The sequence below is a fragment of the Rhizobium sp. FKL33 genome (assembly GCF_005222915.1).
Classification (GTDB): Bacteria; Pseudomonadota; Alphaproteobacteria; order Rhizobiales; family Rhizobiaceae; genus Rhizobium_E.
Genome location: NZ_STFX01000005.1, coordinates 110,731 through 214,487 on the forward strand (window position 1 = coordinate 110,731; position 103,757 = coordinate 214,487).

Consider the following 103,757-nt stretch of genomic DNA (forward strand, 5'->3'; position numbering starts at 1 on the left):
GAAGAAGGAAGCCAGCGGCCCCCGCGAGCCGAGGGAGGACCGAAACCGCAGCAATTCTGGCAACGCCAATTACCGTCAGGCGGCGCCGAAACAGCAGCAGCCGAGCCAGGGCGCATTCGGCGCAGCGCTGCTGGAAGCGATGAAAAAGAAGTAAGGGCATCGCCGATTGTCAGTGGTGAGGCTCCGCGTGAAGGCGCGGAGCCTTTTCAATATGGCGTGGTCAACGCTGCCAAACGCCCTTGCCCGTCAGCCTGCCCCGATCATGCGGGCGAGAGAAATCAAGACGCGGTCCCTTGGGAACGATCTGCGTCGGATTGATGTGAGCAATCGAGTAATAGCCGGCTTTGATGTCGTCGACCGACACGGTGTCGGTGATCCCCGGCCATTGATAGAGTTCACGGGTGTAGTTGGCGAGATTGGGACAGTCCTCGATCCGACGCAGATTGCATTTGAACGCTCCGACATAGGCGGCGTCAAAGCGGATCAGCGTCATGAACAGGCGGATGTCGGCTTCCGTCAGATAATCGCCGGCGATATAGCGATGGACAGAGAGATGCGCCTCGAGCGTATCCAGCGTGTCGAAGAGCGCCGTGACGGCGGCGTCATAGGCGCTCTGCGTCCGGGCGAAGCCGGCTTTATAGACCCCATTGTTGACGGTGTCGTAGATCAGCGCGTTCCACCGGTCGATCTCGGCTCTGAGCGGCTCGGGATAGAAATCCAGGCGATTGCCGGTCAGCCCATCGAAGGCGGTGTTGAGCATGCGGATGATGTCGGCGGATTCGTTGTTGACGATCCTGCCTTCCTTGCGGTCCCAGAGGGCCGGCACGGACACCTTGCCAGAGTAATGCGGGTCAGACAGCGTATAGAGCTGATGCTGATAGGAAATCGCCGGCGTCCCCTCGCCCGTATCCTGCGGCTCGGCATATTCCCAGCCATTGTCGGTCATCGCGCCTGCGGCGATGGAAACCGGGATGAGATCTTCGAGCCCCTTGAGATTGCGCATGACATAGGTGCGCGACGCCCAGGGGCAGAGACGCGAGATAAACAGCTGAAACCTACCCGGCTCCGCCTTAACACCGCGCTGGCCTTCCGGTCCGGGGCCGCCATCGACGGTCAACCAGTCGCGAAACTTGGTGGGTTCGCGATGAAAGGCGCCATTCTTCATTTCATTGGCTGCGACCTCGTCATTGACCCATTTTCCGTCGATCAGCTGCGGCATGTCCTGTCCTCGCGCGGGCGCAGAGCGCCAGTGATAAAATGCCCCTGCAATGGACGGAAAAGCGACGCCGAACAAGCCGGCGGACGGTTGACGCTTCGTTGCGAAAAGCGAGGACTATGGGATGTCGGGAGGATAGAACTGGGCTGCGTGGATGAGGCTCTCGATCCTGCAAACGCCATTCTCCACTCTGTAAACGGCGATGAAGGGTGAACCCGTTATGACCAATTCGCGGGTGCCGGTGATCCGGCCTGGCCGTCCGGCAAAGGGATACGACACTAATATTCCGAGCCGCGTGGTTATCCGCTTCAGAGCACGGCGAGCCGCAGCGGGATTGTCGATGGCAATATAGTCTACGAGGACGAGCGCACCGTTTTTAGCTCGCGTCGACCATTTAATCCGCATGCCTGCGCGCCTGAGCAATGCGCTCTTCGAGTCGAGCCTCCATCATCGCCTCGACTTCTTCCTGGGTATAGGAGACCGCGTCCGGCCGACGAGCCTCCTCCAGCGCTGCCTGCACCTTGCGCCGGAACCAGGCGTCATACTCCGCCTGCTCCTCTGCTGTCAGCGTCTTCTTTGGACCCCAAATGGCCTCGTCCCAAGTCTCCTCGTCCTCATTGAGGGCAAGAGGCGACTGCGGTTCTTCGTTGAAACCATCGGGATCTGGCATTGGCGCTTCCTTTCGGTCGGCATTTGCCGTCATGCACCTCAAGCACGCTTCACGCCGTGATTGTAGACCGGATCACTTGGTGAAGTCGAGACCCATTTCGCGGAAGCGCTCGGGGTCGTCGCCCCAGTTTTCGCGCACCTTGACGAACAGGAAGAGATGCACGGGCTGTTCGAGGATTTCCGAGATCTCCTTGCGCGCCGCCGTCGAGATGGCCTTGATGGCCTCGCCGCCCTTGCCGAGGGCGATCTTCTTCTGGCTGTCGCGCTCGACATAGATCACCTGCTCGATGCGCACCGAGCCATCCTTGCGCTCTTCCCACTTCTCCGTCTCGACATGCGAGGCGTAAGGCAGTTCCTGATGCAGGCGCAGGAAGAGTTTCTCGCGGGTGATCTCGGCTGCCAGCTGCCGCATCGGCAGGTCGGAAATCTGGTCTTCGGGATAATACCAGGGGCCTTCGGGCAGCGTCTGCGAGAGGTAGTTCATCATGTCCTCGCAGCCCGATCCGTTGAGCGCGGAAATCATGAAGGTAGCCTCGAAGCCGACCATCTCATTGGCTTCCTGGGCCAGCGCCAGCAGCGTCTCGCGCTTGACCTGGTCGACCTTGTTGAGCGCCAGAACCTTGGGCTGCTTGACGTCCTTCAACGCTTCGAGAATCTTCTCGGCGTCGCCCTTGATGCCGCGCTCGGCGTCGATCAGCAGCACGATCACGTCGGCGTCCTTGGCCCCGCCCCAGGCGGTAGTCACCATGGCGCGGTCGAGACGGCGGCGCGGCTTGAAGATGCCGGGCGTATCCATGAACACGATCTGGGCGTTGTCGTGGATGGCGATGCCGCGAATGATCGCCCGCGTCGTCTGGACCTTGTGCGACACGATCGACACTTTCGCGCCCACCAGCCGATTGACCAGCGTCGATTTGCCGGCATTGGTGGCGCCGATCAGGGCGACGAAGCCGGAGCGGGTCGGAGCAGTGGTTTCGCCCGTGATTTCGGTGTCTTCCATACTTATTTTTCCAATCCGTTGAGTGCGGGCTCCGGAGCCCAGACGCCTTCACGCTCCAGCATCTTGCGCGCAGCGACCTGCTCGGCGGCGCGCTTGGAGCGGTCCACGCCTCTTTCGGGGGCGAGATCGCCGATTTCGACGAGCACGGTGAATTCAGGCGCATGATCGGGGCCGCTGCGGTCCTCGATCCGATAGGTCGGCGCGAAACCGAATTTCTGATGCGCCCATTCCTGCAGTTCGGTCTTTGGATCGCGGCGCATGGGTTCGGCGCGCGTCGCCCGGTCGCGCCATTGGCGGAGAACGAAGCCGCGCGCGGACTCGAGCCCTCCGTCGAGATAGATGGCGGCGATCAGGCTTTCCACCACGTCGGCTCGGACATTCTTCATCCGCTCGCCGGTGATCTTCTTGAGATCGGCGCCGGTGCGAATATAGCGATGCAGTTCCATCTGGTCGGCCACTTCGGCGCAGGCTTCGGCCGAAACGAGCTTGTTCAACCGCACCGACAATTCGCCTTCGGCGGCGGTCTTGTATGTGGTGAACAGGAGTTCGGCGATGCAGAGGCCGAGCACGCGGTCGCCGAGAAATTCCAGCCGCTCGTAATTGCCGCCCTTGGCGACGCGGGCGCTGGAATGGGTCATCGCCCGCTCCAGCCGGTTCTTGTCATTGAAGCTATAGCCGATAAGGGCTTCCAGCCTGTCGCGTTCGTCAGGCGAGATGACCGACTTCCGGCTCATTTGATCGCCTTGAAGAAGCGCTCATAGCGCAGATTGGCGGGCCATTTCCAGACATGCAGGAACGGCGTGCGATTGGCGATCGAGAAGATGATGAAGCTCGCGCGGCCCACCAGATTCTCTTCCGGCACGTAGCCGACCTGGAAACGGCTGTCGGCGGAGTTGTCGCGGTTGTCGCCCATCATGAAATAGTGCTTGGCCGGCACGGTGAAGACCTGGGTGTTGTCGCCTTCGCCAGTCGGCGTCAGGTCGAGCGTATCGAAGCTCACGCCGTTGTCGAAGGTCTCGCGGAAAACCGGAACGCCCTGATAGTCGCGGCTATACTGCACGCCGACGCCTTCGGTGTCCTCCTCATCGGTGGTGAAGGTGCCGTCTTCCTTGCGCTCGACAGCCTTGTCATTGATGTAGAGGACGTCGTTCTTGACCTGGATGCGGTCGCCGGGCAGGCCCACGACGCGCTTGATGTAATCGATCGACGGATCGCTCGGCAGCCGGAAGACGACGACGTCGCCGCGCGCGGGTTCGCTGCCGAACAGACGGCCTTCGAACCAGTCGGGATTGTAGAGCGGCAGCGAATAGCGCGAATAGCCGTAGGAGAACTTGTTGACCAGCAGATAGTCGCCGATCAGCAGCGTCGGCATCATCGAACCCGACGGGATGGTGAAGGGCTGGAGCAGAACCGTGCGAATGACGCCGGCCAGCAGAAACGCCTGGAACAGGACGACAATGGTTTCCCAGAAGGCGTTTTTCTCTTCCGGCTTGCGATGTTCGGTCACGCTCATTCATTCCTCTTGACATCCGCCGGCCCTGCAACAGCGGCGGTTTTTCGCTCTGTCTAGCTCTTTCCCCCGCCGGCGGCAAGCTTTGCCCCTATCGCTGTCTTGTTCAGACTGTTTCCGGCACGGCTTCGATGATCACGAAGGCTTGAGCAAGCGGAAAATCATCGGTGATGGTGACGTGGATGACCGGTTTGTGTCCATTCGGCACAAGCGTCGCGAGCCGTTCCGCCGCCCCGCCGGTCAGCTTCATAGTCGGTTTGCCGCCGGGAAGATTGATGACGCCCATGTCTTTCCAGAGAACGCCCTGGGCGAGACCAGTGCCGAGCGCTTTGGAGCAGGCTTCCTTGGCGGCGAAACGCTTCGCGTAGGACGCGGCGCGGTTCTTGTAGCCTTCGGACTTCGCCCGTTCGACATCAGTGAAACAGCGCCTGGTGAACCGCTCCCCGAACCGTTCGAGTGACTTTTCCACTCGCCTGATGTCGATCAGATCGCTACCGATGCCGATGATCATTCTCTGTCCTTTTGCCGATCGCGCGGTATTTCCTCGCGACAGCACATAGGCGCGGAAATTGGAGGACGCAACGGATCAGCCACGCCCACCGGCATTTTTCCGCGGCGGACGGCGGAACGGCCAAAAAATAAGGCCGGCGCGGGCGCCAGCCTGATCTTGACAGGAGACTTGCTCCCAGCCTCGAACTTCGCTCAGAGGAAGTTGACGGCGCGATTGCGGAACATGCCGCGATCAACCTGACGCTGACGATATTCGAGATCGATGCGATCCGCAGCAGCATTCAGATAAGCCATTTCGCGATCTTCCACCGAGGGACCACGCAGGCGATTGGCGATCTTAGAAACATAGCCGAACATTGGAAACTCCTTTGCTTTCCGTTGTTCCTCCCTTGTGATTACTAAGATAGTTCATCTGCTGCGATGCACAAGTTTGCTTTGATCGACGCTGCCATGCAGCGAAAGCATGCCTGGTTAAATCTGACTAAATCAAACGCGGAATACGATTAACGAACGCGCAGATTGCCGGTTTTGCCGGCGATCCGAGCTCGCTTTTCAATCGAAGACGCGTTTGACCGTCGAGACGCATTGCAGATCCTTGAGCTGCGCCAGGAGATGGCTGAGCTGCCGGAGATCCCAGACCTCCACGTCGATCGCCATTTCGGTGAAATCGGAGGCCACCCGCACCATCGACATGGTGCGGATATTCACATCCGCCGTGCCGATCGACTGGGCGATCGTGGCGAGCGTGCCGGGCTCATTGATGGCGTTGATCAGGATGCGGGCGACGAAGCGCGCCTTGTTGGCCTCGTCGAGATCCCAGCGGATATCGATCCAGCGCTCCGGCAATTCATCGAACTTCTGCAGGGACGGCGACTGGATGGGATAGACTGTGATGGCGTGATCGCCGTCGTGAATGCCGACGATGCGATCGCCGGGCACGGCGCCGGAAGGCGCGAAATGCACCTCAATGTCGCGCGACAGGCCGCGGAAGAGTTCCGGACCCGGCTCGGCGCCATCCGGCGCGGCGTCCACGCGCTTCTTCTGACCCTCGGGGATCTTGAAGATCATGCCCTGGGCGCTGCGGACGTTGAACCAGCCTTCCTCGTTGCTTTTCACCGTGACGCGTTCGTCCTGGTAATCCGGGAAACAGGCCTTGAGCACGTCGAGCGACGACATCTCACCGCGACCGACGGCAGCGATGGCGTCCTCGACTTCCTTGTGGCCGAGGCGGTGCAGCGACGGCTTCATCACGTCGCGCGAGAAGACCTTGCCGGCGCGCTCGAAGGTGCGCTCCAGGATGCGCTGGCCGAGGCCCGCATATTGCTTGCGGATGGCAAGACGGGTGGCGCGGCGGATGGCTGAACGCGCCTTACCGGTGACGACGATCTCTTCCCAGGCGGCGGGAGGAACCTGCACGCCCGAGCGGATGATCTCGACCTCGTCGCCATTGGCGAGCCGCGTCACCAGCGGCATGATGCGACCGTTGATCTTGGCGCCGACGCAGGTGTCGCCTATATTGGTGTGAACGGCATAGGCGAAATCGATCGGAGTCGCGCCGCGCGGCAGCGCGATCAGTTTGCCCTTGGGCGTGAAGCAGAACACCTGGTCCTGGAAAAGCTCCAGCTTGGTGTGCTCGAGGAATTCCTCGGGATTGTCACCTTCCGCCAGCGATTCGATGGTCAGGCGCAGCCAGGAATAGGCGTTGGACTGGCGGTTGGCGCCCTCCCCGCCCTGGCTGTTGGTTCCATCCTTGTAAAGCGTATGCGCCGCGATGCCATATTCGGCGATCTCATGCATGCGACGCGTGCGGATCTGCAGTTCGATGCGCTGGCGCGCCGGGCCGACGATGGTGGTGTGGATCGACTGATAGTCGTTCTGCTTCGGCGTCGAAATATAATCTTTGAACCGGCCCGGCACGACGCGCCACCGCGTATGCACGATGCCGAGGGCCTTATAGCAGTCCGGCACCTGCTCGACGATGACCCGGAAGCCATAGACGTCGGACAGCTGTTCGAAAGACAGCGACTTCGACTGCATCTTGCGAAAGACCGAATAGGCCTTCTTCTGACGCCCCTTCACGAAAGCCTTGCCCAGGCCGTTGACGTTCAGAAGCTCGGTCAGTTCCTGCTCGATCCGCTGGACGAGATCGGCGTTCCGCTCGGACAATTCCTCCAGACGGCGGGAGATCGTCGCATGCGCCTCGGGATTGATGTGGCGGAAGGAAAGTTCTTCCAACTCCTCGCGCATGTCCTGCATACCCATGCGGCCGGCGAGCGGCGCATAGATGTCCATCGTCTCCTCGGAAATGCGGGCCCGCTTTTCCTGGGTCATATGGTCGAGCGTGCGCATATTGTGCAGGCGGTCGGCCAGTTTCACCAGAAGCACGCGCACGTCGTCGGAAATGGCGAGCAGCAGCTTGCGGAGGTTTTCCGCCTGCTTGGCCTTTCGCGAGACGAGGTCGAGCTTCTTGATCTTGGTGAGGCCCTCGACCAGGCGGCCGATATCCTCGCCGAACAGACGGTCGATCTCGTCGCGCGTCGCCGACGTGTCCTCGATCGTGTCATGCAGGAGCGCGACCGCGATGGTCGACTCATCGAGATGCATGTCGGTAAGAATGGCCGCCACTTCGAGCGGATGCGAGATATAGGGGTCGCCGCTGGCGCGCTTCTGAAGGCCATGCTTCTGCATGGCGTAGACATAGGCCTTGTTCAGAAGCGCTTCGTTCACGTCCGGCTTGTATTTCTGGACGCGCTCGACGAGCTCATATTGGCGCATCATGAAGGGGCGGCTCCCGCAAAAACAAAGAGAGCGCCGATCATAAGACCGGCGCCTGATTCTAGAAACACAACGCTTGTCGCTGACACCCTTATTGCAGGGCGATGACTAGCGAAGCATTAATAATCGTCGTTCTTCTCCGGCGGAACGAGACCTTCGATGCCGGCGAGCAGTTCTTCTTCCGACATCTGGTCGAAGTTCAGCGTATCGGGCTGTTCTTCATCCTCGTCGCCGACCTCGGCGGAGCTTTCAGACGCGATCAGCGAGGATGCATCGGGTTCCGGCTCGTCCACTTCCACATGCTTCTGCAGCGAGTGGATCAGATCTTCCTTGAGATCGCCGGGCGAGAGCATCTCGTCGGCGATTTCGCGCAGAGCCACCACAGGATTCTTGTCGTTGTCGCGATCGATGGTGATCGGCGCGCCCTGAGAAATGAGGCGGGCGCGGTGGCTCGCCAACAAAACCAACTCGAATCGATTGTCGACCTTGTCGATGCAATCTTCTACCGTGACGCGGGCCATTGCCTGTCCTTATTCGTTTTCATAGATGTCAAGCCCGTGGCGTTACAGTTTTTAGGCGGGGATTTCAAGATGGCGCGGCTGTCGACTCCGTGTTTTTGTCGAGACGCTGCTCCTGATCGCCTTCGCCGCGCTGCCGTCGCCACTCAAAGCGAAGGCAAAATGCGCCGGCCGATAGCCTCTTGCGCCTCCAACAAAGGATCATCGGGGCCGATCGGCGATTTCGAATATCACTTACTTCGCGAGATTCCCGAAAATACAACGGATCATTAGACATATTTCCTAATGCAACAGCGATCGCAACACGAACATCACCAGATCAATATATTTTGGTTCCTATCTGTTTATCGATCGCATATTATATAAGATAAATGACTACCGCACCCACTCTCAACCCGGGAAAATTGCTGCGGGAGCATTTACGGAGTTACCCCGATTGGGCGCCAGAAAGGATAGTTCGCCTCCGCCCCCACCAAAAGATAATCGTCCCCCGCACCCTACCTTCAAAAAATCCTTGGAAAGCGCGTCTTAATAAATTAAAAAGACTCTTATATGAATGATTCATAAAATACTTGAATTATTCGAGGGAAAATATAGGGCTGCGGTCTCTCAGGTAGATCGTTGCGATGTTGCAACCGAACAGGAATAAACATGTTTGATCCGCGCGAAAAAATTGCGTTGTTTATCGATGGAGCCAACCTTTACGCCGCTTCCAAAAGCCTAGGGTTTGATATCGATTATCGGAAACTTCTCAAGGCGTTCCAGAAGCGCGGTTATCTGCTGCGGGCCTATTATTACACTGCGTTGATCGAGGATCAGGAATATTCGTCCATCCGGCCCCTGATCGACTGGCTGGATTATAACGGCTACAAGGTCATTACCAAGCCCGCCAAGGAATTCACCGATTCGCTTGGTCGTCGCAAGATCAAGGGCAATATGGACATCGAATTGGCGATCGACGCCATGGAACAATCCGAAGTCGTAGATCATCTGGTGATCTTCTCCGGCGATGGCGACTTCACGACGCTCGTCGAGGCGCTGCAGCGCAAGGGCCGCAAGGTGTCCGTGGTCTCGACCATGTCGACCCAGCCGCCGATGATCGCCGACGATCTTCGGCGTCAGGCCGATCATTTCATTGACCTTATGACACTGAAGGCAGAAGTCGGACGCGATCCGTCCGAGCGCGCGCCGCGCCCGGCTCCCGAACCGGTCAACGAAGACGTTGACGTCTGATCGATCCTGTCACAGGAATTACAAAAGGGCGCACAGGCGCCCTTTCGTTTATGCGGAACATGTCAGCTGCGATGTCAAAGCGAGGTGACTGCGGTCAGCCGCGGTCGCGAAGCAATCGGCCCTTTTCGCGGTTCCAGTCGCGCTGCTTTTCGGTCTCACGCTTGTCATGCAGCTTCTTGCCCTTGGCCAGCGCCAGTTCCAGCTTGGCCCGGCCACGATCATTGAAATAGACCTTGAGCGGCACAAGCGTCATACCTTCGCGGCTGATGCCAATGCGCATGCGGCCAATTTCCTTCATCGACAGCAGCAATTTGCGCGGCCGGCGCGGCGCGTGGTTGAAGCGATTGGCTTGCAGATATTCGGGCAGATAGGAATTGATCAGCCAGATCTCGCCATTCTCGTCGCTGGCATAAGCTTCGGCAATATTGGCCTTTCCTTCGCGCAACGATTTGACCTCGGTGCCGGTCAGCACCAAGCCCGCTTCATATGTATCCAGAATTTCGTAGTTGAAGCGGGCCTTGCGGTTTTCCGCGACAACTTTCCGGACGTCTGTTGGTCTGCCTTTGTGTGTCATCTCAGCTGATTAGATCGGCATGCCTGAGCGCATTGTCAAGCGCAGCCTCCGTCGCGGGCTCGAGAACCGGCACCAAAGGCGAGCGAACGGCGCGACTCATGCGGCCGAGCTTGGACAGGGCATATTTTGCGCCGCATACGCCGGGCTCCATGAAAATCGCCTTGTGCAGCGGCATCAGTTTGTCCTGCAACTCGAGCGCACGGGCATAGTTGCCAGCCAGGGTCGCGGTCTGGAACTCGGCGCAGAGTTTCGGCGCGACATTGGCGGTGACCGAAATACAGCCAACGCCGCCATGGGCGTTGAAACCGAGCGCGGTGGCGTCTTCGCCCGACAGCTGGATGAAATCCTTGCCGCAGGTGATGCGTTGCTCGGACACGCGCTCGATCTTGCCGGTGGCGTCCTTGACGCCGACGATGTTCTTGTAGGTTTCCGCCAGCTTGCCCATCGTCTCCGGCGTCATATCGATCACCGAGCGACCGGGAATGTTGTAAATCACGATCGGCAGGCTCACGGCCTCGGCGATGGCGGAGTAATGCGCGATCAAGCCCTTTTGGGTCGGCCTGTTATAATAGGGCGTCACCACCAGCAGCGCATCCGCGCCGGCCTTTTCGGCATGTTGGGCGAGTTCGATGGCTTCGACGGTGTTGTTCGAGCCTGCGCCGGCGATGACCGGAACGCGACCCTTGGCGACTTCGACACAGAGTTCCACCACCCGCTTATGCTCGGCATGGCTCAATGTCGGCGACTCGCCCGTGGTGCCGACCGGCACGAGCCCCGTGCTGCCCTCGGCGATCTGCCATTCGACATGCGCGGCAAAGCTAGCTTCATCAACGCCGCCATCCTCAGCGAACGGCGTCAAAAGTGCGGGAATGGAACCCTTGAACATGTAGTGAACTCCTCATCGGCCGACCGGCCCATTCTTTAGCCGCAATCGCTTTTTACGGGTTGTCGGACCATATAGAAGCCGACAGATCGCAGCAAGACGAATAGGGGCGTCATAATCGGCTTTTCATGTCGCGGAAAGTTGATTTCATCGTCATTAACCAAGGATTTACCAGACTGACGGCTGATTGTTCTCAGCAGACCCGACACCAATGTCGGACGCGGCGGAGCCAATGACATGAAGCGCGCCTTCATCGCCATCCTCGTATGCACGGCCGGCGCCGGCGCCATGGCGGCGTTCATCGGCGGCCGCGCGCAACCGACGCCCGCTCCGCCCGACGAAAGCGCCAAGACGCTGTCGATCCCTCCCCGTCCGGCCAGACCGCAGACGGAAAAATCCGAGCGGCTTTCCCTGGTCGATCCTGCCGTGACCGCGGCGCCGCCGGTGATGCAAACGCCGGCCGCCGACCTACCCCTGCAGGCCAGCGAAAGCCTGCGTGCCGGCTTCATGGCGCTGCAGATCCGCGATACGCTCTCCGCCATCGCCTGGCGGGATCGCCTGCCCCCCGGCAGCGTCGAATGGAAGACGTTGACCTGGGCGATCGCGGTGTCGGGCCAGACGGCCACGCCGAGTTCGGAACTGCTGATGGCGAAAACCATGCTTCACGGATGGCCGGCGCTCGACGATATCGAGGAAAACCTCGAAAAAGCGTTGTTTCGCGAAAACATCGCCCCTCAAACGGCAGCCGCCGCGATCGGCGCGACGCAGGCCCAGAGCCTCGAAGGCGAGATCCTGCTGATCCGCGCGCGCATTGCGGCCGGCGACGAGGCGGGCGCGAACACCCGTCTTGAAAAACTCTGGTCCACACGCCTGTTCGATGTGGCTGCAGAGGATCGACTTCTGACGGAATTCGGCGCGCGAATGAGCGCTGAGAACCACAGGGCGAGACTCGTTCGCCTGCTCTATGCAGAGAAATTCGCGCAGGCGGCGCGCTTCGCCGCCCTCGGCAAGGCCGAACCACTGGCCCAAGCCTTTATCGGCGTCGTCAAACGGGACAAGAAGGCGAAGGACCTGCTCGACCAGGCGCGGGGCAATTTCGGCCAGGATCCAGCCTTTCTCTTCGCCTCCGTCAAGCAGGCTCGTTACGCGCGCCGCTTCCGGGAAGCGGCGCAATTGCTGGCGTCCGCGCCAAAGGACCAGGCCGCTTTGGTGGATCCCGGCGCATGGTGGGTGGAAACCCGGATCGTCAGCCGAATGCTGCTCGAACAAGGCCGGGCGGCTGACGCCTACAAGCTCGCGGCAGCGCATCTGTCCACGGCGCCTTCCGATATCGTCGAGGCGGAATTCCATGCAGGCTGGTACGCGCTTAGGGGATTGAAAGACCCCAAGCGCGCCGTCCAGCATTTCAACGCGATCCTGGCGGCCAGCCGCAGGGCGCATGATCAGGCCCGCGCCTACTACTGGCTCGGACGCGCCGCCGAAGCCGGCAGCGGCGGCGACGCCAAGGCCTTTTTTCTCAAGGCGTCCGACTATCCCGCGACCTTTTATGGACAGCTGGCCGCATCGCGCATCGGCGTCGCCATCCGGCCGCAACAACGCTATCGGCCTCTGGCGGATATCGTGTCGCTGATGAAGAACCGGCCGGAAATGCAGGCGATCGAACTGATGCTGCAATGCGGGCAGGACGGTCGCGCCCGAAGGCTCTATCTTGCCCTGGCGCGGACGCTGGAAAGTCCGACGGAACTGCAGGCGCTCGCCGATTCAGCCTTGAGCGCCCAGGGACCGGCTCTGGCCCTAGCGATCGGCAAGACGGCGCTCAATCAGGGACACGATCCCGGAATGGCCGCCTTCCCGCTCGGAGCGATACCGGACAGCGCCGATATTTCAGGGGCCGGCAAGGCGCTTGCTTATGCGATCGCCCGACAGGAAAGCGCGTTCAACCCGAAGGCGGTTTCACCCGCCGACGCCCGCGGTCTTCTGCAGATTCTTCCCTCCACAGCCAAGACGCTCGCGGCGAAACACCAGCTTGCCTGGGCGGAGGAAAAGCTGATCGAGGATCCCGGCTACAACGCCACGCTCGGCTCGCACTATCTCGGCGAGCAGATCGACAAGTTCAAGGGCTCCTATATCCTCACCTTCGCCGCCTACAACGCCGGCCCGGGGCGCATTCCGCAATGGATCAAACGTTATGGCGATCCGCGCAAAAAAAAGCTGGATGACGTCGTCGACTGGATCGAGACCATCCCCTTCCAGGAAACGCGCGACTATGTGCAGAAGGTCATGGAGAATTACCAGGTCTACAAGGCGCTGCTGAACCAGCCTGCCGATATCGCCAGCGATCTGACAGCCGGACGTCAGTGAGGTTCTTTCCTGCCGCGGTTTACGGGCGCCCCTTGCGCCTTCAGCATGAGCGACCGCAGAAGCAGTCATTGTGACTGACGTCATCTGCCCCCGTTTGCGGAGAACATAAAACGACGCCACGAGATGGGCTGTTTCAATCTTTGAAGCGCCAAACCTCAGAGCATCAAATCCGCCAGATCACCCGCGCTTCGCACAAAAAAGCGACCGAAGATGGAGCCGTGCCTCAACGCAAAAACCCCCGGCGGATGCCGAGGGTTTCGAGGCTGACCTTACAGTCAACCTGAAAGTCCAATCCGCTAGGGATTAGAACGTGCGCTGGAAGCGGATCATGCCGTTCCACTGGTCGCCGTCAGCCTTGTCGTTGTCGAACGACGAGTAGGTGACTTCCGGCTGGATCAGGAGACCGGCAACCGGGTTCCACTTGACGTTGGCGGCGATCGCCAGCGTGTCGTTGTCGGTGCCAGCGATCTGAGCGTTGAAGCCGAGGTTGTCAGCGGCCTTGTAGCCGACGCCAGCCCAAGCAGCCCAGTCACCCCAAGCTGCGCCGGAAGCATCGCCCGGAGCGTAGTTGTTGGTCTTGTTGCCCGAAGACGACCAAGCAGCCATCACGAAAGCCGAGAAGGCGCCGAAGTTGCCGTCGACACGACCCTTGATCGCACCTTCGTCGAGACGTTCGTCGTAACCGCCAACCACGGCGACGCCGAAGGAGCCAGCCGTGTAGCCAACGCCACCGGTGACGTTCGGGATGTAGTCTTCGCCGTTGACGACCTTCATGATGGCTTCGCCATCTTCGTCCACCTTACCGGTGTCGATTTCAATGTCGTCAGCTTCGAGGCCGAGACCGACCTTGAGGCCAGCGCCGTTGTCGTAGACGTAGTTGATCTGGTTCACTTCGAACTGGCCGTAGGAGACCACGTCGTCGTTGATGATGTCGCCAGCGTAGCCGGTCATCGTGGTGAACAGCGAGTCGGTCAGACCAACGGTGAAGCCGGCGAGCGAGATGTTGGCGGCGACGAGGCTGGTGCTGGTGCCAGCGCCATCATTGTAGGTGCCATTGAAGTCGAGACGGCCAACGAACTGGGTCTTCAGCGCGCCGTATTCGGTGTCCGAAGCGGAATCCATGTAGATTTCCGCGCGGGACTTGGTGCGCCAGCCGTTGTCGCTCTCCAGAGCGTAGGAGTTGGCGGCCTGAAGGTCGAAGCGGACGCGACCGCCGATCTTGAGGCAGGTTTCGGTGCCGGGGATGTAGAAGTAGCCGGTGCCGTAAGCATCGCAGACCTTCACATATTCCATGGGTTCCGGTTCGGCGGCGACGACAGCGTCGGCAGCCTGAGCGCCGGAAACAACTGCCAGAGCAGCTGCGGAGCCGAGAAGAAGGCTCTTAATGTTCATTTCTGACCTCCAGTCAAAATGTTTCATTCGGGTGTGGGTTCTTTCGCCTGAGGCGTTCCCTGCCCCACTCCCATTCAGAAGACATCGGGCATCCCCGCCGCTTCGAGGGTGATCATAGTGAGGAGAGCAGTCGACGCAATCGGGAAACTGCGCCGAGCGGGTTTAATCGGTCTCGTTCAAATTCCTTTGTTACAGAAAAGACACACATTTCCCCGCAGACCCTTCACAAATCCATAAAGTTTTAACGATCCTTACCTAATGATTAATATTTTCAACATCATAACTGGTTCGCCACAGAGAGAACCAAGGTCGAGCCGGGCTTCCTTATATGGGTTGATGAGCGAATTCCGGCCGATTTGATCCGGCGCAGAGGCGAAGATCGCCCCGCACATCAGGCAATGCCGAAGCTCTGACCACACCATCAAAGATCATTTCGACACAGAATCGATCTTGCCGGTTTCGCCTTCTGATTCCCGCGCCTTCCTCCGATTGTCCTTCACTCTGTCGCCAGGAGCCGAAAAAAATGTGAGGCAAATTCGAATACGGCTTGATCCGTCACATCATTATGGGTATCCACGCCGTCAACGGAGAGGTGGCCGAGTGGTCGAAGGCGCTCCCCTGCTAAGGGAGTATACCTCATAAGGGTATCGTGGGTTCGAATCCCATCTTCTCCGCCATTTTCAAAGCGTCGATTTCAATCCGCTGATATTTTACCTTACGACATCTCAACCGTAGCGGTCCGTCTTAACGACGGAGTGTCTGTGATGTCGCTTCCTCCGCCACTCTCGTCAGCGCACGCAAAGTGTCGAAGCGATGATCCGACACGAACACTTCCCTATATATAGTCATTTGCAAATGAGGGACGGCGCGCACCTGGAATCGATTCTCGCGCGCCTCGAGCCATGGATCGCGGTCCGGGATTTTCCCTTCGGACAGGCGCGTCGTTTGGACTGATGTTCCATGAAGGCGCGGCCGCTGCGGACTGAGGCGACCATCGTGCTTTTCCTGAACCGCAACCACGTGCCCGTAGCTGTGAACATTTATCCTAAAGCGCTGCCGCGCAAGTTCATCGGGCAAAGTTTCTGCAATGGCGACGATCGATCGCGGCAGATAGCGAAACACTTGCTTTCAGGCCATTTTTGATGAGGACTCCACGCCCCCCTCATTTTGCTGGTCGCCATGCGCCATCAAAGCGCCCACAGGCTTGGCGTGCGGTTCGAACGTCGACGCGATCGACGCCCTGTGGGGAGATATCCGCTTTTTCGTCGGTCCGACTGCCGACTAGCGCGTTTTCTGAGAAACAGCGCCTGATTATCTGTGTCTGCGTGCAAATCCTTAAGCCCCCTTTAGCGAGCACTGATGTATACGTTCAATGGTTCATAGGAAAAAGCGATGCTGCAAGCGCTTCAGAATACGATCCTGGAATTGATCGCCACCGGCGAACCTTTGAAGCCAACCATCGACAGGCTTTGTGCGATGGTTGAAGACATGGTGCCGGATGTCGTCTGTTCCGTTCTCGAAGTGGATTCAAGCGGACGCCTGCATCCTTTGTCCGCGCCCTCTCTGCCCGCGCACTATTCCGAGGCGCTTGAAGGTCTGGCGATCGGTCCCAAAGTCGGTTCTTGCGGCACGGCGGCCTTTTGGGGAAGAACGGTGATCGTCACCGATATCGCCAATGATCCGCTTTGGGAGGATTACAAGGCGCTGCCGCTGCCGCTGGGGCTCAAGGCGTGCTGGTCGACGCCGATTTTCAGTCAAGGCGTCGTGATCGGCACCTTCGGCTTCTATTTTCGGGAAACGCGCGGCCCCAATGACTTCGAAAACAAAATCGTCGCCGCCAGCACCCATCTCACGGCGATCGCTCTCGAGCGTGAAGCGCGCGTGCGGGAACGGCAGCGCCTGGCGTTCACGGATTCCATGACGGGCCTGCCGAACAGGGCCTGTTTCAACACCCGATTCAACGACATGCTGGCCCAACCCGATCAGGATTGGGGCTTGATTCTCGTCGATCTCGATAATCTGAAGCTGGTCAATGACACGTTCGGGCACGGCGCGGGCGATGCGCTTATTGGCGCTGTCGCGTCTCGCATCACGCCGATCGTCGGCGAGAACCGGCTGTTTCGCCTCGGCGGCGATGAATTCGCGGTGATTGCGCCGCTGGACGACTCCAGGGGTCTGGGCGCCGCCGCCCGAGCCATCGGCGAAGCGCTGGAAGCGCCCTGCGATTGCGCCGGCAACCTGGTTCATCCGTCCGCCACGATGGGCGGAGCCCTGATTCGGCCAGGTCAGTCTTCCGAGACGATTCGGCAGAACGCCGATCTCGCCCTCTATCACGCCAAGGAGCGGGCGAAAGGCAGTTTCGTGACCTATCAGGACGGGATGGGAACAGCGATCAGCGAACGGTACCGCGCCATTCGGGAAGTGGCGGCAGCCCTTTCCGAGCAGCGCATCGAGGCTTTCTATCAGCCGATCATCAATATGAAGACAGGGACCGTGTTCGGGCTCGAAGCCTTATGCCGCATGCGCAACGCCGACGGCTCCATCACGCCCGCCGCAGCCTTCCACGAGGCCACCAAGGACGCCCGGGTCGCTGCGAAACTCACGCGTGTGATGCTCGATAAGGTCGCTTGCGACCTGGCGCGCTGGAGCGCCATGGGACTCGAGGGCTTCCATGTCGGCGTGAACGTCTCAAGCGCAGACTTTCACAACGGAAATTTGCGGGGAGGCCTGGAAGAGGCCTGCGCTCGTCACGGCGCCGCGCGCGACAGGCTGGTGGTTGAAGTGACGGAATCCGTCTATCTCGATCAGCGTGACCGGGCAATTTCCGATGAAATCGGCCGGCTGCGCGGCGATGGCGTCAAGGTGGCCCTCGACGATTTTGGAACCGGCTTTGCTTCGCTGACGCATCTGATGACGATACCTGTTGACGCCATCAAGATCGACAAGACATTCACTCGCGGCGTCACCGCGCACGGGCCGAGCCGGATCATCACTGAGGGCCTCATCAAGATCGCCCGACGCCTGGGTTTGACCATCATTGCCGAGGGTGTCGAGACCGTCGAGCAGGCAGAACACTATATCCAGTTCGGGTGCGCATTGGGACAGGGATTTCTCTATTCCAAAGCGGTGCCATTCGCGACGGCGACCGAGATGGTCCGAGGACGGATCGTCGACGCGGCACAAGCCGCGCTCCGCGCCTGAAAGCCAGGAAAGAAAGCGTTTCGACCCAAACCGCTCGCCCAAAGCCGCCTCGGCGGGATAAAAAGCACGAAAATTATTCGTCAAGGGAAACGCATCCAAGCGTCCGACGTTAGAGCGATCCGTCCGCGAGGAAAACAATGAAAAATTTCGCCAGAGAAGAACTCATCCTCATTGTGCCGGCGCTCGCGGCGCTTGCAGCCTTTAGCGGAGAGCACTGGCTTCTCGGGCTCGGCCAGGTCGCCAGCCTCGCAACGGCGGCGCTGCTGGTGGCGGCGATCGTCATGGCCTCGGTGCGCGTCGCAAAACATGCCGAACATCTCGCCATCCGGGTCGGCGATCCCTATGGCACGATGATCCTGACGCTGTCGGCGGTCGCGGTCGAGGTGATCATTCTGGCGATCCTGATGCTCGATTCGGAGTCTCAGACGTTGGTTCGCGACACGATCTATTCGGCGGTCATGCTGGATATCAACGGCATTCTCGGGCTTGCGGCGCTGCTCGGGGGTCTACGCTTCGGCGAGCAGCCTTACAACAACGATTCCGGACGCACCTATGGGGTGATGATCCTGACGGCCATGGGCATCTCCATGGTGGTGCCGGAATTCATCCCGGCGGCGAAATGGCATTATTATTCCGCTTTCACCATCTTCGCGATGGTGACGCTCTACGCGCTGTTCCTGCGCATGCAGGTCGGCCAGCATTCCTATTTCTTCAGCTACGCCTACACGTCGTCGGACCGCAAACAGGCGCAGCCGCATGAAGAGGACGACGAGCATGGGGACCAGGGCGTGCCGATGGCCTTTTCCATCGGCGTGATCATTCTCGGCGTCGTGCTGATCGGCGGGCTCGCCGAGATCATGTCGGCCTTCCTGGATCATGGGCTTGAAGGCACGGGCGCGCCGCCGGCGCTGATGGCGGTGCTGGTGGCGGCGATCTCGGCCGCGCCGGAAATCCTGACTGCGCTTCGGGCCGCGCTTCGCAACCGCATGCAGGCGGTGGTCAACATCGCCATGGGCGCCTCGCTCTCCACCGTCATCCTCACCGTCCCCGTCATGGAGGCGATCGCGCTGTTCAACGGGCAACCGCTCACCATGGCGATGACGCCTGTGCAGACGGTGATGGTGACGATCACGCTGATCGCCGCCGCCATCAATCTCAATGACGGCGAGACCAACGCCATCGAGGGCATGACGCATTTCGTGCTGTTCGGCGCCTTCGTGATGCTGACCATGCTGGGGCTGTAAAGACAGGAAAGCGCTTGCGCCGGATACACTGCGCGCCCATTTGTGTTCTGTCAGTTCCCGAGACTTGAAAGCCGCGCCATGCTCGATTTCGTCAACACCTATGCCGCCCTGCCCGACCGGTTTTACGCCAGGGTTCATCCCTCCGGCGCGCCGAGCCCGCGGCTCATCGCCTATAACCGCGATCTCGCCCGCGAACTCGGACCCTCCTGGGAGACTGTCGACGACGAGACGGCGGCGGCGGTGTTTTCCGGCAATCAGGTGCCGGATGGATCGATCCCCATCGCCATGGCCTATGCCGGCCATCAGTTCGGCGGCTTCTCGCCGCAACTCGGCGATGGCCGCGCCATTCTGCTCGGCGAGACGGTGGACCGTGACGGCGTCAGGCGGGATATCCAGCTCAAGGGCGCGGGCCGCACGCCCTATTCGCGCGGCGGCGACGGCCGGGCCGCGCTCGGCCCCGTCATCCGCGAATATATCGTCAGCGAAGCCATGCATGCCTTGGGTCTGCCGACGACGCGGGCGCTGGCGGCCGTCGCCACCGGCGATCAGGTCTATCGCGAGACGTCGCTGCCCGGCGCTGTCCTGACGCGGGTGGCGAAGAGCCATGTGCGGGTCGGCACCTTCCAGTTTTTCGCCGCGCGCGGCGACACCGACGGCGTCAAGGCGCTGGCCGATTATGTCATCGACCGACTCTATCCCGACCTCAAAAACGACGCCAATCCCTATCTCGGACTGCTCCGCCGCGTCGCCGAGCGGCAGAGCGCGCTGGTGGCGCGTTGGATGCAGATCGGCTTCATCCATGGCGTGATGAACACCGACAATTCCTCGATCTCGGGCGAAACGATCGATTTCGGTCCTTGCGCCTTCATGGAGGCCTATGATCCGGCCACGGTATTCAGCTCGATCGACCGGAACGGACGCTACGCCTATCACAACCAGGCCGGCATCGCGCAGTGGAACCTCGCAAGGCTGGCCGAGACGCTGTTGCCGCTCCTCGCCGATGAACTCGACGCGGCCGTGGAAATAGCCAATGTGGAGGTGCAGCGCTTCGGGCCGCTCTTCACCGGCCATTGGGTGACGGGGCTGAGACGCAAGCTGGGTCTGACGACCGAACGCGAGGGCGACGAGGCGCTGATCCAGGGTTTCTTCGATCTCCTGCAGGCGGGGGAAGTGGATTTCACCCGCGCTTTCCGTCTGCTGGCCGATGCCGCCGAGGACAATGACGGCCCCTTGCTCTCGCTTTTCGTCGATCGGGCGCCGGTCACAGCCTGGCTGACCGAGTGGCGGGCGCGGCATGAAGGCGAAGAAATCGCTGCCGCCGAGCGCGCTGCCGCGATACGGGCGGTCAATCCCGTCTATATCCCGCGCAACCATCTGATCGAGGAAGCGATCGTGGCGGCGACGGAGCAGGAGGATTACGGCCCCTTCGAGCGGCTGCATGCGGTGCTGGCTGAGCCCTATCAGCAGCGCGCCGATGTCCCCGCGCGCTATGAACTGCCGGCCGAACCCGATGAGCGGGTGCTCCGCACCTTCTGCGGCACCTGAGCTGACGGAACCTCCCTGCCCTGCCCAACGTTGATGGGATGAACCGAACAGGAGATTTTCACATGGACAATGTCGAATCGCAGGTCATTCCAGAACAAGGCGGCAAACAGGGCTTTACGGTCGAGTTCGTCAGCCCGGCCGGTGACATCATTTCGGTTTTCATGCCGAACAGCGACGAGAGCGATCTGAACCGGCTGAACGCCGAAACCCGCGCCCGCCAGCTGATGGCGGACATCGCCGGCATGGACGCGAGCCAGCTGCGCGACGTGACCGACAAGCCCGCATCCGAACGGCTGTCGGCCCGTCAGGCCGGCGACACCGGCGAGCTGGAAGACCAGTTGCAGGAAGGGCTGGAAGGCTCCTTCCCGGCCAGCGATCCGGTTTCGGCCACGAGCAGCGCGGTCTCCGGCAGCGGACCGAAATACAACGCCGCGTGATCAGAGAAGCACCGTCCGGATCGCCAGACCGACGACGCTGACGGCGGCGACCCCGGCGATCCAGAGCAGGACGAACCAGAGGAGGCGCTTCCCCGCGGAAGCGCCTCCTTCCTTGTTTTCCACCTTGTCACTCATCAGTGATATCCTTCTTCCGGATCCACCTTGCCGCGGAACACCCAGTAGGAATAGGCGGTGTAGCAGAGGATCATCGGCACCAGCACCAGCGCGCCCACCAGCAGGAAGGCGAGGCTCGAATCCGGGGCCGCCGCATCCCAGATCGTCAGCGAAGGCGGCACGATATAGGGATAGAAGGAGATGCCGATGCCGGCATAGGCGAGGATGAACAGGCCGAGCGCCGCCAGAAACGGCAGCGTGTCGCGATGCGCCTTCAGCCCGTAGAGCATCAGCGCGAAGCAACCCGCCACCAGCACCGGCACGATGACGCTGAAGATGGCGGTGGGCCAGGCGAACCAGCGGCTGAGATAGACGTCGCTGAGGAACGGCGTCCACAGGCTGACGACGCCCATGGCGACGAGCGTGCCGATCGCCGAAAGATAAGCCAGCCGCCGCGCCTTGGCGCCGAGTTCGCCCTGCGTCTTCATCACCAGCCAGGTCGAGCCGAGCAGCGCGTAACCGATGACCACGGCGGCGCCGGTGGCGATGGAGAACGGCGTCAGCCAATCCCACCAGCCGCCGGCATAGGCGCGGTTCTCGATTCTGATGCCTTGCACCAGCGCGCCGAGCGCAATGCCCTGGCACAGCGCTGCGGTGAAGGAGCCGGCGAAGAAGGCCTTGCTCCAAAAACCCTGCCAGCGATGGGTGCGCCAGCGGAATTCGAAAGCGACGCCGCGGAAGATCAGCCCGAGCAGCATGAGGATGATCGGCATATAGAGCGCCGGCAGGATGGTGGCGTAGGCAAGCGGGAAGACGGCGAGAAGGCCGCCTCCCCCCAGCACCAGCCAGGTCTCGTTGCCATCCCAGACCGGGGCGACCGAGTTCATCATCACATCCTTGTCGTGCTTGTCCGGAAACAGCGGATAGAGGATGCCGACGCCGAGATCGAAGCCATCGAGGATGACATAGGCGAGCACGGCAAAGGCGATGATGGCGGCCCAGATGAACGGATAATCAATGGCCATGGGAAGGCTCCTTCATCTGCGCCGGGCCGGGATGGATGCCGGCGGAGCGGATCGGCCCGCCGCCGAGATCCGGCATGGGATCGCGCGGCAGACGGTGCATCAGCCGGAGGATGTAGAAGACGCCCGCGCCGAAGACGAAGAAATAGACCACGATGAAGGCGATCAGCGAGGTCGCCACCGCCGGCGCGGCGATCGGCGAATGCGATTCTGCGGTCAGCAGATGGCCATAGACCGTATAGGGCTGACGGCCGACTTCAGTGGTGACCCAGCCGGCGAGCACGGCGACGAAGCCCATGGGACCCATAGCCAGCGCATAGCGCAGGAACCAGCGGTGGGTGGCGAAATCGCCCTTCCAGCGCCGCCACAGGCTGACCAGCGCCAGCCCCAGCATGGCGAAGCCGAGCGCCACCATCACCCGGAACGACCAGAACACCACCGCCACCGGCGGCTGCTTGTCGCGCGGCACCGTATCGAGGCCGGCGAGCGGGGCGTTGAGATCATGTTTGAGGATCAGGCTCGAGAGTTTGGGGATCTGGACGGCGTAATCGACCCGCTGCTGATCCTGATTGGGAATGCCGAACAGGATCAGCGGCGCGCCCTCGGGATGGCTTTCAAAATGGCCCTCCATGGCCATGACCTTGGCGGGCTGATGCTCCAGCGTGTTCAGCCCATGGGCGTCGCCGGCGAGGATCTGCAAAGGCGCGACCACGGTGATCATGCCCATGGCCATCGACAGCATTTTGCGCGAACGGATCGGCGCATGCCGCCGGAGCAGATGCCAGGCGCCGACTGCGCCGACCACCAGGGCCGTGGTGAGATAGGCGGCGAGCACCATATGGGTGAGCCGGTAGGGGAAGGACGGATTGAAGACGATGGCCCACCAGTCGGTCGGGATGAACTGGCCCTTGTCGTTGATGGCGAAACCCTGCGGCGTCTGCATCCAGGAATTCACCGCCAGAATCCAGGTGGCCGAGATCAGCGTGCCCACCGCCACCATCAGCGTGGCGAAGAAATGCAGCCCCGGCCCGACCTTGTTGCGGCCGAACAGCATGACGCCGAGAAAGCCCGCCTCGAGGAAGAAGGCGGTCAGCACCTCATAGCCCATCAACGGGCCGATGACCGGGCCGGCCTTGTCTGAAAACACCGACCAATTGGTGCCGAACTGATAGGACATGACGATGCCCGAGACCACGCCCATGGCGAAAGCGATGGCGAAGATGGTCTTCCAGAAATCGAAAAGTTCCAGGTAGACCCGGTCCTTCTTCCACAGCCACAGGCCCTCGAGCACGGCGAGATAGCTCGCGAGCCCGATCGAAAAGGCCGGGAAGATGATGTGGAAGGATACGGTGAAGGCGAATTGCATGCGCGCGAGAAGAACCGCGTCGAATTGGTCAAACATGGCGCCAACTCCTTTTATTAGCCCCGAGATCCGGAGCCTGTCATGAACTTATGTCGGCACGACTGGAGATGTATCTCAAACTGGCTTTTCACAATTGGACAAAACGCCCATGTGCGGTCTGGTCGCAGGAAAACCGGAGGGAGTGGGGATTGTTCCAGGGGTGCGCAATATAGTCAACCGAAAGAACTGTGAGGCGCTTAATCCAACATTTTCAAATAGATAAACAATGCGATCTTGCCCCGAGGCGACGTGTGTTTATCGCTGCCTAAATCTTCTTTTGTGAACCGATCGAAGATTTATGTATTTTCCGGAGTGATCATTTTGAACGAAGGCTCAAAAATTTTCTCGACCGGGAGCAGATCAAGCACCTCATCGTACCGTCCCGCGTCAACCAAGACGCCGACACTTTTGGCGAGAGGCGTAACGTCGGTAATGTTCCTTATCCAGTCGTTTACATATAGGTTCACAGCGGTCGGACCCAGGCCGATCTGTAGCGATCGATGCGCGAGGGGTCGAAACAGCAAGTCACGCTCCGGATCCCATTGAATCACGACCGGAGACGCATCCTTCCACTTTCGCCATTCCTCATGTGTCATATGAGGGGGGCAATGGCTGAGGGCAGCATGGGTAAGCGCCCACTCGAAGCCCTCGTGACTGATGTCGATGGCCAGGATACGTTGCTGGCCTATGTCCTTACGCGCCCAGTTGGACCGATACATCATCCAAAGGAACGAGGGCTTTATCCAGGTCATGCGGGTCATGCTAAAGGGCGGAGAGACGAAGGTTCCCTGCTTGAGAGCAGCATCGGCTATATCATCACTGTAAGCCTGATATACTCGAATAATTTTGTCAGTAAAATGCGCGCGTATTTGATAAGGAGGGGCTTCTGGAAAATTAGAATAATTTGTCATGAATTTAATATTACTCGATGAAAAGGTGACGTCAACTGGCGGTTTAAACAGATTTCTGAAATCATGCGTTGAGAGAATATTACCCATCTAACTCGTTTCAATTTCATAGAAATTATACATTTTCTACAATATTATCCTGAGCCTATCTCAATAATAAAACCGATCTACATCGTCATTTTAATTTATATAATCACAAACCGATACTCTCAAGAAATTTATAGATCTTTGGCTCATCTGAGCCAGTATATATAGGCTCAGGCCCGGGGAAGGTTTTCTTTCGAAAATCGTGAAAATATGCATAATCGCAGTGGAGCCTATAATCACCGCGCAGGTGCTCAATTCTGAACATCATATTCATGGATTGCGACGGGCAATCATAATATCGAACTACAGATCCGGTATCTGTTTGAATTAAGCTGTCAGCTGTATCACCATACACAAAGCGAAGTTTTGAAAAGCACGCTTTCACCTTCTCCTGATTATTTTCCGGTAAATCGGAATTGACGTCGTTGCATGAAGGCAAAGAACCGTTTTTCGCCACGTCGTCGATCCAATCGACGGAGCTTCGGGGGAAGTTTTTATAAAAATAATACTCAGAGATAATTAAGTAAAATACAAAAAGCGAAATCCCCATGGCTATAGCCAGAAACCAATATGTGAATTTTCTCATAATATTTTAATCAGCTCCAACTTTCAAAAACTGAGCCCTCTTGCGTCCCAAAACCTTGGCTGCCGTGCAATATGTTAGCATAAAGTCAGCAACACGCTGATATTCAAATGAGCAATGTGGGGACTGCCACCTTTCCCTTAATGAAAATTCCGCCCCGACGGCATCACCTTCCGCGCCATTTCGGCCTGCCTCTTTAAATCCTCTTTCAGCTCCGGCATCTCCTTGAACAGCGCGGTCACGGCTCCGCCCGGTTTGGGGCGGGCGCGGCTTTCGGGGACGGGGCGGCGGACTTCGTCGGCGTTGGCGAGGCTTTCGATCAGGCGGCCGTCGTCGGAGAGTTTGGCGAGGTGGTCGGTGAGGTTTTCGACGCTCTCGGCCACGACATGGATGACGCCGTCGGCCTTTTGCAGGCGGCCGCGCACGGCGACCAGCCGCGCGCCCATGACGATGGGCCGGTAGGCCTCGAAGACTTTTGGCCAGACGATGGCGTTGGCGACGCCCGTCTCGTCCTCGATGGTCATGAAGATCACGCCCTTGGCCGAGCCCGGCCGCTGGCGCACCAGCACCAGGCCCGCCACGCCGACGCGCACGCCATTCCTGACATGATCGAGATCCATGGATCTGAGCAGGCCGAGGCGTTCGAAATCTTGTCTCAGGAAGGAGGCGGGATGCGCCTTCAGCGACAGCGACTGGGTGCGGTAATCATGGATGACATGCTCGCCCTCGGCCATTGTGGGCAGGCGCACCGGCTGCTCGTGTTCGAGAAGATCGGCGCCCTTGTTCTCGAACAGCGGCAGGCGTTCGGCAGCGCTCTTCTCATCGAGCGCGCGCACAGCCCAGAGGGCTGCGCGGCGGTCGAGCCCGATGGAGCGGAAGCAATCGGCGTCCGCCAGTCTTTCGATCACGGCGCGGCTCAGGCCCGAACGCAGCCAGAGATCGCGCACCGACGCATAGCCCTCGCCCCGCCGCTCGACCAGCCTGACCATATCGGCCTCCGCCAGCCCCTTGACCTGGTGAAAGCCGAGCCGGACGGCGAAGCGTGTGCGGATGACGCCGGCCATGGAGCGGTGGCGCGGATGGATGCGGGCGGGATCGAAGGCCTGCGGCTCGAGATCGCTCGCCCAACCAGAATGGTTCACATCGGGCTCGCGCACCTCCACCCCATGTTCGCGGGCATCGCGCACCAGCTGCGCCGGCGCATAAAAACCCATCGGCTGGGAATTGAGGATGGCGGCGCAGAACACATCCGGATGCCGCGCCTTCAGCCAGCAGGAGGCGTAGACCAGAAGCGCGAAGGAGGCGGCGTGGCTTTCGGGAAAGCCATATTCGCCGAACCCCTCGATCTGCTTGAAGCAGCGCTCGGCAAACGCGGCCTCGTAACCCCGCGCGACCATGCCCTCGACCATCTTTTTCTGGAAGGTGTGGATGGTGCCGACGCGGCGGAAGGTGGCCATGGCGCGGCGCAGCTTGTCGGCCTCCGACGGGGTGAAGCCTGCGGCGACGATGGCGATCTTCATCGCCTGTTCCTGAAACAAGGGGACGCCGAGCGTGCGGCCGAGCACCTGTTCGAGCTCCTTGCTGGGATAGGCGACCGGCTCCTTGCCCTGGCGGCGGCGGAGATAGGGATGGACCATATCGCCCTGGATCGGGCCGGGCCGGACGATGGCCACTTCGATGACGAGATCGTAGAAAGTTTGCGGGCGCAGCCTCGGCAGCATGCTCATCTGCGCCCGGCTCTCGATCTGGAAGACGCCGAGCGTATCGGCGCGGCAGATCATGTCATAGACCTCGTAGCGCTCCTTGGGGATCGAGGCGAGCGTCAACTCGCCCTTGTAATGGCGCTTGATCAGGCCGAACGCCTTGGCGATGCAGGTGAGCATGCCCAGAGCCAGAATGTCGATCTTGAGGATTCCCAACGCATCGAGATCGTCCTTGTCCCACTCCACCTGCGAACGGCCCTCCATGGCGGTGGGGGTGACGGGGACCACCTCGTCCAGCCGGTCGCGGGTGATGACGAAGCCGCCGACATGCTGGGAGAGATGGCGGGGAAAGCCCATCAGCACGGACGCGTAATCGAGCACGCGGCGGGTGGTGGGATCGGACGTGTCGAGGCCTGCGGCGCGGGCCTCGCGCTCGTCGAGCGCCGCCGACGACCAGCCCCAGACCGCGCCCGACAGCGCCGATTGCTGGTCTTCAGACAGGCCAAACGCCTTGGCCGTCTCGCGGCCGGCCGAGCGGGCGCGATAGCTGATGACGGTGGCGGCGATGCCGGCATGCTCGCGGCCATATTTGCCGTAAATATACTGGATCACCTCCTCGCGCCGCTCATGCTCGAAATCGACGTCGATATCGGGCGGCTCGCGGCGCTCAGGCGAAATGAAGCGCTCGAACAGCAGATCGGTGAGCGCCGGGTCGACTTCGGTGATGCCGATGCAGAAACAGACGGTGGAATTGGCGGCAGATCCCCGCCCCTGGCAGAGAATGCCCTGCGAGCGGGCGAAGCGGACGATGTCCCAGACGGTGAGGAAATAGGGCTCGTATTCGAGCTCGCGGATCAGCTTCAGCTCATATTCGATCTGGCCGCGCACCTTGTCGGAGACGCCTTGCGGATAGCGCTGGGCGGCGCCCTCATAAGCCAGCCTCCGCAGCGTCTCCTCCGGCGTCTCGCCCGGCACGGCCTCGTTGGGATACTGGTATTTCAGCTCGTCGAGCGAAAACGTGAGCGCGTCGAAGAAGGCGTTGGCGTTGTCGATCGCTTCGGGATGGCGGCGCAGCAGCCGGGCGATTTCAGCTGGCGATTTCAGATGACGCTCGGCATGGGCGGCGAGCCGGAAGCCGGCGGCCTGCACCGTGACATGCTCGCGAATGGCGGTGACAACATCGGCGAGCGGTCGCCGGTCCGCCTCATGCATCAGCGCGTCATTGGTGGCCAGGAGTTTGACGCCGGTCTGGCGGGCGATGTCGGCGAGCGCATGGTGATGGCGGCGGTCGAAGCCGTCATAGCGCGGCGTCAGCCCGAGATGGACATGATCGGCGAAGGCCTCGCGCAGGCGGGCGAGCAGGTCTGGCAGACGCTCGAAATCGGCGAGGCCCGGCATGACCGCGAGCATCATCCCCTCGCCCCACTCCAGGAGATCGGCCTCGTGCAGCAGGCAATTGGCCTTGCCGCCGCGCTGGTTGCCGAGGCTCAGCAGCCTGCAGAGCCGCCCCCAGGCGCGGCGGTCGCGCGGATAAGCGAGAATATCAGGCGTCTCATCAGCAAAGGACAGGCGCGCGCCGGGCCGATATGCCAGGCTCGCCTCCTTTGCGGCGAGATGCAGCCGCACCACGCCGGCCACCGTATTGCGGTCGGCCAGACCGATGCCCGACAGACCCAGCCGGGAGGCGGCCACGGCGAGTTCCTCCGGATGGGAGGCCCCCTCCAGAAAAGAGAAATTGCTGCGAAGGCCGAGTTCGCAGAAGCGGATCATCAGGCGAAGACTCCCTGGATGAACCAGCGCGGATCGTGATTGTCGCGCTCATAGAGGCCCTCGCGATAAAGCCAGTAGCGGCGGCCCGCTTCGTCCTCGATGCGGAAATAATCGCGGGACGGCGCGGTCTCGCCATCGATCCACCATTCCGGCGCGATGCGTTCGGGGCCCTCGGCGCGGGCCACACGGAAGAAGGTCTTGCGCCAGCGGAAGGTTTTCGGCGGGCCATCCGGCACTTCCGCCGTCGTTTCCACCGGTTCGGGATAGGTCAGCATGCGCAGGGGACGGACGGGCCGATCAGTGGGCCAGACGGGGGCCGGCCTCTCCTCCACAGCGAGCGCCGGCATGAAGCGGCCGGCGCGTTCGGGCATATGGCTTTCAAACAGCGCAGGCCGCGTGATGAGATCGGGGCCAAAGCGGGCGGCCATCTGGTCGATAAACTCCGTGAGACTGTCATCCGTGCGGCCGCGGCCGTCGAAATCCGGCTGCGCCTCGTCGAACGGCGCTGACGTCAGCACATTGAGCCGCAGCGTCTCGAAGCCATAGCCGGCGTCGAGATCATCCTGGGCGGCAGCCAGCCGGGCGCGAAACAGGGCTGCGATGCGGGCGGGGTCGCGAATGGGCAGGGCCGCGCCGGCGCGGATGGGGAAGACGCGGCCATCGACGCGAAACAGCAGCAATTCGAACAGCTTGCCGCCCTCGCCGCGCGCTTCGAACAGGCTTTTGAGACTGTCGCCGAGATGGCGGAGCATGGCGAGAATGACATCCTCATTGCCGATCGGCTCAGAGAGCCGCCGTTCGGCCGACAGCGCCGCGACCGGCCGGCGCGGCGAGATCGGCTCTTCCTCCAGCCCGAGCGCCTGATCGAGCCTGAGCAACAGTTTTGGACCAAACCGGCGGGCAAGCGGCGCGCGCGGCTGGCCGATGAGATCGGCCGCCTGTTTCAGCCCCGCCTTGATCAACAGCGCCACCGTTTCCTCCGGCAGGCGCAGCGCCCTGACCGGCAAGGGCGCCAGCGCCTCCTCCATGGCCTCAGGCATGACGATGTCGCGGCGGCTGTAACGGCAGAGCGCCGAAGACAGGCCGGGCGCAGACGAGATGGCCGCCCGCGCCTCGAAGCCCATATGGAAGAGCCGCGCCAGCAGATCGTCGAGCAGCGCTTTTTCGCCGCCGAACAGATGCGACGAGCCGGTGATGTCGAGAAACAGGCCGTCGGCGCCGTCCAGCGCCACCAGCGGCGTATAGCGGTCGCACCAGTCGGCGACCGCCTCGATCAGCGCGCGGTCTGCGGCGGGATCGGCCTCGACCACGTCGAGATCGGGGATCATGGCGCGCGCCTCGGCCGCGCCCTGGCCGGGCTTGAGACCCATGAGGCGCGCCTCTTCATCGACCGCCGTCAGCCTGATGGCGTTGCGCTGCAGGGCTGCGCAGACGACGGGCGGATGCTCAGGACGCCCGTGAGAACGCCACGACCTGCCCCATCGGATCCGGGCGAGCCGATCGGTCGCCAGAGAGGGGAACCAGAGCGCCAGGATCCGCTGGCCGGTCTGCGGGCCGAACAGAGATCCGGCCGGGCTCGATTGCGCGAAAGAGACAGTCATCGGCGTTCCACTCCAGGTAAAATTCGGGCGACAGAGGATTGCGGCTCTTTTCGAGCGTGACATGGAAGACGGGTCGGCCGAGCCCGGCCTCATAGGTCCGGCCACTGGGCATGCGCACGGGCGAGGACGGCGCGGGACGGACGAGCAGTCGGCTCTCGGCGCTGGAGGCCTCCTCCCCGCCCCGTTCGCGCAACAGGAAGACCGGCTTCTTGTGCGCCTTGGCGCGCAGGCTGATGCGGCGGCTTTCGGTCAGGCCGAAGCGGGCGGGATTGCCATAGACCTCGAAAACCACGGCGGCGAAGGAGGAGACAGTGAGCGCGGCTTCGGCCACCATCAGCGCGTCCTTGAGCTTGCGCGGAGCGGCGTGCAGCAGGCCAGCGGACGGCAAGCCATGCGACATAAGGCCGGGCGCATAGAGCCTTCCGCTTTCGCGCGCGCCCATGGGATCGGCGATCCAAAGGATGAGTCCCGGCCCGCGCCCCAGCGCCAGCCGCGACAAAGCCAGCGCAAAGCCGCTCGCCGCGCCATTGTCGGCGGTCGCCTCGGTGCGGATCTCATGCAGCGCCGCCCGCGCCAGCCCGCCGCCGAGCGCTGCGTCGAAGGTCTCGGCGCCGGTTTCCACTCTCTCGTGAACGGCGGCAGTCGCCGCCCGATCCCAGGCCTGGCCGCGCGCCATCCGTCCCAGATTAGAGACATCGGCGCTTTCCAGTCGTTCGATTTCGCTTCGCAGGGCGCACAGGTCCTCGCGCGCCAAAGCCGGCTCCGCCATGGCGTTGCATCCTCGTTTTTTGTTCTTTTTATGTTCCTATTGAATCCAGAAAATGGAACGAGAGTCAACGGTCCTAGGTTTCAAACAAGGGGAGATTATTTTCCTAGACCGACTTCAGGAAAATATTAACCAATTCGGCAGGATAACTTTCAACCCTGGGGAGTGTGATCGAATTGTTTCAACGATAGGACCAGAGTCATCGGTTGAGTGGCCGTCGCGACGAAGCCATAATGTTCATAAAAGACTTTGGCCTCAGGCGAAATGGCGTGAACGAGAACGCCGCGAATGCCGAGGATGTGCGCCGCCTGCCTCACGCGCAGAACGGCATCCTGCAAAAGCGCTGCGCCCAAGCCTTTACCTTGCCATGTTCGATCAATCGCGAGGCGTCCAAGGATGGCCATCGGAACGGGATCGGGCATATTGCGACGCAAGCCGCCCGGCGCTTCACGAAGAGCAAGCCCGCCTGAAGAAATACAATAATAGCCAATCACGCGGTCCTGCACGCAGGAAACATAGGTTCGAGAGGCGCCGCTTGCCTGATTGGCCCGAGCTCGCCGGCGCAGCCACTGGTTCAGAGAGTCCTGTCCGCAATCGAAAAGCTCGATCTGATGCTGATCATCCAGAAGGCTCGGAGACGAGATCATCTCAGCCCCAGGGCTTGGTTACATTCATCAGGCGCGTAAAACCCTCGCCCTCAGGAGCCTTGTCGAGAATCTCCACATAACGGCGAAAGCTCTCGCCATCGACTTGTACGAAGGTCTGGTCGAGCAAAGCATCTTCAGCAGCCCGTCGCGATGCTTCGATCATGAATTCGGAGCGGGTCTTACCATTGACGCCTGCGGCGCGATCGATCAGATCGCTGATATCCTTGCGGATACGCAATTGAACTGGCTTTGTCGCACCGCTTCGATCCGCCTTGATGGTCATGAACAATCTCCTAGGGATGAGATATACATCGTATATCTCATCCCATTCAATAGAACAATCGCAGCGCTTGAGCCAAAGCGCATCAAGAATGGTTCACTCTTTCTCCGCCTCGATCTGCCGATGGCCATACTCCAGACGTCCGATGACATAGAGCACGAAGAAGGCGGCGCAGGTGACGAAGAGGCCGATCATCCAATGGCCGAAGCCGAGCGCGAGCCCGATGGCGCCCGAGAGCCAGAGGCTGGCCCCGGTCGTCAGTCCCTTCACTTCGCCCTTGCTGAGCACGATGGTGCCGGCGGCGAGAAAGGCGACGCCGGCGGTCACCGCCTCGACGACGCGCAAGGGATCTATGCGCACCGCCTCCTGGTCTAGGCCCGGCATATGCACGCTTTCGATAGAGATGATGGCGAAGAGCGAGGCGGCGAGCGACACCATGATATGGGTCTTGAGCCCCGCCGGCCGCTCCTTGCGCTGGCGCTCCAGCCCGATGACGGCGCCGAAGATGATCGCGCCGATAAAACGGGCGAAGATCACCGGATAAGGGATCTGCGTGAGTGGAAACATGTCGGCGATGATCTGGTCCATGGCCCATAAAAAACCCGAAAACGGATTTCGTTCCGTCACGCCAAGGTCCAAATTCGCCTGCACACCATTCCCCGACGTCTGTCCGCACAGGTCAAAGGACAAGTTCGATGGAACAATCCCGACCGAAGCGGGCTTATAGGCGGCGGCAATGCATCGCCAAGATGAACCGCGGATTAACATGCTTTTCAGAGGCGGTTCAGTCCGGCGCCATTACAAAACGCTCATGAGGAGATGATGGAGAAATCCAGAACTCCGGGAGAGCCCCCGTCGACGCCTCTCCGGATTCGTCGAGACAGGATACCAAGGAAGGATAGAACATGGCCTACATCTATGACGGCGACAATGGTCGTGACGACGTCAAGCAGAACTCCGGCAATCTCTATGACGAGATCTACACCTATGGAGGCAATGACAGCATCCATCTGAAGGCCAACAATACCTATGTCGAAGCCGGAGCCGGCAACGACTATGTCCACAGCACCATCGAATGGGGCAACGACGTCTATCTGGGCGACGGCAACGACACTTATGTCGGCATCGGATTTTCTGGCGACAGCGATCAGTATGACCGCGTCTGGGGCGGCAACGGCGCCGACACCATCAGGATTTCCACCTGGGCTTCCGATTATTATGGCGACGCCGGTAACGACACGTTCTCTTCGATCGGCTTCTACAATCTGATCTCCGGCGGCTCGGGAACCGATACGGTCGACTATTCCCGTCAGAATGACGATCCGGATCTCGCCGGAGCTGGCATCAAGGTCGATCTGTCCCAGGAATACGCCACTTCCGGCGATGGCACGGAAGAGGTTCTGTATTCGATCGAGAACGTCAAGGGCACGAATTACAAGGACACGCTGATCGGCGATTCCGGGGCCAACAGCCTGTGGGGCCAGAACGGCTCGGACATTCTCAAGGGCCTTGACGGCAATGACAAACTCTATGGCGGCTCTGGCGATGACGACCTTTACGGCGGCATGGGCCTAGACCGGCTGACCGGCAATGACGGCGCCGACTTCTTCATCTTCCAGTCGACGTCTGAAAGCCCCAACAGCTCCAATCGCGACGTGATCGTCGATTTCAGCCGTTCGCAGGGCGACCAGATCGATCTCATGGATATCGATGCCATCAAGTCGAGCAGCGCTGATAACGCCTTTGACTATATCGGCAGCGCCGCCTTCTCAGGCACCGCCGGTGAACTGCGCTACTCCGGCGGCATCATCCGCGGCGATGTCAATGGCGACGGCCGCGCCGATTTCTCGATCGAAGTCGAAAACACCGCTTCGCTGCGCTCCAGCGACTTCATTCTCTGAGCCGAACGGCTCAACCGCATCTCAAAAAAGAGACGCCCGCCATTTCGGCGGGCGTTTTCGCGTCAGCGGCTCGCCGTCGAGCCTCACTGCTGCTCCTGGCCGCTGGCGACCAGTTTATCGATCGCCTTGGACGTCGTCGCGTTAAACACCCCGTTGACCGGGCCTGAATAGAAGCCGCGAGATTTCAGCTCCTTCTGCAGGCCGCGCCGGAAAGCGACGGAGAAGTCCTTGGCCCCGCCCTTGATGTCGCGGATGAAATCCTCCTCGCCCCCAGAGATGCTGGCCACGGCGAAGTCCACCGCCTTGCCGGCGTCCTTGTCGACGCCGAGGCCCTGGTCGTACAGGCGCGAGAGATTGCCCTGGGCATAGGAGCTGCCGGCCTCGCCCGCCTTTTCATACCACTCGGCCGCTGTTTTATAGTCCTGCTCGACGCCCTCGCCCGCTTCATAGAGCCAGCCGAGAGAGCCCATGCAATAGGCGTCGTTGCGCGCGGCCCCTGCTTCGTACCAGCGCTTGGCTTCCGAGAGGTCGACTTCCGTTCCGAGACCATTCTGCAGCGCATAGCCGAGCGAACCGATGGCGTTGATCTCGCCGAGTTCGGCGGCGCGGCGATAGGCCTCGAGAGACGCCTTTTCATCGCGGGCGACGCCCAGACCTTCGCGATAGAGCCAGCCCATGGCGGACAGCGCATCTGGATGGTCCTGGGCGGCGGCTTTCCGATACCATTCCACCGCGCTGCGATAGTTCTGCGCGACCGGTTCGTAGCCCTCGCGGTAGAGCCAGCCGAGCGAGGACTGGGCCGATGAATTGCCTTTGGCCGCGGCCTCCTTCAGCATCTCCACTCCCTTTTCCACGTCGGCGTCTTCGCCATTGCCGTAGATCAGCAGCCAGGCGCGGTTGACCGAGGCGAACGCGTTGCCCATGCTGGCTGCTTTCTCATAGGCTTCGCGGGCGGCGGCGTAATCTTCGCCGGCGTCATGAGCGCGACCGAGCATGTTGATGAGCATCGAATCCTCGGGCGACTTGGCGACAGCGCGGCCGCAGGCCTCGACCGCCGCTTCGGCATCGATCGCCGAGGCGTCGACGCCGCCGAAATTGGGCTTGGACCCGGGCTCCCCGGCGAGTTCATAGCATTTGGCGCTCAGAGCCTCGGCGCTCTCGTCGTCATTCGATTCCGTATCGGCGGCCGCTTGGCTCGCCTCCTCAAGAGAACCCTGCACGAGATTGCCGAGCTTTCCCGTCGCGTCCGAGGCGGTCTGATCCTGTTCTTCGCCGGCATTGGCGGCGGGGTCGGCAGCATTCGCATCGGACGCCGTCTCCTGCGCATTCGAGGCGGCTTGGCCTGCGGCAAGGTCGTCGATCGCCTTGAACGTGTCTTCGCCGAACTCGCCGTTCGCCTCGCCCGTGAAAACGCCCTGTTCCTTCAGGGCCTCCTGGAAGCCCTTGCGGAACAGCGGCGAGAAATTGTCGGGCGTGGTCTTGAGTTCGCCGATCTTGGCGCTGTCGCCGCGTGAGACGGCGGCGATCGCCCAGCGCACCGATTCATCGGGATCGACAGCCGTGCCGAGACCCTGATCGTAGAGACGAGCGAGATTGCCCATGGCGTAGGCGCTGCCCTCATTGGCCGCCTTTTCATACCAGTAGCGCGCCTCGACATAATCCTGCTTCACGCCGGCGCCGGTATCGTAAAGAAAGCCGAGGGACGCCATGGAATAGGAGTCGCCGGCATTCGCGCCCTTCTCATACCATTTGCGCGCTTCTTCATAATTGCGCGTCATGCCGAGACCGTTCTGCGCGGCATAGCCGAGCGCGGCGATCGAGGCCAAGTCGCCCGCTTCCGCGCCGCGCCGGTAATAGTCGACCGAACGGGCGTAATCCTGCGACACCGTCACGCCTTCGCGATAGAACCAGCCGAGATTGCCGAGCGCGCTGGCGTTGCCCTTGTCGGCGGCCTGACGATACCAGTCGAAAGATTTTGCGTAATCCTGCGGCTCGCCGGCGAGACCGTCGCGATAGACCTGGCCGAGCGAGGCCTGGGCGAAATGATTGCCGGCGCGAGCGGCGGTCTCGAAGGCTTCAAGCCCCTTGGCCGGATCAGCGCCGTCGACGGAGCCGTTGACCTGCAACCAGCCGAGATTGGCGAGACCGTACATGTCGCCGAGATCGGCCGCTTCGCGATAGCGTTTTTCGGCCTCGACGTAATTCTTGTCGGCTTCATAGGCGCGGCCGAGCAGGTTGACATAGAGGCCGGAGGACGGCTTTTCATTGACCGCCTGAGCGCAAGCGGTCAGCGCCCGCTTGGCGTCGATGCGGTCGAGATAGACGCCGGCAAAGCCGCTCGCGCCCTGCAATTCGCCGGCCAGCAATTGGCAATCGCGCTCAGACGCCGACAGCGCGTCCGCCGATGAGGCGACCGGGGGCGGCGCGAGCGAGGCCAGCGCGGCCTCCGCCTCGCGGCGGAACGCGCTTTTGGGATACCGTTCGATGAAGCGCTTGAGGGCTGCGGCGTCTGTCGATCCCTTCAGCGCCTCCCAGGCGATCTGGTCGGCGGCGGCCTCGGTCTTGGCCTGCGTCGCCTGCAACTGCTTGATCTTCTTCTCCGCCAGCATGCGATAGACGGGATCGCCGCCATGCTTGGTGATGAAGGCCTCCAGCAGGTCCTTGTCGGCGAGATCCTTGATATTCTGCCAGTCGGCTGCGGCGGAGGCGGTTTCAAGCGTTTGCTTGTCCTGCACGGGGCCGGTGTTGATGGTGATGTCGATCTGCTTGATCGACAGGAAAATCTGCGCGCCGCCCAGCGAGCCATAGACGAAGGGCTCCTGCTGGCGATTGGTGGCTTTCATCACCGCATCGCGCACCTGGCCGAGCGCGATGCGGATATCGACGCCGGGCTGGGCGATATAGCGCGCCAAGGCTTCGGCGAAGGGGCTGTTGCCGCCCTCGCCGTCCAGCGCCACGGTGCCGGCGCGCGAGGCGTAGGCGACCAGCGTATCGACGCTTTGCGGTTCGACGCGTGCCAGACCGCGCGACACGGCGCGCGAACCGACAGAGCGCGTCATGGTCTCGAGAAAGGGATTGTTGCGGCAGGCGTCGAGGATCATCAGTTTCAGCCGCGTCGCGCCATTCAGCGACCGCTCGGCGCGGGAGAGCGACAAGGCCTCGTCCTCTACATCCTTATCGGAAGCGAGCACGGCGTCGGTGGGGATGAGATAGTTCTCGCCATTCATCTCCATGCCATGGCCGGAATAATAGAGCACGGCGACTTCCGCGCCCTCGGCCTTGTTCTCGAAGGTCCTCAGCGCCTTGCGCATGCCGGCGAGATCGACGTCTTTCGCCACCATGACATCGTCGAAGCCGGCTTCCTTCAGCGTCTTGCGCATCAGTTCGACGTCGTTGGCGGGATTGCGCAGGGGCGTGGTCTGCTCGTAATTCTGGTTGCCGATCAGAAGAGCGACGCGCCGCCCCGCTTCGGCCGACGCCTGCGTCGCGACGAGCAAGACAGCGCAAAACAGCCCGAAAAACCACCAGCCTCTCGCCAGAACCCCCGCCATTTCCATCCCCTTGCTGAAGCCGCCGCGAATATTACGAATGAGCCGCCCTCTTTCAATGCACCCATTTTGGTTTTTTCTCTTCAAATTCCGGCGGCCGGCATCGACGCAGACATAGAAACAGAATATTCATTCCATTCTTCGCATTTCATGAAACGGCAGGATGATGCATGGACGAGGCAGTCAAGGCTCCGCCGCCAAAGGATTTCGACGCGCTGCGCGCCGCGATGATCGAGCGGAAGGCGGATATGCCCAAGCGTCTCGCCCAAATCGCCGCCTATTGCCTCGCCAATCCCGACGAGATCGCCTTCGGCACGGCGGCCAGCATCGCCGGCGCCGCGACGGTGCAACCCTCGACGCTGGTGCGGCTCGCCCATCATCTCGGCTATGAGGGCTTTTCCGATCTGCAGCGGATCTTCCGCGAGCGGCTCAAGGAAAAGACGCTTTCCTATGAAGAGCGGCTCAACATGCTCGAGCAGACCAATGCGCAGGCTGCGGAAACCGAACTCCTCGGCGGCTTCCTGACCGCCGCCAGTCAATCGATCAACCGTTTCGCGGCCAGTCTCGAAATCGAGAAACTGGCGCAAGCCACCGAGATTCTCGCCCGGGCGGAGACGATCTATCTCATCGCCAAGCGGCGATCCTATCCGCTGACCGCGCATATGGCCTATGCCTTCGGCAAGCTCGGCATCCGCTATGTGATGGCCGCGACGCCGAATGGGGTGGAAGCGGAGATGGCCCGCTTCGCGGGTCCCCGCGACGCCGCCTTCGCCGTCAGCTTCTCGCCCTATGCCGCCGACACGATCGCCCAGGCCCAGGCCTTCGCCGCGCGAGAGACGCCGATCGTCTCGGTCACCGATTCCGTGTTCTCGCCACTGGCCGCCTTCTCCGCCTGCTGGTTTGAAATCGTCGAATCCGACTTCGCCGGCTTCAGGTCGCTGTCGGCGTCCATGGCGCTGGCCATGACGCTGCCGGTGGCGGTGGCGGAAAAGCGGCGTCGGCTGGAGCGGGAACAGAATGGCTCGATCGCAATGGAATAAATATTCCGATTGACATTTTTTTGAAACTGGTGTTTCAAATTCGCCAAACACACCATGGCAGGGGGAGAGACACATGGCGACATCCAAGACGCTTGACGTGATCGCGATCGGACGGTCTTCCGTCGATCTCTATGGTCAGCAATCCGGTTCACGGCTCGAAGACATCGCCTCCTTCGCCAAGTCGGTCGGCGGTTGCCCGGCCAACATCTCCGTCGGCACCGCACGGCTCGGGTTGAAATCGGCGCTGATCAGCCGCGTCGGCGACGAGCAGATGGGCCGCTTCATCCGCGAACAACTGGCCCGCGAGGGCGTCGCCACCGAGGGCGTCATCCCGGACAAGGATCGGCTGACCGCGCTCGTGCTGCTGTCGGTCGAATCCGAAGGCGTTTCGCCGATGATCTTCGTGCGCACCGATTGCGCCGACATGGCGCTGAACGAGGACGACATCGACGATGCCTTCATCGCCTCCTCGCAAGCCGTGCTCGTCACCGGCACGCATTTCTCCAAGCCCAACACCGAGGCCGCCCAACGCAAGGCCATCGCGCTCGCCAAAAAGCATGGCGGCAAGGTGGTGTTCGACATCGACTATCGTCCGAACCTCTGGGGTCTTGCCGGTCACGCCGAGGGTTTTGAACGCTATGTGAAGTCCGACCGCGTCTCGGGACTGATGAAATCGGTGCTGCCGGATTGCGACCTGATCGTCGGCACCGAAGAGGAAATCATGATCGCCTCTGGCGCCGACAGCGTGCTGGCCTCGCTGAAAGCGATCCGCGCCGTCTCGCCCGCGACGATCGTGCTGAAGCGCGGCGCAATGGGTTGCGTGGTCTATGACGGCCCGATCAGCGACGATCTCGAAGACGGGATTGTCGGCCAGGGTTTTCCGATCGAAGTCTATAACGTGCTGGGCGCAGGCGACGCCTTCATGTCGGGCTTCCTGCGCGGCTGGCTGAAGGGCGAGAGCCACAAGACCTCGGCCACCTGGGCCAATGCCTGCGGCGCCTTCGCCGTCTCGCGTCTGCTCTGCGCGCCGGAATATCCCACCTGGGAAGAGCTCAGCTATTTTCTCAAGCACGGCTCGAAATTCAAGGCCCTGCGCAAGGACGAGGACCTCAGCCATATCCATTGGGCGACGACACGCCGCAAGGAAATCCCGCTTCTGATGGCGCTCGCCATTGATCATCGCTCGCAACTGACCGACATCGCTGACCAGCACAAAGCGCCGCACGCGAAGATCAACGCCTTCAAGCGTCTCGCCGTGGCCGCCGCCGCCCGCGTCAGCCAGGGCCGCGAAGGCTACGGCATGCTGATCGACGAGCGCTTTGGCCGCGAAGCCTTTTTTGACGCCGCCAAGAAGGACTTTTCCTGGATCGGCCGGCCGGTGGAGCTACCGGGCTCGCGCCCGCTGCGGTTTGAATTCTCGCAGGATATCGGCTCGCAGCTGGTGGAATGGCCTGTCGACCATTGCATCAAGTGCCTGTGCTTCTACCATCCCGACGATCCCGAGGCTTTGAAGAAGGAGCAGCAGCAGAAGCTGCGCGCCCTCTACGACGCCGCCCGCAAGGTGGGCCGTGAGCTGCTGGTAGAGATCATCGCCGGCAAGCATGGCCCTCTCGACGACGACACGATCTCGCGGGCCATGACCGAACTCTATGCGCTCGGCATCCGCCCGGATTGGTGGAAGCTCGAACCGCAGCATTCGGCCGCCGCCTGGAAAAACATCGAGGCCGTGATCGCCGAGAACGATCCCTATTGCCGCGGCATCGTGCTGCTCGGCCTCGAAGCGCCTGCCGCAGAACTTGAAAAGGCTTTTGCCGCAACCCGGGTCGCGCCGATGGTCAAGGGTTTCGCCGTCGGCCGCACCATCTTCGCGCATGCCGCCAATCAATGGCTCGGCGGCCGCATGACGGATGAAGAAGCGATTACCGATATGGCCGGCCGCTTCGAAGAGCTGACAAAGGCCTGGCTGCGCACGCGCGGCCTTTGAGATAAAGACCGGGGCTGCGCCGAAACGCCACGCGGAGGCCGCAGCTCTATTTGATCTCGCCTCTCCCCGAAATCGGGAAGAGGGATTAAGACAGCGAGGCGCGGGCGCAGACCTGCGAGAGGAATGCGGGAGGATAGGATGGCGAAGACGATCCGGCTGACGATGGCGCAGGCCATCGTGCACTTCATGAAGGCGCAGAAGACGGTGATCGATGGCGAGACGCTGCCGATCTTCGGCGGGGTCTGGGCGATTTTCGGCCATGGCAATGTCGCCGGCATGGGCGAAGCGCTCTATCAGGTGCGCGACGAGCTTCCGACCTATCGCGCCCACAATGAGCAGGGCATGGCGCATGCCGCCGTCGCCTACGCCAAAGCGAGCTTCCGCCAGCGCTTCATGGCCTGTACGACCTCCATCGGCCCCGGCGCGCTCAATATGGTCACCGCCGCGGGCGTGGCGCATGTCAACCGCCTGCCGGTGCTGTTCCTGCCCGGCGACGTCTTCGCCAATCGCGCGCCCGATCCGGTGCTGCAGCAGATCGAGAATTTCGGCGACGCCACGGTCTCGGCCAACGACGCCTTCCGTCCGCTTTCGCGCTATTTCGATCGCATCACGCGTCCCGAGCAGATCATGCCGGCGCTGAAGCGCGCCATGCAGGTGCTGACCGATCCCGTCGATTGCGGCCCCGTCACCCTGTCGCTCTGCCAGGATGTGCAGGCCGAAGCCTTCGATTATCCCGAAAGCTTCTTCGCCGAGAAGATCTGGAGCTTCCGTCGCCCCCGTCCCGACGAGGACGAACTGGCGGCCGCCATCGCCGCGATCAAGTCGGCGAAGTCTCCGGTGATCATCGCCGGCGGCGGCGTGCTCTATTCGCGCGCGACCGAAGAGCTTAAGGCGTTCGCCGAGAAGACCGGCATTCCGGTCGCCGTCACCCAGGCCGGCAAGTCGGCGATCGACGAGCGCCATCCGCTGTCGATGGGTTCGATCGGCGTGACCGGCACGTCGGCTTCCAACGCGCTCGCCGAAGCCGCCGATCTGGTGATCGCGGTGGGCACGCGCATGCAGGATTTCACCACCGGCTCCTGGGCTCTGTTCAAGGATGAAGGCGCCCGCTTCCTCGGCCTCAACACTGCCGCTTTCGACGCCGGCAAGCACAATGCGCTGCCGCTGGTCGCCGACGCCAAGGTCGCGCTGACGGATCTGACCGCCGCGCTGTCCGGTTGGTCTGCGCCCGCAGCGCTCAAGGACAAGGCCGCCGCGCTGAAGGTCGAATGGATGAAGGCGGCGGAGAAGGCCATGGCGCCCGCCAACGCCCTGCCCTCGGATGCGCAGGTCATCGGCGCCGTCGCGCGCAATCGCGCCCACGAGAATTCCGTGCTGCTCTGCGCCGCAGGCGGCCTGCCGGGCGAACTCCACAAGCTGTGGCCCGCCACCAGCCCCGGCAGCTACCATATGGAATACGGCTTTTCCTGCATGGGCTATGAGATCGCCGGCGGTCTCGGCGTCAAGATGGCGCGGCCGGACGCCGATGTCGTCGTCATGGTCGGCGACGGCTCCTATATGATGCTCAACCAGGAACTCGCGACCTCGGTGATGATCGGCAAGAAGATCACCGTCGTGCTGCTCGACAACCGCGGTTATGGCTGCATCAACCGGCTGCAGATGGGCACCGGCGGCGCCAACTTCAACAATCTCTTGAAAGACGCCTATCACGAGGTGATGCCGGACATCGATTTCGCCAAGCATGCGGAGGCGATGGGCGCAATCGCGCTCAAAGTCGCCTCGATTGCGGAGCTGGAGCAGGCGCTTGAAGACACAAAGGCCAATGATCGCACCACTGTGATCGTGATCGACACCGACCCGTTGATCACCACCAAGGAAGGCGGTCACTGGTGGGATGTGGCTGTGCCCGAAGTCAGCCCGCGTCCTCAGGTCAACGACGCCCGCGCCGCCTATCTCAAGGCGCTCGCCGCCCAGCGCATCGGGTGACCGAACATTTTCGAGGCGCGAGACGCGCCTCGCTTCGTTTCAATATCTTCCCGGACGCTGCAGGTCCGGACCAAGACACTGAGGAGACCTCTGATGAAAGCCAAACTCGGCATGTCGCCCATCGCCTGGTGGAATGACGACCTTCCGGATCTCAGCGACGACGTGTCGCTCGAGGAATGCCTGCGCCAGTCTCGCACCGCCGGCTTCACCGGCATGGAAAAGGGTCGCCGCTTTCCGGATGATCCCGACGTCATGCTGCCGATCCTGCGCGCCGCCGACGTGACGCTGTGCGGCGGCTGGTTTTCCGGCACGCTGACCATCGAGGATCTTTCGGCCAACAAGGACCGCATCGCGCCGATGATCGAGCTGTTCAAGGCTGTGAACGCGCCCTGCATCGTCTATGGCGAAGTCGGTCTGTCGATCCAGGGCGATCGTTCCAAGCCGCTCGCCACCAAGCCGCGCCTGTCTGACGAGGAAATGAAGGTCTATGCCCGCAAGGTGACCGAGTTCGGCGAATGGTGCGCAGATCAGGGCATGCCGCTGTCCTACCATCACCATATGGCGGCCGTGGTCGAGACCGAACCGGAGCTCGACGCCTTCATGAAGAACTCTGGCGAAGGCATTCCGCTGCTGCTCGACGCCGGCCATCTGGCATTCGCCGGCGGCGACGTGCTGCGCGCCATCGACAATCACCATGCCCGCATCAACCATGTGCATGTGAAAGACATCCGCCGCCCCGTTGTCGACGGTCTCGATCGCTCCAAGCAGTCCTTCCTCGACGCGGTGGCGCTCGGCGCTTTCACCGTGCCGGGCGACGGCTCGCTCGATTTCGGAGCCATCGTCAAGCGCTTCGCCGATTACGGCTATGAAGGCTGGTTCGTGGTCGAAGCCGAGCAGGATCCGAAGAAGGCTCCGCCGCAGAAAATGGCCGAGATCGGCCATGCCGAACTGATGCGCGTGATGACGGCGGCGGGCTATACGGTGGAAACCGAAGGCTTTCCGAAAGGCTGAGCCCCTCGCCCGATCTGACAGACAGGAGTTATGACCATGCCCAAACTGCTGGTGAAACCCAAGGCAAGCCACGGCCTCGTTCACGACGTCACGCCCGAAAGCGCGGGCTGGACCTATGTCGGCTTTTCGGTCTACCGGCTGAAGGCGGGAGAGACGGTCACCGAACAGACTGGCGACCGGGAAGCCTGCCTCGTCTGGCTGACCGGCAAGGGCAAGGCGTCCGCATCGGGACAAGAGTTCGGTGAAGTCGGCGAACGCATGAACGTGTTTGAAGGCGCGCCGCATGCGCTTTACGTGCAGAAGGATTCGTCCTGGTCGGTGACGGCGACAACCGATCTCGAACTCGCCGTCTGCACGGCCCCGGGCGGCGACGGCTTCAAGACCAGGCTGATCGGCCCGGGCACGCATCCGCAGTTCATCCGCGGCAAGGGCTCGAATGTCCGTCACGTGACCAACATCATGCCGGAAGACGACGGCGCGGCCGCCTCGCTTCTGGTGGTCGAGGTCATCACGCCTGCGGGCAACACCTCGTCCTATCCGTCGCACAAGCACGACCAGGACGACCTGCCCAATGAGAGCTTCCTGGAAGAAACCTATTACCACCGCCTCAACCCGCCGCAGGGCTTCGCCTTCCAGCGCGTCTATACCGACGATCGCTCGCTCGACGAAGCCATGGCGGTGGAAAACGGCGATGTGACGCTGGTGCCGAAGGGGTATCACCCCTGCGCCACCATCCACGGCTATGACCTCTATTATCTCAACGTCATGGCGGGACCGAAGCGCGTGTGGAAATTCCACAACGCAAAAGAGCATGAATGGCTGCTCGCCACCTGACTTGACATTCCGTCTCCTTGGCTCATCTTTATGGACAAGGAGACCGGAAATGAAGGTGACGATTGAGCAGGCGCAATCCGATCTCGCCCGCCTTATCGAAGAGGCCGCCGAGACGGGACAGGATGTGACCATCGCGGACGGCGACAGGCCGGTCGCGACGATTGTGCCTTGGCCGAAGAAGCGGAAGTTCCAGTTGGGCATTCTCAAAGATCAGCTCAAAGGCGACGCGCCGGACTTTCTTGAGCCAATGAGCGAAGAAGAGTTGAGGCTCTGGGAAGGCGGTTGATGGCGTCTTACCTGCTGGATACCCATGTGTGGGCATGGGCCATCAATCTGGATCGGCGGTTACCGGGCAACATCGCAGCTATTATTCTGGACGCTGATATTATTTATGTCAGCGCGATTTCCGTCTATGAAATCTGCCAGAAAGTTCGAATCGGAAAATGGCCTGAGATGGAGCCGTTCACCGACCGTCTCTCGGAGCTTGCCGTCAATCAGGGCGGACGGATTATTGACCTCAATCCCAGCATTGCTCGAAGCGCCGGCCTGCTCGATTGGGACCATCGCGACCCTTTCGATCGCATGCTCGCCGCGACGGCGCTGGAGATGGGACTGCCCATCCTGTCCGCCGACAGCGCGTTCGACGGACTTGCTGACAGACAAGCCTGGCCGGGGCGCGTATGGTAAAGCATCGTCAACCATTCTGAACTTGCAACCTGTCCCGCAATGGCCCAGTCGCCCTCAGAAACACGCGATTCGATAGAATTTTAGCGATCTGCTTGAACCTCCCGCAACCTGGCGATGCTATTGTCATCTTCAACCAGAAAGGAGGATGACGATGCAAATCCGGGAGTTCAAAAACTTCAACGACGTGCTGATGATCCAGAATCCGAAGCGCAGCTTCAAGATGCATAAGATCGACCGGCCCGGCACCATTATCCCCGTCGCGCCGCATCTCCAGATCAAAAAGAAATACAACACCTTGATCGAGAGCATCTCTTGCGGAGGCGCGCTTCTTAACTTCAGCCCCTATATCGATCTGCCACGGAACTTCTTCCTGGTCATCATGGGATCTACAGAGGAAATCGGCTCGACCATGGTGCGTCGCGAGAAGGACCGCATGATGATCAAGTTCAATATGTTCCTCGACGCAGGCTATCTACAGACGATCGTCGGCGGCGCCTCACTGGAAGAACTGGAAGCCATCTGATCGACGTCTCCATCTGAAATCGCAAGGGCCGCCTCGAGCGGCCCTTTGCATGACTGCGTCTCTAAATGCGTTGCATTTTTGTCCAAGCCTCCCGAAAGTAGACAGCCCGATACGCCAAAATCCGGATTCGTTAAAATTCTAATACCGGGATTGAGCCGGATTAAACATTTGAGGTGGAATGTGGGCACATGGAAACAAGGAGTGTGTCCATGGCTGTAGGCGCAGAAGCGACGATCAGCACTGTTCATGTAGAGCAGGGCCTGGAAGCAAAGAAATTCGAACGGTTCATCGTCAACCGACCCGGTGTGGTCTATTCGGTCCTTCCCGGACTGGCGGGGCTCTCTCCGCGATCCTGTCAGGTGGTGGATATTTCACGCGGCGGCGCCTGCGTGCAGATGTTCACGACGATCGGGCTGCCCGATCACTATTATCTCTCGTTTGCGGGGCTTGCGATCCGCATCGGCTGCGCGGAGGTTCACCGCCTCGATGGCCGCGTCGGCGTGCGTTTCATCAAGCCGCTGCCCGAGGGTCTGCTGTCGAAAATCGTGCGCGGCGACTTCATGGCGGGCGACAATCTTCCCGGACGCGTCCGTTTTCAATAGGGTATTCCCGATCATGAATCGGGGCGTCCAAACCTATGCCAACCTTCGACTATTTCACACCGCTCGTCCGCGACCTTCCGGCCACAATTCCTTTCGTCGGGCCGGAAGCCATCGAGCGAAACCGCAACCTCCCGGTCAAGGCGCGGATCGGCGCCAATGAAAACGGCTTCGGCCCATCGCCGCGCGTGAAGGCGGCGATGGCTGTGGCGATCGAGGAGAGCTGGAAATACTCGGATCCCGACAATTTCGCGCTGCGCGAGGCGCTGGCGAACCATCTCGGCGTCAATCGCCATGAGATCAATGTCGGCGAAGGCATCGACGGCCTGCTCGGCGAAATCGTCCGGATGACGATCGAAAAAGGCATGGCGGTCGTCACTTCGCTCGGCGGCTATCCCACCTTCAACTATCATGTGAACGGTTATGGCGGCCGCCTGGTCACCGTCCCCTACAAGGACGACAAGGAGGATCTCGACGGTCTTCTCGACGCGGTGAAGCGCGAGAAAGCCCGGCTCGTCTATTTCGCCAATCCCGACAATCCCATGGGAAGCTGGCACAGCGCCGAGGCGGTTCTGGCTTTCGCCCGCGCCATCCCCGAGGAAACGCTGCTGATCCTCGACGAGGCCTATGGCGAAACCGCGCCGGAAGGCGTGCAGCCCGCCAACAACGCGCTGCTCGACCGGCCGAACGTGATCCGCACCCGCACCTTCTCCAAGGCTTATGGGCTGGCGGGCGCGCGTATTGGCTATGTCATCGCCGCGCGCGGCACGGCGCAGTCCTTCGACAAGATCCGCAATCACTTCGGCATGAACCGGGTCGGCGTCGCAGGCGCGATCGCCGCGCTGGCGGATCAGGATTATCTCGCAGAGACTTTGGACAAGATCGCCGGCGCCCGGGCCAGGATCGGCGTCATCGCCCGCGCCAACGGTCTTTTGCCCCTGCCCTCGGCCACCAATTTCGTTGCGATCGATTGCCATCGCGACGGCGCCTGTGCGCGCGCGATTGTCGATGGCCTGATGGAGGAAGGCGTGTTCATCCGCATGCCCGGGGTCGCGCCGCTCAACCGCTGCATCCGCGTCAGCGTGGGGCCGGACAGCGATCTCGATCTGTTCGAACAGGCGCTGCCAAAGGTGTTGGCAAAAATCGGCTGAGACGAAACAAAGAAAAAGCCGCGGCGCTTGGGAGCGGTCGCGGCTTCAATATCTTGCTGCGTAAACCGCAGTCTTCGTCTTCACGTCTTTTGTAGTGAGCGGCATCAGGATGACGATCAGTGCATCGTCATCCATTCGCGGGCGGCGCGCAGGGCGCGGGCCAGTTCCATCTTGGTCATGCTCGGGGTCAGTTCGGCGCGCAGCATGGCGGCGCGTTCGGAGCCCTTGATCGCAGCGATATTGAGCCACTTATGCGCAGCGACCAGATCGATATCGCAGCCCTGGCCCGTGGCGTACATCAGGCCCATGTCGCAGAAAATGTCGGCCTGGCTTTCGCCGCCCATAGCCGAATTCGAGATGTTCATATCATAACGCGCCATTGTCTTTGTCCCTGTTACAGACGTTGTTTTCATTTCACCCTGTTTTGCCTTGCATGAAGGCCGGACTGCGCTTGCCTATTCTTTCCGATCGCTCGGCGCTTTCCGTTTTTCGGCGGCGTTTACTGCCGTCCTTGTTATGGCTCTACTATGCAGGAGGGCTTTGAAAATTCACCTAAAATGCATCCTTAATTTGCAGCAAACGAAATCCGAACAGCTGGTAAACTTATGTTTTCTTTAAGTATCCAACCGCCTGCCCTTCTCGGCAAACGCGGAAAACTTTACGAAAATTTCAGCCTGCGGTTTTAATCGCCCCGTAACCATGCAAATCGATCGCGACCATCCGGGCAATGCGATTGCTGCTCAGATTCCTGTTTCCTTGTCGAAAATTCGACGCTACGAATTTGAATGACAAAGCCTTTTGGACGGCTTTGCAGACTGGGAGGATGAGATGCACAGACTATTGACGGCCCTTGTGATCATAGCGTCGGCAGGCGCGGCTTTTGCCGCAGAACCGATCGAGGGCAACTGGAAAACCAAAAGCGGGGAAACGGCGGCAATCGCCAAATGCGGCGGCGCCTATTGCGTCACGTTGAAGACGGGAAAATATGCAGGCAAGCGCATCGGCAAGATGTCGGGAACCGGCGCTGATTACGAGGGTGAAATCACCGATCCAGCCGAAGACAAAACCTATTCCGGCTATGCGACGGTGTCAGGCGCTTCAATGAAGCTGAAAGGCTGCGTGATGGGCGTGTTCTGCAAGTCGCAGACCTGGACCAGGCTCTAAACAAGCAACAGAGACGACGAGGGCGGCCCCGCCTGGGAGCCGCCCTTTTGTTGATCAGCGCGCGCGCTGACCAAACAGGATTTTCTGGGCTTCCTTGTCTTCGGCGAGATTGGCCTGCCGCTCCCGCTCTTCCTTACCGACCGCAATGCCCTTGAGAACGGCCGGACGCTGATGCAGGCGCTCGAACCAGGCCTTGAGATGCGGGAAATCGTCGAGATCCTGCCCCTGGTTCTTGTGAGGGATCACCCAGCCGATACAGGCCATGTCGGCGGTCGAATAGTCGCCGGCGAGATAATCGCGATCGGCGAGCCGCTTATTCATGACGCCATAAAGACGATTGACCTCATTGGTGTAACGGTCGATGCCGTACTGGATCTTTTCCGGCGCATAATTGCGGAAATGATGCGCCTGCCCGGCCATCGGGCCGAGACCGCCCATCTGCCAGAACAGCCATTGATCCACCTCGACGCGGGCGCGTTCATCGGCGGGATAGAACTTGCCGAACTTTCGGCCAAGATATTGCAGGATGGCGCCGGATTCGAACACCGATATCGGCGCGCCGCCAGGGCCGTCGGGATCGACGATCGCCGGCATGCGATTGTTGGGCGCGATGGCCAGGAAAGACGGCTCGAACTGCTCGCCCTTGGAAATATTGATGTATTTGATCTGGTAGGGCGCTTCGAGCTCCTCCAGCATGATGGTGATTTTCCAACCGTTCGGCGTCGGCCAGTAATAGAGGTCTATGGGCGCGGACATGGGCGTCTCCTTGATGGGAATGACGGAAGGTAGTGTCTGGGTTAACGGCCGGCAACCACTCTGAACTGAAAATGAATGCTGAGGTCAGCGCGGGTTCAGTCCCGTCTGGTTAGGGTTTGCCTCATAGACAACGCCTGTGGGAGAAACGCCTGACATGAATGCGATCATGATGCGCCGCTTTGCGATCATCTGCCTCGGGGCCGCCCTGTTCGCGCTGGGACTGCAGATCGTCGTCGAACATCACTCGCGCGCGCCGCATCTCGCTCAGTTCGGGGGCCATGCCTGCTCAAACCCGCTGAATCCCAGCTGCGGGATCCGGTGATTGCTTCCGCCGATAGCGGCTCATACCGCGTCGCAGCGCGAAAATTTCGCGGGAATGCGCTCTTCGGGACTGTTCAACTGTCATAAAGCGCCTTCTATTATAGCGCATGGCCAAGCGAATCCTCTCTTCCCTCACCCTGAACGTCATTTCCCCGGAGCCGTTCGAGCCCGCGTCTTTCACAACGGCGGACGAGGCCGTCGACGCGATCGCGGCGCTTTACGAGCGCAACACATCCTTCCTGCGCTCCGCCTTCGAGAAGATTATCCAAGGCGGCGCCGCCGAGGGCCGCTACCGCGCCTTCTATCCTGAAATCCGACTGGGAACGGTGCGCTACGACCATGTCGATTCCCGCCTGCCCTATGGTTTCCTGAGCGAACCCGGCGAATATTCGACCACCATCACCCGCCCTCTCCTGTTCAAGCATTATCTGAAGACGCAGATCGGCCAGCTTCTGAAGAACCACGGCCTGCCGGTGATCGTCGCGGAATCGACCACGCCCATTCCGCTGCATTTCGCCTTCGGCGAAGGCGCGCATATCGAAGCGTCGGTCGGCAGCACCATCGAAGCGCCCCTGCGCGACCTGTTCGACACACCCGATCTTTCGACCACCGACGACGAGATCGCCAATGGCGAATATGAGCCGCCGCCGGGCACGCCCAAGCCGCTCGCGCCCTTCACCGCCCAGCGCATCGATTACTCGCTGGCGCGTCTCAGCCATTACACGGCGACGAAAGCCGAGCATTTCCAGAATTTCGTGCTGTTCACCAATTACCAGTTCTATATCGATGAGTTTTGCGCCTGGGCGCGCCGGCAGATGTCGGAAGGCGGCAACGGCTACACGGCTTTCGTGGAGCCCGGCAACCTGGTCACCTATCCCGGCGAGGACGCGCCGAGCGAGGGATCGCCCGCCCAGCGCCTGCCGCAGATGCCGACCTATCACATCAAGCGCAAGGGCCATGCCGGCATCACCATGGTCAATATCGGCGTCGGTCCTTCCAACGCCAAGACCATCACCGACCATATCGCCGTTCTCCGGCCACATGCCTGGCTGATGCTCGGCCATTGCGCGGGATTGCGGAACTCCCAGCGTCTCGGCGATTACGTTCTGGCGCATGCCTATATGCGCGAAGACCATGTGCTGGACGACGATCTGCCGGTCTGGGTGCCGATCCCCGCACTCGCAGAAGTGCAGCAGGCGCTGCAGGATGCGGTGGCGGAAGTCACCGGCTATGACGGCTATGAGCTCAAGCGCATCATGCGCACCGGCACTGTCGCCACCATCGACAACCGCAACTGGGAACTTCGCGACCAGTCCGGCCCCGTCAAGCGGCTGTCGCAGGCCCGCGCGATCGCGCTCGACATGGAATCGGCCACCATCGCCGCCAACGGCTTCCGCTTCCGCGTGCCCTATGGAACGCTGCTCTGCGTGTCCGACAAGCCGCTGCATGGCGAATTGAAGCTGCCGGGCATGGCGACCGCCTTCTACAAGAGCCAGGTCAGCCAGCATTTGAAGATCGGCCTGCTCGCTTTGGAAAAACTCTCGGCCATGTCGCCGGAAAAACTGCATTCACGTAAATTGCGCAGCTTCTTCGAAACGGCCTTCCAGTGACCGGGCAGGAAGACGACCGGCTCTACAGCGATCCGCGGCTGGTCGACTTCTATGATCTCGAAAACGGCTGGGGGCCGGATACGCGCTATTGCGCGGAACTCGCCCGCACCGCCGGCTCCGTGCTCGATTTCGGCTGCGGCACAGGCCTGTTTCTCGTCGGCATCGCCGATGGCAGGCCGATGGTCGGCGTCGATCCGGCTGACGCCATGCTCGATGTGGCGCGGCGCCGCGACAAGGGCGCCCATGTGCGCTGGGTTAAAGGCGACATACGCAATATCCGCCTCGGAGAGCGGTTCGATCTGGTCACCATGACCGGGCATGCCTTCCAATGTCTGCTGACCGATGCGGATGTCGCCGCAGCTCTCGACACCATCGCCGCGCATCTGACGCCGTCGGGCCAGTTCATTTTCGACACCCGAAATCCAGTCCGGAGAGAATGGGAAAGCTGGACGCCCCAGGCGTCGCGACGGATCGTTGCTCATCCCGTTTATGGCGATGTAGAAAGCTGGAACGACATCACCTTCGACGAAGCAACCGGGATCGTATGCTATGAGACCGTCTATCGCCTGCCATCTGGCGAAACGCTGTCGTCCCATTCGTCGATCCGGTTCATCGACCAGGCGCGGCTCGCGGGCCTGATCGCCCGCGCCGGCCTCGTCGTCGACATCTGGTTCGGCGACTGGACCGGCGCTCCCTTCGAGCCGCGGTCCAAGGAAATCATACCCTTCGGTCGATTGGCTTGAGATGAGCGTCGGCCGGGGCGATGACTTTCAACTCGCCGGGATGCAGCCGGATCTGCACATCGCGCGGCAAGCGCATCAACTCGCCGTCGAGCACGAAATTGGCGGCCCGGTAGAGTTTGGGAAAATGCAGGTCGACCGACTGCGCCTTCATCTCGGTGATCGAGGGGTTTGCTTTCAGCCTGCCGCGCAGCACATCGACGGCCAGCCCTACCGCAGCCGTCGAATCCAGCGGATCGGCGATATAGAAGCCCAGATGTCCGGCTTTGACATCCTCGGCCACCAGCAGGCCGTTTTCGCCGAAGGGGTTGTTGGACACCGAAATCGCCGAGACCATGCGATGCTCCCGATGCCCGTCCGCGTCGAATTCGATCTCGAAGCGCGGCGGGTTGAGCACCGCGCCGACTGCGGCGCGCACATTGGCGGCAATCTTGCCGGCCCTCGAGCCGTAGCTCATCTGGTTTCGGTAGCGCACCATGCGCGCATGCATGCCGGCGGAGAACTGATGCACGAAGGCGCGACCGTTGACGCTGCCGATATCGGCGTCGTCGATGACGCCGTCCGCAAGCGCGGGAAGCACCTGCCAGACGTCGAGCGGCAGCCGGAGCGTGCGGGCGAAGAGATTCATCGTGCCGGCCGGAATGACGCCGAGCGGCATGCCCGCCTTCCAGGCGATGCCGGCCGCCGAGGAAATCGTGCCGTCGCCGCCCCCGGCGATGATCGCATCGAGATCGTCGCGCCCCGCCGCCTTTTCGAGTGCTGCGCCAATGTCGGACCCTTCGACGACCACCGTCTCGAGCGCATGGCCGCGTTCGGCGAAAACTTCGGCCATCTTGGCCTGATACGCCGTCATGTCCGTCGTCCGGAATGTGCCGCCGTCGCGGTTGAGAATTGCCTTGATCTTCAAGCGTCGTCTCCCGTGTCCTCAGCAGGATATAGGCTCGTTTTCCGCGATTTTTAGGCGCAGCCGGGTCAGTAACGCGCAGAAACGACTTTTGATCATTGTCATCTGCTTTTGCGCCGCAAAATCGCCTTTACCGCAATGCAAAATCCCTATTATAGTATTATAACTGATCATTGGACGGCCTGAATCGCCTGCGCCGCTGCCATTCTCGACATCAGGGCTTTTAGAGCCCTTTCAGACGGATCTTCACCGTGAGCGACGCTGTTTGCACCGACACCATTCCTGTTTCCGACGAAGCGCCTGCGCTGACGCGCTTCCAGGTCGCCCTGGTGATCCTGGCGCTGGCCTGCGGCGGCTTCGGCATCGGCACCGGCGAATTCGCCATCATGGGCCTGTTGCCGGACGTCGCAAAGACCTTTGCCGTGACCACGCCGGAAGCAGGTTACGTGATCAGCGCCTATGCGCTGGGCGTGGTGATCGGCGCGCCGCTGATCGCCATTCTCGGAGCCAAATCCTCCCGTCGTTCCCTGCTGCTCGTGCTGATGAGCGTCTTCGCCGCCGGCAACCTAGCCAGCGCGATCGCGCCGGATTTCTGGAGCTTCACCGCGCTCCGCTTCCTCTCCGGCTTGCCGCATGGCGCCTATTTCGGCGTCTCCGCGCTCGTCGCCGCCTCGCTGGTTCCAGTATATATGCGCGCCCGCGCTGTCGGTTACGTGATGCTCGGGCTGACAGTGGCGACGCTTGTCGGAACCCCGGTGATGGCGCTGTTCGGTCAATATCTGTCCTGGCGCACGATGTTCTTTGCCGTGGGCGGCATCGGCGCGCTGACCGTCACCCTCATCTGGCTTTATCTTCCGCGCGACCAGCCGGCCAAGGGCGCGAGCGTGGCGCGTGAACTGATCGCCTTCACCCATCCGCAGGTGCTTCTGACCCTGACGCTGGCCGCCACCGGCTTCGGCGGCATGTTCTCGATCTTCAGCTATATCGCCGGCACCGCGACTGAGGTGGCGCTGATGCCGGTCTCCATGATCCCGGTGATCATGGTACTGTTCGGCGTCGGCATGAATGTCGGCAATGTCGTCGGCTCGAAACTCGCCGACATCTCGCTGATGGGCACGATCGGCGGCATGCTGGTGTTCAACATCGTCGTGATGACCGTTTTCGGCCTGACCGCCGCCAATCCCTATCTGCTCTGCCTATCGGTGTTTCTGATCGGCTGCACCTTCGCCGCCGGCCCCGCCGTGCAGACGCGCCTGATGGATGTCGCCGCCGACGGGCAGACTTTGGCCGCCGCCTCGATGCATTCGGCCTTCAACATCGCCAATGCGCTGGGCGCTTGGCTCGGCGGCCTGGTGATCGCCTATGGCTATGGCTATGCCGCCACCGGCTATGTCGGCGCAATCCTGTCCTTCTTCGGCCTGTTCGTGTTCGGCGCGTCCTGGCTCCTGGAGAAGCGGGCGGCGCGCTGACGCGCCGTCTCAACGCCCCGGCAATTTCAGCGGTCCATTCGCCTTCACGGTGCGGATTGCGAAATTGGATCGGATATCGGTGACCTCAGGAAGCGTCAGCAGTTTTTCCGTCAGCAGCCGCTCATAGGCTGCGAGGTCTTCGACTACGACCTCTGCCAGAAAATCCGCCTCGCCCGAGATCATGTGGCAGGCGACAACTTCAGGCAGCGCCAGAAGCGCATCCTGCAGATTGCCGGCATTCTCGCGGCTGTGGCGGATCACCTTGAAGAACACGAACACCGTCAGTTCGAGCCCGATATTGCGTCGGTCGACATCCGCCCTGTAACCGCGGATCACGCCGGCTTTTTCCAGAGCGCGGATGCGCCTGAGACAAGGCGACGGCGAAAGATTGACGCGCGCGGCTATATCGACATTGCTCATGCGCGCATCCTCCTGCAGCGCATCGATGATCGCGAGATCGAATTCGTCCAGCTTTGGCATTTTTCACCATTTGATCGATACTCGACGCAATATTCCGTCCTATTGCTCATCTTTCAAGCCACAAGACGCAAGGACATGCGCGCCGCAGCTGGATTAATGTTCCCGAATTGTGGATTCAGGGGGGCAGACAGATGGCCATGGCGACGGAGACAGCAACGTCACGCGAAACATCGCCCTTGCTGGGCCGCCTGGCGGCGCTTTCGGTGGTGGCGATCTGGGCGGCGTGGCTGGTCTCGACGCGGCATGGAACCGTCTCGTCGCTCAAGGCCGTCGATCTCAGCCTGTTGCGCTACGGCATTCCGGCCCTCGTCCTCGCGCCGGTCTGGCTCAGGACAGGTCTCTGGCCCAGGAAGACGCCCAAATGGCCTCTGGTGCTGATGATCCTCGGATCGGGGGCGCCCTTCTTCCAGATCGTGGCCATTGGCATGCGGGCGACGCCCGCCTCGGCGGCAGGCGTACTGTTGCCGGGCGTGATGCCGCTTGCAACGGCGCTGATCGGCGTGGCGGTCTATCGCGAACGCCCTGACCTGATGCGTTGGTTCGGAATGGGCGCCATTGCGCTCGGCGGGATGGTGATGCTCGCGGTCGGCGCAGGCGATGTGGAGCTTGGCTGGAAAAGCTATCTGATCCTGCCGTTCTGCGCCGCGCTCTGGGCTGTTTTCACCCATGCCTTCCGGCGCTCCGGCCTGACGGCGCTCGAAGGCGGCGCGCTGGTCTGCGTCTGGTCGACGCTGATCACGCTCACACTCATCCCGTTTCTGGGACTGAGCCTGTTCTCCGCGCCGCTCGGCGAAGTCGCCCTGCAAGTGCTGACGCAGGGCGTTCTCTCGGGTCTCTGCGCCACATTGCTCTATGGTTACGCCATCCGGGCGCTGGGCGGCACGTTGGCCGCCGCCTATACCGCGGCGACGCCGGCGGCAGCCGCGATCGGAGGAGGTCTGCTGCTCGGCGAGCAGATCGGCCCAGCGACCATCGCCGCAGCCGTGATCACCGGCCTCGGCGTGGTCTTGTCGACCGGCCTGTTATCGAAACGTCAGGCCTGAAGCACCACGACCTTGTCGCCGACCGAGACGCGGCTGTAGAGATCGATCACGTCGTGGTTCAACATACGGATACAGCCCGACGACATGGCGTAGCCGATCGATTGCGGCTGATTGGTGCCGTGAATGCGGAAATGAATGTCGTTGCCGCCGCGATAGAGATACATGGCGCGGGCGCCGAGCGGATTGTTGGGACCACCGGGCATACCGCCGGCGAGCGGGCCGTATTTCGCCGGCTCGCGGCGGATCATATTGGCGGTCGGCGTCCAGGTCGGCCATTCGGCCTTGCGCCCGACATGGGCGTTGCCGCGCAGTTCCAACCCTTCGCGGCCGACGCTGACCGCGTACCGGATCGCCCGGCCGCCGCCGAGCACATAATACAGGCGACGGGCCGGCGTATCGACGACCACCGTGCCGGCAGCCTGGCTGGTGGGGTAATCCACTTCGGTGCGGCGCAGTTCCGGCTTGATCTTTTCGAGCGACATGGCCGGCAGGGGATAAGGCTCGGTGGTCTGCGCCGCATAATTGGCCTTGTCCTTGGAGTGATTGGTCTGGCAACCCGCCAGAAGCGCCGATGCGCCGAGAAGGAACGCCCGCCGAGAAACCGCCATCGAATTGATTCCTTAATGCCCCGTTGATGGCCGGAACATTAGGAATATTATGGTTAATGACGGGTTAAACTCGCCTTGATTGCTGACGGGGAAGGCCTGTGCTAGCCTATGAGCAACTGGAGACAGACGACATGACAACTTCGGTCCCCGTGGATGACGCACTCATCGAAAGGGCGCGCGAGGTCACAGGCATTCATGAGGCCACGGCGTTGGTGGAAAAAGCGCTTCAACAGTTCGTGCATCGAGAGGCGGCGCGCCGTCTGGCTGAATTGGGCGGCTCAGAACCTGACCTCACAATTCCGCCGCGTGCACGTTGGAACGTTGTAGACCCACTTGGATCCGGCAAATGATCTTGCTCGATACGTCGGTGTGGGTGGAGCATTTCCGCACCCAGAACACCGGCGTCGAGACGCTTTTGCTTGACGGCCGCGTTTTCATGCACGATTTCGTGTTGGGCGAATTGGCTCTTGGCGGCCTGAAGACATCCACCAACACGTTCCGGGCGCTGGAAGATCTGCCTCGACTTCCTACCATCGAACCTACGACTGTCTTACACGCCATTTACGAACACCGATTGCGCGGAACCGGAATTGGATATGTGGACGCTCATCTTCTGATCGCGTCAGTGCTGCACAGAGCGAGAATATGGACCTTTGACCGAAAGCTCCAATCAGCTGCGAGTACCCTTCAAGTTTTGTTCAAGTGGCCCGAATGAGATCGGCTTGTAAGAGAGCGGAGTTGGCTCCGCCCTCCCATCACATATTCGGATAAACAGGCCCCTCGCCGCCCTGCGGCGGAACCCAGGTGATGTTCTGGTTGGGGTCCTTGATGTCGCAGGTCTTGCAGTGGACGCAGTTCTGCGCGTTGATCACGAAGACCTTGTCGCCGTCCTTCTCGACCCATTCATAGACGCCGGCCGGACAGTAGCGCGACGACGGGCCCGCGAAGACGTCGAGTTCGGACGACTTCTGCACCGCCGGATCCTTCAGACGTAGATGGATCGGCTGGTCTTCCTCGTGATTGGTGTTGGACAGGAACACCGAGGAGAGCCGGTCAAAGGTCAGCACCCCGTCGGGTTTGGGATAGTCGATCTTCTTGTGCTTGGCGGCAGGCTCCAGCGAGGCGGCGTCGGTCTTGCCGTGCTTGAGGGTGAAGGGCGAGGTTCCGAAGATCTGGTTGATCCACATGTCGAGCCCGCCGATCGCCACGCCGATCGCCGTGCCAAATTTCGACCAGAGCGGCTTGACGTTGCGGACGCGCTTCAAATCCTTGCCGATGTCGCCCAAGCGCCATTCGTTTTCGATCTCGATAACGTCGTCATTGGCGCGACCGCCCGCGATCGCCGCAGCGATCTTTTCGGCCGCGAGCATGCCCGAGAGCACGGCATTGTGGCTGCCCTTGATGCGCGGCACGTTGACGAAACCGGCCGAACAGCCGATCAGCGCGCCGCCTGGGAAGGTCAGCTTCGGCACGGACTGGTACCCGCCCTCGGTGATGGCGCGCGCGCCATAGGAGATGCGCTTGGCGCCTTCGAATGTGCCGCGAATGGCGGGATGCGTCTTGAAGCGCTGCATCTCCTCGAACGGGAAGAGATAGGGGTTTTTGTAGTTCAGATGCACGACGAAACCGACGGCCACCTGATTGTCTTCAAGGTGATAAAGGAAGGAGCCGCCGCCGGTCTTCATGTCGAGAGGCCAGCCGAAGGAGTGCTGCACCAGGCCAGGCTTGTGGTTGTCAGGTTTGACCTGCCAGAGCTCCTTGATGCCGATGCCGAACTTTTGCGGCTCGCGATCCTTCTGGAGATCGAACTTGGCGATCAGTTGCTTGGCGAGCGAGCCGCGCACGCCTTCGCCGATCAGCGTATATTTGCCGAGAAGCTCCATGCCGCGGGCGAAATTGCCTGTCGGTTCGCCATCGCGGCCGATGCCCATATCGCCGGAGGCCACGCCGCGCACTGCGCCCTTCTCGTCATAGAGAACTTCTGTGGCGGCAAAGCCCGGATAGATCTCGACGCCGAGTTCTTCCGCCTTGGTCGCCAGCCAGCGACAGACATTGCCGAGCGAGACGATGTAATTGCCGTGATTGTTCATCAAAGGCGGCATGAAGATGTTGGGCAGACGGATGGAGCCGGCCGGTCCTAAAAACAGGAAATGGTCGTCGGTCACAGGCGTCTTGAACGGATGATCCGCCTCGTCGCGCCATCCCGGCAGAAGCCGATCGACGCCGATGGGATCGACCACCGCGCCCGACAGGATATGCGCGCCGACTTCCGCGCCCTTTTCCAGCACCACCACCGACAGCTCGGGATTGACCTGCTTCAACCTGATAGCGGCGGCAAGGCCCGCGGGACCCGCGCCCACGATCACCACGTCGAATTCCATGCTCTCGCGTTCGGGCAATTCCATGTCGCTCATCTCAAAAACTCCGGCCGGGCGCGCAAAATTTGGTCGATGACTTGTGTCAAATCCGCAAAACCTTGTCGAGCCAGCAAACGACATAAGCCTATCTCATTTGCTCATACCTTACTTTGACGTAAACGTAAATTATAGGGCAAAAATTTGTCCGCGTGTCGAGAACGTGGGCGCCTGAGTGGGTCAAATTCCCATTGCCATCCCCCTGCCCCTGTGGCATGAGGCGCGCCTTCCGCTGCGGCGCAGCATTTCCCATTTTCGATGGAGTTTTCAGATGGCGACCGCGCTCGGCCTGGATTTCGGCACCACCAACACCGTGCTCGCGGTCAAGGAAGGCGACGGCTCGCGCTCGCTCTCCTTCGACAGCCTCGCCGGCCGCACTGACAGCATGCGCACCTGTCTGTCCTTCATGAAGGATGGTCGTCTCGGCGCCTCAAAGCTCGAGGTCGAAGCCGGCGCGGCGGCGATCCGCGTCTTTGTCGACAATCCCGGCGACGTGCGTTTCCTGCAGTCGATCAAGACATTTGCCGCCTCGCCGCTGTTTCAGGGCACGATGGTCTATGCCAAGCGCTTCAGCTTCGAAGACCTGATGGAGACCTTCCTCAACCGGCTGCGCGACTACGCCGGCGTGGCGCTCGACAGCGGCATCAACCGCATCGTGGTCGGACGTCCCGTGAAATATGCCGGCGCCAATCCCGATGAAGGGCTGGCCGTCACGCGCTACAACGAAGCGCTTGGCCGTCTCGGCTTTCCGGAAGTCCATTTCGTCTACGAGCCCGTCGCCGCCGCCTTCTTCTTCGCCGAAAAGCTGAAGCGCGACGCCACCGTGCTGGTGGCCGATTTCGGCGGCGGCACCACCGATTATTCCGTCATCCGCTTCGAAACCTCGTCGGGCCGGCTGACGGCCACGCCGCTCGGCCATTCCGGCGTCGGCGTGGCCGGTGACCAGTTCGATTACCGCATCATCGACAATCTCGTCTCGCCGGTGATCGGCAAAGGCTCGAAATTCAAGAGCTTCGACAAGATCCTCGATGTTCCGACCAATTATTACGCCAATTTCGGCCGCTGGAACCAGCTGTCGATCTTCAAGACGCTCAAGGATTTCCAAGATTTGAAGGGGCTGGTTCGCGCCTCGCTTGAGCCGGAAAAGCTCGAAGCCTTCATCGATCTCATCGACCAGGATGAGGGCTATCCGCTCTATCAGGCTGTGTCGCGGACCAAGATGCGCCTGTCGGAGGAGGAAGAGACCGAATTCTTCTTTGCGCCGCTCGGCGAGAAGAGCCGCCGCATGGTCAAGCGCGCGGATTTTGAAGGCTGGATCGCCGACGACCTCAAGGCGATGGAAACCGCGCTCGACGACGTGCTGACCAAGACCGGCATGGTGCCCGGGGCGATCGACAAGGTGTTCCTGACCGGCGGCACCTCCTTCGTGCCGGCGGTGCGCCGCCTGTTCGAAAACCGCTTCGGCGCCGAGCGCATCGAAAGCGGCGGCGAACTCCTCTCCATCGCCCATGGCCTCGCCCTGATCGGCGAGCGTGAGGACGCGGTGGACTGGGCGGCGCTTTGAGCGGGAGTTCATGTTCGTCGGCAGCGACAAAGCTAACCAAAAGATAAGGAGTTCCGTAGGTTGCCGAGCAAGGAGGCTATGATGAAACTATCAGAATACGCCACTTCGGAAAATGGAAACACATTTTACCACGGAGAACGACTTCTATTCCCGGGAGATGGGATTATCCATGAGGATTGGCTTGAAGTCATGCTGTGCAAATTTTCCGAGTACGGCGGAGGGTATGGTTTCATCATATTATCTGGTCGCAAAGCCGGACGCATACTAACAAATCTTCCCAAGGAAGCTGAAACACCCCGACATGAAGCCGTATCGACCGCTTGGCTGATAGAGAATTTCAACGAATGGGTGTATGAAGGCGTAGACATCCAGCACGTTTACGTATTGGAGCAGCCAGATGCTGCCCAGCGTCCAATATAAATATAGAATTCTAAAGCAGCCGCCCATGGCCTCGCCCTGATCGGCGAACGCGAGGACGCGGCGGACTGGGCGGCGTTGTGAGCGGGGCGCTTGCCGCTCGCAAATAAGTGCAGCGGGTTGCAGGCCTTGGCTTTTAGTAGGATTGAATGATGGATTGTGTCTCTACGCATTCAAAACACATAAAGACATAGATCATCCCGCAATCAGCAATTATAAATTCATCGCTCAATGAATCCAGCTGGGCATAGAATTTCATTTTTCTGCCACATTCCTTGCACGCAGGATATTCCTCACCCTGCAGGAAATCTGGCTTGCCGCCCAGCCTATTTCGGTCTCCGATACCGTCTCCGGCCCATCGAAATTTTTCTAGTTTTGCCGCCTCATCATTTAGGGGGCGCAGCGATAACTTAAATGGCGGAATCTCTCGCATTCCTATTCTTCTTCCTTGGGTATCGACATCGACAAGTCTGGGAGATGGTCGCACAAAAGCGCCTTTGGGTTCAGCCCTAAAAAGAACTCTTACGGCATCCACAATAGTGCGATTATGCCAGTGAAGCTCTGAACATTTTTGTCGAGGTGTGATGTAATCCGGTGCGCGATTTCGAGGAGGAATGACTTTTCAAACTCTGAATCTCAGGACAAAATCGCCACAAAAATGAGGTGTATTGTTAATATGAACCCGAGCGCGGCGATATTCAGGGATTCAACGTTTGTTGCCCCTTGTTGTGAGATGATTTCCGAGACCGAGCTTTTATTGGCGGTTCCCGGCGCCGTGGCGAATACAAAACCATATGATCCGCTTTATGGGGACTATTTCTATTCCCCTCCATCCGACATGAAAAATCACTTTCTTTGGGATTTTGTTTCCGGAGGAGAACAAAATGACGGTCAAGCGATCCTCATCCACGATTTGATCGAGAAAAAATTCGGGGAAGTGGAAGGGCCAATATATTTTTTCGAGCCTTATCGGCAGATTACATTTTCCGTCAAATGCGCTAGCTTTAAGCTAGGAATGATGATCAGGTTCCTGCAATTCTCTAATTATTCTCAGCATGTCATTGCAGTCCAACCTAGCGCAAAGCTGGTTTTATATTTCGATGCACGGCTTGAATTTTGTATATATTCACGGGATGCAATATTGCATCCGTCGCCCTTTCCGGGGGTGAGTGATCAGGAATTGATCGATTTTTTCAAGAATGATCTACCATTTCCTTCCGATGACATGTTTCAGGATGACGTGGATCTCATCCGTCGGCAAATCTTGCCGAACTGCCTGGAACACGGACTGGTATAGGGAACCGCAGGTCGCCTTTGGTTGAATATCAGAGCTGCACAGGCAAAATGGGTGGAACTCTCAAGGATTGGGCGGCGCTCTGGCGCGCCACTTGCTGCAGGTTGTAGAGCGAGCTATAGCCGCGCCGGAATATAAAAACTTGCGGGGCGAAAAATGTTGAAAGAAGCGTTTTCGGTTATTCGAAAATACAGTGTGGTTTACTGGACTTTCTTGGCCCTCGCGGCCGGTGTGAGCTATGCCCGCGATCTCGGACTGCTCGACCAGTCCATCAATTACGGGACCACATTTCTTTGGATCATCCTCGCTGAATTGGCCGTCTGGGCGATCGTGTTTTCAGAAAATGGCGTTCTGCCGCCTCTGAATCGCTCAGCCAAAACACCTTTCAAGGGCTTCTATTCTGGCTTTTTCTTGAAGACCCTTGTGCTTCTCGGAACTCCGATGATCATTACATTGGGCCTCGCGTTCACGATTTTCAATGTAACTCACGCGAACAGAGATTTGTTTGTGGTGTTTGTCGTCGTCGTCTCCGGCATCCTGACATTGTTATTGTTCAGCGCAGCCGCCACCTGGCTTCCCGCGTCGATCAAGGGCGAGCGCAGCGGTTTCGGCGATGCATTGGACCGGACTCGCTTTACGTTCTGGGCCATATTCACGCGTACTGCCCTCAGCAATCTTGTTTTCATTGGAGCGGCGCTCGGCGCGGCGGTGTTGGGTTCGCAGATTGACAAACACGTTCCGGCAACACGATTGATCGGTGGGCCTTGGTCCATTACCATGTGGATCCTTGTTGTAGTGGTGTTCTGGCTCAACGCCCTCCTCGTCACTTATCTTTCCGTGGTCATCTCCCGGGCCTATCTCCGTGCGGAACAGATCCTTGAGGCCAAACGCAACGCGTCGGCTTCGCCGATGGACGGCGCGGACGGAATAGCCTAAGCAGCCGCCGGCGCGCTACAGTCGGCGCGCGCGACGGAGCCTTGACGTGACCAACAGCCTCAAATCGATTTCCAGCCTGCTTCTAACGATCTTCATCGTCATGACCGGTTTCGGTCTGGGCGGCTATATCGTGCAGTTGCGCGCGCTCGGCGAAGGCTGGACGGCCTATGACATTTCGCTGATCGGCGCAGTTTATTCGCTCGGCTACACGCTGTCGTCCTTCGTCACGCCGCGCTTCATCCGCCGCACCGGCCATATCAGGGTGTTCTCCGCCTATATCGCGCTGATGTCGATTTCGATCCTGCTCTGCTCGCTCGAACAGACGCCTTTGTGGTGGATGCTGTTTCGCGGCCTGTTCGGCTTCGCCATCGCCGGCGGCTACATGATCATGGAAAGCTGGATCAACGAGAAGGCGACCAATGAAAATCGCGGCCTGATGTTTTCGGTCTATATGGTGGTGGCCATGGGCGGCTCGATCGCGGGCCCCTATATCGCGGCGCTTGCCGATCCCATGACCACGGTGCTGTTCATCGTCGCCGCCATCCTGTTTTCCGTGGCGATCTTCCCGATCGCGCTGTCGTCGGGCACCTCGCCGGCGATCCCGAGCGAGGCAGGCTTCGATCTCAAGGGGCTGTGGACGCGCTCGCCGGTCGCCTTTGTCGGCACCTTCATCGCCGGCGTCATTTCGGCGGCCTGGGTGAATTTCTCCGCCGTTTACGCCAAGATGACCGGTCTCAGCGAAACCGGCGGCGCCAATCTCATCGCCGCCGTCATTTTGGGCTCCGTGGTGGCGCAGTTTCCGCTCGGCCGCATTTCCGACCGCATGGACCGCCGGCTGGTGATGGTCGCCTGCGGCGCTTTCGGCATTGTCGCCGCGCTCGCCATGGCCGCGTCCACGGCCTCGCCCTATATGGTCTATCTCTCCGGCTTCCTGGCCGGCATGGTGATCTTCCCGATCTATTCGCTGAATGTGGCGCATGCCAATGATCTCGCCGAACCCGGCGAATATGTGCGGATTTCGAGCGGCATCACCGTGCTCTATGGATTGGGCGTCGTCGTCGGCCCGCTGGCCGCCGGCCAGGCCATCGCATTCGCCGGGGCGCCGGGCCTGCCGATGCTGCTCGCGCTCTGCTTTGCCCTCTACGGCGCCTATGCCGGGCTTCGCTTGCGCCAGCGCCCCGCCGTCATCCCGCCGACGGACGCTTGACGCCGCGGCGGCTTTCCCGCCAGATGATGAACACGCCGGAGCCGATGATCACGGCTGCGCCGAAAAACAGTGAGGCGCTGAGCGTCTCGCCGAACAGCAGATAACCAACCGCCGCCCCGCCTATGATCGAGGTGTATTCGAACGGCGCGATCGTCGAGACATCGGCATAGCGATAGCTTTCGGTCAGCAGGATCTGCGCGACGCCGCCGAAAAAGCCCGCCCCCATCAGCATCAGCGCCTGCTCCCATGTCATCGCCGGCCAGCCGAACGGGATGGTCAGCAGCGACAGCAGCGTCGCCGACAGGGAGAAATAGAGAACGATCGTCGGGGTGTTCTCCGTCCGCACCAATTGCCTGACCTGCACCATGGCGAGCGCCGCCATGCCTGCGCTCAACAGCGCCGCGATCGAGCCTGCGAATTCTCCCGCGCCCATTCGGCCCGACGTAAAGAGATCGAGTTTCGGCCAGAGAATGATCATCACGCCGACAAAGCCCACGGCCACCGCGCTCCATCGATAGGCGCGCACCTCTTCTCCCAGCAACAGCGCTCCCGCAATGACCGTGAACAGCGGCAGCGCGTAGCCGATGACGATCGCTTCCGGCAGCGGCAGATGCACCAGCGCGTAAAAACCGAACGACATGGATATGACGCCGATAAAGCCGCGCTTGAAATGGCCGAAGGGGTTGTCGGTGCGGAAGGCGGAGCGGAATTCGCCGCGCAGCGCCAGCCAGGCGAGAATCGCCGGCATGGCGAACAGGGATCGGAAGAAGGTGATCTCCCCCGTCGCGAGCCCCTTGCCGCCTTCCTTGATCAGGATCTGCATGCACAGAAACAGCAGGATCGACAGCAGCTTCATCGTGATGCCGCGCAGCGGATTGGTGACGGTCTTGTCCATGGGATTCGGCTCGGGAAGGCTTACCTTTCCCACTTGCGCCTATTCGGAGACCAACACAAGGCGGCGCCGGGCAAAAAAGCTCCGCGTCGCAACCATTCGACGATCTATGAAGCCATCGACAATCCGCCGCAAGACAAAGCTGTTTTCTTTTGATACATGTTAACGTTAGATCAGCATTTCACTGAAATACTGCCGCCGGATTTGCGCGCATCGCATGAATTGCAAGCGGGGATGAGCGCTTTCGCCAACGATCACCATGATTATTCGCGCTTGCAAACCGGGAAGACACGATGGACGCCTCCTCCGGCCAGATTATTCATCTGACAGACTACCGCCCCACAGATTTCGTGCTCGAGCGCGTCGATCTCACCTTCGAACTCGATCCCACGGCGACGCTGGTGATCCAGCGTTCGCTGATGCATCGGCGCGAAGGCGTGGCCGAAGACGCCCCGCTCATTCTCGACGGCGATGAATTGTCGCTGAAGATGGTCGCCATCGACGGCAACGAGATCCCGGCCTCGCAATACGACGTCTCCGATAAGCAGTTGGTCATTCGCGATCTGCCCACCGGCGTGACTTTCGAAGTCACCGTCGAGACGATCATCAACCCGGAAGCCAACACCAAGCTGATGGGGCTCTACCGCACCAACGGCACCTATTGCACCCAATGCGAGGCGGAAGGCTTCCGCCGAATCACCTATTTCATGGATCGCCCCGACGTTCTCGGCGTCTACACGATCACCATCATCGCCGATGGCGACGCCAATCCGGTGATGCTGTCCAACGGCAATTTCCTCGGCGCCGGCCCCTATGGCGATGGCCGCCGTTTCGCCGCATGGTTCGATCCGCATCCCAAGCCCAGCTATCTCTTCGCGCTGGTCGCCGGCAATCTCGGCGTGGTCGAAAACACATTCACCACCATGTCTGGCAATGAGGTGGCGCTGAAGATCTATGTCGAGCATGGCAAGGAGCCGCGCGCGGCCTACGCCATGGACGCGCTCAAGCGCTCGATGAAATGGGACGAGGAAGCCTTTGGCCGCGAATACGATCTCGACATCTTCATGATCGTCGCCGTGTCGGATTTCAACATGGGCGCCATGGAGAACAAGGGCCTCAACGTCTTCAACGACAAATACATTCTCGCCGACCCGGAAACCGCGACCGACCAGGACTACGCCAATATCGAGGCGATCGTCGCGCATGAATATTTCCACAACTGGACTGGCAACCGTATCACCTGCCGCGACTGGTTCCAGCTCTGCCTCAAGGAAGGCCTGACCGTCTATCGCGACCACGAATTCTCGGCAGACCAGCGTTCGCGCGCCGTCAAGCGCATCGCCGAGGTCCGTCATCTCAAGGCCGAGCAGTTCGCCGAGGACGCAGGCCCCCTCGCCCATCCGGTGCGTCCGGAAATCTATCGCGAGATCAACAACTTCTACACGACCACGGTCTATGAGAAGGGCTCAGAAGTCACCCGCATGATCGCGACGCTCTTGGGCGCTGCGGATTTTCGCAAGGGCATGGATCTCTATTTCGAGCGTCATGACGGCCAGGCGGTGACGATCGAGGATTTCGTCACGTGTTTCGAGGATGCGAGCGGCCGAAATCTCGGTCAGTTCTCGCTCTGGTACCGCCAGTCCGGCACGCCGCTGGTGTCGGCCTCCGCCGCCTATGACGCGGCGGCGAAGACGCTCAACCTGTCGCTCGAGCAGATGATCCCGCCGACGCCGGGCCAGCCCAGCAAGCAGCCGATGCATATTCCGTTGGCGCTCGGGCTGATCCTGGAAGACGGTTCGGAAGCAAAGCCCAGCGCCGTCTCCGGCGGCGAATATTCCGGCGGCGTGCTGCATCTCACCGATCGCGCCCAGACCTTCACCTTCGAAGGCGTCGCGTCGCGTCCGGTCCTGTCGGTCAATCGCAGCTTCTCGGCCCCGATCAACCTGCATCTCGACCAGTCCGCCGCCGACATCGTCCACATCGCCCGCCATGACGCCGATCTCTTCTCGCGCTGGCAGGCGATCAACACGCTGGCGCTGCAGGATCTCCTGAAGGCGGTGCGCGCCGTGCAGGCCGGCGAGACGCCGTCCGCAGGTCCCGAACTGATCGACATTCTCGGCGCAACCTTAGTCAATGAGACGCTGGAGCCTGCCTTCCGCGCTCAGGCCCTCGCTTTACCGTCGGAATCCGACATCGCCCGCGAAATCGGCGCCAATATCGACACCGACGCCATCCATACCGCGCGTGAGGCGGTGATCACCACCATCGCCAAGGCAGCAGCCGGGCCGCTCGCCGACATCTATGCCGCGCTGGCCCCTGAGGGCGCCTTCAGCCCCGACGCGGTGAGCGCCGGCAAGCGGGCGCTTCGCAATGCCGCCCTCGCTTGGCTCGCTTACGCCGAGGGAACACCGGCGCGCGCCGCAAAGGCCTTCGCCGAAGCGGACAACATGACCGAGCAGGCGTCTGCGCTGACGACGCTGGCGCATCGCTTCCCCGACAGCGCCGAGACGGCAGACGCGCTCGCCGCCTTCGAGACCCGGTTCGGCGACAATCCGCTGGTCATGGACAAATGGTTTTCGATCCAGGCGGCCATTCCCGGCGCGTCGACGCTCGACCGCGTCAAGGCGCTCACCGGCAGCCGCCATTTCGCACCGAACAATCCCAACCGCCTGCGGTCGCTCATCGGCTCTTTCGCCATGCAGAACCCCACCGGCTTCAACCGCAAGGACGGGGCGGGCTACGCCTTCCTCGCCGAGCAGATCGTGGCGATCGACAAGCGCAACCCGCAGGTCGCCGCCCGCATCCTCACATCCATGCGCTCCTGGCGTTCGCTGGAAACGGTGCGCGCCAGCCACGCAAAGGCGGCGTTGATGGAGATCGACCGCTCCGGTCCCCTTTCCACCGACGTGCGCGATCTCGTCGATCGCATGCTGAAGGGCTGACAACACGCGGCGGGGGTCTTCCCCGCCGCTTCTCTTTGCTCGGTCGCCGCGTTCCGCGCCCGATGGCGCCGACAGGCGAAATCGCGCTATCCGGCTGATTTTCCTCGCCTCCGCGCTTCCCTTCCGAAAAAAAGCCGAGTCGAATAAAGGGGTTAATAAAAGTTTAATCCCGCGCTCTGGACAAGCCGATTCGGGGATGATTCATTACGGCAGATTCGGGCGAGCGGCGGTCGAATCATCAACGGAATCAAGGCGAAAAATATGGCGGATACGCGACGGGGAAGCGTGACCGATGACTCCGTTCGTCCCGGCTTTGCGGCCCTTTCGGGCTTCGAGCGGCAGGTGCGGACACTCATGCGAGGCTGGCTTCGAGGACGGGACATGTCCCGGGCCGAGCCGCATCTCAAGCGATCCGTTCCGATCCTGATTACCGCTTTTCTGCTCGTCGTCGCGGCATCCCGCGCCTTTGGCATTTATGCGGAGGTGGAGCGTCTCGAAGACGCCCACAAACTTCAGGCCCAGCTTTCCGCCAATACGATTGCAGCGCGGCTGGCCGGCAATGCCGAAGTCATTACGAAAAACGAGACCATGCGGGCCGAAGCCTTGGCCCGCGCCGACCTGCCTGTGTCGCTTCTGAATTCCGGCCTGCAGGTCTATGCCGCCGATAGCAGCGGCTTCATCGTCGCAAGCGTCGGCTCGGAGACCCGCCAGGCGGGCCGCTATATCCAGACGCTGGCCCCGAGCGTCTACGCCAATCCGGTCACGGCGGCCGATCAGCGGCTCATCTTGCAGGGCAGGCCCTACTACGCCGCCGTCGCCCGCATCGGCGCCGATCTCGGCTCGGTCATGGTCTTTCTGCCCACCGACGGCGTCGACGCGCTCTGGCGCGAGGAGATCTCGCTCAACGCCACGCTGTTCACCGGCATCGCCGCGATCATCCTCGTCATCCTCTACGCCTATTACAATCAGGCCAAACGCGCCCGCGACGCCGACGAGATCTTCGTCGAATCCAACATGCGGGTGGAGACGGCGCTGTCCCGCGGCCGCTGCGGTCTCTGGGATCTCGACATGCAGGACGGGCGGCTGTTCTGGTCCCGGTCGATGTTCGAAATGCTCGGCGTTGCCTCGCGGGATACGGTGATGTCCTTTGGCGAAGTCGCCCGCCTCATGCATCCGGACGACAAGTCCATCTATTCGCTGGCGCGCGGCATCGCCCTCGGCGAACTGCGTCAGGTCGACCAGGTGTTTCGCGTCCGCCACGCGTCGGGCCATTATGTCTGGCTGCGCGCCCGCGCCCAGATCATCCGCTCCACCTCGCGCCGCGCCCATCTCATCGGCATCGCCATGGATGTCACCGAGCAGCACAAACTCGCCCAGCGCTATGCCGAGGCCGATCAGCGTCTGGCCGACGCCATCGAGTCCACCTCCGAAGCCTTCGTGCTCTGGGACAAGAATGACCGGTTGGTGATGTGCAATTCGCATTACCAGCAGGCCTATGGCCTTCCCGATCATGTGCTGGTGCCCGGCGCCGAGCGCCATGTGGTCCTCTCGGCCGCGTCGCGCCCCGTCATCGAGCGCCGTCTCGCCGATCCCGATCCCGGCCAGGTCATGTCGCAGACGATGGAAGTACAGCTCGCCGATGGCCGCTGGCTACAGATCAATGAGCGCCGCACCCATGACGGCGGCCTCGTTTCCGTCGGCACCGACATCACGCTCCTCAAGCGCCACCAGGAGCGGTTGCGCGACAGCGAACGCCGGCTGATGGCGACGATCGGCGATCTCTCCGCCTCCCGCCTGAAGCTCGAACGGCAAAAGGCCGAACTGTCGGTCGCCAACTCCAACTATCAGGCGGAGAAGGAGCGCGCCGAGGCCGCCAACCGCGCCAAGTCGGAATTCCTCGCCAATATGTCGCACGAACTGCGCACGCCGCTCAACGCCATCCTCGGCTTCTCGGAAATCCTGCAGAACCAGATGTTCGGCCCGCTCGGCTCGGAGAAGTATTACGAATATGCCGGAGACATCCACGAAAGCGGCAAGCATCTCCTGCAGGTCATCAGCGACATTCTCGACATGTCCAAGATCGAGGCCGGCCATCTCAAGATCAATCCCGAGCCCACCGATCTCGGCGTGCTGATCGAGGAGAGCCTGCGCTTCATCAACATCGCAGCAGCCCAGAAGCACATCACCGTCGAGCAGCATATCGACGGCGATCTGCGCCTGATGGCCGACAAACGCGCCATGAAGCAGATCCTGCTCAATCTGCTCTCCAATGCGGTGAAGTTCACCAATCCCGAGGGCAAGATCATCGTCCGCGCCCGCAAGCTCAGCGACTGTATCTGCATGACCATCGCCGACACCGGCATCGGCATCCCGAAATCCGCCATGCACAAGATCGGCCAACCCTTTGAGCAGGTGCAGAGCCAATACGCCAAGAGTCAGGGCGGCTCCGGCCTCGGCCTCGCCATCTCCCGCTCGCTCACCCAGCTTCACGGCGGCGAGATGAAGATCCATTCCGAAGAGGGCAAGGGCACGATCATCGTCGTGAGGATTTGAGACAAAAGGCGGAGGTTGCTACGACTTGGCCTCTGCTCTCCCATTGACAAAATACACAATTTACGTATTTTTTCTCCTATAGGAGAAGTTCAATGTTACGCCCTCTGCAGGTCTCAGCAACCCAGTTTTCTCGCAGCTTCGCGCGTTATCGGGAAGAGGTCCACGCCGTCGGCGTGATCGAAGTGACGTCGCACGATCGTGTTGTCGGCGGCTATCTCAGTCCCAAGGAACTCGAACATTACCGCCGTCTCAAGCTCAAAGAGCGCGAGGTCGTGGCCGTCGAAGATATCGATGACGAACTTCTCGACGCCATCAAGAACGCCAAATACGGCGAAGTATCCGAGTGAAGGCGCCGGCTCCAGTTCAGGGCCTCGTGATCCGATACAATTACCTCTGGCTGGAAGAAGCACGAAGCGGCCTGACGGAAGGCGTCAAGGATCGTCCCCGCGCGATCGTCATCTACGTCTCCCGGACAGGGCGCGCCTCCGTTGTCCCCATAACCCATTCGCCACCCGATTTAGGCCAGGAAGACCTATCCCTGGAGATCCCGGAGGCGCTCTGCGCATCGATTGGCCTTGATCAACAGACCAATTGGATACGCTTGGACGAGATCAATTCATTCGATTGGCCAAGCGAGGCTCTGCGTCCTCGCCCTGATATTCCGGAGCGATATGATTACGGCATGATCCCCAAAGAGTTTTACGAGCAGATCCGTGATCGCCTCGTCCGACTGGCCGAAGCGCGTCGCATCGCCCGCATCAACCGCAGGTGATCACCCTGCCTTCACCGTCGCCTTGAAGATCTTGCGCACTTGCGCCGACATGCGCCGGATCTCGGCTTCCAGCACGCGGATATCCGGCGCTTCGGCGATCTGGCAGATCAGGTCCTTGAGCCCTTCCGGCGCATCCGCAATGATGAAATCCCCCTCGACGCAGAGCCGAGCCATCTGCGCAAACGCCGAATAGAGCCGGAGCGCCTGGATCACCGCGTCGAGATCGGCGGGCTCGAGGAAGGACGGCCCGAGACGGGCGAGCGTCGCCTCCGTGCCCGGATCGCGTTCGACGCCGCCGAGCCCGCTCAAAGGCGCGATCAATGCGAAATATTGCGCGAGAAACTCGATGTCGACCAGACCGCCGGCGATCAGCTTGACGTCCCAGACATCCCGCGGCGGCTTTTCCTTGTCGATCATCGCCCGCATCTCGGCGACATCGGCGGCAATCTTGTGTCTGTCGCCGGGCCGCGCCAGCACGCGGTCGATGATCGCGGTCGCCTTGGCGGATAGATCCGCATCGCCGCTCACCACCCGCGCCCGTGTCAGCGCCATGTGCTCCCAGGTCCAGGCTTCTTCGAGTTGATATTTCTCGAAGGCGCGCAGCCGCGTCGCCACCGGCCCCTTGTTGCCGGAGGGTCTCAGACGCATGTCCACCTCGTAGAGCACGCCCTCCGCTGTCGGGGCCGAGAGCGCTGCGATCAGGCGCTGCGTCATGCGGGTGAAATAGCGGTTCGCATCGAGCGGCTTCGGCCCGTCGGACATCGCATCATCGTCATGGTCGTAAAGCAGGATGATATCGACATCGGAGCCGGCGGTCATTTCGCGGCTGCCGAGCTTGCCCATGCCGAGCACCACCACTTCACCGCCGGGCAACTTGCCATGCGCCGCCTCGAGTTCCCGCCTGACAGCCGCCATCGCCTCTCCGATCACCAGATCGGCGAGATCGGTGAAGGCCGAAGCCGCGGCATCCGCGCCGATCGCATCGGTCAGCAGCCGTACGCCGATCAGGAATTTTTGCTCGAAAGCGAAGATGCGGAGACGGTCGAGCACATCCTCGAAATGCACCGCGCCCGACAGGAACGCCGTCAAACGTCGTTCGAGATATTCCCGCGTCGGCAGTTCCGAAATCAGCGTCGGATCGAGCATGCCGTCGAACACATGCGGCTTGGCGGAAATGATCCGCGCCAGCCGCGGCGCCGCCGACATGATGGTGGCGATCAGCGACAGCAGCGAAGGATTGGAAGACAGCAGCGAAAAGACCTGGATGCCGGAGGGTAGACCGGCGATGAACCGGTCGAAATCGAACAGCGCTTCATCCGCCCGCCGCGTCTGGCCGAACACGGTCAGGATATCGGGCGTCAATTCGGTCAGCCGCTCGCGCGCCTCCACCGATTGCGTGGCCCTGTAGCGACCGTAATGCCAGCCGCGAATGGCGCGGGATATGTCTTCGGGCCGTTTGAAGCCGAGTTGGGCCAGCGTCTTCAGCGTATCGGGGTCGTCCTTCTGGCCCGTAAAGACGAGATTGCCGGTTTCGCCAGATAGTTTGCTTTCCTGTTCGAACAGCCGGGCGTAGCGTCTTTCCACCGTCTTCAGCCGCTTGGTCAGCGCGGCGGAGAAGGCGGCCGTATCGGCAAAGCCGAGCATGAAGGCGATCCGTTTCAACTCCGCCTCTGTCGTCGGCAGATTATGGGTCTGCTCGTCATGCACCATCTGCACGCGATGCTCGACGCCGCGCAGGAACCAATAGGCTTCGATCAGTTCCGCGCATGTCGTTTCGTCGATCCACCTGTTGGCTTCCAGCGCCTTCAAAGCCTGTTCGGTGCTCTTGACGCGCAATTCGGGAATGCGCCCCCCGGCGATCAATTGCTGGGTCTGGGCGAAGAATTCGATTTCGCGGATGCCGCCGCGGCCCAGCTTGACATTGTGCCCTTTCACCGCGATCTCGCCATGGCCCTTGTGGACATGGATCTGCCGCTTGATGGAGTGAATATCGGCAATCGCCGCATAATCCAGATATTTGCGGAACACGAAGGGCGTCAATTCCTTGAGGAACCGCTCGCCAGCCTGGAGATCGCCGGCAACAGGCCGCGCCTTGATATAGGCCGCCCGCTCCCAATTCTGTCCCCTGCCCTCGTAATAGAGGATCGCCGCCTCCACCGGTATGGCGAGCGGCGTCGAGCCGGGATCTGGCCGGAGCCGGAGATCTGTGCGGAAGACATAACCATCGCCGGTGCGGTCCTGCAGAATGCGGATCAGCCGTCTCAGCAGCCGGGCAAAGGTCTCCGTCCCCTCGTCGGGATCGACGAGAATGCCTGCCTCCGGCTCATAGAACACTACGATGTCGATGTCGGAGGAATAATTGAGCTCGAAGCCGCCCAGCTTGCCCATGCCGAGCACGATCAGTCCCGAACCGCGCGTAGGCTCCTCGGGATCGATAAGTCTGAGTTTGCCAGCCTCCATGCCCGAAAGCAGCAGATGATCGATCGCCGCCGCCGTCGCCGCACCGGCGAACAGGCTTAGGCTGCGCGTCGTCTCCGCCGCTGTCATCACGCCGGCGAGATCGGCGAGCGCGATCAGAAAGGCGGCCCGCCGTTTCGCCTGCCTAAGCGCCGTCATCAACTCGGCCTCCGTCCGCGCGCGCCAGAGCTCACGCGTCCCGGCGATCAACGTCTCGATCTCCCGGGGCGGATCGGCCGTCAAGGCTTCGGCCAGAAGGCTGGGCTTGATGCGGGCGGTGTCGCGCAGAAAGGGCGACAGCGTCATGGCGGCGATAACGAAATCCCGCGCCGCACTGTCGCCCGACAGAAGCGCCGCGATCTCAGGCTCTTCCTTCGCCCAATCCTTGAGATCAGCCAGCGCCGATTTCACCGCCTGTTGCGACAGCGGCAGGATGGGATTGGCCATGAGATCAATAATGCGCCGCCCGACCGCGCCGCCACTCTTCTCCGTCATCCGTCCTCCCAGGCATTCTCTAATCCGTCGCCGCCCGCAATGCCTCCAGACAGAGGTAGACGGCTGCGGGACGCATATCCTCGAAGGCAGGTTTTACGGCGAGATCGGCGATGACGCCATGGAGAAATTCGGGGCTGGCGGCAAGCACGGCGCGTTCGGCGCGGCGGACCTCGTCTGGAAATGATCGGAGCGCCAAAAGCACCTGGCGCCTGTCGGCTCGCCAAGCCGCTGCTATATCGAACATGTCGCGCGGCAGAAGCGAGGCTCCTCGAAAGTAAACCTTCTTCGCCAGGATCTCTCCAATCGTCTCCACCCGCGTGGATAGACCGAGGACTTCAAGCTTGCGATTGGGTGTCGAGGTGAGATCGGGACAAGCAATGAAATCAATCTCGCCAGCGGCGCCGAACGATAGTTTGAGAAATCGAACACCATCGCCGTGATATGCGGCCAGGCCCTGGACCAGGCCGATATTGCCCTTACCGGGATCCAAATAGGCTAAAAGCTGGGGATCGGGGAGAAAAACATCGATGTCATGACTTTCTCGATGGCCGATCTGCAACATCAAGGCCGTTCCGCCGCCGAACGACCACCGATCTTGGAAGCCGGCGCGACCGAGAATATCATTTGCCTTCAGAAACAGGTCTTGCCAACCGCCGCTCAAGCCGCCCGGCCCAGCCATGTCCTGCCCGTCCAATTGTCGAAGTCTGCCGCAACCCGAGCAAGGCGCTCATCGGAGATGCCGTGCTCCCCGGCAAATTGCCGCTGTAGGTCGGGATCGACCTCATAAAGAAAGGAGGCGGCGTGTCCCGGCATGGCCTTCATGCGCTCTAGATCGAGAATCAGAGAAGCAACCTGTTCCCCGCTGAGCTTGCGGCTATAGGAGGCGTTCACGGTGGCTAAAATCAGCGGTTCGACACTCGCCATAGACATATCCTCCGAGCTATCATCGAAGAGTCTCATGCGCCTTCGGTTGCGTCAACCCACCGGAAACACCATGGTCACCGACAAACCCGGAAGCTCCGCGCCGACTTTGGTCGGGGCCAGTTCCACCCGGCCGCCATGCAGCTCCATCACCGCCACCGTCAACGCCAGGCCGAGCCCCGTCCCGGGCTTCGAGCGGCTTTCGTCGAGACGGAAGAAGCGTTTGACCACATCGCCAAATTTGTCCTCAGGAACGCCCTGGCCGCGATCGGCTACCGTCACCCGCACGCCGTCGGCGCTGGACGCGACAGACAGCGTGATCTCGGGCGCGTCGGGATTGTCGCCATATTTCATGGCGTTGTCGATCAGATTGGAGATCGCCTGGCCGATCAGTTCGCGATTTCCGCGCACAACCACGCCCGGTGCGACGTCACGCCTGAGAATGAAGCCGGCATCTTCCGCCACCGGCTCATAGAGTTCGCCGAACTCTTCCGCGACCTCTGACAGATTGACCACCGACATCTCGGCGGCCGCAGATCCCGCCTCGACCCGGGAAATCATCAGCAGCGCGTTGAAGGTGCGGATCAACTGGTCGGTGTCGCCAATCACCTCTTCGAGCGCCAAACGGTAGTCATCAGCGTCCTCTGCCTTTGCAAGGGCGCTTTCGGCCTTGTTGCGCAGCCGCGTCAATGGCGTCTTGAGGTCGTGGGCGATGTTGTCAGACACCTGCCTGAGCCCCTCGTTCAACCGCTCCATGCGCGCCAGCATCACGTTCAGCGATCCGGCCAGCCGATCGAATTCGTCGCCCGAGCCGGTTTCCGGCAGGCGCTGGGAGAGATCGCCCGCCATGATCTTCTGGGCGGCGAGCGAAGTCCGGTCGATCCGCTTCAATGCATTGCGGCCGATCGCAAACCAGATCACCAGCGCGCCGACGCCCATCACACCCAGCGCCAGCATCAGCGCCTTGCGCACCAGAAGACGGGCGTTTTCCGGTTCGCCGACATCGCGGCCCACCAGCACGCGCAGACCGTTTTCGAAGCGGATCACGTGGGCGATAGCCTGATGCCGGTCCTTCTTGGCCGTCTCGCCGAAACGATTGTAGAGAAAGGGCTTGTCCGTCCACCCCTCTTCATTGAGCACGCCCGCCTGAAGACCCGCGACATTGCCGGCCAGGATTTCGCCGCTCGGCCCGGCGATCACATAGAGATTGGCCCCCGGCTGGTGCGAGCGGCGCTCCAGCACGCGCAATAGCGAGGCGACGCCGCCCTCGGTGTAGACATCTTCGAGCTGGTTGACCTCTTCGGAAATCGATTCCTTCATCCGCGATTGCAACTGGCCGTCGGAGATCGAGGTGACATAAAACACCAGCACCGCCGCGCAGGCGGAGAACAGCAACAGATAGATGGCGGAGAGGCGGACGGCGGTGTGGCGATAGAGCAGCCTCAAGCGCGCGAGCGCAGCCATCACGCCTCGTCCTTGATCATATAGCCCGCGCCGCGAATGGTCTTGAGAAGCGGCTTTTCGAAATCCTTCTCGATCTTGCCGCGCAGCCGCGACACATGCACGTCGATCACATTGGTCTGCGGATCGAAATGATAGTCCCAGACGTTTTCAAGCAGCATGGTGCGCGTCACCACCTGGCCGGCATTTTTCATCAGATATTCGAGCAGGCGGTATTCGCGCGGCTGCAGCACGATCTCCTTGCCAGCGCGGCGCACCTCATGCGAGAGCCGGTCGAGTTCGAGATCGCCGACCCGGTAGATCATGTCCTGCTCGGGCAGAGCCCTGCGGCGGCCCAGCACTTCCACGCGCGCCAGCAGTTCGGTGAAGGAATAGGGTTTGGGCAGGTAGTCGTCGCCGCCGGCGCGCAGGCCCGTCACCCGGTCATCGACCTGTCCCAACGCCGAAAGGATCAGCGCCGGCGTGTTGATGTTGCGGCGGCGCAATTCCGATATCACCGACAGCCCATCGCGGCGCGGCAGCATGCGGTCGACGATCAGCACGTCGTAGCCGTTCTCGGCGGCCATGAAGAGACCCGCCTCGCCGTCGCTGGCGTGGTCGATCGTGTGTCCCGCTTCACGGAACGCTTTGACGAGATAGCTCGCCGCGTCGAGATCGTCTTCGATGATGAGAATTTTCATGGCGGGAAAATAAGGCGAGAGCGCATAAAGCGAAAGCCCCATCAGGGGCTTTCGCGGTTCGGATCGGAGGTCAGCCGATCGGCAGGGCGACGAAGCGGTTGCCCGTCTGGTCCTGGATCTGGAACAGAACCTTCTTGCGGCCGTCCTTCTTGGCGTCTTCGACGATCTTCTTGATGTCGGCCGGCGACTTGATCTCCTGGTTGTTCACCGAGGTGATCTTCTGGCCTTCCTTCACACCCTTGTCGGCGGCGTCGGAGTCGGGGTTGACCGAGGTGATCGCCACACCCTTGCCGTCGTCGGTGGGAGCGACGATCAGGCCGAGCTGGTCGAGCGTCAATTCAGCCGGGGCCGCCTGCTCGTCGGAACCCTGCTCCTGCTGCGGTTCGGTCGAGGCCATCTTCGGATCGGTCGGCAGAGTGCCCAGCGTCACCTTGACGCTCACCAGCTTGCCATCGCGCCAGACGGAAACGTCCACCACCTTGCCGGGATCGAGCGAGCCGATCTTGCGCGCCAGTTCCTTCGGGCCCTTGACCGGTTCGCCATCGACGGCGGTGATCACGTCGCCCACCTTGATGCCGGCCTTGGCGCCGGGAGAATCGCCCGTCGGCTCGTTGACCAGCGCGCCGGCGGCTTCCGACAGGCCGAGCGAGTCGGCGACATCCTGGGTCACGGGCTCGATCTTGACGCCCAGCCAGCCGCGCTGGATTTCGCCGCCCTTCATCAGCTTGCCGACCACATCCTTGGCGACCGAGGCCGGAATGGCGAAGGCGATGCCGACATTGCCGCCCGAGGGCGAGAAGATCGCGGTGTTGATGCCGACCACTTCGCCCTGCAGGTTGAAGGTCGGGCCGCCGGAATTGCCGCGGTTCACCGCCGCGTCGACCTGCAGATAATCGTCATAGGGGCCGGAGCCGATGTCGCGGCCGCGGGCCGAGACAATGCCCGCGGTCACGGTGCCGCCAAGGCCGAAGGGATTGCCGACAGCCACCACCCAGTCGCCCACGCGGGTCTTGCTGTCATCGGCGAACTGCACATAGGTGAACTTGCGCTTGGCGTCGACCTTCAGCACAGCGAGATCGGTGCGCGGGTCGCGGCCCACCAGCTTGGCGCTGAGTTCGGAACCGTCATTCATCACCACGGTGAAGGCGCTGCCGCCGTCGACGACGTGATTGTTGGTGACTAGATAGCCGTCCTCGGTGATGAAGAAACCCGAACCCTGCGAGGTTGGACGCAGACGCGGCTTGTCGCCCCGCTTGCCATGATTCTTCCAGTAGTCGCGCTCCTGGTCGCCGCGCTGACTGAACTGGTCGCCGCCGCCGAACTCCTTGAAGAAGCGCTTCAGCGGATGGTCATCCGGAAGATCGTCGAAGTTCTGGCCGCCGAAATTCGGGCCGAAATTGAAGTTGAAGCCGTTGGAGGCGTCGTCGGAGGCCGGCTGGGCGCGGCTTTCGACACGCACCGACACCACGGCCGGGGTCACGGCGGAGACGACGTCGGCGAAGCTCGGCACCTGCGGCGGCGCCGTCAGTTTCACCGCCTCGGCGTGAGCCGTGTTGAACGCCATCGGCGCGCCGGTCACGAGCACGGCTGTCGCCATGCCGGCGATCGTGCCGGCCTTGAGGAGAGAAGTCAGCGAAAAGCGGGGGGCGGTCTTTCCGTTCATGGTGCTAGTCCTTCATCGTCAGGCGGAGCGTCTGCTCCAGTTCAGATCCTTAAGATGGGAATAGATCTAGCTTTGTCGACCTTGCTGCATTCTTTCCAGCGGGTGAAATTTTGGTAATGTGGAAAGAATTTACGTCTCGTCCTTGAGAAGCGCCTCCAGCTTGCGCTGTTCCTCTTCGCTAAGGTCCTGTGTCGCCGAAGAAATTCGCTTGCGGCGCAATTGCATCAGCACCACGCCCGCCCCGATCGCAGCCAGCGCGGCCGGCATGCCCCAGAGCAGAATCGTATGCTCGGACAGCCGCGGCTTCAACAGCACGAATTCGCCATAGCGCGACACCAGATACTCGATCACCTCATCGTCGCTGTCCCCCGCCGTCAGGCGTTCACGCACCAGCAATCTGAGATCCTTGGCGAGATCGGCATTGGAATCGTCGATCGACTGATTCTGGCAGACCATGCAGCGTAATTGCGCCGACAGGGCCCGCGCCCGCGCCTCGAGCGCCGGGTCCTTCAGCACCTCGTCGGGATTGACCGCGAAGGCCGGCGCCGCCGAGATCAACAGCAGCACAAGAGCAAATAGCCTTCTCATTCCGCCGCCTCCAGCGCGCTCGGCGCCGGGACTGTCCGCGCCCGTTTCGACGGCGCGCCGACGCGGAGGCGCCGATCCGACAGCGACACAAAGCCGCCGATCATCATGACCACCGCGCCTCCCCAGATGAACAGGATCCAGGGCTTCCACCAGATCCGCACCACATGCTCGCCTTCGGGGTTCTTGTCACCGATCGAGATGTAGAGCTGCGACGCGCCGAAGGTGATGATGCCGGCTTCCGTGGTCGGCATCTGGCGGGCGGTGTAGATGCGCTTGGCGCTGTTGGTTTCCGCTACGACGACGCCATCGCGCAACACCGAGAAATGTGCGGCGTCCTCGGTGTAGTTCGGTCCCCTGCCCGCGCGCTCGTCGTCGAAGCGGACCGTATAGACGCCGTTTTGCGTCGTGTCGCCCGGCTTCATTTCGAGAATATGTTCGGTCGACCAGGCGGTGGTCAGCACCACGCCGAGCACCGACACGCCGAGGCCGAGATGCGCCAGCATCGTGCCGAAAGCCGAGCGCGGCAGACCGGCAAGCCGCCGGAAGCCGTTTGCGATCCCCGCTTTGGCGAAACCTGCGCGCTGCCAAAGATCAACGAGCGCGCCGGTCACCAGCCAGAAACCGGCGATCAGCCCGAGCGCCGCCAGCATCGGTCCATCGCCGCGCGCCACCCAGACGGCAACCCCGAGACAGAGCGACAGGACGAAGGCGAGACCCAGCCTGCGGCTCGCCGCCCTGAGGTCGCCGCGCTTCCAGGCCAGCAGCGGCCCGAACGGCAGAACGACAAATAGCGGCGCCATCAGCCAGCTGAAGGCGATGTTGAAGAAGGGCGCTCCGACCGAAATCTTCTCGCCGGTCAGCGATTCGAGCAGCAGCGGATAGAGCGTGCCGGTCAGGATCGCCCCCGTCGCCACAACGAGGATGACATTGTTGAGCACCAGCGACCCCTCGCGCGACACCGGCTGGAACAGACCCCCGGGCGCAAGTTGCGCGGCCCGGAGCGCAAACAGCGCAAAGGCGCCGCCAATGAAGATCGAGAGAATGACGAGAATGAACACGCCGCGCGACGGGTCGCTGGCGAAGGCATGCACGGAGGTGAGCACGCCCGAGCGAACCAGGAAGGTGCCCAGTAGCGACAGCGAGAATGTCATGATCGCCAGCAGCACGGTCCAGATCTTCAGCGCATCGCGCTTTTCCATCACCAGCGCCGAATGCAAAAGCGCAGTGCCGGCGAGCCAGGGCATGAAGGAGGCGTTTTCGACCGGGTCCCAGAACCACCAGCCGCCCCAGCCGAGTTCGTAATAGGCCCAGTAGGAGCCCATGGCGATGCCGGCGGTCAGGAAGGTCCAGGCGAGCAGCGTCCAGGGCCTGACCCAGCGCGCCCAGGCGGCGTCGATCCGCCCTTCGATCAAGGCGGCCACGGCGAAAGAGAAACAGACTGAGAAGCCGACATAGCCGAGATAGAGCAGCGGCGGATGGATGGCGAGGCCGAAATCCTGCAGCACCGGATTGAGGTCCCTGCCCTCCGCCGGCGGCGGCGTCAGTTCGGCGATGCCGAACGTGCGCAGGAAGGGATTGGAGGTGAGCAGGATGAACAGCAGGAAGGCGACCGTGATCCAGCCCTGCACGGCCAGCGCATTGGCCTTCAGGCTCTTGGGCAGATTGCCGCCGAACCCCGCCACCAGCGCCGAGAAGAAGGCGAGGATCAACAGCCAGAGCATCATCGATCCCTCGTGATTGCCCCAGACGCCGGAGATCTTGTAGACCATCGGCATCAGCGAATGCGAATTCTCCCAGACATTGATGACCGAGAAATCCGACGTCACATAAGCCCAGGTCAGCGCGAGATAGGAGAGCCCGATCAGCGTAAAACTCGCCAGCGCCCCGGTCGTGCCCACATCCATCAGCCGCGCCTCGTTGCGAAAGGCGCCGATCACCGGCAGGGTCGATTGCAGAAGCGCCGCCGCAAGAGCGCATGCCAGCAGGAAATGGCCGAGTTCGACGATCATTGGATCTTTTCCTTGCCGCTCATGGTCACGCCCTTGGCTTTCAGCCGGTCGGCGACATCCTTGGGCATATAGGTCTCGTCATGCTTGGCGAGCACGGTGTCGGCCACGAAAGTCGGAGGCGTCATGCTGGTGATCCGGCCCTCGGCGACGACGCCCTGCCCCTCGCGGAACAGATCCGGCAGAATGCCGGTATAGGCGACCGACACTTTGCCGATCGTGTCGGTCACCACGAAATTCTCGTGCATGCCCTGCCCACGCTTCCAGGAGCCGACTTCGACCAGGCCTCCCAGCCGGATGCGCGTGTCGGGCTTCAGATCCGCCTTGGCGAGATCGGAGGGCACGTAGAAATAGGCCACCGACTGGCTGAAAGCGAACATCACCAAGAGAACAGCGGCGATCAGAAAGCTCACGCCGCCGCCGATCAGGGCCAGTCTTTTCTGTTTGCGGGTCATGGGGTCGCTCCCTCCGTCGGCGCGCCCATCTCGCGCGCCAGCGCTATCAGCGCCTTGCCATTGTCCGTGTCGGCGGGGAAAGCCGCAAGGCCGCGCTTCAGCGCCTCGCCCGCCTTTTCAGGGTCGCCCAGCACCATGTAGGAGCGGATCAGCCGCTGCCAGCCTTCGAAATTGGCGGGCTCGTCGGTCAGACGCGCATCGAGCGATTCCACCATGGTGCGGATCATCTGCATGCGGTCGGCGTCGTTCAGCCCTGCCGCAGCCTCGACATCCGCCGCGGAAGGATTGCCGGGCGCGGCCGGATTAGACGTCTCAGCCTGGAACCGTGCGATCTGAGCGGCGACGATCTCCTGCCAGGGCGCGTCCTTCGGCGCCGAGGCGGCGAGCGCTTCGAGATCGGCGATCGCCTTGGCCTTGTCACCCAATTGTCCCTCGGCCAGCGCCAGATAGAAGCGTGCGCGCGCGTCACTGGGGTCAAGCTTCAGGGCTTCAGTGAAGGCCGCACCGGCGTCCTTGGTCACCATGCCCTGATTCTGCGCCGCAATCGCCTCGCCCAGCGCGCCATAGAGCTCGGCGCTGCCGCCTTGATAGCGGATGGCGTTGCGATAGGCGTTGATCGCCTCGTCCGCGCGCATGCGCCGCATATAGATCGGCGCGATCAGCGCCCAGCCGCGGCCGTCGGTGGGATTGGCGGCGAGATGCGCCTCGGTCTTGGCGATCAGCACATTGATGTCGGGATCGGCCTCGTTGAGGCGCATGGCGAGCGGCAGGTCCGGAAATTCGGGATTGCCGGTGCGCAGATAGAGAAGCCCTGCCGCCGCCGGCAGGAACAGACAGAGAAACAGGATGACGCCGAGCGCCGCGCCGCGCGACAGCCCCGCGCCGCCATTGTCCGTCTTTTCGCTGGCGGCGATCAGCCGGCGGGCGATTTCCGTGCGCGCCTGCTTGGCCTGGTCGTTCTCGATCAGACCGGCGGCCTGGTCGCGGTCGATCTCGGCGAGTTGGTCGCGATAGACTTCGGCGTCATTGGCGGACGCCGGCAAAGCGGACGCCGGCCGCCGCATCAGCGGGGCGGCGACGATGAGTGCGGCGATGACCGCGATGGGAAGCGAAACGATCCAAAACATGATGGATATCAACTAGCGAAAGCCGCGCGGCGTGAAAATGCGCCAGATCAAGGAATTCGCGTTCCGGAGACGATTGGCCGCAATCCCCAGGTCAATTTCACGTGAGAGGCGTCCAGGCTCCATTGCCCATGCGGCAGGCCGCGCCGCGCGCGGTCACCGCGCCGCTTTTGGCGGCCAGCACATGGGAATATTGCCGGCAATTCTGCGAGCCGACCTGATAGGGCGCCGCCGCCGTCACTTCGCCCTTGAGGCCATTGCCGCTCCAGACCACCGCCTGGCCATTCGGCGCCGCTTCCAGCGCCTTGTATTCGGCCTCGAGCGCCCGCGCCTTGTCGGCGTCCGACAGTTTCACGCCCGGCATCCGCGCCACGAGCCCGCCGCGCAGTGCCTGCAGATAGAAGGCCGGCGGCTCGGGCTTGTCGGACAATTCATAACCGGTCGCCTCCGACACATCCTCGCCGGTCTTGTCGAGCCGGCTGGACCCCGACGTCGTGGCGCAGGATGCGGCGGACAGCGCGACGAGCGCGAAAACGGAAAGACGGGCGGTCATACAAAATGCGGTCACGAAATTCATTCTTGTCATCACGGATTGGCGGGCAGTCCTGCGGCGCGGAGATGGCCGCAATATGGCACGGATGAACGGAGAAATATATTCGTTTTGATGGAAATGATGGGTTAATCGCCGGTCTCGGCCACGGGTTCCGGCCGGCGCAGGGGCTCGCATGCAGGCAGGCCCGCGTTTCCCGCCAGCAATCCCCGCGCAATGTCCGCGATGATGTCGTCACGATCTTCTTCACGCCCCGCCGCTCCCGAGACAATTGGAAGATTGCCCCCGACACTCCGCATATGACTAAAATTTAAAGTTGTTCACGGCGTATTTTTGCAGCTTTTTTCTCAGGCCTTCACCTTAGCCTCATCTTCAAGCCGATGACTCGCTCGGCGCAGGGCGAGACGTGTTTATTCAGGGAGATCATATATGTCGAAGCAAACCAACACCGACAAAACCGCCAAGCTCGGCGCCGCAGACGCCAGCACAGGCGGCGACACACAGTTTCACAAGAACTACCTGGCGGCGCTCGATGTGAAGATGGACACGCTGGAGCTGAAGCTCGACCGGGTCGAAGAACTCTCCGAGCGAGCCGCCTATCTCGATAAGTTGATCCTCGACATCAAGCTCGATGTCGAGAACGACGGCATGACCACGCTGGACCGAATCGAGCTCAAGGATCTTCGAACGGAGCTGCGCCATGTCGAGAACCGCCTCGATCACCTGCCCAGCCAGGAGCAGCTTCTGAACCGGCTCGACCGGCTGGCCGAGGACTATGCCGAAAAGGCCGAAGACTGGGGTCTGTGACGCAACTGTCGGCGGGTCCAGATCGCCCCGCCGCCATCACCCCCCGATCGACGGCAAAATCAACTCCGCTCTCAGCCCGCCGGCCTCGGCGCGCGACAGCGTGAACACGCCTTGATATTCCGAGACGATTTCCGAGACGATCGACAGGCCAAGCCCGGTGCCCGGCTTGCTCTCGTCGAGCCTGCGGCCGCGCTTCATCGCTTCCTTGATCTGGTCGGGTTCGAGCCCCGGGCCATCGTCCTCCACCACCACCATCACCCAGTTCTTGCGGGCGGGGTCCTTGCCGATCACGCCCGCCGGCGCGGGGGATACGGTGACAGCCACCGTCGAGACGGCGAAGCGGCCAGCGTTTTCGAGCAGATTGCCGATGGTTTCCTCGAGATCCTGCGCCTCCATGGCGAGCTTCAGCCCGCGGCCTGATATCGAGAGCGTAAAATCCTTACCGTCATTGAGCTTGCGCATCACGCGCAGCAGGCGCTCCAGCACAGGCTCCACCTCGGTGCGGGCCAGGATGCTCTCGCGCTGGGCGGCGATGCGCGCGCGGTTGAGATAGGATTGCACCTGCGCGCGCATGATCTCGGCCTGGCTCTTGACCAGCGCATTGTGCGGCGAGGCCATCTGGTCGGCGTCGTTTAGCAGCACGGCGATCGGCGTCTTCAAGGAATGGGCGAGATTGCCCACCTGCATGCGCGCCCGCTCCATCACCCGCTTGTTGCTCTCGATCAGCGCATTGACCTCGACGGCCAGCGGCTGGATTTCGCGCGGCAGGTCGTCGTCAAGCCGTTCAGCCTCGCCATTGCGGATGCGGGCGAGCGAGCGCCGCACGCGATCAAGCGGCTTCAGCCCGATCAGGATCACCAGCGCGTTGAGCGCGAGCGAACCGATGCTGAACAGGCCGAGCGACAGATAGAGATTACGGTTGAAGGCGGCGACATCGTTCTCCACCGTGCGGTGATTGCCGATCATCCGGAAGCGCACCGTGCGATAGACGGCTTCGGGCAGTTCCGTGGCGTTGGTGTCGACATCCTCCGGCGCGCCCTCGTCGAGACTGATCTCGGCTTCGGCCACCCGCACAGGATTCCCGGCGCTGTCCGTGGCGGCGTAATAGCGCTCGAAGCGGTGGTTGAAGGGTGCGGCCTGGTTCGTCGCTGTCGGCACGGTCACGCCCTCGAAGCTCGGCGAGGTCAGGGGTTCGGTCTGGTAATCCCCGAGCGGCAGCACCGCCCAGTACCAACCCGATCCCAATTGCTGGAAACCGAGTTCGCTCATCTGCGGCGATCCGGTCAGCCTATGCGTGTCGGGATCGATCGACACCGAATTGATCGCCGAATAGAGCTGCGCGCGCAGAAGATCATGCAAATTCTTCTCGGCGCTGCGTTCGTAGAGCGTGGAGATGACAAAGCCCATGATCACAACCCCGATCGCCGACCATACGGTCGTGTAGATCAGGACGCGGCCGGTGAGCGAGCGCAGCCTATCCATTGGTATTGGGCTGGATGCGATAGCCGAGGCCGCGCACGGTCTCGATGATGTCGATGCCCATCTTCTTGCGAAGGCGGCCGACGAACACTTCGATCGTGTTGGAATCGCGGTCGAAATCCTGGTCGTACATGTGCTCGACCAGCTCGGTGCGCGACACGACCTGACCCATATGGTGCATCAGATAGGACAGAAGCCGGAATTCGTGCGAGGTCAGCTTCAGCGCGCTTCCATTCACCGTCACGCGGCTGCTCTTGGTGTCGAGCTTCACCGGCCCGCAGCTCAGTTCCGAGCTCGCATGCCCCGCCGCGCGGCGGATCAGCGCACGCAGACGCGCCTGCACTTCTTCCATGTGAAAGGGTTTGGCGACATAGTCGTCGGCGCCCGCGTCGATGCCCGCCACCTTGTCGCTCCAGCGGTCGCGCGCCGTGAGCAACAAAACCGGCATCTTGCGTCCGGCCGCGCGCCATTTCTCGAGCACGGTGATGCCGTCCATTTCGGGCAGGCCGATATCGAGGATCACCGCGTCATAGGGTTCGTTTTCGCCGAGATAATGGCCCTCTTCGCCGTCATAGGCCTGGTCCACCACATAGCCGGCTTCCTTCAGCGTGTCGGCAAGCTGGCGGTTGAGATTCTGGTCATCTTCGACGACGAGTATGCGCATCGGAACTCCTCGGATAGCCCGGCCTGCGTATCAATAATCCATGGGAATGCGCAAGCGGACTTTCTTCGGCCGTCCGTTCTGCTTGATCACCAGCATGGTCACCACGCAGACGCCCTGATTGCGGTTGGCCTTGACCGACAGCAATTCGCCGCCGGTCATGGCCATCGCCTGATTGACCGCGCCGGCGCAGGCGGCGCGATTGTTGGCGCGCATCCGGCGCGGCGGCGGCGCATATTCATCCGCAAACACCGGGCCGTCCTCAAGATAGAGCATCTGCGCGGGCGTATACTGCTCGACCGGCGCCGGCAGGTTGCCGGTGGGGCCGAGCATGAGGCTCGCGGCCAGAAGGGAGGGCAGGAAAGCGGCCATGGGATGTTGAGGTTCCGTATGAGGCGTTTGACTTGTCCTCTTTCTAGAGCAGCAACAATGAATGGCGAATGAATGTGGCCTTCAGCTTCGATCGGGCCTGTTCAGGACACCCGCCGTTCGGCGCTCAACCGGCCATAGATCGCCAGCAATCCGCCCGCCGCGCCGGCAAGCGTCGTCAGCGCCTCGACCAGATCGCGCTCCATGCCGGGTTCGAGCGGCGCGCCGGCCGCCTGCAGGACGCTGGCGAGGATCGCCACCAGCGCCCCCCAGATGGTCTTGGATTGATGCCAGGCTTTGGTGTCGTTCATCAGACTTTCCTTTCCGGTTTCGAAGTCAGAGGTGAAGAGTAGCGACAGCAGGAAGGCCGAGCGCTACGCGCGCGCCCTTCTGCCGGACGCGGGTGGTCAGCGCGTTCTGCGCCGCGCCGAAATCCTCGAGTTCATCGGCGGCCGCATAACTCGCTTCGGGCGCGGTCACATGCAGGCTGCGGACGACCTGCCCGTCCTTGAAAATGTCGACCCGATAGGCCTCGCGGTCCTCGTCGAGCGGAATGTCGTCGCCCTCCCAGCCATCGGCGTCGATGCGCCCGCGCCGGATCCAGGACAAGCGGATATCGCCCCCCGCCTCGCGCCATCCGCGCAGATGTACAGGGGCAAGCGGCGTCGCCGCCCGCTCGCCGCCGGAAAAGGCGATCGGGCCCACTCTGCCGCCCGCAGACCCCGCAGCCTCCGCGATCCAGTTCAGCGTCAACCCCGCCTCCGAGCGCTTAAGCCCCAATGCCTCCACTGCGCTGTCGAGAAGCACGACGCGGGCTCCCGACTCCGCGCCGGCCGCCATCGCGTCCTCGGTTCCGCAGAGACCGCGCAACAGGCCCGCGAGGCGCCAGACATCCGCCTCAATCTCTTCGGCGCTCTGGAAGGCGATCACCTCCCAGCCGCCATTCCCGGTCGCGATCGCCGCCCGATTTGCCCCGTTCAGCAGCGACAGGCTCGACACGCTTTCGGGCGCGCCGGAGGTCATCCGCACCGTCACCGTATTCGCCCTGTCGATCAGCGCCGTCGGTCCTGCCGCAAGCGGCGAGGTCAGTCTCCCCAAGCTCGCCCGCCGGGAGAGCGTCGATCGTCCGTCGTAACTGTCGAGACCGGAGGACACCGACAGCCGCGTCCGCCGCCAGGGCGACGCCGCCACTGCGGCCAGCGCGAAATCCTGTTCATCGCCATCGCCCAGCCGCGGCAGGTCCATCAAGACAACAAGCGGTTGATAAACGGCATTGGCCGCCCCGCCGCGCGCCCTGCGCCCGGCCTTGGCGGCCGTCGCTATGCCTACGCCGCCCGATCCCGCCTCGCGCGCCGTCACACGCCGGACATCGCCGTCCTCGATCCGGGTAATCAGAAACCGTCCTTCCGGACCATCGGCCAGTTCCACCACGTCGCCGGGCTGATGTTCAAGCGCGAGCGGCGGCAGGCAGAAGCTGATCTGCCGCCGTCCCAGCCGGTGATCCCTGAGCATTGCATCCGCCGCGCTTTGCGCCGCCTGTTCGTCCAGCGTCCCGGCCAGCGAAACGCTCAAAGCTCGCTGATGCGCCGGTTCAACCCGCCGCGACCGCACGCTCGCCGGCTCGTGTTCATTGTCCTCGCTTTGATAGGAGATCAGCGCCTCGGAGGCGTAATCGCCGTCCTGCCCGAGCGTTTCCGACCATAGCGTTTCCTCCTCGATCTCCGCCAGCACGTCGAGCGTTGCGGCCGGAGCCGAGACGAGATCGCGCGAGCGGAACACGATCTTGCCCGCCCGTTCCGTCGCGTCCAGCCTGTAGGCGGTCAGCAAAGGTTCGATCAGCGCCCGGGCCGAGCTCTGCTGGCCCATCACATAGCCCTGCAAATTGCCTGACACGGCGGACAGGTCGACCTCGCCGACGCCGCAATCCTCGGCGATCGCCGCGATCACCGTGGCGAGCGTGCCCGCCCCCAACCGTCCATTCAGCCAATGCCCGGTCTGCCAGTTGGCGCCGTCGGCGAAAATGTCGAGATCCTCGGGAAAAGCCGGCGCGGCGCGCGCGTCCCAGGTCCAGAGGAACACATGGCCCGGATCGACCATGCCCGCCGGCGCCGCACTGCCGTTCCAGTAAGCGAGATGCGCGTTCAGAAACCGCCGCTGCGTCTCGTCCGAACGCGCGCCGCTCGAAAAATACGGCGTCTCGGATTCCGACGATTTCGGATCGACGAAGACATTCGGCTGGTTGCCGCCGCGATCGATCGCCGGGCAGCCGAGTTCGGTGAACCAGATCGGCTTCATCCGCGCCGTCCAGCCGGTCGGCGTCGCGCGCTCCGCTCCGCCGAGGCGGTCGTAATGGCGGTTCGCCCACCAATTCTCGATGTCCTTGTAACGATAGACCCACGGCTTGCCCGCCAGCCCGTCGCTGATCGGACTGCGGATGCGCGCCGCCCTGTCAGCGCTTGAGGCATAGTACCAGTCAAAACCCTCGCCGCTGGCGATCGCCGCCCGCATCGCCGCCTCGTCGTCGGCGATGCGGGCGGCGATCGGATGGGCGCTGGTGAAATCTAGATCCTGAAAATCCGACAGCGGCATGTAATTGTCGATGCCGACGGCGTTGATGGCGGGCGAGGCCCAGAGCGGATCGAGATGAAAGAGCCGATCGCCCGATCCATCCTGCGGCTGATGACCGAAATACTCGCTCCAATCGGCCCCATAGGTCAGCTTCGTTTCGGGTCCGAGAATGGTCCTGACATCCTCCGCCAGTTCCACCAGCGCCGCCACGAAGGGATAGTCGCCCGCAGCATTGCGGATCTGCGTCAGCCCCCTGAGTTCCGAGCCGATGATGAAGCCGTCGACGCCGCCCGCCGCCTGAGCCAACAGCGCATAATGCAGCACCAGCCGCCTGTAACCTTCGTCAGTCCCTTCATAACTCACGCTTTCGTCGTCGACGTCGAAATCCGCCGCTTGCGCCCCGCCCATGAAGGCCAGCGCCTGCATGGCGCCTTCAGCCGTCCTGTCGGCGCTGCCGGGCTGGCCGGCTGCGGGATGGCAGGTGATGCGCCCGCGCCAGGGAAACGCCGCCTGCTCGCCCCAGCCATAGGGATCCGGCAGGCCGTTGCCCGAAGGAATGTCCATCATCAGGAAGGGATAGAGATAGACGCCGAGCCCGCGCGCTTTGAGATCGCGGATCGCCTGGATCACGCTCTGATCATTGGGCGTGCCGCCATAGGCCGGCCCGCCAGCTCCCGACGAGATCAGATGCGCCGAACTGCGGTCATGGCCGCACACCCGCCAAGTGGGGCTTTCCTCGTCCCTCGCCCGCGTCTCCACCCCTGGCAGCACCCGGCAATGTCCAGCCCTGAGATCGGTCCCGAACCACGACGCCACAAGCGCCACCCGCTCGAGATGGGGGCACAGCGCCGTCAGTTCATCCAGCGACGCCTCCCAGTCGGTCGCACGCCGCAACTGGTTGCGGTTGATCTTCCGCCCCCTGTCCTCGCCGGTCCTTTCGGTGGCGACCTCCGTCGCATAACCATGCTCGGTGGCGCCGGGAATGATCGTCACCGCCTTGATCCGGCTTTCGAGCGGATCGATCACCCGGAGGACCTCGAATTGCAGCACCGGAATGCGATTGCCGAAAGCGTCGAGCGGCATGCGCTCGAACACCACATAGGCGAGCCCCCGAAAGGCCGGCGCATTGCCCGCGCCCTGCTTGGCCTCGATCAGCGGATCGGGGCCCTGGCTCTCCGTCCCCTCATAGAAACGGATCTCGTAATCCGTCTGGTCGATCTCCATCCCGTCGGCCCAGATCCGGCGAATGCAGGCGACCGGACCTTCGGCGAGACCGACGGCAAAGTTGGCGAAATAGCGATAGGTCTCCACCCGCGGCCCCGTCGCCTTAGATCCCGACCGCTCCTTGCTGACCTCCTCCTCGAACCGCGTCGCCCAGATCAGCGTGCCGCCGATCCGTATCGTCCCATAGACGCGCGGGATCGCCGTCCCCTCTTCCGCGCCGGCGATCCGCGCATTGGCGAGCCGGCTGCCCTCGATCATCGTCAACCCCGAAATCAGGCTGCGATCGATGACATTGCCGGCAAGCGCCCCCGCCGCCCGCCCGATCATCGCGCCAACAGGCCCGAACACCCCGCCCAGCGCAGCGCCGGCGGCCTGCAACACCAATGTCGCCATGAGATTGTCCTGTAATGAGATTTCAGAAAGCAACCAAGTCGCGCAGCGCGCATGGGTTGCAACGAAAGGAAAAGCCATTCACCTTAGCCCCAAGGGAGATCGAGGCCGGACGCGGCCCCGAAACCCTTGACTTTTCGGCGTGTATAAGTATTTATACAGAGACCTGAATGCGTAAACCCATCGTCTGGATCGGGTCGTCATTCGACGACATCAGGAATTTCCCCGCCGCCGCCCGCCGGCAGGCGGGTCATGACCTGAATTGCCACCAGGCGGGCGCGACGCCGGATGACTGGAAAGCCTTTTCGACGGTCGGCCCCGGAACCTACGAGATCAGGATCAAGACCGAGAACAACCAGCGCCGCATCTTCTATGTCGCAAAATACGAAGAGGCGATTTACGTGCTTCACTGCTTCGTCAAGAAAAGCCAGAAAACCTCTCTTTTCGATGTCGAGATCGGCAAGCAGCGCTACAAGGCTATGAAAAAGCTCAGAGAAACGATGGACACATGATCATGGCCGCAGACAGACACGATATCGGCCACGTCAGCCCCGCCGACGCCAACATCTTCGCCGAACTCGGCTTTGCCGCCGAGGAAGCCGAACGGCTGCAGACAGAGTCAGACGCTCGCATCGCCGCCGCCATCGCCATCAAGAAAAGCCTGATGGCGGAAATCGCCGCCTGGATCCGCGACAGCCGGTTGAAGCAGGCCGAGGCCGCCGAGCGTCTCAACGTCTCCCGTCCCCGCGTCTCCGACGTCGTCAACTTGAAGGTCTCGAAATTCACCATCGACACGCTGATCGACATGGTCCAGCGCATCGGCAAAACGGTCGATGTGACGGTCAGAAACCGCGAGAGCACGGACTGCGCCGCGCAACCGCGGTGAGCGCCCTCACCCCCGCTGCAGCGCCAGATTGACGCCCAGCCCGCACAGCACCGTCCCGCCCGCGCGTCGCATCAGCCTCTGCGCCCCGCTCGATCGCTTCAACCGCTCGGTCAGAAGTCCGGCAAACAGCACGCAGACAATATCGGCGGAGGTGAAGATCAGGTTCACCGCCGTCCCGAGGATCGCCAGTTGCAACCAGACCGGGAAGCCCGCGCCGGCGTCGACGAATTGCGGCAGGAAGGCGAGAAAGAAAATCGCCGTCTTCGGGTTCAGCACTTCCACCAGCATGCTCTCAATGAGCGCCGCCCGGCCGCTTTTCACCGTGCCCGCCTCGGCCGCCTGCTGGTCTTTCGCCACGATCATCCGGAAACCGAGCCACACCAGATAGGCCGCGCCTACCAGCTTCACCGCGAGATAGAGCGCCGGCACCGCATGAAACAGGATAGACAGTCCGGCGGCGGCGGCGAACACATGCGCATAGCAACCGAGATGAATGCCGAGCGCGGCCATCAGCCCGGCTTTCCGCCCCCGCGCCAGCGTCTGCCCGGCCGCATAGAGCATCGCCGGCCCCGGCACATAGGCGAAGACGAAGGTGGTCGCAAAAAACGCGGAGAGCAGGGATAAAGACGGCATGGCGGCTCCGGCAAAGTTTCAGCCGGACTTTTCGAGACAGAACAGCCGGCCCCGCCCCGTCGAGGGCACATGATCATGCGGCGATGGCCGTGTCAAAGTGCGCGGGCTCGAAAAGACACATGTCACGCGCCCCGCCATGGATTGATCACCTCGATCCCGGTCAGCTCGAAATCTCTGACATTGCGGGTCACCAGCTTGGCGCCCCGCGACAGCGCAATCGCCGCGATCTGGCCATCGAATTGCGACATGGGTCGCCCCTGCGACCGCCTGTCAGCCATGATCGTCGCGAAACACTCACCCGCCGCAGCGTCGAACGGCAAAGTTCGGCCCAAAAATGCATCTCTCAACAAAAGGCCGATCTCGCTTTCCAGCATTGTGCGACGCCGGCCCTCGGGAAGAATTCTGATCCCATAGAGAATTTCGGCAACGGTGATGGCTGAAATGAACTGATCATCAGCAGGATGCGATCCCACCCACGCCAGAACGCCGGGATCGGGATTGATCGACACCAGGTCAGAAATGACATTGGTGTCGAGTAGGATCATCAGCGCAGGCTCACTCGCTCGGGCATCATGCTCCGTTCTGGCACTTCAAGGTCTTCGCCGCCGAACCGTAGAACCCTATCGCGAATGAAGTCCGCCAGATTGAACATCCCCTTTGGCGACACAGGTTCTGTGTTGAGCGCCGCTTCGAGCACAGCCCTCGCTTCCTCCGAAGCCGTGCGACCATTTTCCTGAGCCCGCGTTTCCAGCGCGGCCTCGGTCTCAGCATCCAATCCATTGATCGTTATCAGGCCCATATCCAGCCTCCGTGATAGAACCGCAATCTACAACCGATGGGCGGAGCCGGCAACCACTTCAAAACCGAAACACCGCCGCGATCCGCCGTCGCCAGGCCGGCGCGAGCGGGCTTTCCACCACGCCGGTCTGTTCATAGGCGTGAATGAAGCGACCGTCCGCCGAGACGATGCCGAGATGTTGTGCCGAGACGCCCCGCCTCAGCCGGAACACCAGCACATCGCCGATATCGAGTCCGCGACCGGATATTTCCGCGCCGAAATGCCGGCGCGCCGCCTCCAACAGCCGCTCCTCCCCCGATCGCTCCGCCCAGTCCCGGCCATAAGGGCCGGGTTCTTCGGGCTCCGCGCCGCGCAACTCGCGCCAGACGCCCCGGATCAGGCCGAGGCAATCGCAGCCGATCCGGCTCGATCCCTGATGCCGATAGGGCGTCCCGATCCAGCCGCGCGCGATCCTCGCCGCGCGCGCGCCGTCGCTCTCCATGCCGTCAGTCATAAAGCGGGCGTCCGTCATGTTCGGTCTCCCCGTCAGCGTAGGAATAGGCGAAGTCTGCCCCTGGCATATGGGGGAAGCCGCGAAAGTTCTGGGCATTGCCGAAGCGGTCGCGGCAGGTTTCGAACCGCTTGTCGCAACCTTCCAGCACCGTCACGGCGTCACCCTCCTGCGGCAAAGCCCGCAGCGGCTGCCATAGCGAGAGCCGCATCCGCCCGCCGGACCGCGTGGCGCTGTCGATATCCACCGAAATCCCCGCCAGCGCCCCCGACGTCAGCGTCATCACCCCGCCCGCAAGCCGCGCCGGCGCGACGTCGTCCAAACCCTCGATCGTCACGCTCATTCTGTCGGCGGCGGCCACCACGCCCGCATGCCGGAAGTCGCTGGCGCTCAGCCCGCAACGCGCATCGCAGAAGCCCGCATCGCAGCGATGGCCGTAGATACGCCCCTGCACCTGACCGAGACGATGCGACAGCCCGCGCAATTCCGCCTTGAAATCGCTCTCGCTTCGCGTGACCTCGCCGATCTCGTAGCGCCGCAGCCGCAGATGCTGATCCGTGGCCTGCCAGTTGACGAGATAGAGATCCACGATCGCCCCGTCATAGCGGCCCGCCGCGATATCCTCGGCGGTGATGGCGTCCGACGACAGCGCCCCCAGCGTTTCCGAGGACGAGGCCGCAAGCCCGGTCTCGCTCTCGTCGCCGCCGGCGGCAAAGCCGCTCGCCGCCGCAAAGGTCAGCCCGGCAAATGTCAGATCATGATCGTGATCGGTAAACCCCAGGATCATCCCATCCCGGCGCGTCACTTTCCAGCCATTGGCGAGCGTCGTCGCCTCGCCGGCGATATGGGCGGCAAGCCCCTCGGGAATGCTCCTCATGGCCGGATCTCCACCAGCGGGATCGACGGGATGCGGCCCGCCTGAAAGGCGTCGAGATCGATATCGAGCCTGTCTGTGTCGAAGCGAACAGGCGTGTCGAAGCGAAAACCGGCCTTGATCACCGCGCCATTGGCCGGCGTCGCCGAAGCCGCAAACGTCACCATCCCCGTCGCCGCCGCCACCGCAAAATCCGCGCCGTCGATCTCGACGCCATCGACGGACAGCCGCACGCTGCCCGCCACCGGCTTCTCGATCGTCCGCACACTCTCGCCGCCGGCGTCGCGATAGGTCTTGCTGAGCTGAAAGCTGCGCGTCTCGCCATCCCCCGTCCCGATGCGCTGATCGTCCGCGCTGACCGCCTCATGCGGCCCGCCGCTCTTGAAATCGAAGGGATCGGTGAAGCGGAATCCATAAAGCTGCCCCGCCCGCGCCTCGAAAAAGGCAAGCGTTTCATAGAGATCGGCAAGCGTCTTCATGCTCGATCCGACATCGTAACGCCGCCGCGCATCCCGCCAGCGCCTGTTGCGCGCCTCGCGCCCATTGGACAAAGACACGATCTCCGTCCGCCTTTCCGGCCCGCCCCGCGCGCCGAGCGCCAGCCGGAGCGGAAACTGCACCTCGTGAAATGCGGTCATGGATGGTCTCCTGGGGGAAGTGATATCGGGGGCGCGGAAAATTGACGCGCAATCAACCGCACACGGAATGACGAACTTTGCTTTGTTGCGTTTTTAGTCCTGCGAGAAAGATCGTGACGCGACAGCCTTTAGGCGCCGATAGGTTCTCAGAAGGGTTCGGGACCATGCCGCAAATAAAGAGGCGTTATTGGCCAAGATCAGTGACATCAGGCGGTCACGCCGTGAGCGCCTAAAATTGTGGTGAACAGCCGAGGTTATTAGGAAATTCGTCCTCGGGCGCGCCATGGGCTGCCGCTTGAGCATTGGGCCTTCGCACTGATATCAACCATACAGAATTTCGCCGAGGAAGGCGCTTCTGTCTGATCAAGAACGCTCTCGGAGAGGAGCAGATGGCCGAGGATTGCGTCCCGCGAGGTCAAGACGGATCGATGATGCCCACAACCCTGCAGACGATTTCATCGACAGTGTCAGCATCAAGCGTGTCGACATAACGCGCCGTCTTCTGCTGAACCCGGGACACAATGTCGAAGCTCCTGACATGATTGCAAAGCGCGACCCCGTTGGTTTCGTGTCCTGTAATGTTCACAGCCATACCCGCTTTCCGAGCGAATTGGCCGCCAGTAGTAACGACGACGGTCAAGCACATGCCGAGAGCGTTGACCTCACGCGGCGAAATCACCACGCAACGATGCGTGTCTCGCATCTCGTTTCCCACGACCGGATTGAGGTCAATGAGAAAAACATCACCGCGTTTGGGAACATGACTCCGCACCATCAGAGAATTTCATTCCCCACAGGACCGCCTGTGTCCCATCCCGCAGCTTGCCTGCTCAGTTCGATCATCTCGTCCGACCCTTCAAGCAGTTCTGCAAGGGTGTATCTTTTCTTTGGCTTAAGCGGCGTCGCGACCAGAGCGCCGTTGTCCACGACCAAGGTGAGTTCAGCCCCCACGTCCACGCCGAGCATTTTCAGAAGCGCAGGAGGAATGCTGAATACCGCGGCGCCGCCTTGGCGGCGAATCTTTGCTGTGTTGGACATATCGCCTTCCCATTGGTGTGCTACATATATAGCACCGTCCTATTTTTCGCAAGGCGATGATGGAGCCATCGGTGGAAGACAGTTACGCCGGAACCAATTTGAGGAACATTCCCGAAGACCTGGCTGCATTGGCATTCGACTTTTCTCACACCCCGCGCCGCCCCCTTGCCGCCGCCCGCGCCAGCATTGCGTTGATCTGCTGCTCCGAACGGCGGAAGCTCGCCGCATCCGTCGCCTGCACATGGAAGACGATCTGGGTTCCGCCGCCGGCGCCCGCCACGCCGAGCCGGCCGTCGGGGCCGCGGCTCAAAGGCAGGATGGCCTCGGCGCCGGCTTCGCCCATCAGGCCCAGTCCGTCGCCGGCGCCGAAATAGGTCGGACCGTTGACGACGCCGCCTTTGGCGTAGGCGGTGGCGCCCGTCAGCGTCTGGGTCAGGCTGGAAACGCCCGAAGACAAAGCGCTTTGCAGCGGCGCGAGCCCGGCGTCGAGCGCGATCGACGAAAAGCGCGTGGCGATCGAGGCCAGAACCGCGTTCAGCCCGTAACCTTCGAGGGCAGCGCCCTTGAGCGCGTTTGTCAGCGCCGCTCCGAAAGCGCGCGAGCGCGCCTCAAGGCCATCCAGCGTGTCGCTCAGCGCGCCGGCGAGATCGAGGCTCGCCTCCAGGTCATCGTCCGCCATACGGCCCTCCTTGTTCCACCCTCGCCGGCTCATCCGGCCAGGCCGCCATCAGCGCGGCGAGATCGCCGCGCTTAAGCGGGCTTCGTTGCGGCCCGCCCAGCAGCACGGTCAGTTCCCTCACTGTCATCGCCCAAAAATCCCGGGGCGTGAGCCGCAGCCGGCCGAGGCCCGCCTCCATCACCTGCCGCCAGGGAAAACCGGCGCCGGGCTCGGCCCGCCCCGCGCCGGCGCGAGAAAAGGGCGCGTCGCCCCGTTCGCCTCCTCCGTCAGAAAAGCCGAAGCCAGCAGTTCCGCCGTCAGCCGCACCGCGCCTTCGAGCCCGCCCTCGATGCTCAAATCGGCGAGATCCTCGTCGTCGAGCCGGTTGCCGCCGCCGCGCAAGCCGGCCGCGAGGATCGTCATGACGTCGCGCGTCGACAGCCTGCCGCCCGAAAAACGCCCAGCGAGATCGGCGATATTGTCGACGCCGAAGGCGGTTTCGAGTTCGGCGATGGCGCCGAGCGTCAGGCAGAGAATGCGGCGCTCGCCATTGATCACCGCCTCCACCTCGCCGCGCCGACGGTTGGCCCGGCCGCTCACGCCAGCGCTCCGAAGCTCAGTTGACCCGCCGATTCCAGCGCCAGATCAAACAGCACTTCGCCGTCGAACTGGCCGTAATAATCGAGCGCGGTGATCTGGAACGGCCCGGTCACCTGGCCGAAATCGGGAATGACGATCCGCCAGTCGAGCACGCTGCCGGCGAAGAAGGCGGTGCGCACGGTCGCGTCCGACGCCTGATCCTTGAAGATGCCTGATCCGGACACGGCCGCCTTCTTCACCCCGCCGCCGTCGAGCAATTCGCGCCAGCGTCCGGCGCTTTCGGCATCGGTGGCGTCGATTACTGCCGCATTGAAGGCGATGCGGCGCGAGCGCAGCCCCGCCACCGTCTCGTAACTTTCGCCATTGTGGATCTTGAGCAGCAGATCCTTGCCGCGCTGGGCTGTCATGCGCCTGTCCTTTCTTGCTGAGATAACCATTGAGGCCCTCGCCTTGCGGCGGCGGGCGGCGGCGCCTATGCTGGCGTCGCATTCAAAGAGATTTTCATGACGTCGCTATCCGCCGCACGCTTTCGCCTTCTCGCGCCCCTGGCGCTCTGCCAGATCATCGGCTGGGGCACGACTTTCGACATGCCCGGCGCGCTCGGCCGCATCATCGCCGCCGATCTCGGCTTTTCCAACGAAGCGGCCTTTGCCGGCCTGAGCGTGATGATGATCGTCTCGGGCCTTGCCGGCCCCTGGGCCGGGCGGCTTCTGAAGGCGCGCGGCGCGCGTTTCTGCCTGATCACAGGCGCATCCGCCATGGGCGCGGGCCTCACGGTTATCGCCATGGCGCAGGGGCTCATTCTCTATGGGCTCGGCTGGCTGGCAGTCGGACTGGGCGCGGCGCTCGGTCTCTCGGCCTCCGCCCACACTGCCGTGGTCGAGCGCGAAGGCCTCCGCGCCAAAGCGTCGATCTCACTGATGATGATCGTCACCGGCCTGTCGGCGGCGCTGTTCTGGCCGCTGCTCAGTCTCGTCAATGCAAGCTTCGGCTGGCGCGCAGCGGTTCTGATGGGCGCGGCCCTGCAGATCGGCCTCTGCGTTCCGCTCTATCTGCTCGCGCTTCCCGATGCGCCGCCGCAACCACCTCAGGAAGCGCAATCACCCACGTCGGCCCCCACGGAAACCGCCAAAGCCGGGCGCAACACCTTCCTGCTGCTCGCCGCCGTCTCCACGCTGTTCACTCTGGTCACCTTCGGCCTGTCGCCGATCCTGATCGCGCTGTTGACCGCCAGCGGCGCCGCCCCGGCGCTCGCGCTCAGCCTCGCCTCGTTCCGCTCGGCGCTCGGCGTCACCGCCCGGCTCGGCGATCTCCTGCTCGGCCGGCTCAGCACGCCGCCGCGCGCCATGGCCGGCGCCTGCCTGCTGCTACTGCTGGCCTTCGCCACGCTCGCCTTCGGCGCGCCGTCGCTTGCAGCGCTCATCCTGTTCATCGGCCTTTACGGCTTCGGCTCCGGCGTCGGCACGGTCGCCCGCACCGTCTTGCCGCTCAGCCATTTCTCGGCCAGCGATTTCGGGCTGATGTCCAGCCGCATCGCGCTGCCGCAAAACATCGCCACCGCCTTCGCCCCGGTCGCCATGACCGCGCTTCTCGATCGCGGCGGCCCCCTGGCCGCGCTGTCGGCGGCGGCGCTTCTCACGCTCGCGGCGCTCGCCTGCCTCTGGGGGCTGCAGAGAGAGAGGCGCTCATGACTCCGGGTCAAGCGAGGCAATCAAGTCACGCATCGGCAGAATCAGCGCCCGGTCGAGCCCCCTAACCTTGCGAAAGCCCCATCTCAGGTAAAATGCTTGGGCAGCCTCATCGAGAGCATGCACCAGCACCGCCCGCGCGCCGACGTGATCGGCGGCGAGCTCCGCCACCGTCAGGGCGTGAGCCAGCATGGCCGCGCCAAGTCCCTGGCCCTGGCATCGCCGATCGACGGCCAGACGGCCGAGCACGATCACCGGGATCAATCGCGGCGCGCCATGGCCGCCGATCGCCCTGTCCACACTCGCCCGCTCGATATCTCCGGCGGCCAGCGAACAATAGGCGACGACGCGCTCCCCCTCGTCGGCAATCACATAGGTGCGGGCAAAGCCTTCGCTCTCGCTGGCCAGCCCCAATTTCTGCAGATAGTCATCCAGCGACGGCTGCCCGCAGTGAAACTCGGCGACCTGATGGCGCGCAGACAGTTTCGTCGGGCGCCGATAGAGCGTCAATCGCGCCACTCCCGCGTCCGGCGCATCAGACGCTTGAGCCCGTCATTCACCGTTGCCGGTTCGGCCAGAAGCGCGTCGATCTCGTCGAACACCTCGTCCGATAGCGTCAGCCGCGTCCGCTCCATCAGCGCCTGTTCGGCCGCCGCTTGGGCAACTTCGGTCACGAAGGCGGTCATGGTCTTGCCTTTCAGCGCCGCCGCCTGCTGAATGGTCTTCAGCGCCGAAGCCTCCATGCGAAATGTCACCGTCTCGGTCTTGCGGATCGCGCCCATCGAAAAGCTCCTGCTCATCAGGGCAAAAACCAAACATGGCGTCATGACATTGTCAATACACTCACCACGGCGCGCACCCCGAGCTCGACCATAACAGCCCCGCTCCCCTCCTTCCGCCGTGCGGCGGATGTCCTGAGCGCCAGCCGCGCCAAGCCGCCGCCCTCGAGCGCCAGATCGGCGCCGTCGAGCGTCCGGGCTGCGCAGGCGGCGATCGCCTGCGCTTCGGCCCGCCCTGTCGCCCGCGACCAGGCCTCGAAGCTCAGCAGATGCTCCTCGACGCCCCCAGCCAGCACTTTCGCCTCGCTTTTCGACAGCAGCAGATAGGGCATGGCGCGGCCGCTGCGGCGATGGTCGAACACGCCGTCGGCGCCCACCAGCGCCATGAGTTCAGCGTCGGCGGTGAGCCGCGCGAAAACAGCCTTTTGCAGAGGGTTCAAAAACGCGCTCATGTCTCGCCCTCCGTCACACGGCAGACCAGGAAGCGGCCCGTCTCGTCGGGATCATGCAGCGTGCGGATCACGAACAGCCGCCCGCCCTTGCGAAAGCGCATGCCGGGTTGGACGACGCCGCTCCAGCGAATCCAGATGCGATGGGTGATCGTCTGGCGCTCGACGCCGCCGGTTTCCGCAACCGTATCGGCCACCGGCTCGATCCTCGCCCAGAGGCTGGCCGCAACGGTGTGACTCCGCGTCACCCCGCCCTGCCCGTCCGGCGTTTCCACTGCTGACTCAAGGTCAAGCCGCGCCGTCAATTGGCCGGCGTCGAAAAAGCGCGTCAGCATGTTAGAGCCTCATCATCCGATAGGGCGCGATCAAACGGTCGTAACCTTCAGGCACGCCCGCCGGCTGCATGTCAGTGGAAACGACGGCGCGAAAGCCGTGCATCAGCGCCACATGCGTCAGCATCGCCCGCTTCAGCGTGTCGGGGATATCCGCGCCGGTGTCGCCGAAGCCGGCGGTGAAATCCACCTCGACGCCGTTCATCGCGGCCCGCGTCTCCGGCCGCCGCTTCAGCCACAGCCGCGCCGGCCGCGCCGCGCCGTCGAGCACATGCCCCGTGAGATCGGCCAGCCCCTCGGCGCCGTCGGCGTCGAAGATCCTGACAGCATCCACCGCGGTCACCGGCCCCCGCGCAATCTCGATCGGGCCGGAGAGCGGCCAGCAGTCGAGATAAAGCCGCATCGGCCGGCGGATCAGCGCAAGCCCGCTCACTTGTTCGAGATGCTCGCGGGCCGTGACGATCAGGCTCGCGATCAGCCCGTCTTCGTCGCCGTGATCGATCTTCAGATGCGCCTTGGCCTGGGCGAGCGTCAGCGGCTCGGCGCCGGGCGGCGCGAGGTTGATGATGGTCATCAGATGTCCTTGCAATGGAAGAAAGTTTGGGCAGCGAGGTGAGACAAAGCTGTGCACCGCCCCTCATCCCCCTGCCGGGACCTTCTCCCCGCGCCTGCGGGGAGAAGGAAGATGGAGCGCCGACATTGCCGCAATCGCCCTTCGCCCCGCATGCGCGGGGAGAAGGTGGCGGCAGCCGGATGAGGTGCTGTGCACGCCGTCAACGGAAAGAGCCGCGCGTAGCGGCGCCAAAGAGTGTCGCCGGCTCAGCTCGCCGAAAACTTCACCAGCTTGATCGCCTCGAAATTCTGCACGCCGCCGCCCACCCGCTTGGTGGTGTAGAACAGCACATAGGGTTTGGCCGAATAGGGATCGCGCAGCACCCGCACGCCGAGACGGTCGACGACCAGATAGCCGGCGCGGAAATCGCCGATGGCGATCGCCAGCGCATTGGCGGCAATGTCGGGCATATGCTCGGCCTCGGCCACCGGGAAGCCCATCAGCGAGGCCGGCTCGCCCACCGCCGCCGGCGGGCGCCAGAGATAGTTGCCGTCGGCGTCCTTGAATTTGCGGATCGCCGCTTGCGTGGTGCGGTTCATCAGATAGGTGGCGTTCTGGCGATGGCCGGCCTTCAGCGCATAGGCCGCGTCGATCAGCACGTCGGCCGGGCCGGAAGACGAGAACGCGCCCGCCGCGCCGGTGGCGACATAGCCGAGATTGCCCCAGCTCCAGCCCGCATTGGCGACCGCCGTATAGGCGAGAACGCCCTTGGGCTTGGAGACACCGTTGCCGGTTACGAAGGCGGCGCTTTCCTGTTCGGCGAAGGCGATCTCCACCTCCGAGGCGATCCAGTTTTCGATGTCGACCGCGGCGTCGTCGAGCAGCGTTTGCGTCGCCGCCGGCATGGCGTAGAGCTCCATCGTCTCGAAGGACAGTTCGGTCAGCCCTGCGGCCGCAGTCTCCGTCCGCGCCGCCGTCTCCGCCGCCCAGCCGGTGGTCATGCCCGAGGTCGAGAACGGCTTTTTCAGCACAGGAGTGGAGACCTGCCGCACCGTGGCCAGCGCCCTAATCGGCGAGACCACCGCCAGCCTGCGGCCGATCTCGCCATCGGTCTCCTCGGGCACGAGATAGCCGCCATCGGCATTCGATCCCGCCGACATCGCCTTCTGTTCGAGCGACCGCAGCCCCGCCTCGTCGCCGCGGCGGATATAGGCCTCAAACGCGCTCTTATGCTCGCCGCGCGCGGCCCCGTCGCGCCCGCCCGAAAGACGCGGCCGCGCCTGTTTCAGCGTCAACTGGTCGAGCATGGATTTCTGCTCGTCGACCGCCTTGTTGATGCGCTCCACCTTGTCGCGGGTCACGACATCGGCGCTCAGCTTGCGCTCGATCTCGTCGAGCCTGACGTCATTGGCCTCCTTGAAGGCGTCGAACGCATGCATGAAGCCGTCAAAGGCGTCCGCAATCGCATCCGGCGCCGCCTTGATCTCGGGCGCCGTCATTTTCAGCGCTGTTTGGGCATGGGTCATTCCAGGTCCTTTCCATGAAAAAAGGGCCCCGAAGGACCCTTGGTGAAGATGAATTTGAGAATCGGGTTCGCGAGCGGGGGGCGTCCCCCTCTCCGCCGTCATCTTCGGCTTTGCGCCGAGGGCCTAAGACATCGAACAAAATCAAGACGTTGCAGATGCCCGGGACAAGCGGCCCGAGCATGACGGCGGCGGCACTTATGATCGGTCCATGGGCAACGCCCTCTACCCCATGCCGGGACGTTCGCCCTGCGACGAGCGGAGGGATCCGCCCCCTCTCCGCCGTCATCCTCGGCCTTGTGCCGAGGATCTGAGCCATCGAACAAAATCAAGACGTTGCAGATGCTCGGGACAAGCCCGAGCATGACGGCGGCGGCACTTATGATCGGTCCATGGGCAACGCCCTCTACCCCATGCCGGGACGTTCGCCCTGCGACGAGCGGAGGGATCCGCCCCCTCTCCGCCGTCATCCTCGGCCTTGTGCCGAGGATCTAAGACCTCGAGCAAAATCAAAACGTTGCAGATGCTCGGGACAAGCCCACTGCTGTCCGGTTTAAATTTCTGGACAAGGCGCATGACATTGATTCTACTCGGTTTCAGACGTTTCGCGGCGTTCTG

At 62.0% G+C, this 103,757-nt stretch carries 106 protein-coding genes and 1 tRNA gene (1 of these 107 running past the window's edge); 40 read left to right on the forward strand and 67 right to left on the reverse strand.

Annotated features, from left to right (window positions below; all coding sequences use genetic code 11):
- A protein-coding gene (locus E8Q41_RS03155; RefSeq protein ID WP_137154052.1) for a Tex family protein crosses the window boundary here: on the forward strand, nucleotides 1–154 show its end. It extends 2,153 nt beyond the left edge of the window; the window shows 154 of its 2,307 coding nt (coding positions 2,154–2,307); the start codon falls outside the window, past its left edge; the stop codon is at nucleotides 152–154.
- Nucleotides 155–220: 66 nt separating this feature from the next.
- On the opposite strand, the gene E8Q41_RS03160 is transcribed toward E8Q41_RS03155, so the two are convergent.
- From E8Q41_RS03160 to rpoZ, 9 genes are all read right to left on the reverse strand, one after another.
- A complete protein-coding gene (locus E8Q41_RS03160; protein ID WP_137154053.1) occupies nucleotides 221–1,219 on the reverse strand; it encodes a glutathione S-transferase family protein in 999 nt (332 codons plus the stop codon).
- 391 nt (nucleotides 1,220–1,610) lie between these two features.
- Entirely contained in the window at nucleotides 1,611–1,886 is a 276-nt protein-coding gene (locus E8Q41_RS03170; protein ID WP_137154055.1) for a hypothetical protein, read from the reverse strand.
- 72 nt (nucleotides 1,887–1,958) lie between these two features.
- Entirely contained in the window at nucleotides 1,959–2,885 is a 927-nt protein-coding gene (era, locus tag E8Q41_RS03175) for a GTPase Era (RefSeq protein ID WP_137154056.1), read from the reverse strand.
- A 2-nt stretch (nucleotides 2,886–2,887) separates the two neighbouring features.
- Entirely contained in the window at nucleotides 2,888–3,619 is a 732-nt protein-coding gene (gene rnc / locus E8Q41_RS03180) for a ribonuclease III (protein ID WP_137154057.1), read from the reverse strand.
- Entirely contained in the window at nucleotides 3,616–4,398 is a 783-nt protein-coding gene (gene lepB, locus E8Q41_RS03185) for a signal peptidase I (RefSeq protein WP_137154058.1), read from the reverse strand. The genes rnc and lepB overlap by 4 nt, the downstream gene beginning before the upstream one ends.
- A 103-nt stretch (nucleotides 4,399–4,501) precedes the next feature.
- Nucleotides 4,502–4,906, reverse strand: a complete 405-nt coding sequence (gene acpS / locus E8Q41_RS03190) for a holo-ACP synthase (protein WP_137154059.1) — start codon at nucleotides 4,904–4,906, stop codon at nucleotides 4,502–4,504.
- Between the two features lie 191 nt (nucleotides 4,907–5,097).
- Nucleotides 5,098–5,262: a DUF3563 family protein gene (locus E8Q41_RS03195; protein ID WP_137154060.1), complete on the reverse strand. Its 165-nt coding sequence runs from the start codon at nucleotides 5,260–5,262 to the stop codon at nucleotides 5,098–5,100.
- Nucleotides 5,263–5,457: 195 nt separating this feature from the next.
- Nucleotides 5,458–7,683: a bifunctional (p)ppGpp synthetase/guanosine-3',5'-bis(diphosphate) 3'-pyrophosphohydrolase gene (locus E8Q41_RS03200; RefSeq protein ID WP_137154061.1), complete on the reverse strand. Its 2,226-nt coding sequence runs from the start codon at nucleotides 7,681–7,683 to the stop codon at nucleotides 5,458–5,460.
- 116 nt (nucleotides 7,684–7,799) lie between these two features.
- Nucleotides 7,800–8,201, reverse strand: a complete 402-nt coding sequence (gene rpoZ / locus E8Q41_RS03205; RefSeq protein WP_137154062.1) for a DNA-directed RNA polymerase subunit omega — start codon at nucleotides 8,199–8,201, stop codon at nucleotides 7,800–7,802.
- A gap of 648 nt (nucleotides 8,202–8,849) precedes the next feature.
- Here rpoZ and E8Q41_RS03210 point away from each other — a divergent pair.
- On the forward strand, nucleotides 8,850–9,431 hold the full coding sequence (locus tag E8Q41_RS03210; protein WP_137154063.1) for an NYN domain-containing protein: 582 nt from the start codon (nucleotides 8,850–8,852) through the stop codon (nucleotides 9,429–9,431).
- Nucleotides 9,432–9,525: 94 nt separating this feature from the next.
- Here E8Q41_RS03210 and smpB read toward each other — a convergent pair whose 3' ends face one another.
- Nucleotides 9,526–10,005, reverse strand: a complete 480-nt coding sequence (gene smpB, locus E8Q41_RS03215) for an SsrA-binding protein SmpB (protein ID WP_137154064.1) — start codon at nucleotides 10,003–10,005, stop codon at nucleotides 9,526–9,528.
- Nucleotide 10,006: 1 nt separating this feature from the next.
- A complete protein-coding gene (gene dapA, locus E8Q41_RS03220) occupies nucleotides 10,007–10,891 on the reverse strand; it encodes a 4-hydroxy-tetrahydrodipicolinate synthase (RefSeq protein ID WP_137154065.1) in 885 nt (294 codons plus the stop codon).
- A gap of 234 nt (nucleotides 10,892–11,125) precedes the next feature.
- Here dapA and E8Q41_RS03225 point away from each other — a divergent pair, with 234 nt between their 5' ends.
- Entirely contained in the window at nucleotides 11,126–13,249 is a 2,124-nt protein-coding gene (locus E8Q41_RS03225) for a lytic transglycosylase domain-containing protein (protein ID WP_137154066.1), read from the forward strand.
- Nucleotides 13,250–13,552: 303 nt separating this feature from the next.
- Here E8Q41_RS03225 and E8Q41_RS03230 read toward each other — a convergent pair whose 3' ends face one another.
- Nucleotides 13,553–14,641 (reverse strand): porin, encoded by a 1,089-nt coding sequence (locus E8Q41_RS03230; protein ID WP_137154067.1) that lies wholly within the window; start codon nucleotides 14,639–14,641, stop codon nucleotides 13,553–13,555.
- Between the two features lie 586 nt (nucleotides 14,642–15,227).
- On the opposite strand from E8Q41_RS03230, the gene E8Q41_RS03235 reads away from it, so the two are divergent.
- A tRNA-Ser gene (locus E8Q41_RS03235) sits at nucleotides 15,228–15,318 on the forward strand.
- Between the two features lie 67 nt (nucleotides 15,319–15,385).
- Here the strand turns inward: E8Q41_RS03235 and E8Q41_RS03240 are convergent.
- Nucleotides 15,386–15,763, reverse strand: coding sequence for a hypothetical protein (locus E8Q41_RS03240; protein ID WP_137154068.1), 378 nt, complete (start codon nucleotides 15,761–15,763; stop codon nucleotides 15,386–15,388).
- A 270-nt stretch (nucleotides 15,764–16,033) separates the two neighbouring features.
- On the opposite strand from E8Q41_RS03240, the gene E8Q41_RS03245 reads away from it, so the two are divergent.
- The 4 genes from E8Q41_RS03245 to E8Q41_RS03260 all read left to right on the forward strand — a co-directional run bounded on the left by E8Q41_RS03245 (nucleotide 16,034) and on the right by E8Q41_RS03260 (nucleotide 21,068).
- Nucleotides 16,034–17,842, forward strand: coding sequence for an EAL domain-containing protein (locus E8Q41_RS03245; RefSeq protein WP_246660059.1), 1,809 nt, complete (start codon nucleotides 16,034–16,036; stop codon nucleotides 17,840–17,842).
- Nucleotides 17,843–17,979: 137 nt separating this feature from the next.
- The gene (locus E8Q41_RS03250; RefSeq protein ID WP_137154069.1) at nucleotides 17,980–19,086 is read left to right on the forward strand and encodes a calcium:proton antiporter; all 1,107 of its coding nucleotides are present in this window, start codon (nucleotides 17,980–17,982) and stop codon (nucleotides 19,084–19,086) included.
- Between the two features lie 78 nt (nucleotides 19,087–19,164).
- Nucleotides 19,165–20,631, forward strand: a complete 1,467-nt coding sequence (locus tag E8Q41_RS03255) for a protein adenylyltransferase SelO (RefSeq protein WP_137154070.1) — start codon at nucleotides 19,165–19,167, stop codon at nucleotides 20,629–20,631.
- A 62-nt stretch (nucleotides 20,632–20,693) separates the two neighbouring features.
- On the forward strand, nucleotides 20,694–21,068 hold the full coding sequence (locus E8Q41_RS03260) for a hypothetical protein (RefSeq protein WP_137154071.1): 375 nt from the start codon (nucleotides 20,694–20,696) through the stop codon (nucleotides 21,066–21,068).
- Here the strand turns inward: E8Q41_RS03260 and E8Q41_RS26090 are convergent, their stop codons facing one another.
- From E8Q41_RS26090 to E8Q41_RS03305, 11 genes are all read right to left on the reverse strand, one after another.
- Nucleotides 21,069–21,203 (reverse strand): hypothetical protein, encoded by a 135-nt coding sequence (locus E8Q41_RS26090; protein ID WP_281405291.1) that lies wholly within the window; start codon nucleotides 21,201–21,203, stop codon nucleotides 21,069–21,071.
- Nucleotides 21,203–22,207: a cytochrome d ubiquinol oxidase subunit II gene (gene cydB / locus E8Q41_RS03265; RefSeq protein WP_137154072.1), complete on the reverse strand. Its 1,005-nt coding sequence runs from the start codon at nucleotides 22,205–22,207 to the stop codon at nucleotides 21,203–21,205. The genes E8Q41_RS26090 and cydB overlap by 1 nt, the downstream gene beginning before the upstream one ends.
- Nucleotides 22,197–23,606 carry a cytochrome ubiquinol oxidase subunit I gene (locus E8Q41_RS03270; RefSeq protein ID WP_137154073.1) on the reverse strand — a complete coding sequence of 470 codons (1,410 nt, stop codon included), beginning with the start codon at nucleotides 23,604–23,606 and terminating at the stop codon, nucleotides 22,197–22,199. The genes cydB and E8Q41_RS03270 overlap by 11 nt, the downstream gene beginning before the upstream one ends.
- 296 nt (nucleotides 23,607–23,902) lie before the next feature.
- A complete protein-coding gene (locus E8Q41_RS03275; protein ID WP_205910356.1) occupies nucleotides 23,903–24,604 on the reverse strand; it encodes a DUF4291 domain-containing protein in 702 nt (233 codons plus the stop codon).
- A gap of 103 nt (nucleotides 24,605–24,707) precedes the next feature.
- The gene (locus E8Q41_RS03280) at nucleotides 24,708–25,151 is read right to left on the reverse strand and encodes a hypothetical protein (protein ID WP_137154074.1); all 444 of its coding nucleotides are present in this window, start codon (nucleotides 25,149–25,151) and stop codon (nucleotides 24,708–24,710) included.
- 173 nt (nucleotides 25,152–25,324) lie between these two features.
- On the reverse strand, nucleotides 25,325–28,657 hold the full coding sequence (locus tag E8Q41_RS03285; protein ID WP_137154075.1) for an error-prone DNA polymerase: 3,333 nt from the start codon (nucleotides 28,655–28,657) through the stop codon (nucleotides 25,325–25,327).
- Nucleotides 28,657–30,219 (reverse strand): DNA polymerase Y family protein, encoded by a 1,563-nt coding sequence (locus tag E8Q41_RS03290; RefSeq protein WP_246660064.1) that lies wholly within the window; start codon nucleotides 30,217–30,219, stop codon nucleotides 28,657–28,659. The genes E8Q41_RS03285 and E8Q41_RS03290 overlap by 1 nt, the downstream gene beginning before the upstream one ends.
- The gene (locus tag E8Q41_RS25810) at nucleotides 30,104–31,027 is read right to left on the reverse strand and encodes a hypothetical protein (protein ID WP_246660060.1); all 924 of its coding nucleotides are present in this window, start codon (nucleotides 31,025–31,027) and stop codon (nucleotides 30,104–30,106) included. The genes E8Q41_RS03290 and E8Q41_RS25810 overlap by 116 nt, the downstream gene beginning before the upstream one ends.
- 149 nt (nucleotides 31,028–31,176) lie before the next feature.
- Entirely contained in the window at nucleotides 31,177–31,671 is a 495-nt protein-coding gene (locus tag E8Q41_RS03295) for a GNAT family N-acetyltransferase (protein WP_137154077.1), read from the reverse strand.
- Between the two features lies 1 nt (nucleotide 31,672).
- A complete protein-coding gene (locus tag E8Q41_RS03300; protein WP_137154078.1) occupies nucleotides 31,673–31,954 on the reverse strand; it encodes a DUF1778 domain-containing protein in 282 nt (93 codons plus the stop codon).
- A gap of 93 nt (nucleotides 31,955–32,047) precedes the next feature.
- Nucleotides 32,048–32,539, reverse strand: coding sequence for an MgtC/SapB family protein (locus tag E8Q41_RS03305; RefSeq protein ID WP_137154162.1), 492 nt, complete (start codon nucleotides 32,537–32,539; stop codon nucleotides 32,048–32,050).
- 317 nt (nucleotides 32,540–32,856) lie between these two features.
- On the opposite strand from E8Q41_RS03305, the gene E8Q41_RS03310 reads away from it, so the two are divergent.
- Nucleotides 32,857–33,852, forward strand: a complete 996-nt coding sequence (locus E8Q41_RS03310; RefSeq protein ID WP_137154079.1) for a calcium-binding protein — start codon at nucleotides 32,857–32,859, stop codon at nucleotides 33,850–33,852.
- Between the two features lie 83 nt (nucleotides 33,853–33,935).
- Here the strand turns inward: E8Q41_RS03310 and E8Q41_RS03315 are convergent, their stop codons facing one another.
- A complete protein-coding gene (locus E8Q41_RS03315; protein ID WP_170976343.1) occupies nucleotides 33,936–37,403 on the reverse strand; it encodes a caspase family protein in 3,468 nt (1,155 codons plus the stop codon).
- Between the two features lie 167 nt (nucleotides 37,404–37,570).
- Between E8Q41_RS03315 and E8Q41_RS03320 the strand changes: the two genes are divergently transcribed.
- The 10 genes from E8Q41_RS03320 (at nucleotide 37,571) to E8Q41_RS03365 (ending at nucleotide 47,215) form a co-directional block, all read left to right on the forward strand.
- Nucleotides 37,571–38,440 (forward strand): MurR/RpiR family transcriptional regulator, encoded by an 870-nt coding sequence (locus E8Q41_RS03320; protein ID WP_137154081.1) that lies wholly within the window; start codon nucleotides 37,571–37,573, stop codon nucleotides 38,438–38,440.
- A 73-nt stretch (nucleotides 38,441–38,513) separates the two neighbouring features.
- On the forward strand, nucleotides 38,514–40,424 hold the full coding sequence (gene iolC, locus E8Q41_RS03325) for a 5-dehydro-2-deoxygluconokinase (protein ID WP_137154082.1): 1,911 nt from the start codon (nucleotides 38,514–38,516) through the stop codon (nucleotides 40,422–40,424).
- A gap of 138 nt (nucleotides 40,425–40,562) precedes the next feature.
- Entirely contained in the window at nucleotides 40,563–42,410 is a 1,848-nt protein-coding gene (gene iolD, locus E8Q41_RS03330; protein WP_137154083.1) for a 3D-(3,5/4)-trihydroxycyclohexane-1,2-dione acylhydrolase (decyclizing), read from the forward strand.
- A 93-nt stretch (nucleotides 42,411–42,503) separates the two neighbouring features.
- Complete coding sequence (gene iolE / locus E8Q41_RS03335) at nucleotides 42,504–43,421, forward strand: myo-inosose-2 dehydratase (protein ID WP_137154084.1); 918 nt, start codon at nucleotides 42,504–42,506, stop codon at nucleotides 43,419–43,421.
- A 36-nt stretch (nucleotides 43,422–43,457) separates the two neighbouring features.
- Complete coding sequence (iolB, locus tag E8Q41_RS03340) at nucleotides 43,458–44,255, forward strand: 5-deoxy-glucuronate isomerase (RefSeq protein ID WP_137154085.1); 798 nt, start codon at nucleotides 43,458–43,460, stop codon at nucleotides 44,253–44,255.
- 49 nt (nucleotides 44,256–44,304) lie between these two features.
- Entirely contained in the window at nucleotides 44,305–44,541 is a 237-nt protein-coding gene (locus E8Q41_RS03345) for a type II toxin-antitoxin system prevent-host-death family antitoxin (protein ID WP_137154086.1), read from the forward strand.
- The gene (locus E8Q41_RS03350; protein WP_137154087.1) at nucleotides 44,541–44,942 is read left to right on the forward strand and encodes a type II toxin-antitoxin system VapC family toxin; all 402 of its coding nucleotides are present in this window, start codon (nucleotides 44,541–44,543) and stop codon (nucleotides 44,940–44,942) included. Before E8Q41_RS03345 ends, E8Q41_RS03350 begins: the two co-directional genes overlap by 1 nt.
- 145 nt (nucleotides 44,943–45,087) lie before the next feature.
- Nucleotides 45,088–45,465: a hypothetical protein gene (locus E8Q41_RS03355; RefSeq protein WP_137154088.1), complete on the forward strand. Its 378-nt coding sequence runs from the start codon at nucleotides 45,088–45,090 to the stop codon at nucleotides 45,463–45,465.
- A gap of 209 nt (nucleotides 45,466–45,674) precedes the next feature.
- A complete protein-coding gene (locus E8Q41_RS03360) occupies nucleotides 45,675–46,067 on the forward strand; it encodes a PilZ domain-containing protein (RefSeq protein ID WP_137154089.1) in 393 nt (130 codons plus the stop codon).
- Between the two features lie 35 nt (nucleotides 46,068–46,102).
- Nucleotides 46,103–47,215 (forward strand): pyridoxal phosphate-dependent aminotransferase, encoded by a 1,113-nt coding sequence (locus E8Q41_RS03365; protein WP_137154090.1) that lies wholly within the window; start codon nucleotides 46,103–46,105, stop codon nucleotides 47,213–47,215.
- A 116-nt stretch (nucleotides 47,216–47,331) separates the two neighbouring features.
- Here E8Q41_RS03365 and E8Q41_RS03370 read toward each other — a convergent pair whose 3' ends face one another.
- Nucleotides 47,332–47,595: a sel1 repeat family protein gene (locus E8Q41_RS03370; RefSeq protein ID WP_137154091.1), complete on the reverse strand. Its 264-nt coding sequence runs from the start codon at nucleotides 47,593–47,595 to the stop codon at nucleotides 47,332–47,334.
- Between the two features lie 448 nt (nucleotides 47,596–48,043).
- Here E8Q41_RS03370 and E8Q41_RS03375 point away from each other — a divergent pair, with 448 nt between their 5' ends.
- The gene (locus E8Q41_RS03375; RefSeq protein WP_137154092.1) at nucleotides 48,044–48,379 is read left to right on the forward strand and encodes a DUF2147 domain-containing protein; all 336 of its coding nucleotides are present in this window, start codon (nucleotides 48,044–48,046) and stop codon (nucleotides 48,377–48,379) included.
- Nucleotides 48,380–48,433: 54 nt separating this feature from the next.
- Here the strand turns inward: E8Q41_RS03375 and E8Q41_RS03380 are convergent, their stop codons facing one another.
- A complete protein-coding gene (locus E8Q41_RS03380) occupies nucleotides 48,434–49,135 on the reverse strand; it encodes a glutathione S-transferase N-terminal domain-containing protein (RefSeq protein ID WP_137154093.1) in 702 nt (233 codons plus the stop codon).
- Between the two features lie 154 nt (nucleotides 49,136–49,289).
- Between E8Q41_RS03380 and E8Q41_RS25465 the strand changes: the two genes are divergently transcribed.
- The 3 genes from E8Q41_RS25465 (at nucleotide 49,290) to E8Q41_RS03390 (ending at nucleotide 51,809) form a co-directional block, all read left to right on the forward strand.
- Nucleotides 49,290–49,457 carry a hypothetical protein gene (locus E8Q41_RS25465; RefSeq protein WP_170976345.1) on the forward strand — a complete coding sequence of 56 codons (168 nt, stop codon included), beginning with the start codon at nucleotides 49,290–49,292 and terminating at the stop codon, nucleotides 49,455–49,457.
- A 106-nt stretch (nucleotides 49,458–49,563) separates the two neighbouring features.
- On the forward strand, nucleotides 49,564–51,066 hold the full coding sequence (locus tag E8Q41_RS03385; protein WP_137154094.1) for an AMP nucleosidase: 1,503 nt from the start codon (nucleotides 49,564–49,566) through the stop codon (nucleotides 51,064–51,066).
- The gene (locus E8Q41_RS03390) at nucleotides 51,063–51,809 is read left to right on the forward strand and encodes a class I SAM-dependent methyltransferase (protein WP_137154095.1); all 747 of its coding nucleotides are present in this window, start codon (nucleotides 51,063–51,065) and stop codon (nucleotides 51,807–51,809) included. Before E8Q41_RS03385 ends, E8Q41_RS03390 begins: the two co-directional genes overlap by 4 nt.
- Here E8Q41_RS03390 and E8Q41_RS03395 read toward each other — a convergent pair.
- Nucleotides 51,784–52,713, reverse strand: a complete 930-nt coding sequence (locus E8Q41_RS03395; RefSeq protein ID WP_137154096.1) for a diacylglycerol kinase family protein — start codon at nucleotides 52,711–52,713, stop codon at nucleotides 51,784–51,786. The two genes, E8Q41_RS03390 and E8Q41_RS03395, sit on opposite strands and share 26 nt — an antisense overlap.
- A gap of 275 nt (nucleotides 52,714–52,988) precedes the next feature.
- Between E8Q41_RS03395 and E8Q41_RS03400 the strand changes: the two genes are divergently transcribed.
- Nucleotides 52,989–54,179 carry an MFS transporter gene (locus E8Q41_RS03400; RefSeq protein WP_246660065.1) on the forward strand — a complete coding sequence of 397 codons (1,191 nt, stop codon included), beginning with the start codon at nucleotides 52,989–52,991 and terminating at the stop codon, nucleotides 54,177–54,179.
- Nucleotides 54,180–54,188: 9 nt separating this feature from the next.
- Here E8Q41_RS03400 and E8Q41_RS03405 read toward each other — a convergent pair whose 3' ends face one another.
- Complete coding sequence (locus E8Q41_RS03405) at nucleotides 54,189–54,659, reverse strand: Lrp/AsnC family transcriptional regulator (RefSeq protein WP_137154098.1); 471 nt, start codon at nucleotides 54,657–54,659, stop codon at nucleotides 54,189–54,191.
- Between the two features lie 131 nt (nucleotides 54,660–54,790).
- On the opposite strand from E8Q41_RS03405, the gene E8Q41_RS03410 reads away from it, so the two are divergent.
- On the forward strand, nucleotides 54,791–55,702 hold the full coding sequence (locus tag E8Q41_RS03410; protein WP_137154099.1) for a DMT family transporter: 912 nt from the start codon (nucleotides 54,791–54,793) through the stop codon (nucleotides 55,700–55,702).
- Here E8Q41_RS03410 and E8Q41_RS03415 read toward each other — a convergent pair.
- Nucleotides 55,693–56,310: a L,D-transpeptidase gene (locus E8Q41_RS03415; protein WP_137154100.1), complete on the reverse strand. Its 618-nt coding sequence runs from the start codon at nucleotides 56,308–56,310 to the stop codon at nucleotides 55,693–55,695. The genes E8Q41_RS03410 and E8Q41_RS03415 overlap by 10 nt on opposite strands.
- Before the next feature lie 131 nt (nucleotides 56,311–56,441).
- On the opposite strand from E8Q41_RS03415, the gene E8Q41_RS03420 reads away from it, so the two are divergent.
- Nucleotides 56,442–56,660 carry a type II toxin-antitoxin system VapB family antitoxin gene (locus tag E8Q41_RS03420; RefSeq protein ID WP_137154101.1) on the forward strand — a complete coding sequence of 73 codons (219 nt, stop codon included), beginning with the start codon at nucleotides 56,442–56,444 and terminating at the stop codon, nucleotides 56,658–56,660.
- A complete protein-coding gene (locus E8Q41_RS03425) occupies nucleotides 56,657–57,025 on the forward strand; it encodes a type II toxin-antitoxin system VapC family toxin (protein WP_137154102.1) in 369 nt (122 codons plus the stop codon). Before E8Q41_RS03420 ends, E8Q41_RS03425 begins: the two co-directional genes overlap by 4 nt.
- Before the next feature lie 40 nt (nucleotides 57,026–57,065).
- Here E8Q41_RS03425 and E8Q41_RS03430 read toward each other — a convergent pair whose 3' ends face one another.
- Nucleotides 57,066–58,724 carry an electron transfer flavoprotein-ubiquinone oxidoreductase gene (locus E8Q41_RS03430; protein ID WP_137154103.1) on the reverse strand — a complete coding sequence of 553 codons (1,659 nt, stop codon included), beginning with the start codon at nucleotides 58,722–58,724 and terminating at the stop codon, nucleotides 57,066–57,068.
- 271 nt (nucleotides 58,725–58,995) lie between these two features.
- Here E8Q41_RS03430 and E8Q41_RS03435 point away from each other — a divergent pair, with 271 nt between their 5' ends.
- Together E8Q41_RS03435 and imm45 are read left to right on the forward strand one after the other, a co-directional pair.
- Nucleotides 58,996–60,288: an Hsp70 family protein gene (locus tag E8Q41_RS03435; RefSeq protein ID WP_137154104.1), complete on the forward strand. Its 1,293-nt coding sequence runs from the start codon at nucleotides 58,996–58,998 to the stop codon at nucleotides 60,286–60,288.
- An 81-nt stretch (nucleotides 60,289–60,369) separates the two neighbouring features.
- On the forward strand, nucleotides 60,370–60,708 hold the full coding sequence (gene imm45, locus E8Q41_RS03440; protein ID WP_170976346.1) for an Imm45 family immunity protein: 339 nt from the start codon (nucleotides 60,370–60,372) through the stop codon (nucleotides 60,706–60,708).
- A 133-nt stretch (nucleotides 60,709–60,841) separates the two neighbouring features.
- Here imm45 and E8Q41_RS03445 read toward each other — a convergent pair whose 3' ends face one another.
- Nucleotides 60,842–61,138, reverse strand: a complete 297-nt coding sequence (locus E8Q41_RS03445; RefSeq protein ID WP_137154106.1) for a DUF1963 domain-containing protein — start codon at nucleotides 61,136–61,138, stop codon at nucleotides 60,842–60,844.
- Between the two features lie 243 nt (nucleotides 61,139–61,381).
- Here E8Q41_RS03445 and E8Q41_RS03450 point away from each other — a divergent pair, with 243 nt between their 5' ends.
- The 3 genes from E8Q41_RS03450 (at nucleotide 61,382) to E8Q41_RS03460 (ending at nucleotide 64,142) form a co-directional block, all read left to right on the forward strand.
- Nucleotides 61,382–62,002 carry a hypothetical protein gene (locus E8Q41_RS03450; protein WP_137154107.1) on the forward strand — a complete coding sequence of 207 codons (621 nt, stop codon included), beginning with the start codon at nucleotides 61,382–61,384 and terminating at the stop codon, nucleotides 62,000–62,002.
- Between the two features lie 153 nt (nucleotides 62,003–62,155).
- On the forward strand, nucleotides 62,156–62,935 hold the full coding sequence (locus E8Q41_RS03455; RefSeq protein ID WP_137154108.1) for a hypothetical protein: 780 nt from the start codon (nucleotides 62,156–62,158) through the stop codon (nucleotides 62,933–62,935).
- Between the two features lie 46 nt (nucleotides 62,936–62,981).
- Nucleotides 62,982–64,142 (forward strand): MFS transporter, encoded by a 1,161-nt coding sequence (locus E8Q41_RS03460; protein WP_137154109.1) that lies wholly within the window; start codon nucleotides 62,982–62,984, stop codon nucleotides 64,140–64,142.
- Here E8Q41_RS03460 and E8Q41_RS03465 read toward each other — a convergent pair.
- Complete coding sequence (locus E8Q41_RS03465; RefSeq protein WP_137154110.1) at nucleotides 64,120–65,037, reverse strand: DMT family transporter; 918 nt, start codon at nucleotides 65,035–65,037, stop codon at nucleotides 64,120–64,122. The genes E8Q41_RS03460 and E8Q41_RS03465 overlap by 23 nt on opposite strands.
- Before the next feature lie 290 nt (nucleotides 65,038–65,327).
- On the opposite strand from E8Q41_RS03465, the gene pepN reads away from it, so the two are divergent.
- The 4 genes from pepN (at nucleotide 65,328) to E8Q41_RS03485 (ending at nucleotide 71,301) form a co-directional block, all read left to right on the forward strand.
- Nucleotides 65,328–67,976, forward strand: a complete 2,649-nt coding sequence (pepN, locus tag E8Q41_RS03470) for an aminopeptidase N (protein WP_137154111.1) — start codon at nucleotides 65,328–65,330, stop codon at nucleotides 67,974–67,976.
- A 381-nt stretch (nucleotides 67,977–68,357) separates the two neighbouring features.
- Nucleotides 68,358–70,529 carry a PAS domain-containing sensor histidine kinase gene (locus E8Q41_RS03475; protein WP_246660061.1) on the forward strand — a complete coding sequence of 724 codons (2,172 nt, stop codon included), beginning with the start codon at nucleotides 68,358–68,360 and terminating at the stop codon, nucleotides 70,527–70,529.
- A gap of 92 nt (nucleotides 70,530–70,621) precedes the next feature.
- Nucleotides 70,622–70,876 carry a hypothetical protein gene (locus E8Q41_RS03480; RefSeq protein WP_137154113.1) on the forward strand — a complete coding sequence of 85 codons (255 nt, stop codon included), beginning with the start codon at nucleotides 70,622–70,624 and terminating at the stop codon, nucleotides 70,874–70,876.
- The gene (locus tag E8Q41_RS03485; RefSeq protein ID WP_137154114.1) at nucleotides 70,873–71,301 is read left to right on the forward strand and encodes a hypothetical protein; all 429 of its coding nucleotides are present in this window, start codon (nucleotides 70,873–70,875) and stop codon (nucleotides 71,299–71,301) included. The genes E8Q41_RS03480 and E8Q41_RS03485 overlap by 4 nt, the downstream gene beginning before the upstream one ends.
- Here the strand turns inward: E8Q41_RS03485 and E8Q41_RS03490 are convergent, their stop codons facing one another.
- The 11 genes from E8Q41_RS03490 to E8Q41_RS03540 form a co-directional block, all read right to left on the reverse strand.
- On the reverse strand, nucleotides 71,302–74,253 hold the full coding sequence (locus E8Q41_RS03490; RefSeq protein ID WP_137154115.1) for a bifunctional [glutamine synthetase] adenylyltransferase/[glutamine synthetase]-adenylyl-L-tyrosine phosphorylase: 2,952 nt from the start codon (nucleotides 74,251–74,253) through the stop codon (nucleotides 71,302–71,304).
- Nucleotides 74,254–74,272: 19 nt separating this feature from the next.
- Nucleotides 74,273–74,932 carry a nucleotidyl transferase AbiEii/AbiGii toxin family protein gene (locus E8Q41_RS03495; protein ID WP_137154116.1) on the reverse strand — a complete coding sequence of 220 codons (660 nt, stop codon included), beginning with the start codon at nucleotides 74,930–74,932 and terminating at the stop codon, nucleotides 74,273–74,275.
- On the reverse strand, nucleotides 74,911–75,177 hold the full coding sequence (locus E8Q41_RS03500) for a hypothetical protein (protein ID WP_137154117.1): 267 nt from the start codon (nucleotides 75,175–75,177) through the stop codon (nucleotides 74,911–74,913). The genes E8Q41_RS03495 and E8Q41_RS03500 overlap by 22 nt, the downstream gene beginning before the upstream one ends.
- 51 nt (nucleotides 75,178–75,228) lie before the next feature.
- Nucleotides 75,229–76,638: an ATP-binding protein gene (locus E8Q41_RS03505; RefSeq protein ID WP_137154118.1), complete on the reverse strand. Its 1,410-nt coding sequence runs from the start codon at nucleotides 76,636–76,638 to the stop codon at nucleotides 75,229–75,231.
- On the reverse strand, nucleotides 76,638–77,357 hold the full coding sequence (locus E8Q41_RS03510) for a response regulator transcription factor (protein ID WP_281405292.1): 720 nt from the start codon (nucleotides 77,355–77,357) through the stop codon (nucleotides 76,638–76,640). Before E8Q41_RS03510 ends, E8Q41_RS03505 begins: the two co-directional genes overlap by 1 nt.
- Before the next feature lie 28 nt (nucleotides 77,358–77,385).
- Complete coding sequence (locus tag E8Q41_RS03515) at nucleotides 77,386–78,978, reverse strand: Do family serine endopeptidase (protein WP_137154119.1); 1,593 nt, start codon at nucleotides 78,976–78,978, stop codon at nucleotides 77,386–77,388.
- 129 nt (nucleotides 78,979–79,107) lie between these two features.
- On the reverse strand, nucleotides 79,108–79,566 hold the full coding sequence (locus tag E8Q41_RS03520; RefSeq protein WP_137154120.1) for a cytochrome c-type biogenesis protein: 459 nt from the start codon (nucleotides 79,564–79,566) through the stop codon (nucleotides 79,108–79,110).
- Entirely contained in the window at nucleotides 79,563–81,575 is a 2,013-nt protein-coding gene (locus E8Q41_RS03525) for a heme lyase CcmF/NrfE family subunit (RefSeq protein ID WP_137154121.1), read from the reverse strand. The genes E8Q41_RS03520 and E8Q41_RS03525 overlap by 4 nt, the downstream gene beginning before the upstream one ends.
- Nucleotides 81,572–82,027: a cytochrome c maturation protein CcmE gene (gene ccmE / locus E8Q41_RS03530; protein WP_137154122.1), complete on the reverse strand. Its 456-nt coding sequence runs from the start codon at nucleotides 82,025–82,027 to the stop codon at nucleotides 81,572–81,574. Before ccmE ends, E8Q41_RS03525 begins: the two co-directional genes overlap by 4 nt.
- Nucleotides 82,024–83,154, reverse strand: coding sequence for a c-type cytochrome biogenesis protein CcmI (ccmI, locus tag E8Q41_RS03535; protein ID WP_137154123.1), 1,131 nt, complete (start codon nucleotides 83,152–83,154; stop codon nucleotides 82,024–82,026). Before ccmI ends, ccmE begins: the two co-directional genes overlap by 4 nt.
- A 97-nt stretch (nucleotides 83,155–83,251) precedes the next feature.
- Complete coding sequence (locus E8Q41_RS03540; RefSeq protein ID WP_137154124.1) at nucleotides 83,252–83,737, reverse strand: hypothetical protein; 486 nt, start codon at nucleotides 83,735–83,737, stop codon at nucleotides 83,252–83,254.
- Nucleotides 83,738–84,130: 393 nt separating this feature from the next.
- On the opposite strand from E8Q41_RS03540, the gene E8Q41_RS03545 reads away from it, so the two are divergent.
- A complete protein-coding gene (locus E8Q41_RS03545; protein WP_137154125.1) occupies nucleotides 84,131–84,508 on the forward strand; it encodes a hypothetical protein in 378 nt (125 codons plus the stop codon).
- Between the two features lie 36 nt (nucleotides 84,509–84,544).
- Here the strand turns inward: E8Q41_RS03545 and E8Q41_RS03550 are convergent, their stop codons facing one another.
- The 5 genes from E8Q41_RS03550 to E8Q41_RS03570 all read right to left on the reverse strand — a co-directional run bounded on the left by E8Q41_RS03550 (nucleotide 84,545) and on the right by E8Q41_RS03570 (nucleotide 91,202).
- On the reverse strand, nucleotides 84,545–85,990 hold the full coding sequence (locus tag E8Q41_RS03550) for a HAMP domain-containing sensor histidine kinase (protein ID WP_137154126.1): 1,446 nt from the start codon (nucleotides 85,988–85,990) through the stop codon (nucleotides 84,545–84,547).
- Nucleotides 85,983–86,651 carry a response regulator transcription factor gene (locus E8Q41_RS03555; RefSeq protein WP_137154127.1) on the reverse strand — a complete coding sequence of 223 codons (669 nt, stop codon included), beginning with the start codon at nucleotides 86,649–86,651 and terminating at the stop codon, nucleotides 85,983–85,985. The genes E8Q41_RS03550 and E8Q41_RS03555 overlap by 8 nt, the downstream gene beginning before the upstream one ends.
- 30 nt (nucleotides 86,652–86,681) lie before the next feature.
- Nucleotides 86,682–87,020, reverse strand: coding sequence for a hypothetical protein (locus E8Q41_RS03560; RefSeq protein ID WP_137154128.1), 339 nt, complete (start codon nucleotides 87,018–87,020; stop codon nucleotides 86,682–86,684).
- A gap of 101 nt (nucleotides 87,021–87,121) precedes the next feature.
- Entirely contained in the window at nucleotides 87,122–87,328 is a 207-nt protein-coding gene (locus E8Q41_RS03565; protein ID WP_137154129.1) for a hypothetical protein, read from the reverse strand.
- A 25-nt stretch (nucleotides 87,329–87,353) separates the two neighbouring features.
- On the reverse strand, nucleotides 87,354–91,202 hold the full coding sequence (locus E8Q41_RS03570; RefSeq protein WP_137154130.1) for a glycoside hydrolase/phage tail family protein: 3,849 nt from the start codon (nucleotides 91,200–91,202) through the stop codon (nucleotides 87,354–87,356).
- Between the two features lie 167 nt (nucleotides 91,203–91,369).
- On the opposite strand from E8Q41_RS03570, the gene E8Q41_RS03575 reads away from it, so the two are divergent.
- Together E8Q41_RS03575 and E8Q41_RS03580 are read left to right on the forward strand one after the other, a co-directional pair.
- Nucleotides 91,370–91,711 carry a type II toxin-antitoxin system RelE/ParE family toxin gene (locus tag E8Q41_RS03575; protein ID WP_137154131.1) on the forward strand — a complete coding sequence of 114 codons (342 nt, stop codon included), beginning with the start codon at nucleotides 91,370–91,372 and terminating at the stop codon, nucleotides 91,709–91,711.
- Nucleotides 91,712–91,713: 2 nt separating this feature from the next.
- On the forward strand, nucleotides 91,714–92,085 hold the full coding sequence (locus tag E8Q41_RS03580; RefSeq protein ID WP_137154132.1) for an XRE family transcriptional regulator: 372 nt from the start codon (nucleotides 91,714–91,716) through the stop codon (nucleotides 92,083–92,085).
- Nucleotides 92,086–92,091: 6 nt separating this feature from the next.
- Here E8Q41_RS03580 and E8Q41_RS03585 read toward each other — a convergent pair whose 3' ends face one another.
- From E8Q41_RS03585 to E8Q41_RS03640, 12 genes are all read right to left on the reverse strand, one after another.
- Nucleotides 92,092–92,718, reverse strand: coding sequence for a LysE family translocator (locus E8Q41_RS03585; RefSeq protein ID WP_137154133.1), 627 nt, complete (start codon nucleotides 92,716–92,718; stop codon nucleotides 92,092–92,094).
- 122 nt (nucleotides 92,719–92,840) lie between these two features.
- Nucleotides 92,841–93,263, reverse strand: coding sequence for a type II toxin-antitoxin system VapC family toxin (locus E8Q41_RS03590; RefSeq protein ID WP_137154134.1), 423 nt, complete (start codon nucleotides 93,261–93,263; stop codon nucleotides 92,841–92,843).
- The gene (locus tag E8Q41_RS03595; protein WP_137154135.1) at nucleotides 93,263–93,517 is read right to left on the reverse strand and encodes a TraY domain-containing protein; all 255 of its coding nucleotides are present in this window, start codon (nucleotides 93,515–93,517) and stop codon (nucleotides 93,263–93,265) included. The genes E8Q41_RS03590 and E8Q41_RS03595 overlap by 1 nt, the downstream gene beginning before the upstream one ends.
- Before the next feature lie 58 nt (nucleotides 93,518–93,575).
- Nucleotides 93,576–94,028, reverse strand: coding sequence for an NlpC/P60 family protein (locus E8Q41_RS03600; RefSeq protein WP_246660062.1), 453 nt, complete (start codon nucleotides 94,026–94,028; stop codon nucleotides 93,576–93,578).
- Nucleotides 94,003–94,884 carry a DUF2163 domain-containing protein gene (locus tag E8Q41_RS03605; RefSeq protein ID WP_137154136.1) on the reverse strand — a complete coding sequence of 294 codons (882 nt, stop codon included), beginning with the start codon at nucleotides 94,882–94,884 and terminating at the stop codon, nucleotides 94,003–94,005. The genes E8Q41_RS03600 and E8Q41_RS03605 overlap by 26 nt, the downstream gene beginning before the upstream one ends.
- Nucleotides 94,881–95,519: a DUF2460 domain-containing protein gene (locus E8Q41_RS03610; protein ID WP_137154137.1), complete on the reverse strand. Its 639-nt coding sequence runs from the start codon at nucleotides 95,517–95,519 to the stop codon at nucleotides 94,881–94,883. The genes E8Q41_RS03605 and E8Q41_RS03610 overlap by 4 nt, the downstream gene beginning before the upstream one ends.
- Nucleotides 95,520–95,934: 415 nt before the next feature.
- The gene (locus tag E8Q41_RS03615; RefSeq protein WP_137154138.1) at nucleotides 95,935–96,294 is read right to left on the reverse strand and encodes a type II toxin-antitoxin system PemK/MazF family toxin; all 360 of its coding nucleotides are present in this window, start codon (nucleotides 96,292–96,294) and stop codon (nucleotides 95,935–95,937) included.
- Entirely contained in the window at nucleotides 96,294–96,557 is a 264-nt protein-coding gene (locus E8Q41_RS03620) for an AbrB/MazE/SpoVT family DNA-binding domain-containing protein (RefSeq protein ID WP_137154139.1), read from the reverse strand. Before E8Q41_RS03620 ends, E8Q41_RS03615 begins: the two co-directional genes overlap by 1 nt.
- 145 nt (nucleotides 96,558–96,702) lie before the next feature.
- Entirely contained in the window at nucleotides 96,703–97,236 is a 534-nt protein-coding gene (locus tag E8Q41_RS03625) for a phage tail tape measure protein (RefSeq protein ID WP_137154140.1), read from the reverse strand.
- Nucleotides 97,223–97,414 (reverse strand): phage tail assembly chaperone, encoded by a 192-nt coding sequence (locus E8Q41_RS03630; RefSeq protein WP_137154141.1) that lies wholly within the window; start codon nucleotides 97,412–97,414, stop codon nucleotides 97,223–97,225. The genes E8Q41_RS03625 and E8Q41_RS03630 overlap by 14 nt, the downstream gene beginning before the upstream one ends.
- The gene (locus E8Q41_RS03635) at nucleotides 97,414–97,815 is read right to left on the reverse strand and encodes a gene transfer agent family protein (RefSeq protein WP_137154142.1); all 402 of its coding nucleotides are present in this window, start codon (nucleotides 97,813–97,815) and stop codon (nucleotides 97,414–97,416) included. Before E8Q41_RS03635 ends, E8Q41_RS03630 begins: the two co-directional genes overlap by 1 nt.
- The gene (locus tag E8Q41_RS03640) at nucleotides 97,812–98,222 is read right to left on the reverse strand and encodes a phage major tail protein, TP901-1 family (RefSeq protein WP_137154143.1); all 411 of its coding nucleotides are present in this window, start codon (nucleotides 98,220–98,222) and stop codon (nucleotides 97,812–97,814) included. Before E8Q41_RS03640 ends, E8Q41_RS03635 begins: the two co-directional genes overlap by 4 nt.
- Before the next feature lie 96 nt (nucleotides 98,223–98,318).
- On the opposite strand from E8Q41_RS03640, the gene E8Q41_RS03645 reads away from it, so the two are divergent.
- The gene (locus tag E8Q41_RS03645) at nucleotides 98,319–99,506 is read left to right on the forward strand and encodes an MFS transporter (protein WP_137154144.1); all 1,188 of its coding nucleotides are present in this window, start codon (nucleotides 98,319–98,321) and stop codon (nucleotides 99,504–99,506) included.
- Here E8Q41_RS03645 and E8Q41_RS03650 read toward each other — a convergent pair.
- The 6 genes from E8Q41_RS03650 to E8Q41_RS03675 all read right to left on the reverse strand — a co-directional run bounded on the left by E8Q41_RS03650 (nucleotide 99,501) and on the right by E8Q41_RS03675 (nucleotide 103,142).
- On the reverse strand, nucleotides 99,501–100,022 hold the full coding sequence (locus tag E8Q41_RS03650) for a GNAT family N-acetyltransferase (protein ID WP_137154145.1): 522 nt from the start codon (nucleotides 100,020–100,022) through the stop codon (nucleotides 99,501–99,503). The two genes, E8Q41_RS03645 and E8Q41_RS03650, sit on opposite strands and share 6 nt — an antisense overlap.
- The gene (locus E8Q41_RS03655) at nucleotides 100,010–100,303 is read right to left on the reverse strand and encodes a DUF1778 domain-containing protein (protein WP_170976347.1); all 294 of its coding nucleotides are present in this window, start codon (nucleotides 100,301–100,303) and stop codon (nucleotides 100,010–100,012) included. Before E8Q41_RS03655 ends, E8Q41_RS03650 begins: the two co-directional genes overlap by 13 nt.
- A gap of 23 nt (nucleotides 100,304–100,326) precedes the next feature.
- The gene (locus E8Q41_RS03660; RefSeq protein ID WP_137154147.1) at nucleotides 100,327–100,734 is read right to left on the reverse strand and encodes a DUF3168 domain-containing protein; all 408 of its coding nucleotides are present in this window, start codon (nucleotides 100,732–100,734) and stop codon (nucleotides 100,327–100,329) included.
- Nucleotides 100,731–101,066, reverse strand: coding sequence for a phage head closure protein (locus E8Q41_RS03665; protein ID WP_137154148.1), 336 nt, complete (start codon nucleotides 101,064–101,066; stop codon nucleotides 100,731–100,733). The genes E8Q41_RS03660 and E8Q41_RS03665 overlap by 4 nt, the downstream gene beginning before the upstream one ends.
- 1 nt (nucleotide 101,067) lies before the next feature.
- A complete protein-coding gene (locus tag E8Q41_RS03670; protein WP_137154149.1) occupies nucleotides 101,068–101,637 on the reverse strand; it encodes a head-tail connector protein in 570 nt (189 codons plus the stop codon).
- Nucleotides 101,638–101,882: 245 nt separating this feature from the next.
- Nucleotides 101,883–103,142 (reverse strand): phage major capsid protein, encoded by a 1,260-nt coding sequence (locus E8Q41_RS03675; RefSeq protein ID WP_137154150.1) that lies wholly within the window; start codon nucleotides 103,140–103,142, stop codon nucleotides 101,883–101,885.
- Nucleotides 103,143–103,757: the final 615 nt, after the last annotated feature.

Bases quoted from the DNA above. Each gene is read 5' to 3' on its own strand.
- E8Q41_RS03160 (WP_137154053.1), bottom strand. From the start codon at position 1,219: ATGCCGCAGCTGATCGACGGAAAATGGGTCAATGACGAGGTCGCAGCC.
- acpS (WP_137154059.1), bottom strand. From the start codon at position 4,906: ATGATCATCGGCATCGGTAGCGATCTGATCGACATCAGGCGAGTGGAA.
- E8Q41_RS03430 (WP_137154103.1), bottom strand. From the start codon at position 58,724: ATGAGCGACATGGAATTGCCCGAACGCGAGAGCATGGAATTCGACGTG.
- E8Q41_RS03245 (WP_246660059.1), top strand. From the start codon at position 16,034: ATGCTGCAAGCGCTTCAGAATACGATCCTGGAATTGATCGCCACCGGC.
- E8Q41_RS03480 (WP_137154113.1), top strand. From the start codon at position 70,622: ATGTTACGCCCTCTGCAGGTCTCAGCAACCCAGTTTTCTCGCAGCTTC.
- E8Q41_RS03360 (WP_137154089.1), top strand. From the start codon at position 45,675: ATGGCTGTAGGCGCAGAAGCGACGATCAGCACTGTTCATGTAGAGCAG.
- iolB (WP_137154085.1), top strand. From the start codon at position 43,458: ATGCCCAAACTGCTGGTGAAACCCAAGGCAAGCCACGGCCTCGTTCAC.
- E8Q41_RS03230 (WP_137154067.1), bottom strand. From the start codon at position 14,641: ATGAACATTAAGAGCCTTCTTCTCGGCTCCGCAGCTGCTCTGGCAGTT.
- E8Q41_RS03250 (WP_137154069.1), top strand. From the start codon at position 17,980: ATGAAAAATTTCGCCAGAGAAGAACTCATCCTCATTGTGCCGGCGCTC.
- E8Q41_RS03520 (WP_137154120.1), bottom strand. From the start codon at position 79,566: ATGAGAAGGCTATTTGCTCTTGTGCTGCTGTTGATCTCGGCGGCGCCG.
- E8Q41_RS03500 (WP_137154117.1), bottom strand. From the start codon at position 75,177: ATGGCGAGTGTCGAACCGCTGATTTTAGCCACCGTGAACGCCTCCTAT.
- E8Q41_RS03525 (WP_137154121.1), bottom strand. From the start codon at position 81,575: ATGATCGTCGAACTCGGCCATTTCCTGCTGGCATGCGCTCTTGCGGCG.
- E8Q41_RS03415 (WP_137154100.1), bottom strand. From the start codon at position 56,310: ATGGCGGTTTCTCGGCGGGCGTTCCTTCTCGGCGCATCGGCGCTTCTG.
- E8Q41_RS03225 (WP_137154066.1), top strand. From the start codon at position 11,126: ATGAAGCGCGCCTTCATCGCCATCCTCGTATGCACGGCCGGCGCCGGC.
- E8Q41_RS03515 (WP_137154119.1), bottom strand. From the start codon at position 78,978: ATGAACGGAAAGACCGCCCCCCGCTTTTCGCTGACTTCTCTCCTCAAG.
- E8Q41_RS03305 (WP_137154162.1), bottom strand. From the start codon at position 32,539: ATGGACCAGATCATCGCCGACATGTTTCCACTCACGCAGATCCCTTAT.
- E8Q41_RS03655 (WP_170976347.1), bottom strand. From the start codon at position 100,303: ATGAGCAGGAGCTTTTCGATGGGCGCGATCCGCAAGACCGAGACGGTG.
- E8Q41_RS03595 (WP_137154135.1), bottom strand. From the start codon at position 93,517: ATGGGCCTGATAACGATCAATGGATTGGATGCTGAGACCGAGGCCGCG.
- E8Q41_RS03660 (WP_137154147.1), bottom strand. From the start codon at position 100,734: ATGAGCGCGTTTTTGAACCCTCTGCAAAAGGCTGTTTTCGCGCGGCTC.
- iolC (WP_137154082.1), top strand. From the start codon at position 38,514: ATGGCGACATCCAAGACGCTTGACGTGATCGCGATCGGACGGTCTTCC.
- E8Q41_RS03575 (WP_137154131.1), top strand. From the start codon at position 91,370: ATGCGTAAACCCATCGTCTGGATCGGGTCGTCATTCGACGACATCAGG.
- E8Q41_RS03630 (WP_137154141.1), bottom strand. From the start codon at position 97,414: ATGGAGGCGGGCCTCGGCCGGCTGCGGCTCACGCCCCGGGATTTTTGG.
- smpB (WP_137154064.1), bottom strand. From the start codon at position 10,005: ATGACACACAAAGGCAGACCAACAGACGTCCGGAAAGTTGTCGCGGAA.
- E8Q41_RS03375 (WP_137154092.1), top strand. From the start codon at position 48,044: ATGCACAGACTATTGACGGCCCTTGTGATCATAGCGTCGGCAGGCGCG.
- E8Q41_RS03280 (WP_137154074.1), bottom strand. From the start codon at position 25,151: ATGGGGATTTCGCTTTTTGTATTTTACTTAATTATCTCTGAGTATTAT.
- E8Q41_RS03640 (WP_137154143.1), bottom strand. From the start codon at position 98,222: ATGACAGCCCAGCGCGGCAAGGATCTGCTGCTCAAGATCCACAATGGC.
- rnc (WP_137154057.1), bottom strand. From the start codon at position 3,619: ATGAGCCGGAAGTCGGTCATCTCGCCTGACGAACGCGACAGGCTGGAA.
- E8Q41_RS03560 (WP_137154128.1), bottom strand. From the start codon at position 87,020: ATGGCCGCTTTCCTGCCCTCCCTTCTGGCCGCGAGCCTCATGCTCGGC.
- E8Q41_RS03260 (WP_137154071.1), top strand. From the start codon at position 20,694: ATGGACAATGTCGAATCGCAGGTCATTCCAGAACAAGGCGGCAAACAG.
- E8Q41_RS03285 (WP_137154075.1), bottom strand. From the start codon at position 28,657: ATGATCCGCTTCTGCGAACTCGGCCTTCGCAGCAATTTCTCTTTTCTG.
- E8Q41_RS03295 (WP_137154077.1), bottom strand. From the start codon at position 31,671: ATGATCTCGTCTCCGAGCCTTCTGGATGATCAGCATCAGATCGAGCTT.
- E8Q41_RS03310 (WP_137154079.1), top strand. From the start codon at position 32,857: ATGGCCTACATCTATGACGGCGACAATGGTCGTGACGACGTCAAGCAG.
- E8Q41_RS03200 (WP_137154061.1), bottom strand. From the start codon at position 7,683: ATGATGCGCCAATATGAGCTCGTCGAGCGCGTCCAGAAATACAAGCCG.
- ccmE (WP_137154122.1), bottom strand. From the start codon at position 82,027: ATGACCCGCAAACAGAAAAGACTGGCCCTGATCGGCGGCGGCGTGAGC.
- E8Q41_RS03450 (WP_137154107.1), top strand. From the start codon at position 61,382: ATGAACCCGAGCGCGGCGATATTCAGGGATTCAACGTTTGTTGCCCCT.
- pepN (WP_137154111.1), top strand. From the start codon at position 65,328: ATGGACGCCTCCTCCGGCCAGATTATTCATCTGACAGACTACCGCCCC.
- E8Q41_RS03505 (WP_137154118.1), bottom strand. From the start codon at position 76,638: ATGGCTGCGCTCGCGCGCTTGAGGCTGCTCTATCGCCACACCGCCGTC.
- E8Q41_RS03615 (WP_137154138.1), bottom strand. From the start codon at position 96,294: ATGGTGCGGAGTCATGTTCCCAAACGCGGTGATGTTTTTCTCATTGAC.
- E8Q41_RS03610 (WP_137154137.1), bottom strand. From the start codon at position 95,519: ATGACCGCATTTCACGAGGTGCAGTTTCCGCTCCGGCTGGCGCTCGGC.
- E8Q41_RS03255 (WP_137154070.1), top strand. From the start codon at position 19,165: ATGCTCGATTTCGTCAACACCTATGCCGCCCTGCCCGACCGGTTTTAC.
- E8Q41_RS03385 (WP_137154094.1), top strand. From the start codon at position 49,564: ATGGCCAAGCGAATCCTCTCTTCCCTCACCCTGAACGTCATTTCCCCG.
- E8Q41_RS03380 (WP_137154093.1), bottom strand. From the start codon at position 49,135: ATGTCCGCGCCCATAGACCTCTATTACTGGCCGACGCCGAACGGTTGG.
- E8Q41_RS03570 (WP_137154130.1), bottom strand. From the start codon at position 91,202: ATGGCGACATTGGTGTTGCAGGCCGCCGGCGCTGCGCTGGGCGGGGTG.
- E8Q41_RS03540 (WP_137154124.1), bottom strand. From the start codon at position 83,737: ATGACAAGAATGAATTTCGTGACCGCATTTTGTATGACCGCCCGTCTT.
- ccmI (WP_137154123.1), bottom strand. From the start codon at position 83,154: ATGTTTTGGATCGTTTCGCTTCCCATCGCGGTCATCGCCGCACTCATC.
- E8Q41_RS03195 (WP_137154060.1), bottom strand. From the start codon at position 5,262: ATGTTCGGCTATGTTTCTAAGATCGCCAATCGCCTGCGTGGTCCCTCG.
- iolE (WP_137154084.1), top strand. From the start codon at position 42,504: ATGAAAGCCAAACTCGGCATGTCGCCCATCGCCTGGTGGAATGACGAC.
- E8Q41_RS03425 (WP_137154102.1), top strand. From the start codon at position 56,657: ATGATCTTGCTCGATACGTCGGTGTGGGTGGAGCATTTCCGCACCCAG.
- E8Q41_RS03420 (WP_137154101.1), top strand. From the start codon at position 56,442: ATGACAACTTCGGTCCCCGTGGATGACGCACTCATCGAAAGGGCGCGC.
- E8Q41_RS03365 (WP_137154090.1), top strand. From the start codon at position 46,103: ATGCCAACCTTCGACTATTTCACACCGCTCGTCCGCGACCTTCCGGCC.
- era (WP_137154056.1), bottom strand. From the start codon at position 2,885: ATGGAAGACACCGAAATCACGGGCGAAACCACTGCTCCGACCCGCTCC.
- E8Q41_RS03455 (WP_137154108.1), top strand. From the start codon at position 62,156: ATGTTGAAAGAAGCGTTTTCGGTTATTCGAAAATACAGTGTGGTTTAC.
- E8Q41_RS03580 (WP_137154132.1), top strand. From the start codon at position 91,714: ATGGCCGCAGACAGACACGATATCGGCCACGTCAGCCCCGCCGACGCC.
- E8Q41_RS03675 (WP_137154150.1), bottom strand. From the start codon at position 103,142: ATGACCCATGCCCAAACAGCGCTGAAAATGACGGCGCCCGAGATCAAG.
- E8Q41_RS03435 (WP_137154104.1), top strand. From the start codon at position 58,996: ATGGCGACCGCGCTCGGCCTGGATTTCGGCACCACCAACACCGTGCTC.
- E8Q41_RS03645 (WP_137154144.1), top strand. From the start codon at position 98,319: ATGACGTCGCTATCCGCCGCACGCTTTCGCCTTCTCGCGCCCCTGGCG.
- E8Q41_RS03170 (WP_137154055.1), bottom strand. From the start codon at position 1,886: ATGCCAGATCCCGATGGTTTCAACGAAGAACCGCAGTCGCCTCTTGCC.
- lepB (WP_137154058.1), bottom strand. From the start codon at position 4,398: ATGAGCGTGACCGAACATCGCAAGCCGGAAGAGAAAAACGCCTTCTGG.
- E8Q41_RS03620 (WP_137154139.1), bottom strand. From the start codon at position 96,557: ATGTCCAACACAGCAAAGATTCGCCGCCAAGGCGGCGCCGCGGTATTC.
- E8Q41_RS03665 (WP_137154148.1), bottom strand. From the start codon at position 101,066: ATGCTGACGCGCTTTTTCGACGCCGGCCAATTGACGGCGCGGCTTGAC.
- E8Q41_RS03495 (WP_137154116.1), bottom strand. From the start codon at position 74,932: ATGGCTGGGCCGGGCGGCTTGAGCGGCGGTTGGCAAGACCTGTTTCTG.
- E8Q41_RS03320 (WP_137154081.1), top strand. From the start codon at position 37,571: ATGGACGAGGCAGTCAAGGCTCCGCCGCCAAAGGATTTCGACGCGCTG.
- E8Q41_RS03370 (WP_137154091.1), bottom strand. From the start codon at position 47,595: ATGGCGCGTTATGATATGAACATCTCGAATTCGGCTATGGGCGGCGAA.
- E8Q41_RS03590 (WP_137154134.1), bottom strand. From the start codon at position 93,263: ATGATCCTACTCGACACCAATGTCATTTCTGACCTGGTGTCGATCAAT.
- E8Q41_RS25465 (WP_170976345.1), top strand. From the start codon at position 49,290: ATGAATGCGATCATGATGCGCCGCTTTGCGATCATCTGCCTCGGGGCC.
- E8Q41_RS03300 (WP_137154078.1), bottom strand. From the start codon at position 31,954: ATGACCATCAAGGCGGATCGAAGCGGTGCGACAAAGCCAGTTCAATTG.
- cydB (WP_137154072.1), bottom strand. From the start codon at position 22,207: ATGGCCATTGATTATCCGTTCATCTGGGCCGCCATCATCGCCTTTGCC.
- E8Q41_RS03445 (WP_137154106.1), bottom strand. From the start codon at position 61,138: ATGCGAGAGATTCCGCCATTTAAGTTATCGCTGCGCCCCCTAAATGAT.
- E8Q41_RS03345 (WP_137154086.1), top strand. From the start codon at position 44,305: ATGAAGGTGACGATTGAGCAGGCGCAATCCGATCTCGCCCGCCTTATC.
- imm45 (WP_170976346.1), top strand. From the start codon at position 60,370: ATGAAACTATCAGAATACGCCACTTCGGAAAATGGAAACACATTTTAC.
- E8Q41_RS03510 (WP_281405292.1), bottom strand. From the start codon at position 77,357: ATGGGGCTTTCGCTTTATGCGCTCTCGCCTTATTTTCCCGCCATGAAA.
- E8Q41_RS03545 (WP_137154125.1), top strand. From the start codon at position 84,131: ATGTCGAAGCAAACCAACACCGACAAAACCGCCAAGCTCGGCGCCGCA.
- E8Q41_RS03210 (WP_137154063.1), top strand. From the start codon at position 8,850: ATGTTTGATCCGCGCGAAAAAATTGCGTTGTTTATCGATGGAGCCAAC.
- E8Q41_RS25810 (WP_246660060.1), bottom strand. From the start codon at position 31,027: ATGGCGGAGCCGGCTTTGGCGCGCGAGGACCTGTGCGCCCTGCGAAGC.
- E8Q41_RS03670 (WP_137154149.1), bottom strand. From the start codon at position 101,637: ATGACCATCATCAACCTCGCGCCGCCCGGCGCCGAGCCGCTGACGCTC.
- E8Q41_RS03410 (WP_137154099.1), top strand. From the start codon at position 54,791: ATGGCCATGGCGACGGAGACAGCAACGTCACGCGAAACATCGCCCTTG.
- E8Q41_RS26090 (WP_281405291.1), bottom strand. From the start codon at position 21,203: ATGAGTGACAAGGTGGAAAACAAGGAAGGAGGCGCTTCCGCGGGGAAG.
- E8Q41_RS03550 (WP_137154126.1), bottom strand. From the start codon at position 85,990: ATGGATAGGCTGCGCTCGCTCACCGGCCGCGTCCTGATCTACACGACC.
- E8Q41_RS03405 (WP_137154098.1), bottom strand. From the start codon at position 54,659: ATGCCAAAGCTGGACGAATTCGATCTCGCGATCATCGATGCGCTGCAG.
- dapA (WP_137154065.1), bottom strand. From the start codon at position 10,891: ATGTTCAAGGGTTCCATTCCCGCACTTTTGACGCCGTTCGCTGAGGAT.
- E8Q41_RS03565 (WP_137154129.1), bottom strand. From the start codon at position 87,328: ATGAACGACACCAAAGCCTGGCATCAATCCAAGACCATCTGGGGGGCG.
- E8Q41_RS03270 (WP_137154073.1), bottom strand. From the start codon at position 23,606: ATGTTTGACCAATTCGACGCGGTTCTTCTCGCGCGCATGCAATTCGCC.
- E8Q41_RS03350 (WP_137154087.1), top strand. From the start codon at position 44,541: ATGGCGTCTTACCTGCTGGATACCCATGTGTGGGCATGGGCCATCAAT.
- E8Q41_RS03625 (WP_137154140.1), bottom strand. From the start codon at position 97,236: ATGGCGGACGATGACCTGGAGGCGAGCCTCGATCTCGCCGGCGCGCTG.
- rpoZ (WP_137154062.1), bottom strand. From the start codon at position 8,201: ATGGCCCGCGTCACGGTAGAAGATTGCATCGACAAGGTCGACAATCGA.
- E8Q41_RS03490 (WP_137154115.1), bottom strand. From the start codon at position 74,253: ATGACGGAGAAGAGTGGCGGCGCGGTCGGGCGGCGCATTATTGATCTC.
- E8Q41_RS03600 (WP_246660062.1), bottom strand. From the start codon at position 94,028: ATGACGGACGCCCGCTTTATGACTGACGGCATGGAGAGCGACGGCGCG.
- iolD (WP_137154083.1), top strand. From the start codon at position 40,563: ATGGCGAAGACGATCCGGCTGACGATGGCGCAGGCCATCGTGCACTTC.
- E8Q41_RS03315 (WP_170976343.1), bottom strand. From the start codon at position 37,403: ATGGCGGGGGTTCTGGCGAGAGGCTGGTGGTTTTTCGGGCTGTTTTGC.
- E8Q41_RS03585 (WP_137154133.1), bottom strand. From the start codon at position 92,718: ATGCCGTCTTTATCCCTGCTCTCCGCGTTTTTTGCGACCACCTTCGTC.
- E8Q41_RS03465 (WP_137154110.1), bottom strand. From the start codon at position 65,037: ATGGACAAGACCGTCACCAATCCGCTGCGCGGCATCACGATGAAGCTG.
- E8Q41_RS03475 (WP_246660061.1), top strand. From the start codon at position 68,358: ATGTCCCGGGCCGAGCCGCATCTCAAGCGATCCGTTCCGATCCTGATT.
- E8Q41_RS03355 (WP_137154088.1), top strand. From the start codon at position 45,088: ATGACGATGCAAATCCGGGAGTTCAAAAACTTCAACGACGTGCTGATG.
- E8Q41_RS03605 (WP_137154136.1), bottom strand. From the start codon at position 94,884: ATGAGGAGCATTCCCGAGGGGCTTGCCGCCCATATCGCCGGCGAGGCG.
- E8Q41_RS03555 (WP_137154127.1), bottom strand. From the start codon at position 86,651: ATGCGCATACTCGTCGTCGAAGATGACCAGAATCTCAACCGCCAGCTT.
- E8Q41_RS03275 (WP_205910356.1), bottom strand. From the start codon at position 24,604: ATGGGTAATATTCTCTCAACGCATGATTTCAGAAATCTGTTTAAACCG.